Consider the following 99,498-nt stretch of genomic DNA (forward strand, 5'->3'; position numbering starts at 1 on the left):
GGGCGGCCAGGCTCTCGACGAGGTCCAGGGCCTGCGCCCACAGGGCCTGCGACGAGGACCCCGCCGGGATGCGCGCCCGCCGGCGCAGCTCCTCGTCGGCCGTCCAGCGCTCCGGCAGGTGCAGGCGCCAGTCGACCGGCACCTGCCCGGCGTCTCCGGCCAGGAAGAGACCCAGGCCCAGCTGGCAGTTGACGGTCCGGCCCTGTTCCCGGACGAACCGGCGGTGCACCCCCGCCGAGTGGGCGCCGCGCTTGGGCAGTACCGCCGGTGCGAGGGTCCAGGCGCGGGTGTCCATCCGCTCGCCCGCCCAGGCCGTCAGCTCGCGCCGGGTGGCCTCCCACTCCCAGGGGCTCGCGTTCACGAACTGCTGGAGCGACTGCGACGCGGTGGGCGAGGACGTCACCGTCTCGGCCATCCGCCGTACGGACTTCTTGCCCGGGGTGGCGAGCAGGCCGTGCAGATAGACATGACCCCAGCGCTGCTGGTCCGTGCGGGGCAGGTGCTCGAACAGCCGCCCGGTGAAGTCGGCGAACCCGGCGCCCCTCTCCCGCCTGCTCCGTCGCGCGACGGCCGCCTCGTACGCCTCCCACAGGCCACGCACATCGCGTGCCTCCCGGATGTCCCGGACTTCTCGAATCGCTGACACTCCATCCCCCTCGGCGCGGTGCGATCCAGTGAACACCAAAAGCATAAAGAACGTTTGCTTTGTTTCGCGCCAAGTCTGCACTACTTTGGCGAGTCCACACCTCCCCACCCCCCTCACCAGGGGCAATGTCGAAGCCAGACCTGAGGAGGAAGAGAGTCGATCCATGCAGGACAGAGCCGCACGAACCCACGACGCCCTGATCCACGCCGCGGCGGTGGAGTTCGACACCCGGGGGTACGAGGGGGCCTCGCTCTCCCGGATCAGCAAGCGGGCAGCCGCCTCGATGGGGGCGCTGACCTTCCACTTCGGCACCAAGGGGGAACTCGCCGAAGCGGTGCGGGCGGCCGGCCGGGACGCCGTCGCCCCCGTCGTGCGCGGCGCGCTCAGCGCCCCCGCGGCCCCGCTGGAGGCCCTGGCGAACCTGACGGTCGCCGTGGTGCGGCTGCTGGAGCACGACGTGGCCACCCGTGCGGCGGCCCGGCTGGAGCGCGACGGCCCGCCCGGGGGACAGGGCGCGCGGCTGGTGCCGGGGTGGGCCGAGGGGGTGCGGCTCCTGCTGGAGCGCGCGGCGGCCGCCGGCGACCTGCGGCCCGGGGTGCCGACGGACACCGCCGCGCTGCTGCTGACCTGGCTGGTCGAGGGCAGCCGGGTGGACCCCGGCGGTGGCGCCGGCGGCCACGCCGACCAGGTGTGGGACCTGGTGCTGCACGGGCTGGGCGCGGACCCGCCACCGCGGTGAGGGGAACGGAGGAGGGGCCCCGGGATCGGCATCCCGGGGCCCCTCCTCCGTCCCCCCCACGGTCCGTCACGCCGGCTGTCAGGCCGCCGCGGCCAGCTCCCGCTGCACGTCCGCCAGCGAGCGGTTCTTCGTCTCCGGCACCTTGCGGACCACGAAGACGACGGCACCCGCGGACACCGCGGCGAAGAACCAGAACACCCGGCTCTCCCCGACCAGGTCGGCGGCCGGCAGGAACATCTGCCCGACCACGAGATTGGCCGCCCAGTTCACCAGCGCGCACACCGCGCCGCCACGCGCCCGGGACTCGGGCGGGAACAGCTCCGCCGCCAGGATCCAGAACACCGGGCCGAGCCCGACCGCGAAGGCGGCCACATAGCCGACCATGCAGACGAGCGCCGTCGCGTTGGTCACCGGGCCCGACGGCAGACCGAGCACCACCCCCAGGGCGAGCAGGGCCAGCGCCATGCCGCCGAGCGAGAACAGCAGCAGCGGACGCCGTCCGGCCCGGTCGATCAGCGGCACCGCGGCGACGGTCGCCGCCACGTTCACGGCACCGATCACCACCGAGTAGGTGATGGAGTCCGCCGCGGGCAGCCCGGCCCGGGACATGATGCTGGGCGCGTAGTAGATGACGCTGTTGATGCCGCCGAACTGCTGCACGGCCGCCAGCGTCACCCCGATCACCAGCGCGGGCCGGGTCCCCGGGGCGCTCAGCGACCCGGCTGGTGTGCGTGCCGTCCGCCCGCGCAGCCACTCCGGGCTCTCCGGGATCGCCAGGGTGCCCAGCAGCATCGCGACGGACGGGACGAGACCGACGGCGAACATGGCCCGCCAGTCGGCGCTGCCCGCGAACCAGAGGTTGATCAGGTACGACACCAGGATGCCCACGGTGAGCAGGATCTGGTTGGCCGTCACCAGGCGGCCGCGCAGCCGGGGCGGGGCGATCTCGGCGAGGTACAGCGGCACCACCGTGGACGCGCCGCCCACCGCGAGGCCGAGCACCGCGCGGGCGGCGAGCAGCATCGCGAAGCCGTTCGCCAGCACGGCCGCCAGCAGCCCCAGCGTGAAGGTCAGCGCGATCGCCACCAGCACCTTCTTGCGCCCGAAGCGGTCGGCAGGCCGTCCGCTGGCCAGCGCGCCCACGGCGGCGCCCAGCAGCAGCGCCGAGATGACGGCGCCCTCCTCGAAGGAGTCGAGCCCGAAGTCGGTTCGGATGAAGAGCAGGGCACCCGAGATCACTCCCGTGTCGAAGCCGAACAGCAGTCCGCCGAGCGCGACGACGGCGGTGCTCAGGCCGAGCCGGGCGGGCGGGGGACCGTGGACGGCCGGGGCCGCGGCCGGGGCGGCCGGTGGGTGGGGTGCGTCGAGCATCGTCGCCTTCCTCGGCTTGGGGTCTGTGGAGGGGATGGGACGGCGTATCAGGCGCGGGTGAGCAGCAGCCCGGGGTCGTTCAGGAGGGCCGCGGTGTCCGCGAGGACGCGGGAGCCGAGTTCGCCGTCGACGAGCCGGTGGTCGAAGGACAGGGCCAGGGTGGTGACCTGGCGCGGGACCACCTTGCCGCGGTGCACCCAGGGGCGTTCGCCGATGGCGCCGAGCGCGAGGATCGCCGACTCCCCGGGGTTGAGGATCGGGGTGCCGGTGTCGATGCCGAACACGCCGATGTTGGTGAGGGTCACCGTGCCGCCGCGCAGCGCCGCGGGCGGGGTCCGGCCCTCCTTCGCCGTGGTGGTCAACTCCTCCAGCGCGGCCGCGAGTTCGGGCAGGGTCATCCGGTCGGCGTCGGTGACCGTGGGGACCAGCAGACCGCGCGGGGTGGCGGCCGCGACGCCCAGGTTGATCCGGTGCTTGAGCACGATCTCCTGGCGCTCCTCGTCCCAGGAGGCGTTGATCTCCGGGTTGCGTCGCACGGCGACCAGGAACGCCCTGGCCGCGAGCAGCAGCGGGCCGACCCGCCGCCCCGCCATGTCCGGGTGCCGCTTGAGCCGCCGGACCAGTTTCATGGTCCGGGTGACGTCGACCGTCACGAACTCCGTGACGTGCGGCGCGGTGAAGGCGCTGGCCACCATGGCCCGTGCGGTGGCGCGGCGGACCCCGGTGACGGGGATGCGGGTCTCGTGATCGGCGGGGGCCGCCGCGGGCGCGGTGGCCGCGGTGGCCGCGGTGGCCTCGACGTCCTCGGCAGGGGACCGCGGCACCCCGGACCGGTCGGCCCCGGCCGCCGTCCGCACGTCCGCCCGCGTCACGTCCCCGCGGGGCCCGGTGGGCACGACCGCGGCCAGGTCCACGCCCAGCTCCTTGGCGAGCTTGCGCACCGGCGGTTTGGCGAGGGGGAGGGCGGGGGCGGCTGCCACCGGCGCCGCCGGGCCGCTCCCGGCACGGCGCGGACGGCGCCGGGAGGCGGAGTCGGGCGCGGCACCGTAGCCGACCAGGACCGGGGTGCGGGCCGCCGGCCCGGCCACGGCCTCCGGCTCGGCCGCGGCCGTCGTCGTCACCCTGATGATGGGCGTGCCCACGTCCACCGTGGCGCCCTCGGGGAAGCACAGCTCGTGCACCACCCCGTCGTAGGGGATGGGCAGTTCGACCGCGGCCTTGGCGGTCTCGACCTCGCACACCACCTGCCCGTCCGTGACGCGGTCACCGGGGGCGACCGACCAGCGGATGATCTCGGCGTCCTGGAGGCCCTCGCCCACATCGGGCATCCGGAACTCCCGCAGGGCGTTGTCCGTCATCGTCTGCCTCTCCTCAGTACGCGAGCGCGCGGTCGACGGCGTCGAGCACACGGTCGATCCCGGGGAGGTACTCCTCCTCCAGCCGGGACGGCGGATACGGGGTGTGCCAGCCGCCGACCCGCAGGACCGGCGCCTGGAGGTGGTAGAAGCACCGCTCGGTGACGTGCGCGGCGATCTCCGCGCCCGCGCCGAAGAACACCGGGGCCTCGTGCGCGACCACCAGCCGCCCGGTGCGCCGCACCGAGTCCTGGAGGGTGTCGAAGTCCAGCGGCGAGACCGACCGCAGGTCGACGACCTCCAGCTGCCGGCCCTCCTCCTCGGCCGCCACGGCGGCCGCGTCCAGGCAGGTGCGCACCATCGGCCCGTAGGCGGCCAGCGTCAGGTCGGTGCCCGCGCGGACCACCCGCGCCCGGTGGGCGGGGGCCGCGGGGGAGCCGGTGTCGACCTCGCCCTTGTCGTAGTAGCGGCGTTTCGGCTCGAAGAAGATCACCGGGTCGTCGCAGGCGACGGCCTCCCGCAGCATCCAGTAGGCGTCGGCGGGGGTCGCCGGTGACATCACCCGCAACCCCGCCACGTGCGCGAACAGCGCCTCCGGCGACTCGGAGTGGTGCTCGACCGCGCCGATGCCACCGCCGTAGGGGATGCGGATGACGACCGGGAGCCTGACCTTGCCCAGGGAGCGGGCGTGCATCTTGGCCAGCTGGGTGACGATCTGGTCGTAGCCGGGGAAGACGAAGCCGTCGAACTGGATCTCCACCACCGGGCGGTAGCCGCGCAGCGCGAGGCCGATCGCGGTGCCGACGATGCCGGACTCGGCGAGCGGGGTGTCGATCACCCGGGCCTCGCCGAAGTCCTTCTGCAGGCCGTCGGTCACCCGGAACACCCCGCCGAGCCGGCCGACGTCCTCCCCCATGACGAGGGTCTTGGGGTCCTCGGCCAGCACGTCGCGCAGGGCGGTGTTGAGGGCGGTCACCAGCGTCATACGGGTCGCTGTCATGGATCAGCCCTCCTCGGCGAAGGACGCCTGATAGGCGGCGAACTCGGCACGTTCCCGGTCCACGCCCGGATGCGCCTCGGCGTAGACGTGGTCGAAGAGCGCGTCGGGCGCGGGGGAGGGCATGGTCCGTACGCCCTCCCGCACCTGGGCGGCCAGCGCCTCCCCCTGGGCCGAGACCTCGGCGAAGAAGGCGTCGTCGGCGGCGCCCTCGCGGCGCAGCAGCCGTTCCAGGCGCAGCAGCGGGTCCTTGGCGCGCCAGCTCTCCACCTCGGCCGCGTCCCGGTAGCGGGTCGGGTCGTCGGAGGTGGTGTGGGCGCCCATGCGGTAGGTGAACGCCTCGATCAGGTACGGCCCCCGGCCCGCGCGGACATGCTCCAGCGCGGCCCGGGTCACGGCGAGCACGGCCAGCACGTCGTTGCCGTCCACCCGCACACCGGGGAAGCCGAAGCCCTGGGCGCGCTGGTACAGCGGCACCCGGGTCTGGCGCTCGTTGGGCTCGGAGATGGCCCACTGGTTGTTCTGGCAGAAGAACACGACCGGCGCGTCGTACACGGCGGCGAAGTTGAACGCCTCGGCGACATCGCCCTGGCTGGCGGCACCGTCCCCGAAGTAGGCGACGACCGCGTTCTCCGAGCCGTCCTTGGCCATGCCCCACGCGTAGCCGGTGGCGTGCAGGGTCTGCGAGCCGATGACGAGGGTGTAGAGGTGGAAGTCGTGCGCGTCGGGGTCCCAGGCGCCGTTGTCCACGCCCCGGAACAGCCGCAGCAGCGCCAGCGGATCCACCCCGCGCCCCAGCGCGACGGCGTGCTCCCGGTAGCTCGGGAACACCCGGTCGCCCTCGGCCAGCGCCCGCACCGACCCGACCTGGGCCGCCTCCTGCCCGAGCAGCGAGGGCCACAGCCCGAGTTCACCCTGCCGCTGGAGCGTGACGCCCTCCGCGTCGAAGCGGCGGGCGAGCGCCATGTCCCGGTACAGGGACCGCAGTTCACCGGCGTCCAGCTCGATCGCGTACTCCGGGTGCGGCACCCGCTCACCGTCGGGGTCGAGCAGCCGTATGCCGTCGCCGCTCATCGCCCGCCGCCGATGCCGAGCCCGTCCATCGCCGCCGCCACGGCCTTGACCAGGGAGGAGGCCCGCTTGTCGTCGGGACCGAGCGCGATGAGCCGGTTCATCACGTACGACACCCCGGCCGCCGCGCGCGGCCACGCCTGGTTGGCGGAGCCGCCGGCGCCGTCGTGGCCGAAGGAGTCGCCGTCCACGGTCGGTCGCGGGTTGGTGCGCAGCCGGTAGCCGCCGCCCCCGTACACCATCGGTACCCCGATCAGCTGGTCGACCTTGCTGACATAGGGGGCGCGGGCCTCGTCCAGCAGCCGGCGCGACAGCAGCAGGGGCGGCTCGTCGGCGGGACGGGCCGCGTCCTGGGCGAGGGCGCCGTACAGCGTGGCGAAGCCGCGGGCGGAGCCGTAGGCGTTGGCGGCCGGGACGAGGCCGAAGCGGCGGGCCGGGCGGTTCCAGATCTCCTCGTCCTCGGGGAAGGGGACCGGGTTCTGCCAGATCCGCTGGGTGAGCGGGTCCTCGCTGGTGAAGTAGCCGGTGAACTGGTCACGGAAGCCCGTGCCGTACTCGGTGCGGGCCACCCGGGACTCCTGCTCGGGGGTGATGCCGAAGGAGACGTCGACGCCGAGCGGCCCGGCCACCTCCTCGGCGAAGAACCGGTCCAGGCGCCGGCCGTCGGCTCGCCGGATCACCTCGCCGATGATCCACCCGGTCGCCCACGGCCCGTACAGGATCCCCTCGGCCCGCGGGTCGGCCTCCGGCTCCTGGTCGGCCAGCAGCTTGGCCATGGCCTCCGGGTCGCTCAGGTCGTCCTGGGAGAGCGGGGCGGCCACGGCGGGCATCCGCGCGGTGAAGGTCACCACCTCCCGCACGGTGATGCCGGCCTTGCCCTTGGCGGCGAACTCCGGCCAGTAGTGGGCGACCGGCTTGTCCAGCTCCACCACACCCCGGTCGACGAGCACCAGCAGCGCGGTCGCCAGGATGCCCTTGCTGCCGGAGAACACGAGCTGGAGCGTGTCGCCGTCCCAGGCCCGCCCCGTGGTGGGATCGGCGGGACCGCCCCACAGATCGACCACGAGTTCGCCGTCCAGCGTCACGGCGAGGGCGGCACCCTGCTCGTCGCGCTCGGCGAAGTTGCGGGCGAACTCCTCGCGGACGGATTCAAAACCCGGAGCCACGTGGCCGGATATGACGGTTTCCGATGATATTTCGCTCGACGTGGGGGGTGCGGACACGGTTGCGGACATGGCAGATCTCCGATCGACAGATGAGTTCGGTTGCTTCAGCCCAGGCGGTCGTTTCCGCTCAGGCGGTTGCTTCGGCTCAGGCGGGCACGGCCGTGAGGGCCGGGAGGGTCAGCCGCAGCGCCTCCTCGACCTCCCCGCACACCGCGCCGACGTAGTCCCGGATACGCGGCCGGCCCTGCGCGGCGGTGCCCCCGTGCGGACCGACGACCACGGTGTAACCACCGGCGGCGCGCCCCGCGAGCAGGCCCAGTTCCGCGTCCTCGAAGACGATCGCGGCCCGCGGGTCCACGCCGAGCCGGGCCGCGGCCAGCAGGTAGCCCTCCGGGTCGGGCTTGCCGCGGGCCACGTCGTCGGCGCTGACCAGCACCCGCGGCAGCGGCAGCCCGGCCGCGGCCATCCGCCGCAGGGCCAGCTCCCGGCCCGCCGAGGTGACCAACGCCCAGCGCTCGGGCGGCAGTTCGGCCAGCAGCTCGGCCGCCCCCGGCAGGGCGACCGTGCCCCGGGTGTCGGCGATGTCCTGCGCCACCAGCCAGGCCGTCTCCGCCGCCACGTCGGTGCCCGGCGGGGCGTGCTCGGCGACCGTCTCGGCGGTGCGCTGCCCGTGCGCGCCGGCCAGGATCACGGCCGGGTCGAGCCCGTGGCGCTCGGCGAACCTGTGCCAGGTCCGCTCCACCGCCGCGGTGGAGTCGATGAGCGTGCCGTCCATGTCGAACAGCAGCGCCTGCGCTGTCACTACGATGGCCATGTCCCCGCCGTTCCTGCGTAGTCGGTGCGACGGCCGTACGCGCGCTCCGTCAGCGCCCGCAGCCGTCCCAGGTCGGCGGCGAGCCGGTCCGGGTCGCCGCCGCGATGGTCGTTCTCCAGCACCAGCGCCCGTACGGGCACGGCGTGTTCGGCCAGGGCCCCGAGGGTGCCGGTGACATCGCCGTCACCGTCGCCGAGCAGCGGGGTGCCGCCGTCGCCGTCCGGGCCGTCCTTCACATGCACCTGGTCGGCCAGCAGCCGGCCGGCCCTCGCCACCAGGGCCCGCGGATCCACGCCCGCGGCACGGGGGTTGTAGGTGTCCAGGAGCAGCCGGAAGGCGGGCGACGCGACCTCCTCCGCGAGCCGCAGCGCCGCCTTCGGGGCGAGGGTGTTCTCACTGGCCAGCAGCAGACCGCGGGCGTGGGCCCGCCCGGCGGCGGCGCGCAGCACCTGTGCGGTGCGCAGCAGCGCGCGCTCGCCGTCGATCGCGCTGCGCCGGAAGCTGGGCACGAAGACCAGCGGCGCCCCCAACTCCTCGGCCGTGTCCAGCAGTCGGGCCAGTACGGCACGGACCCGGCCGGCGTCGAGGGTGCCCTCGGCGGCGGTCAGCCCGATGTCGTTGAGCACGTTGGCGGCGAGCCCGAGCGCAGTCACCCCGGCGGCGCGGGCGGTGCGGGCCAGCCGTGCCGCCCGCCCCGGGCCGTCCAGCCGGGGGCCGCGCCCGGGCCCGCCCAGGTCGAACTGCAGCCCCGGCACCCGGTGTCTGAGGGCCAGGTCCACCGCCGCCTCGCCGCGCACCGGCAACCGCCAGTCGGCCAGGGCGATCCGCGGTGCCTCGGACACGGCACTCATGACGGCTCACCCATCCGCACGGCCATCTTGACGAGCCGCCGCCCGGAGACGATCCGGTCCGTCGAGGTGGCGAGCCGGGCCAGCAACGGCACCGCGCCGGGCAGGTCGACGACATGCGTCACCAGGTCCCGGTACCGCTCGGGCGCCCGGCACAACTCGGCCGCCGCGTACCGCAGATGCTCCCCGGCCACGCCCCGGTGCCCCAGGATCCGCACCTTGTGCCCGCTCGCCGTGGCGAACCGGGCGACATACGGCGGCTGCGGGCGGCCCGCGCGGTTCGCGGCCCGCACCTCGGCCAGGTCGGCGCCCGGCACCCGGTCGCTGGCCGCGGACCGCGGCAGCCCGCCGACGAGGTCCACCACCGTGTCGGTACCGGCCGCCGCCTCCAGAGCGAGCTCCAGAGCGGGCAGGGTGGCCGGGGCCGGGGTGGCGATCAGCACCGCGAGGGGGCCGTCGCCGAGGGCGCGCGCCAGCCGCTCGGCCGACAGACCGTCGGACAGCAGCCGTTCGTCCGCCGAGTGCGGGGCGCAGTTGCTCCAGACCAGGCCGGCGGGGGTGTGGTGGACGTGCACGGTCCGCACGTCGGGGCCGTACCAGCGCCTGGCCGTGCGGACGGCCAGATGGCCGACCGTGCCGTCGCCGAACACCAGGAGGGTGCGCGGGCGGTGCTCGCCCAGGGCGAGGGCCGCGTACCGGGCCACCGCGAGCGGCTCGACGAGCGCGCCGAGCACCCCCGGCGGGACCTCGGGGAGCGGCAGGACGAGTCCGGCGCGGACCGCGGTGGCCGGGACGAGGGCGCGTTCCTGGAGGAGACCGTCGACGTTGTGGCCCAGGAGGAAGGAGTCGTCCTCGGGGTGGGTGGGGTTGATGACCACGGGCACGCCGGGGTGCAGCGCGGGGTCCTGGACGTCCTCGCCCACGGCCACGATCCTGGCCACGCCCTCGTGACCGATGACCGGGGCGCCGTCGTCGCGGATGCCCCGGAGCATCTGGAGGTCGGTGCCGCAGACTCCGGCGACCAGGGGCGCGACGAGCAGTTCGCCGGGGCCCGGGTCGGGCGTGGGGCGGGGCGAGTAGTGCAGGCCGGCCTCGTCGCGGACCACGGCGTAGTGGGCCCGTGCTGGGCGTCGGCGGCGGGTCGCGTGGTTCCCCGCGCCGCTCGCGGGGCCTCGCAGCGCACCGATGCCCGCGCCGATCAGGCCGTTCGCCTCACCCGGCGCGCAGACGGTGACGCGGTCCGTCAGCCACCGCGGGGCGTGGTCCGAGGTCAGGTAGAGGCCCTCCTCGGCGAAGTGGCGGTCCAGGGAGGCCTTGTAGTGGCGGCCCAGGCCCGTCGCCACACCGCCCGTGACGGCCAGGTCGTCCAGTTCCGGGTCCAGGGACAGGGCCGTGCGCAGGACGTCGGCCACGGGGGCCGTCGCGGCGTCCAGGAGTTCGGCGGCCAGCGGGTCGCGGTGGTCGAGGGCCGTGGCGAGGGCCTCCTCGAAGGAGGTGCCCCCGCTCATGGCCCGGCCCAGCGGCGAGGCCTGCCAGCGGTCCGGGGCGCGGTCCCGCAGGACGTCCGCCATGCGGCGCAGGCCGGGGCCCGAGGAGTAGGCCGCCACATGCCCCGGGCGACCGCAGTCACAGGTCAGCTCGACGTCGTGACCCGCCAGTCGGGTGTGCGCCGGCAGATGGCCGACCTCGCCCTGGAGGCCGCAGGGGTCGGTGGCGATGGTCCCGGTCCGCAGGTCGATCGTGCGGCAGGCGATGCCCGAACTCACCGTCAGCAGCAGGACCTTGCGGTGCCCGTGGTGGCGGGGGTGCGAGGCGTAGTGGAGGAGCGCCGCCGTCACGTCGTTCAGGACGTGCCACTCCACGTCCGGGCGCAGGGCGCCCAGTGCCCCTGGCAGATCCAGCGGTGTCGTCTCGTCGCCGAACAGGGGTGCCGAGCCGTAGACCGTGCCGGTGCGCTGGTCGAGGGCGGCACCGAAGGAGAGGGCGGCCACCGGGGCGGGGCCGGCCGGGACGGCGTCGCAGATCGCGGCGAGCAGACGACCGCGCAGCTCCTCCAACGGCATCCCCGGGTGGCGCAGCCGGCTCGGGGAGGGCGTGTCGGCCACCTCGCCGAGCCCCTCGTCGGGTGACCAGCGGGCGTGGCGCACATGGGTCCCGCCCACGTCGAGGACGGTGATCGGGCCTCGCGTGCTCACGGGGCCGACCCGTCCGTCCGGTCCGCGTAGGCGTGGACGAACTCCAGCGCGCGGGCGAGCTCGGCCGGCGTCACGTCGTTGACGAAGACACAGGAGCCGATGCCGTCGGTGAGGGGGAGGCGCTGCAGGCCGTCCCGGTGCTTGACCGCGTCGGCGAGACCGACCTGGAGGAGTTCGGGGGTGAACACGGGGTGGGTGAGGGGGAGTCCGGCGGCGGCGATCAGGGCGAGCGCCCGGTGCGCCTCGGCCGGGGACAGGTACTGGCGGTTCGCCGCGAGGGCCACGCACACCGCCATGTCGACGGCGACGGCCTCGCCGTGCAGCAGCGGCGGGTCGGCGCGCAGCTCCAGGGACGGGCTGAAGGTGTGGCCGTAGTCCACCGAGCGCTCCAGCACGCTCTCCCACAGGTTGGGCTCCAGCTCGTCGAGCATGCCGGCGATGGCCCGGGAGACGACCTCGCTCATGTCCGCACCGCAGTCCGCGAGGGTGTCGCTGGAGATGTGGGCGACCGTCTCCTCCAGGAGGCGGAACAGGTCGGCGTCCTTGATGAGCGCCATCTTGATGATCTCGGCGAGGCCGTTGGCGATGTGCCGGTGCGGCACCGTGCGCAGGAACTCGGGGTCGATCAGGGTGACTTCGGGCGCGAAGTAGGTGCCGAGGCGGTTCTTGTGGGTGCCGTGGTTGACGCCGGTCTTCACGCCGACGCCCGCGTCCACCTGGCCGACGAGGGTGGTGGGCACCCGTACGTAGGGGGCGCCGCGCCGGTAGAGGCTGGCGGCCATGCCGACGACGTCCATCAGGACACCGCCGCCGACCACGACCACGCGCTCGGTGCGGCGCAGGATGCCCATCTCGGTCATGGACCGGGTCACCTCGACCACCTGCTCCAGGGCCTTGGTCTCCTCGTCGCCGGGCATGACCAGCCAGGTCGCGTCGGTCTGCCAGGCGGTGAAGTAGGCCCGCAGGGCGGTGCCGTACAGGTCGTCGACCACCTTGTCGACGACGATGAGGGCGCGGACGCCGCCGCGGTTGTCGGCGCCCACGGCCTTGGCCAGCGCCGGGTTGGCGGGGTTGAGCAGACCCCGGGTGAGGGACACCTCGTAGCCGACGGGCTGCTGGGCCTGGACGTACCAGGTGAGGTCCGGGGGGCGGGGTATGTCGAAGGCGGTCGTCAGCCGCGACGGCCGGTTCGTCGTGATCTCGGTCATGTGCGGTTCTCTTCCTCTGCGGGCTTGGGCATCGGTGAGGGGCATCGGGGCCGGTGGGCGGACGCCGGGGCGGCGGGGACCGGGGGAGGGGGTGTGGGGGGTGGGGGAGGGAACCTGCCGCGGTCGGCCGCGCGAGGGTGGGGGCGGCCGGGTGCGGGGTGGGTCGTCCCCGCGACGCCGGGCCGGGGATCGCCCGGCCCGGCGTCGACGGGAGGGTCCGGCGGGGGTCGCCCGCCGAAGTCGGTGCCGGCGCGGCTCAGGCCTCCGGGGCGCCCATCGGCTCGGGCAGGGCGTCCAGCTCGGCGAGGTCCTGCGCGGTGAGGTCGACGTCCGCGCCGCCGGCGTTCTGCTCCAGGTAGCGCTCGGTCTTGGTGCCGGGGATCGGGACCACGTACTCGCCCTTGGCCAGCAGCCAGGCCAGGGCGACCTGGGCGGTGGTGGCGCCGTGCCGGCCGGCCACGGCCGCGACCGCGTCGACGATCGCCTTGTTGTGCGCGAACGCCTCGTCGGTGAACCGCGGCTGGGTGCTGCGCCAGTCGTCCTTGGGCAGGTCGGCCGGCTTGCTGAAGGCACCGGTGAGCAGACCGCGGCCGAGCGGCGAGAACGGCAGGAAGGCGATGCCCTGCTCGACGGTGTAGGGCAGCACGTCCGCGAACGCGTCCCGGGTGAACAGGGAGGCCTCGGACTCCACGGCCGCCACCTCGTGCACGGCCTGCGCCGCCTTGATCTGCTCCAGCGTCACCGCGGACAGGCCCAGCGCGCGCACCTTGCCGGCCGCGACCTGCTCGGCGAGGGCGCCCCAGCTCTCCTCCAGCGGGACCGTCGGGTCCACGCGGTGCAGGAAGTACAGGTCGATGTGGTCCACACCGAGCCGCTGGAGGCTCGCGTCCACGGCGGCCGACAGGTGCTCGGGACGCCCGTTGAGGCCGAGGCCGTTCTCGTCGACGACCAGGCCGCCCTTGGTGGAGAGCACGGTCTCGTCCCGGCAGCCCTTGAGCGCGCGGCCGACCAGCTCCTCGTTGGTGAACGGGCCGTACACGTCCGCGGTGTCGATCAGGTTGACGCCGAGGTCGAGGGCGCGGTGGATCACCTTGACCGAGGCGTCGTCGTCCCAGCCGTGCGGGTCGTAGCCGAAGGACATGCCCATGGTGCCCAGGCCCACGCGGCCTACGACGGGACCGTTCTTGCCCAGGGTGGTGGTACGCATCTTCAACTCCAGTGTTGTTGAGGGGGGTTGGGGATCTAGGGGATCGAAGGGATCGCGGGGATCCGGGGGGAGGGAAGGTCAGGGGAGGCGGACCGACTGGCGGTGGCGGAAGACGTCACCGGGGTCCCAGGCGCGCTTGACCTGCTGGAGGCGGGCGTAGTTCTGCTTCCAGTACAGGTCGTGCCAGGCCACCGAGGACCGGTTGTACGCCGGATCGGAGAGGTCGCCGTCGGGGTAGTTGATGTAGCAGCCGTCGGTCACGTCGTTCGGGACGGGGACCCCGCCCGTGGCGCCGTACACCGCGCCGAACGCCTCGCGGACCCAGCCGACGTTCTTCGCGTCGTCGGCCCTGTCGTACCAGCGGCTCTCGAAGTTCACCTTCATGATCGCGTCGCGCTGGGCGACCGCCGTCGCCGTCGACGACACGCTCGCGATCCTGCCGCCCGACGCGGACAGCACGATCCCGGTCATGGTGCTCGGCTTGTCCGTGCTGGTCAGGTGGGCGTACATGGCGTCGATCTGCGCCTTCGGGGTACGCCGCCGCAGATGCGCCGACTTGTGGCAGCCCCGGGTGGTGGGGTCCAGCTGAGTCGGCGAGATCGCGCCGATGTACTTGGTGCCGCGCAGCCACGGCATCAGACGGGTGCTGGTGTACTGCGAGTCCAGTACGCCGTCGTGCCGGACGGTCGCCGAGGACAGGCCGAGGGCCGCGTCCATCCCGGCCAGGAAGCCCGACAGGACGTTCGCCGCGTCCGGCAGCGAGGCGTCGAGCTGGACCACCGCGCCCATCGAGCCGCTGTCGCGGTGGTTGAGCATCAGCCAGGAGTACAGCGAACCGGCCGTCGTGCCAGGGGTGTTGTGCTCCTCGAACCAGGTGCCCCAGTAGTCGACCAGGCGGCTGAAACCGTCCTGGGTGACCTTCTCCCAGGGCCAGCCCGCCAGCGTCAGGAAGATCTTGGAGGGCGCCTTCGGCAGCAGGGCCGCTGGCGCCCCGGTCGCACCCGGGGTGCGGAACCAGAACGCGGTCACCACCCCGAAACTGCCGCCCCCGCCCCCGGTGTGCGCCCAGAACAGGTCGCGCAGCGCGGAGTCGGCGGAGTCCCGGGCGGCCACCACGCTGCGCGCCGTGCCGGAGGCGTTCACGACGACGACCTCGACGGCGTGCAGATGGTCGACGGTCAGCCCGTACTGCCGGGACAGGTTGCCGTAGCCGCCGCCGGTGACGTGGCCGCCGACGCCCACGCTGTGGCAGATGCCGGCCGGGATCGTCACACCCCAGCCCTCGTACAGCGCCTCGTAGACGTCGAGGAGGGTGGCTCCGGCGCCGACCTTGAAGGCGTTCATCGCGGTGTCGAACGAGACCGCGTTCATCAGGCCCATGTTGATGTTGACCTTGACGTCCGCGTTGAAGACGAAGTCCTCGAAGCAGTGGCCGCCGCCGCAGACGGACAGCCGCTTGCCCGCGCTGACCGCCTCCTGCACCGCGGCGACCACCTCGGCGGTCGTCCGGGGCAGCACGACCTTGTCCGGACTCGACGTCCACCGCTGGTTGTTGCCGGATATCAGGTCCGCGTAGCGGCTGTCGGACGGTGTCACCGCGACGGCCGAGGGGGCCGCCTCCTGCGCCGTGACGCCGGTGGCACCGGCGGCACGGGCGTACGGCGCCGTCGCAAGGCCCCCGCCGGCCGCGGCCGTGAACGCGATCCCGGAGCCGAGCCCCACGAACCGCCGTCTGTTCAATTCACCCATCATTGACCCCCGTTGAGAATTCGCTCGACGCCGTTCGGAGAATCGGGAACGCGTACGCAAGGAATACACGGAAAAAGTGCGAGAGGTATTCGATGGCGCCCGGCGGATTGTGCGGCCGGCGGCGCCTCGACGGACTCCATCTCAACAGCACCGGCATCCGGAATGCCAACCCGTCACGGCGACTTCGGCATGTCCGCCGACTTCTCCAACTCGCCCTTGCCGACGGCTCGCCGGGGCGCCGAGGCTACCGGCGAGGCCGGGTGACACAACCCGGCACAGACACGTCCGCCCCGGGGCGGACCGAGCCCGAACGGAGCCCACTGTGAGCACACTTCCCGGAGCCCGGGCCGTCCATCACATCGCCTACACCGTGCCGGACCTGGACCAGGCGGTGAGCTTCTTCGTCGATGTCATCGGCGCCGAACTCGCTTACCGGCTGGGGCCGGTGGAGGACACCGAGGGCGACTGGATGACCCGCAAGCTCGGCGTCCACCCGAACGCCTCGGCCCAGATCGCGATGCTGCGCCTCGGGCCGGTGACCAACCTGGAGCTGTTCGAGTACACCTCCCCCGACCAGGACCGCCGGCAGCCCCGCAACAGCGACTGGGGCGGCCACCACTTCGCCCTGTACGTCGACGACGTCGACAAGGCCGTGGCGTATCTGCGCGAGGTCCCCGGGGTCACCATTCTCGGTGAGCCGGAGACCATCACCGACGGCCCTATCGCGGGCGATCGCTGGGTGTATTTCGTCACGCCCTGGGGTCTGCACATGGAACTCATCAACATGCCCGAAGGAATGCCGTTCGAGGAGACGACGAGTACCCGGCTCTATCTCCCCGAGGAGAACTGGGACGCGCACCGCGGCGATGCCGTGGACGAGTCCGTCAACAGCAATCCGTTCAACCGGAACGTCATCCAGGAATTCCGCTCGAACGACGGTCGAGTCGCCGACTTCGGTGATGTCCCGCTGCTGCTGCTCAGCACCACGGGCCGGCGCAGCGGCGTGGTCCGCACCACCCCGTTGGTGCACCTGGAGCACGAGGGTCGGCACATCGTCTTCGCCGCCAACGGCGGGGCCGACAGCCACCCCGCCTGGTACCGCAACCTGGTCGCCGCCGGCACCGGCACGGTCGAGCTGCCCGGCGGCCGCCGCTTCCTCGTACGGCCCGAGCCGGTGCCCGCGGCCGAGCACGAGGAGCTGTGGCGGCGCCAGACCGCCCAGGACCCCAACTTCGCCCAGTTCCGGGACCGCACGGGCCGTGACATCCCGGTCGTCGAGCTGGTCCCGGTCGACTGAGACGGCCGTCCGAGCGAGCCGCAGGAAAGAGGAGACACTGTGCCGGAGACCGTAGCCACCAAGGAGTTCCGGGCCGCCCGGGATTTTCTGCTGGCCCACCGCGAGGACTACACCGCGGCCTGTGAGGGCTTCGCCTGGCCGCGCCCGGAGCACTTCAACTGGGCCCTGGACTGGTTCGACGTCATCGCCGAGGGCAACGACCGCACCGCCCTGCACATCGTGGAGGAGGACGGCGGCGAGACCCGGCTGTCCTTCGCCGAGCTGTCCGAGCGGTCGGACCGTATCGCCGTCGGACTGCGGTCGGCCGGGGTCCGCGCCGGTGACCGGGTCCTGGTGATGCTCGGCAACCAGGCGGAGCTGTGGGAGACCGCGCTGGCCGTGATGAAGCTGCGTGCGGTGCTCGTCCCGGCCACCCCGCTGCTCGGCCCGGCGGATCTGGGCGACCGGGTCGGCCGGGGCCGGGTGCGGCATGTGGTCGTACGGGCCTCGGACACCGCCAAGTTCGACGACGTGCCCGGCACCTACACCCGGATCGCGGTCGGCGGCGAGCCGGTGCCGGGCTGGCTGCCGTACGACGAACTGCGCACGGCCGGCGCCGACTTCGTCCCCGACGGGCCCACCCCGGCGGACACCGCCCTGCTGCTCTACTTCACCTCCGGCACGACCGACCTGCCGAAGCTGGTGGAGCACAGCCATGTGTCGTATCCGATCGGGCACCTGGCGACGATGTACTGGATCGGTCTGCGGCCCGGTGATGTGCACTTGAACATCTCCTCGCCGGGTTGGGCCAAGCACGCGTGGTCCAATCTCTTCGCGCCGTGGAACGCCGAGGCGACGGTCTTCATCCACAACTACTCGCGGTTCGACGCGGGTCGGTTGATGGGGGAGATGGACCGGGCGGGGGTGACGACCTTCTGTGCGCCGCCGACGGTGTGGCGCATGCTCATCCAGGCCGACCTCAGCCAGTTGCGGACCCCGCCGCGTGAGGTGGTGGCCGCCGGGGAGCCGTTGAACCCGGAGGTGATCGAGCGGGTGCGGCAGGCGTGGGGGGTGACGATCCGGGACGGCTTCGGGCAGACCGAGACGGCCGTGCAGGTCGCCAACAGCCCCGGTCAGCCGTTGAAGACGGGCTCTATGGGCCGTCCGAGCCCGGGTTACCGGGTGGAGCTCCTCGACCCGGTGACGGGTGCGCCGGGTGCGCGGGAGGGAGAGATCGCGCTCGACCTGTCGGCGCGCCCTGTCGGCCTGATGACCGGCTATCACGGTGACGCGGACCGTACGGCGGAGGCGATGGCCGGCGGCTACTACCGTACCGGCGACATCGCCTCGCGGGACGCGGACGGCTATCTCACCTATGTGGGGCGGGCCGATGACGTGTTCAAGGCGTCCGACTACAAGATCTCGCCGTTCGAGCTGGAGAGCGCGTTGCTGGAGCATGAGGCGGTGGCCGAGGCGGCGGTGGTGCCGGCGCCGGACGAGCTGCGGCTGGCGGTGCCGAAGGCGTACGTGGTGCTGGCGCGGGGGTGGGAGCCGGGGCCGGACACGGCGAAGGTGCTGTTCGAGCATTCCCGGCAGGTTCTCGCACCGTACAAGCGCGTCCGCCGACTGGAGTTCGCGCCGCTGCCCAAGACCGTCTCGGGCAAGATCCGCCGCATCGAGCTGCGCGAGGCCACGGCCGCGGGCTCCGACGCCGAATACCGCGAAGAGGACTTCCGCTGACCCGGCACCCCGCCCGCACACCACCGCGGCCGTCACCCGAGCGGGGTGACGGCCGCAGTGCGCTGCCCCCGGGCGGCGGGGGTCGTGACCGATCCGCACCCGGCCTCCGCCCCGTGGCCGCGCGCCAGGCCTCCGGCCCCGCGGGGCCACCCACGGCTCGCGCCGGCTCTCGGGCCCTGCGGGGGTGTGCCCGGCCTCCGGCCTCGCCGGGCTGTGCCTGGGCTGCGGCCTCGCAGGGCTGTGCCCGGCCTCCGGCTCCGCCGTGTCGCGCCCGCTTCCCGGTCCCGTGGGGTCCCACCCGCCCTCCGGCCTCGCCGGGGTCGCGCCCGGCCTCCGGCCTCGCCGGGGTCGCGCCCGGCCTCCGGTCTCGCAGGGCTGTGCTCGCCCTCCGCCCCCGCCGGGTCGCGCCCGCCCTCCGGCCCCGCCGGGTCGCGCCCGCTCCCCGCCCCCGCCGAGCCCCCCATGCCGGGGCGCGGTTGGTGCGGTGGGGTGGGGTGCGGTGCCGGGCCCGGGTGGCGTCGTGTGGTGGGGGTGGGTCAGGGGGTGGGGGGCGTTGGGTGTAGGCGGTGCAGGGTCCACAGCAGGGGGAGGGTCAGCGTGCAGATCGCGGCGCCTGCCAGGGGGAGGCCTGTGACGCCGTAGCGGGCGCCGTACCAGCCGGCGATGGCCGAGCCGGCCGCGATGCCGGCGTTTCCGGCCGAGGCGCCGAGGGTCGAGGCCAGGTCGCCGGCCGGGCCCGCCAGTTCGATGGTGCGCAGTTGCAGCGCCGGGGCCAGGCCGAAGCCGAACAGTCCGAACACGGCCAGACAGACGGCGACGGCGAGGGGCTCGGAGCCGACCGCGTAGAGCACCGCGAGGTCCGCCGCGAGCACCACGCCGGCCACTCGCAGCGTGGTACCGGCGTCCCGGTCGGCGAAGCGGCCGCCGGCCAGGGTGCCCACGGTTCCGGCCGCGCCGAAGACCAGCAGGTACCCGCCGACCGCGCTGCCGGAGACGCCGGTGACCTTCTGGAGATAGGTGCCGAGCAACGTGAACACGGTGAACTGGCCGCAGAACAGCAGGACCGCCGTGAGCAGGGCGAGCAGCGGGGGCGCGGTCAGGAGGTAGCGGGTCTGGGCGCGCAGCTCGCCCTGCCCGCTGTTCTCGACCCGCGGTACCACCGCGAGCGTCAGGCCCAGCGCGACGCAGGCCAGCACGGCGATACCCGCGAACACCGACTGCCACGGCAGGACATGGCCCGCGTATGTGGCCAGCGGTACGCCGAGCAGGTTGGCGGCGGCGATGCCGCCGAAGACGACGGCCACCGCCCGCCCCTTGCGCTCGGGCCCGACCAGGCTCGCGGCGGCGGCCGAGGCGACCCCGACGAACAGCCCGTGCACGGCCCCGGCGACCGCGCGTGCCACCACCAGCACGGCGAAGGAGGCGGCGAGCGCGGCGAGCGCGTTGGCGGCCGCGTAGACCGCCAGCGCACAGCACAGCAGCAGCCGGCGTGGCACCCGGATGGTCAGCGCGGTCAGCGACGGGCCGCCGACGCAGACCCCGAGCGCGTAGGCGGTCACCAGCAGGCCCACCGCGGTGACGGAGACGTGCAGCCCGTCGGCGATCCGGTCCAGCACGCCGACGGCGACGAACTCGGCGGTGCCCACCACGAACGCGCTCAGGCCGAGGACGCCGAGCGGCGCCCGGTGCGCGGGTGGTGGTCGGTGGGGTGGGCGGGTCTTGATCAGATGTGTGGTGGCGACGGTCCGGGACGCGGCTGACACGGCTGACTCCTTCGCAGTCGTACGAGGCTCCTACGTCTGCAAGGACATCAGCGAGGTGTGTCCCCTGTCGCTGCCGACTGCCCCAAGTAGCTCTGACTTCAAGGGAGTTGGGGACAGTCGACAGCGACCGGGGGTCAGGCGGCCGTGGTGCCTCCGTCGACCGCTATCGCCGCGCCGGTGACGAACGAGGAGCGCTCGGAGCAGAGCCAGACGGCGGCCTGGGCCACCTCGGCGGGGTCGGCCATGCGCTTCTGGAGCGTCTCGTCCTCGAAGCGTTCCTTCAGTTGCGGCAGCTCCTGGATGACCTGGTCCATCATCTCGGTGCGGGTGCTGCCGACCACCAGGGCGTTGATGCGGATGCCGCGCTGGGCGTACTCCGCGGCGGCGGCCCGGGTGAGTCCGAGGACCGCGTGCTTGGCGGCCACGTACGCCGCCGAGGCGCCCGTCGCCCGCTGCCCGGCCACGCTGGAGGTGTTGACGATCGTGCCGCCCCCGCCCTTGAGCAGCTCGGGGATCTGATGGGACAGGCAGTTCCAGACGCCGCGCACATTGACGTCCATGGTCCGCTCGTAGACGTCCCTGTCCATCTCGTGCAGCAGGGTGCCCGCGGTGGCGAACCCCGCGTTGTTGAAGGCACAGTCGAGCCGCCCGAAGGTGTCGACGGCGGCGCGTACGACCCGTTCGACATCCTCGGCGCGGGTGATGTCCCCGGGCACGGCCAGGACGCGTCCGCCGGCGCCGGTGATCTCCTCGGCCAGTTCCCGCAACCGCTCGTCGCGCCGGGCCGTCACCACGACGGCCGCGCCCTCCCGGGCGAACAGCCGTGCGGCGGCGGCCCCGATCCCGCTGGAGGCACCGGTGATCATGGCGACCTTGCCGTCCAGCGCCGGTGACGTGAGGGGTGCCGTAGAGGTGTCGCTCATACCGGCACCGCCTCGCTCGGCCAGAAGGCGTGGTCCGTCAGCTCCGCGTCGACGGTCCGCAGCAACGTCTCGTCGATGGCGTCCAGCGAGTCCACGAGGTGGCGCACGCCCGCCTCCCGCATCAGCCGGGGCTGGAAGCTGTGCGCGAAGTCCGTGGGGTGCCCGATGAACCCGGTGCCCAACTCCCGTGCCGCGTCGGCGACCCGGGCCACGTCGTCCACGAACACCGCCTCGTCGGGCCGGAGTCCGAAGACCTCGGTGGTGATCTCGCGCAGCCCCGGCCGGAAGTCGTTGGTGCACACATAGCGGGGCCCGTCGAACAACTCGGCCCAGTCGCCGAGGAACCGCTCGAAGTGCTCGGCGCCCAGTCCGCCGTAGCACACCGTGCGCAGGCCCAGGGCGCGCAGGCGCTCCACGAGGGCGATCGCGCCCGGTGTCAGGGTGACCGGGTGTTCGAGGAGATAGGCGTCCCGCTCCTCGAAGTAGGCGGCCAGCGCCTCCTCGCCGGTCATCCCGCCGGGCAGCGCGGCGGCCATGTTGCGCCCCGCGACCCGCTGCGGCCGGGAGAAGACCGAGCGTTCCAGCTCGGCGGTGTACCGGCCGCCGTTGCCGGTGATGAAGCGGTGGATCACGGGGCTGAACGTGTCGTTCAGCAGTACTCCGTCGATGTTGAGGGCCGCGAGTCTCAGGCGGCCGAAACCGCTCGGGGCAGGCGTGGGCAGGGACATCAATCCTCCGTGAGACGGTCAGGCCGCCACGTGCGCACGGTCCGCGCCGGTCTCGGTGCGGGCGACGATCGTGGGGACCGCGATGCCGGGCAGGAGCAGACGCCACATCCTCGTGACGCGCTCGATCAGGTCGGTGCGGCCGCTGACCACCGCCGAGAACATCTGCATGCCGGTACACGCCTCGACGATGAACTCGCCCACCTCGTCCGGTTCCACCCCGGGCTGCAACTCCCCGCGCTCGCGCGCGTCGCGCAGGCAGTCGGCCATGATCCCCGCCCATGCGCGGTACGGGGCGGCTTCCTGGAGGCCGAAGGACGCCTGCTCGTTGGTCAGGCGGACACCGGCCCGCAGCAGGGGGTCCTCCTGGAGCCGGCGGGCCCAGGTGACCGTGATGTCCACAAGGCGCTGGAGCCCGTGGGAGTCCAGCAGCGGGACGATGGTCTCGGGCTGGCTGTTCATCACCGCCCGGGCCAGGCCCTCCTTGGACTCGAAGTGGAAGTAGAGCGCTCCGGCGGTCAGTTTGGCGCGCTTGAGGATCCGGTTGATGCTCGCCCCGGCGTAGCCGAACTCGTCGAAGACCTCGGCGGCCGCCAGGAGAAGGGTCTCCCGGGTCTGCACTGCGCGCTCCTGCTTTGCGCCGGTCATGGCTGCACCTCCCAAGAAGTAGAACGTTCCTTATGTTATCGGGCGAAGGGTCTGCCGTGGCAACCCTTGGGTCTGGGGAGATCTGCTAAAAGTCTACTTGAGTTGACTCGCCACTGAAGAATCCTTTGCCTGTTCTTGGTGTTTCAAAACAGAACGCTCTTTATGTTGTTGAAGGCGTTCTGGAGACGCCTTCACACATCCGAACTTTTTGGGGGAAGCATGTCCGGAGTGTTCCAGCAGGAGTTGGCGGGTCCCGTCATGGCCGTGCACCAGAACCATGTGCACAAGACCAACGGCGCCGAGGTCCTGCTCTCGTCGTGGCGGGTCCTCGGCCGCGACTCCTACCGCGTCTCGGCCCACTGGCCGCGGGCCCACTCCTTCTACCACCCGGTCCACGGGCTCCACGACCCGCTGCTGCTCGCCGAGTCGGTCCGCCAGGCCGTACCTCTGCTCTCCCACGTCGCCTACGGCGTCCCCTTCGGGCACCGCCAGGCCTGGGAGCACCTGCACTTCGACCTCAACTCCGTCGCGATGATGGTCACCACCGCCCCGGCCGAAGTGGATCTGCACATCACCTGCTCCGACATAGTGCGCCGCGGCTCGCGGCTGGCCGCGCTCACCATGGACGTGGACGTCGTGCTCGCGGGACAGCGGCTGGGCACCGCCCGGACCCGCTTCAACAACCAGCCGCCCGTCGTCTACCAGCGCCTGCGCGGACGCTACGCCGACCTCGCCCGCGCCGCCGCCGACGCGCTGCCGCCGGGCCCGCCGGTCGCACCGGAGCTGGTGGCCCGCACCCGCCCCGAGGACGTGGTGCTCTCCGCGGCCGCCGACGACCGGCCCGGACACTGGCAGCTGCGCGTGGACCTCGCCCACCCGGTCCTCTTCGACCACCCCGTCGACCACGCCCCCGGCATGCTCCTGCTCGAGGCCGCCCGCCAGGCCGCCCACGCCGTGACCGACCGTCCCTCGACGGTCGTCGGGATGCGGACGGAGTTCACCCGGTACGCCGAGTTCGACGCGCCCTGCCATGTCTGGGCGGACCTGCTCCCCTCCGACCCGCAGGGCCGGCGCCGGGTCCTGGTCACCTTGGAGCAGAACGGTCTGCGGATCTTCTCCGCCGACGTCACCCTGGAGACCGCCGCCGCCCTGTGACACCACGACGCGAGGGGTGGCCGCCAGACAGGCGGCCACCCCTCGCGAGCAGCGGGAGATCTACCAGATCTACCAGATCTACCCGACCTACTCGGACAGCTCCGCCGCCACCAGCTCGGCGATCTGGACCGCGTTCAGGGCCGCGCCCTTGCGGAGGTTGTCGCCGGAGATGAACAGCGCGAGGCCGTTGTCGACGGTCTCGTCGGCGCGGATACGGCCGACGTAGGAGACGTCCTTGCCGGCCGCCTGGAGCGGGGTCGGGATGTCGGAGAGCGCCACACCCGGGGCCCCGGCCAGCAGCTCGGTCGCGCGCTCCGGGGAGATCGGGCGCTCGAAGCGGGCGTTGACCTGGAGGGAGTGCCCGGAGAAGACCGGGACGCGGACACAGGTGCCGGAGACCTTCAGCTCAGGGAGCTCCAGGATCTTGCGGGACTCGTTGCGGAGCTTCTGCTCCTCGTCGGTCTCGTTCAGGCCGTCCTCGACGAGGTTGCCGGCGAAGGGCAGCACGTTGAAGGCGATGGGGCGCTTGTAGACCTGCGGCTCGGGGAAGTCGACCGCCTCGCCGTCGTGGGTGAGCTTGTCGGCGTCGGCGACGACCTTCTGGACCTGGCCGTGCAGCTCCGCCACGCCCGCGAGCCCGGAGCCGGAGACCGCCTGGTAGGTGGTGGCGACGAGCGCCTTCAGGCCCGCCTCGGCGTCCAGCACCTTCAGGACCGGCATCGCGGCCATCGTGGTGCAGTTCGGGTTGGCGATGATGCCCTTGGGGCGGTCCGCGACGGCGTGCGGGTTCACCTCGGAGACCACCAGGGGCACCTCGGGGTCCTTGCGCCAGGCCGAGGAGTTGTCGATCACGACGGCGCCCTGCGAGGCGACCTTCTCCGCCAGCGCCCTGGAGGTGGCGCCGCCCGCCGAGAACAGCACGATGTCCAGGCCCGTGTAGTCCGCCGTCGAAGCGTCCTCGACCGTCACGCCGTCCAGGACCGACCCCGCCGAACGGGCCGAGGCGAACAGGCGCAGCTCGGTGACGGGGAAGTTCCGGTCCTTGAGGATCCTGCGCATGACCGTGCCGACCTGACCGGTGGCTCCGACGATTCCGACCCTCACGGTGACTCCTTCGCGTGCGTACTACATGGCCTGGATGTTTCCATCATGCGTCTCACCCGGGCCGTTGTGTCCAATCCTTTGCCCGAGGGATGGGACGGCACTCCTGTCAGGGGCGCAGCTCCAGCGTCCACCCGCCGAACGACCGCACATGGAGGAACGTGCTGGAAACGCGGTGCGGGCCGGAAGAAGCCGTGAGTTTCCGGTGCGGGAACAGATTTTCGTCGAGCTCGAAGACATGGATCATGGCCGTTCCGGCGATCACCAGCTCGGCCTCCGGGCCCGGTGTGACGAACGACTCCGTACCAGCCACCCGCGGTCCGGGCACCGAGCACCGGGGCCGCGTCGAGCGGGGCCGGCTCCAGACGCCACTTCGTGTCCTCGGCGGCACGGACCGTGACGCAGCAGGTGCCGCCCGGGTCGACCCACACCGGACCGAGGGTGGGCCGGCGGCGGCCCAGGGTGTCGCCGATGGAGGTCGACTTCCCGAACGGGTGGTTCAGGGACCAGGCGCTCAGGTGCTCGTTGTCGCCGCGCGAGGTCCGCCGCACGGTCATCAGGATCGGCGGGCCCTGGTAGCGCAGGACCGTGCTGCCCGTGGAAGGCGAGGTCGGCGTCCCCACGCACGGTGCCGGCGGCGTCGAGCAGCGGCGCCGAGACGTCCACGGAGGGTGTTCCCGCGACCTTCCGGCGGCAGACGGCGACCCGGAGAAGGCCGGCGGGAACAGGGGTGTTCGCCCCTTTGGCGATGTGCGTCCTGGGGCTCATGGCGACAGTGAAGATCACGTGAAGAAAGAATTCCGTGCCCCGGGCCGAACGTTTCCGCCCGGGTCGGCGTCATAGAGGAAACGCGGCGAGGAGAGGGGGAGCCGTGCTGCGCAGAAAGGCCCGCCACGGACAGGGGGACGTCGTCGACGACCCCCTGGACGCGGCCCAGGAACGCCGGGTGCGCGCGGTGCTCGCGCTCGGCGGTGTACCGCAGGCGGACCTGCCGGACGGGGTGCAGCAGGTCCGCCTGCGGTTGCTGGAGCGGGCGGCGAAGGGGTACGAGGCTCCGCGCGACGTCTCCGCGTGGGCGGCGGTCGTCGCCTCCAACCTCGCCATGGACTGGCACCGCGCCAAGCGCCGTCAGCAGCGGATCGGTGAACGCCTCGCCTCCTTCAGGCAGTTGGAGCACCCCTCCGGCGAGGACACCAGCGTGCTCTCGCTCGCCGTCGCCCAGGGGCTCGACGAACTGCCCGACGCCCAGCGCCAGGTCGTCGTGCTGCGGTTCTACGCCGATCTGCCGGTCCGTGACATCGCCCGGGAACTCGGCGTCCCGGAGGGCACGGTCAAGAGCAGGCTGCACACGGCGGTCCGCGCCCTGCGCGCCCGTCTGCACGAGGACGAGGTGGTGTGACATGACCGCCGAACACCAGGGCGCCGACGCCCTGATGGCCGCGATCACCGGCGAGCCGCTGCCCGAGGGCGCGGACGACGCCTGCCTCGCCGAGCACCGCAAGGCCGCCGCCGATGTGGCGATGCTGCGCGAGCAGTTGGGGCTCATCGCCGACGCGCTCGTCGAACCGCCACCGGCCCCGGCCGCCAGGAGAATCCCGGTCGCCAGGAGAACTCCGGTCGCCAGGAGAACTCCGGCCGTCAGGAGGGACCCGGCCCGTCCTTCCCAGGGCCGCCGACGCACCGCCGTCCGGTTCGCCTTCGGTGGTCTCGCGGTGGCCGCGGTGGCCTCCGTGGTCGCCGGACTGGGCTGGCTGGCGGCCCAGGGCGCCGACGGCATCGCGAGCTCCCAGGCCGACAGCGGCAGCGCCAGCGGCGCGAAGTCCCAGCCCGAGGCCCAGGCCGGCACGCGCTTCGGCAGCCCGTACTACCTCGCCTGCACCCGGCTGGTCGCCGAGGGCACCGTCGCCTCGGTCGAACGCCTCGCGGACGGGGTGCAGTTGAGGGTGGTCGTGGACGTGATCCGCTACTACAAGCAGGAGGAGGAGCGCCCGGAGCGGCTCACCTACGTCGTCGAGGACACCTTCGCCCCCGGCCTCGTCCGCGGTGAGCGGGTGCTCTTCGGGGTCCCGCGGGGCGCCGCGGTCCCCGACCACTGGGTGGTCGGCGAGCAGGCGGTGGCCCGTGAACGGGCCTGGATCCAGGCCTCGTTGCCAAAGTCGCGCGAGCTGGGCTGCTGAGACCCGGCAGACGGGAAGAGGGGGACGGCACGAGGAAGGGGCGGGCGCCCGGTGGACGCCCGCCCCTCATGCCGTACCGATGACTTACGGCGTGACCTTCTCGATCTTCACGTTGCCGATGCCCGCGACCGAGCCGCGCGCGTTGATCAGCTGGACCTGACCGAAGAACTCACGGCCCTCCGGAGCGGCCGCCAGGGCGGTGACCTTCGCGGAGACGTTCGCGGAGGCGCCGGTGCCCAGCTTCACCGCGGCCGAGTCGTCGACCGAGACGGAGCCCAGGGCGGCGGAGAAGAACACGTCCTGGTAGTCGTAGGCGGTGGAGCCGGCCGGGATCGCGTAGCCGATGACCTGGACGGTGTACGTGCCGGCGGCCGGGGAGGCCACCGAGACGGACTCCTCGGAGTCGCCGTCGGCGGAGGTGCCCGCCTCGCTGCCGTCGGGGGCGAGGACGACCAGGTCGAGGTCGGCGGCCGCGTCGGAGACGTTGCCGATGGCCACGTCCAGGGACTTGGCGCCCTCGGGCACCTCGACCGTGGTGACCTGGGTCTCGCCGTTGGCGATGGTCGGGCGGGCCGACTTGGCCGAGCCGAGCGGGCCGCCGACGAGCTTGCCGTCGAGCGCGGCGAACTTGTTCGTCACCTTCCAGGAGGCGGCGGTCGGCGCGCCGACCTTGGCCTCGGGCACGGTCACGACCTCCGGGTCGAAGGTGGCGCCGAGGACGCTGACGTCCAGCGTGTACGGGTTGTCGAGCAGCGGCGACGTACGGCGCGACTCGACCTCGATCTCCCAGACGCCCGCGACCGGGTCCGCGTACGAACGCACGTCGGGCTTGCAGCCGTTGCCGTCGAGGTAGTTGTTGTAGCAGAACGGCGTACCGGAGAACGCGGAGTCCTCCGCGGACACGCCGTACGGGTGGATCGTCATGAACCGGGTCTGGCTCTGGCCCTTCAGCCCGCCGATGGCGACCTCGAGGGACTTGGCGCCCTCGGGGACGGTCACGAAGTAGTGCTGCGAGCTGTTGCGCTGGACGGTGTTCGACGCCGAGTAGGTGTACTTCAGCGGCGTCGAGACCACGACCGTGTTGAGGACCTGCTTGTCGATGCCCTCGGTGCGCGGGTCGTCGACCTCGAGGATCGCGCTCTTGAGGCCGGCGGTCGGCGACTTCGCGGCGATCTTGACGGTGACGGGCTTGTTCAGCCCCAGCTTGATCTCGTCCGAGCCGACGATCGAGAACGTGCCGGAGGCGTTGTTCTCCAGGTGCAGCTCGTGGCGGATCGCCTTGTCGGCGCCGGACGTACGGGTGATGGTGACCTCGTACGACTTCTTCACGCCGGCCTTCAGGCCGCCCTCACGGTCGTAGATGCCGGTGCCGAAGCCCGGAGTCTTCAGGAGCTGGTCGATCGCGGTGTCGACCGGCGCCTTGACGGTGTAGTCGTGGGCGGTCGCGCCGTCCTTGATGGAGTCCCAGGCGTCCTCGATGTTGATGAGGCCCGCGCCCTCCTCGTACGCCTGCACACCCTTGATGTGGTCGGCGGTCGAGGTCAGCGCCGTGCGCAGGGTCTTCGGGGTGAGCTCGATGCCCTTGGCCTTGGCGGCGGACAGCAGCAGCGCCGAGGCGCCCGCGGCCTGCGGGGACGCCATCGAGGTGCCCTGGAGCATGCCGTAGCCGGCCGGCAGCGAGTAGCCCGCCTCGGCGACCGGGGCGCCCGGCAGCCAGGTCTGGATCGTGTTGATCGCGGCACCCGGGGCGACCAGGGTCGGGGTGAAGCCGCCGTCCTCACGCGGACCGCGCGAGGAGAACGGCATCATCGCGTACTTCTTCTCCACGACCGAGCCGTAGTTGACGTACCAGGTCGCCTTGGAGATCGAGGCGCCGACGGAGATCACCTTGTCGGCCAGACCGGGGTCGCCGATGGTGTTGGCACCGGGGCCGGAGTTGCCGGCCGAGATGACCAGCTGGACGCCGTAGGTGTCGATGAGGCGCGTGTAGAGCTCGGAACGCGCGTTGTTGCCGTCGTTCAGCGCCGGGAGACCGCCGATGGACATGTTGACGATGTCGACGCCGCGGTTGGCGACGAGGTCGATCATGCCCTCGGTGAGCGCGATGTTGGTGCAGCCGGGGCCGAACACGCACGCGCGGGAGGAGACCAGCTTGGCGCCCGGGGCGGCACCGTTCATCTTGCCGCCGAACAGGCTGTTGGCGGCGGTGATGCCGGCGACGTGCGTGCCGTGCTCGCTGGAGATCATGCCGATGTTGACGTAGTCGGCCTTGGCGCCGGAGGCGTTGTAGACGACGTCCTTGCGGATCTCGGCGACGAACGGGATGCGCTCGGAGACCTCGGTCGCCGGGTTGTCCGTGCCGAAGTAGGCGATCTGGTGGCCGTCCTTGTACGGCTTCAGGGCCTCTTCGTCGGTGAAGTCGTGGTCGTCGTCGAGGTCGACCCGCATGGTGCCGGCCGCGGCGTCGTAGAGCACGCCCCAGGCGTCGGTGGTGTCGCCGTCCCGGTTGACGTCGCCCGCCTGGTCGCCGCCGGAGGTCACGGACTCGTAGAAGTAGTTGAACTTGTACGAGCCGTCCGGGGCCTTGAAGGTCTCGGCGGCGCCGCCCGCGGGGGTCGCCGAGAACGCCGGGCCGGCCACGGAGGTGGTCATCCGCCGCCAGGAGAGGTCGCCGTCGGAGACCGGGTCGGTCGAGGTGACCCAGTCGACGACCTTGCGCTCACCGGTGGTGGTCTTCTGCAGCGACGGGTGGCCGAGGTCGATGCCCGAGTCGAGGATGCCGATGGTGATGCCGCGGCCGTCCGCCTTCGGGTGGTCCTCGACGAAGTCGACGGCGCCCGTCTCGAAGGACGGGTTGTACGGGTTCTCGGCGGGGGTCTTCTTGCCGGGGGCCTTGGGGGAGGCTGTCGCGCCGGCGGCACGCTTGGCGGTGTCCGCGCTCGGCGTCGGGTCGTCCAGCGGGATCTCCTGGCGCAGGTCGATGCCGTGCACGGAGGAGAGCTTGACGGCGGCGGCGATGGCCGAGTCCGCCTTCGCGGTGGGGACGGTGGCCCGGACGTATCCGACCTTGTCGAAGGTGCGGCCCACGAGACCGCCGTCGACGGCGTCCAGCTGCTTGGCGACCTGCTCGGTCTGCCCCGGAGCGGTCGCGATCATCATCGAGATGGTCTTGTCGCCCTCGGCCTTCGCCTCGGCGAGCAGGTCCGCGTCGTCCGAACCGAGCTTGTCGTGGGCGGACTTGGCGCCGGGGTCGGCCGCGGCCGGCGTGTCGGCGTCGGCCGCGAACGCCATGGGTATCGGCCCGGCGGCGGAGAGCGCGGCGACGAGACCGGCGGCGACGGCTATGCGCACCACGCGTCTCGCGCCGCCCGATATCGGTTCGCGCTGAGGGGTGAGGGTCATCGGCATCCCTTGTAGGTAAAGGAACGTGCGGTAGCGGCCGGGGCCGATCGGTCCTGACCGCGAAGGCCCGGAACGAGATCCCGGACGATCGCACAGCTTTACGCATGGGAAGGATGTTTAGGGAGAGTTGACCGAATCGATATGGGCGTATGGGGAAAACCCGCGATCCGTTTTAGGGAGTTGACCGGCAAAAGGGATAAGTCACTCTCTCGCCTCTCAGGATCGTCTGGTAGAGCCGTCAACTTTCCTTGGTGCGCGCGTAGTGCCGCGACGCCTTCGCCCGGTTCCCGCAGGCCGCCATCGAGCACCAGCGGCGGGTGCCGTTCCGTGAGGTGTCGAAGAAGTGCAGGATGCACGCGTCGTGGGCGCAGGTGCGGATCCGGTCCGGCGCGGTTCTGAGGAGTTCCAGGTAACCGCGGGCGGCGAGCCATGCCGGGCCCCAGGCCGCGTCGTGGAACTCGGGCGCCTCGCCCGGCCCCTCGGCGGTCAGGGTGGCCCGGATCCGCCCGTGGGCGAGGACTTCGTCGACCGGTTCCGTGGCGCCCTGGTGGACCGCCCGGTGCAGTGCGTCCCGGGCCTGGAGCGTGTGGCGCAGGGTGGCCGCGTCGGCGTCGAAGCGCCCGTCGAGCCCGTTCGCCGCCAGCCACACGGCCAGTCCGTCCGTGTCCGCCAGGAGGTCCTGCACGGCCCCCTCCCGCATCCACCGCGTGTTGAGCAGATCGAGGGCGAGGGGCTCGCCGGTGAGGGGGCGGGGGTCGGCGGACATGTGGGGCTCCCTTCCGTGCTAACCGCTCAAGGGTACGTGACCGGTTGCGCTCGGCATCTCTAACCTTTAATCTCTCAATAACAGGTTAGATCTGCTGCTGAAGGGGGACCCTCATGACCCTGCGTACCGGCCACATCGGCCTGAACGTCACCGACCTCGACCGCTCGCTCGCGTTCTACCGCGACGTCCTGGGCTTCACGGCGATCGGCGAGGGCAAGGAGGAGGGCCGCCGCTACGCGTTCCTGGGCGACGGCGAGAGCCTCGTCCTCACCCTCTGGCAGCAGGCGGAGGCGGCCTTCGCGGGCGACCGCGCCGGCCTGCACCACCTCGCCTTCGAGGCGGACTCGATCGAGCGGGTCAGGCAGTACGAGCAGGCGCTGCGCACGTACGGCGTGGACTTCGCCTACGAGGGGGTCGTCGCCCACCGGGAGGGCTCGGCGTCGGGCGGCATCTTCTTCCACGACCCGGACGGCACCCGCCTGGAGATCTCCGTGCCGAGCGGCGCGGACGGCGGGCCCGCCCCGGTCGAGTCGGCGCCGACCTGCGGCTTCTTCTAGCCATGAGCGTCCACGACATGAGCGGCACCGCCCCGGGGGTCTATCACGCGGGCTCACGGGCCGTGCAGGACCGGGTGGGGGTGCGGGAGGCCGCGGACCACGTGGGGCGGTCGATCGGCGAGGGCATCAAGCCGGTCGCCGCGGCCTTCCTGGAGGCGCAGCCGTTCCTGGTGCTCGGCGCGGAAGACCCGGCGACGGGCCGGGTGTGGGCCTCGGTGCTCACCGGCACGCCGGGCTTCGTCCGCGCCACCGGAGCGCACCGGATGTCGGTGGCGGGCGGCGTCCCGGAGACCGACCCGCTGGCCGACGCCCTCACCACCCCCGAACTGCCCGTCGGCACGATCGCCCTCGACCCGCGCACCCGCCGCCGTATGCGCCTGAACGGCCGCCTCCGGCCGACGCGAGAGGGGTTCGCGGTGGAGGCGGAGAGGGTGTTCGCCAACTGCCCCAAGTATCTGCAACGCAGGGAGGCGTACGAGGTGGTCGGCGACCGGCGCCCCGGCCCGCAGCGGCGCGGCGGCGAACTGACCCCGGACCAGGCCGGGTTCATCACCGCGGCGGACACCTTCTTCCTGGCCACGACCCACGCCGCGGGCGCCGACGTCAGCCACCGGGGCGGCAACCCCGGCTTCGTGACGGTGCGTTCACCGCGCGAGCTGAGCTGGCGGGACTACCCGGGCAACGTCATGTTCCTCACGCTCGGCAACCTCGCGGCGGACCCCCGGGCGGGCCTGCTGTTCCTGGACTGGACGACGGGCACCGTGCTCCAGCTGACGGGCGAGGCGAGGACGGAGTTCGACGGCGGGGAACGCCGGGTGCGCTTCACGCTGACGGAGGCCGTGCGGACACCGTCGGCGGTGCCGCTGCGCTGGTCGGCGCCCGCATACTCACCGGCCAATCCGGATCCGGCGGGCTAACTTGCCGGTATGCGCAAGAACTTGAGGGTGGCGGCCTACGCCATATGCGTCCGCGACGGCCAGCTCCTCCTCGCCCGCTGGGTGGGCGGCGACGGACGCCCGGAGTGGACCCTGCCGGGCGGCGGCATGGAGCACGGCGAGGACCCGTACGACACCGTCCACCGGGAGGTGGCGGAGGAGACGGGCTACACCATCGAGATCACCGGCCTGCTCGGCGTGCGCTCACGCCACCACATCTCCCGCCGCCGCCTCGGCCGCACCGTCGACCACCACGGCGTGGGCCTCGTCTACGAGGCCCGCGTCACCGGCGGCGAACTGCGCCCCGAGGTCGGCGGCTCCACGGACATGGCCGCCTGGCACGACCTCGACGCGGTGCCCGAGCTGAACCACGTCAACCTGGTCGACGTCGGACTGCGGCTGTGGCGGGAGCGGCCGGTGACGGGGCGGGTGGTACAGCGGTAGTAGCCCGCGAGATGAACACGGAGTGACCGCCTCCCGGCCGTTCGAGGAGCGGCCGTGGACGCGGAGGGCAGCCCAAGATCCACGTACGGTGATCGGTGTCGGTCGTTGCCGTCTCGTTCACGCGCAGGCCATCCCCGGTGCCAACGATCCAGGGTGAGCGGGTTGTTCGCGACTGCGGACCCCCCGCGACCACTGCCGACGCGTTCGCACTCGGGGAGACCGCGCCATGTCGCGCACACGCTCTGTCAACCGCCGTACCGTCCTCGCCGCCACCGGCGCCGCAGCCGTCTCGGCGGGCGTCGGCTACGCCCTGCGGCCCACCGACAGCCAGGCCGCCACCACCACGGCCCCCGGCACCGGCACCGCCGCCGAGGCGCCCGTCGCCCGGTCGCGGCAGGCGCCGGCCGCCGCCCCGCTCGCCCCGTACACCCGCGGCACGACCGTCGCCACCGTCGCCGCCCCCCGTACCTCCTCCGGCTTCCGCCGCCTCGGCGACGGCATCGGCTGGCGCCGGGTGGTACGCGACGACCTCGCCACCCCGAAGTCGGGGCGGGCCGGCCGCCGGACCGCGCTCGCCGCGTTCGTACAGCTCACCGACCTGCACCTGATGGACGCCCAGCACCCGCTGCGCCTGGAGTACCTGCGTTCGACCGACGTGCACGCCTGGCGGCCGCAGGAGGCGCTCACCGTGCACGGGGCGGTCGCGCTCGTGGAGCGGGTCAACGCGCTGCGCGGCGGACCGGTGACCGGCGCGCCGCTGCACTTCGCCATGACCACCGGCGACAACACGGACAACAACGCGAGGTCCGAGCTGGAGTGGTTCCTGAAGGTCATGAGCGGCGGGCGCATCCGCCCCAACTCCGGTGACCCGCGCCACTACGAGGGCGTCCAGAACAGCGGCATCAAGCAGTACTGGCAGCCCGACACCACCGTCCGCGACGCCGACAAGCAGCGCGGCTTCCCGCACCTCGACGGCTTCCTGGCCGCCGCGATCCGCGAGCTGAACAGCCCCGGCCTGAACCTGCCCTGGTACTCCACGGTCGGCAACCACGACTCCATGCCGCTGGGCTGCTACGCCTCGCACGGCGACTCCTGGCTCACCGAGTACGCGGTCGGCGGGAAGAAGCTGATGAGCCTGCCCGCGGCCGAGGCGAAGAAGCTCCAGGACGCGATCAAGAAGGCCAAGGACCCCCGGGGCGTGGGCTTTCGCGACCTGCTCAAGGCGCACGCCCGTGACATGCGCTCGGTGACCCCGGACGCGTCACGGGCCCCGTTCACGCCGCGCGAGTACCTCCAGGCCCACCTGGACCCGGCCTACCGCGGCCTCGGTCCGGTCGGCCACGGCTACTCCACCGCCAACCTCGACGCGGGCACCCAGTACTACTCCTTCCGTATCGCCGAGGACGTCATCGGCATCAGCCTCGACACCACCGACGCGGGCGGCCACTACGAGGGGTCCGTGGGGTCCGCCCAGCTGAAGTGGCTGGAGCGGACCCTGAAGGAGAACAAGGACTCGTACGCCGTGATCTTCAGCCATCACACCAGCTCGTCGATGGACAACACCCGCCCCGACCCGGCCCGCCCCGGCGAGCGGCGGCACACCGGCGCGGAGGTCCTCACCCTGCTCGGCCGGCACCGGAACGTCCTCGCCTGGGTGAACGGCCACATCCACCGCAACGACATCACCGCGCACGCCGTCGGCGACGGCCGCTCCTTCTGGGAGATCTCCACCGCCTCCCACGTCGACTATCCCCAACTCGCCCGCGTCATCGAGCTGGTGGACAACAAGGACGGCACGATCTCCCTGTTCACCACCTGCGTGGAGTCCTCCGCCCCGCACCGCACGGACTTCGCCGACCTCTCCCAGACCGGCCTCGCCGCCCTCTACCGCGAGCTGTCCTACAACGCCCCCGGCGCCCGCACCGACCTCGCGGGCGGCGCCCGGGACCGCAACACGGAGCTGGTGCTGAAGAAGGGCTGAAACCCGCTCAACCGGTTCACCCGGCGCAACCTCGGCGATCTCGGCCGGGTCTCCTCCCCCGACCACGCTCGACGAAGAGCACACAGGGGAGAGACATGACCGTACGGACGACTCTCGTGGCGGCGACGGCCGTGGCGCTGTCACTGGCCCTGGCGGGCCCGGCGTTCGCGGCCGCACCCGCCGGAGGCGACCACGAGGCGACCCGCGAGGCGATCGAGGCCGCGGTGCGGGACGGCGTACCCGGGGTGACGGCGACGGCGAGGACCGGACACCGCGTCTGGTCCACGACCGCCGGCGTGGGCAACCTCAGGACGGGCCAGCCGCGTTCGGTCCACGACCGCTACCGCGTCGGCAGCATCACCAAGACCTTCGTGTCGACGGTGCTGCTGCAACTGGAGGCGGAGGGCCGGCTGTCGCTGGACGACAAGGTGGCGAAGTGGCTGCCGGGTGCCGTGCGGGGCAACGGCCACGACGGCCGCCGCATCACCCTGCGCCAGCTCCTCAACCACACCAGCGGCATCTACGACTACACCGCCGACGACGACTTCGTCAGGACGTACTTCCTCAAGGACGGCTTCTTCGAGCATCGCTACGACACGAAGGCGCTGGCGGACCTGGTGGCCGTCGCGATGACCCACAAGCCGGACTTCGCGCCGGGCACGTCCTGGAACTACTCCAACACCAACTACGTCGTGGCGGGCATGGTGATCGAGAAGGCCACGGGCAGGCCGTACGGGGACGAGATCCGTCGGCGGATCGTCAAGCCCCTGTCCCTGAACGCCACCTCTGTCCCCGGCACCCGGGTCACCGTCCCGGGGCCCAGCAGCCGCGCCTACTCCAAGCTCGCCGAGTCGGCGACGGGACCGACGTACGACGTCACGAGGCTGAACCCCTCGCTCGCCTCCTCGGCGGGCGAGATGATCTCGGACTCCTCCGACCTGAACCGCTTCTACTCCGCGCTGCTGCGGGGCAGGCTGCTCCCGCCGAAGCAGCTGAAGGAGATGAAGACGACGGTGCCGGTCGGCGTCATCCCGAACGCCGGTTACGGCCTCGGCCTCATCGACCGCGAGCTGTCGTGCGGCGTCCACGTCTGGGGCCACGGCGGCGGCATCCACGGCTCGAACTCGGAGGCGGTGACCACGGCGGACGGCCGCCACACGCTCGCCCTCAACTTGAACGGGGACTGGTCGGGGGACACCGACGCCGTGATCGAGGCGGAGTTCTGCGGCTAGTGCCGCGGCACTGGTGCTGAGCCGAGGCGCCGAACGCCGGGCGCGCGCGTGAGGAGGGGCCGCCGATCCCCCTCCGATCGGCGGCCCCTCCTCTCCCCTCCTGGTGCTGCCCCGGTCCGTCACTACCGGGGCAGCACCACGACATACGCCGCCGGGTCGCGGTCGCCCGAGGCCATCAGGGCCGTACGGACCACGGCCGCCTGCTGTTCCATGGCCTCGCGGAGCTTCCTCGGCGTGATGTGCACGACCGTGATGCCGAGGCGCTCCAGGGTTTCGCGCTTGCGGGCGTACTCCGACCACAGGGCGTCCTCGTCCTGCCGCGGGGCCCGGGTGTCCAGCTCCACCGCGACCGCCTGCTCGGGCCAGTACGCGTCCAGGCCGCCGAGGTGGGGGCCGCCGGGCAGCCGCAGGTCGACGTTCCAGATCGGGTCCGGCAGGCCGTGTTCGCGGACCATGCGGTACAGGCGGTCCTCCGCGATCGCCCTGCCCTCCGCGAGCAGGGAGTCCACCGCGTCCACCACGTGCGGCCGGCCCAGCAGCTTGGCGTTGGTCAACTCCCGTACCACCGCCGCCGGTTCGCAGTGGCCGCCGCGGACCGCCTCGGTGAGCAGCCGGCGCACCACGCCCGCGTCCGACAGTTCCGCGACCGCGTCCGCCAGCGCGCGCGGCACCGGTGCCACCGGCAGGCCGGTGACCTGCTGGGGCTGCGGCAGGGACGTCGCGCGCACGACGCGGGCGCAGCCCGTCGAGCGCAGCCGGCGCAGCCGCGGGACCAGGACGTCCAGCGTGTCCTGGGACATCAGCGGCGGCGCCGAGGTGAAGCCGTGCAGCGTCAGGGCGGCCAGGCCCGTCAGCATCGCCTCCGTGTACGTCGGCGCGTGCGGCTGATCCGCGCCGGGCTGGGCCGGGACCCCGGCCGGGCGCTCCTTGGCCGCGTACATCAGGACCGCGTGCAGCCGCTCCTCGCTGGTGGGCGGGCCCGGGTGGAGCAGGACCACGCCCGGCAGGAGCTGCTGCCAGGGGCCGCCGGGGCGGCACTGTTCGTTGGTCTCGGACGACGAGACCCCGTGCGACCTCAACTGCGCGGCCGTCATCACCCGGCGATGCACCTCCGAGAGGTGGCGGACCGGGCGGGGGGAGAGCGGGGGGACCGGGGTGTTGTGGTTCATGCAGCGGGGATTCCCGCCGTTGATCTGATTCCTAACCCCTGTTACACGCCTGTCGACGAATCCGGACAACACGGTACTAAAGGACGGGTGTTCGGATGCCGAGTAGGCGGCGAAAACCCCTGGTCCGAATGGGTGGGACCAGGGGTTACGGCCCTGATTGGCTGAACTTCGTAACGGCTACCGACCGCCCAAGCTCAGGCCAGCGATGTGATCAACCGGCGGTAGCGTCACATGCCTGGCCGCGCAGCGCCCGCGCCAGGTCGTCCCGCGCCTCCAGGACCAGCCGGCGCAGCGCCGGAGCCGCGTCCTCGTGCGCCGAGAGCCACGCGTCGGTCGCCTCCACCGTCTCCCGCGACTGCTGGAGCGCGGGGAACAGGCCGCCGACCACATCCATGCCGATCTGGATCGACCGGTCCGTCCACACGCGCTCGATCGCCTCGAAGTACCGGGACGCGTACGGCGCCAGCAACTCCCGCTGCGAGGACTGGTTCCAGCCCGAGATCGTCGCGCCGACCAGCGCGTTGGACAGCGCGTCCGACTCCACCACCTGCGCCCACGCCTGCGCCTTCACTGCCTGCGACGGCCGGGCCGCGAGACAGCGGACCTGGTGGCGCTTGCCGGACGCCGTGTCGTCACGGGCCAGTTCCGCGGCGAGCACGCCCTCGTCGGCGACCCCGTGCGCGGCCAGCGGCTCCAGGAACGCCCAGCGCAGCTCCTGGTCCACCGCCAGCCCGTCGATGCTCTCCGTGCCCGCCAACAGGCCCTGGAGCAGCTGGAGGTCGGCCTCGCCGGAGGCCGCGGTCGCGAAGAACCGCGCCCACGCCAGCTGGTGCTCGCTGCCCGGCTCCGCCAGCCGCAGCTCCTTCAGCGCGCCCTCGGCCAGCAGCCGGCCGCCGGTGGCGCGCCACTCGGGCGCCACGTAGTTGACCAGCGAGGAGTTCGCCCAGGCGTGCAGCATCTGGAGCACGCCGATGTCGGACTCCCGCCCCGCGAACCGCAGCACCAGGTCGACGAAGTCGCGGGCGGGCAGTAGCGCGTCCCGTGTCATGTTCCACAGCGCCGACCAGCACAGGGCACGGGCGAGGGGGTCCGCGATGTCCCCCAGACGCGCCTTGAGGGCCTCCAGGGACGTCGAGTCGAACCGGGTCTTGCAGTACGTGAGGTCGTCGTCGTTGACCAGCACCAGCTCCGGCGCCGCCGCGCCCGCCAGTTCCGCCACGACCGTCCGTGGCCCGTCGACGTCCACCTCCACGCGCGCGTACCGCTCGACCGCCCCGTCGGCGCCCTTGCGGTACAGGCCCACCGCGACTCGGTGCGGGCGCAGCTCGGGGTGCGACTCGGCGGCCTCCTGGACCACGGCGAGTTCGTCCACCAGGCCCTCGGGGTTCAACAGCACCTGCGGGGTCAGTGAGTTGACCCCGGCCGTCTGGAGCCACGACCGCGACCACGCCGTCATGTCCCGGCCACTGGTCTCCTCCAGCACCGACAGCAGGTCGCCCAGGCGCGTGTTGCCGTACGCGTTGCGCTTGAAGTAGCGCCGCGCGCCCTCCAGGAACGCGTCCTGGCCGACGTACGCGACGAGCTGCTTGAGCACCGAGGCGCCCTTGGCGTAGGTGATGCCGTCGAAGTTGAGCTTGGCGTCCTGGAGGTCGCGGATGTCGGCGGTGATCGGATGCGTCGACGGCAGCTGGTCGGCGCGGTACGCCCAGGCCTTGCGGCGGTTGGCGAAGGTGATCCAGGCGTTCTCGAAGCGGGTCGCGCCGACGTTCGCGAACGTGCCCATGAAGTCCGCGAAGGACTCCTTCAGCCACAGGTCGTCCCACCAGACCATGGTGACCAGGTCGCCGAACCACATGTGCGCCATCTCGTGCAGGATGACGTTGGCCCGCGCCTCGTAGGACGCCTGGGTCACCTTGCCGCGGAAGATGTACTCCTCGCGGAAGGTCACCAGGCCCGGGTTCTCCATCGCGCCGAGGTTGTACTCGGGCACGAACGCCTGGTCGTACTTCCCGAAGGGGTACGGGTAGTCGAAGTGGTCGTGGAAGAAGTCCAGGCCCTGCTTGGTGATCAGGAAGACGTCGTCGGCGTCGAAGTGCTTCGCGAGACCCTTGCGGCACAGGGCGCCGAGCGGGATCTCCAGCGTCGTGCCGTCGCCGAGGTCACGGGAGTAGGAGTCGGTGACGTAGTGGTACGGACCGGCCACCACGCAGGTGATGTACGTCGAGATCGGCTTCGTCGGCGCGAACCGCCACACGCCGTCGCTCCGTTCACCGGCCCCGTTGCTCCAGACCGTCCACTCCTCGGGCGCGCGCACCTCGAAGCGGAACGGCGCCTTGAGGTCCGGCTGCTCGAAGTTCGCGAAGACCCGGCGGGAGTCGGCCGGCTCGTACTGCGTGTAGAGGTAGACCTCGCCGTCCTCGGGGTCGACGAAGCGGTGCAGGCCCTCGCCGGTGCGGGAGTAGGCGCACTGGGCGTCGACGACCAGCTCGTTGTCGGCGGCCAGGTCCTCCAGGAGGATCCGGGAGCCGTCGAAGACCTCGCTCGGGTCGAGTTCCCGGCCGTTGAGCGAGACGGCCGTCACCGTCGGCGCGATCAGGTCGGCGAAGCTCGACGCGCCGGGCCGCGCGCAGCGGAAGCGGATCGTGGTGACGGACCGGAAGGTGCGCGGAGACTCGTCGGCGCCCGAGGGGCCCACGGCGGAGCGGACGTCGAGCGACACGTCGTACCCGTCGACGGACAGCAGGGCGGCCCGCTCCCGGGCCTCGTCGCGGGACAGATTCTCACCGGGCACGGGCGGCACTCCCTCGGTCGACCAGCGGATGGTGTTCGGTATGTGGACAGGACCGATCCTGCCATGTGCCCCTGACGCGCGGCAGCCGGGAATGATGGCGGAAGCGGGGAATGGCGCGGGGTGCGGTCGGTGTTCCTTCTTTCAATCGAACGCTTTCCTTAGGAGACGCATGTCCGAGACCAGCTCCACCAAGACGCCCGTCGACTTCTGGTTCGACCCGCTGTGCCCCTGGGCCTGGATGACCTCCCGCTGGGTCCTGGAGGTGGAGAAGGTCCGGGACATCGAGGTGCGCTGGCACATCATGAGCCTGGCGGTGCTGAACGAGCCGAAGATCGACGAGCTGCCCGAGGAGTACCGCGAGCTCCTGGAGACCAAGGCCTGGCAGCCGGTCCGGGTGGTCACCGCGGCCTGGCAGAAGCACGGCTCCGACATCCTCGGCCCGCTGTACACCGCGCTGGGCACCCGTATCCACAACGAGGGCCAGGGTCCGACGCGCGAGGCCGTCGAAGGCGCCCTGGCGGACGTCGGCCTGCCCGCCGACCTGATCGAGTACTTCGACCAGAAGGACTTCGAGTTCGACGCCGAGCTGCGCGCCTCCCACAAGGAGGGCATCGACAAGGTCGGCCAGGACGTCGGCACCCCGGTCATCGCGGTCCCCGGCCCCGACGGCGAGCAGATCGCGTTCTTCGGCCCGGTCGTCACCCCCGCCCCCAAGGGCGAGGAGGCGGCCCGCCTGTGGGACGGCACGGTGGCGGTCGCCTCCGTCCCCGGCTTCTACGAGATCAAGCGCACCCGGACCAAGGGCCCGGACTTCAGCAACCTGTAGGGATCACTCCTCGGGGGCGGCGGCCGGAATCCGGAGTTCCACCGGGAGCAGGTCGCCGTCCCCCTGGCGGTGCGCGGGCTGGTACCACCGGCAGCCCTCCGCGGTGCACCGCCACAGGTCGGTCCTGCCGCGATGCTTCTCGCTGACCTTCGCCCGCTCCCCGGAATCGAGCATCCGGTACACCTGGTCGTACTTCTTGCAGCCGGGACAGTACTTGTACTTGAAGAACATCGACCCCTCCTCGCGCTCACCGCCGGATCAGGGAAGTCCGTCACCACCGCGTCGACTCCCAACCGGTAGTACAGCGCGTCCCGCGCGAACACGTCCCCGAAACCGCTCGCCCCGCCGGAGTCGCGCCCGCGGGAACCGGCTCTCCGCGCGGACGGTGCACGGCCCCACGGGTGCCGTCCCCAGCCGTCGCGCATCCCCCTGGCGGCCCCGCCGGGCGTCCTCCGGCTACGCAACGCGGCGGTCACCGGACTCCGGGTGACCAGCTGCGACAGCGTCGCACCCGTCTCCCTCAATGTGCCGTGCGAGCGGGGCGAGCCGTAGCACCATGGGCCCATGACGGAGATCGACACCTCGGTACCCCACTCGGCCCGCATCTGGAACTACTGGCTGGGCGGCAAGGACAACTACCCCGTGGACGAGGAGGCCGGCGACGCCTACACCGCCGTCTTCCCCGGCATCGTCACCATCGCCCGCAGCAGCCGCGCCTTCCTCGGCCGCAGCATCCGGTACCTCGTGCGGGAGGCCGGCGTACGCCAGTTCCTGGACGTCGGCACCGGGCTGCCCACCGTCGACAACACCCACGAGGTCGCCCAGCGCCACGCCCCCGAGTCGAGGATCGTCTACGTCGACAACGACCCGCTCGTCCTCGCCCACGCCCGCGCCCTGCTCACCTCCACCCCGGAGGGCGTCACGGCCTACGAGGACCTCAGCATCCACGACCCCGAGCGCCTCCTTCAGGCGGCGTCCAGAACCCTCGACCTCACGCGGCCGACGGCTCTGATCCTCAGCGGCATCCTCGGCCACATCGCCGACTACGACCTGGCCCGCGAACTCGTCGCCCGCCTCCTGGCAGGGCTTCCCTCGGGCAGCCACCTCTGCGTCAACGACGGCTCCCGGGGCACCGACCCGGACTACGAGCAGGCCCAGGACGCCTACAACGAGACCGGCGCGGTGCCGTACTTCCTGCGCCCGGTCGAGCAGATCGCCGCGTTCTTCGAGGGCCTGGAGCTGGTGGAGCCCGGCGTCGTCTCGGTCCCGTTGTGGCGCCCGGACCCGGGCACCGCGCCGACCCCGATCGGCCAGCACGGCGGCGTGGGCCGCAAGCCCTGACGGGCGGCTTCACGGCCGGGGCAGCAGACCCCGTTCCATCGCCACCACCACCGCCCGCGTCCGGTCGTTCACGTCCAGCTTGGCGAACAGGCGCAGCAGATGCGTCTTGACCGTGGCCTCCGTGATGACCAGACGCCGGCCGATCTCGGCGTTGGTGAGCCCGTCTGCCACCGCGCTCAGGACGTCCGTCTCCCGCGCGGTCAGCGGGTCGTGGACCGGGCGCCGCATCCGTGCCACCAGCTTCGCGGCCACCCGGGGCGCGAGCACCGTCTCGCCCCGGGCGGCCGAGCGGATCGCGTCGGCCAGCTGCTCGCGGGTGGTGTCCTTCAGCAGATAGCCGATCGCGCCGGCCTCCACCCCGCGCTCGATCTCCGCGTCGGTGTCGTACGTCGTCAGGATCAGCACCCGGGTGCGCGGATACCGGGCGACGATCTCGGTCGTCGTGGCGACCCCGTCCAGCACCGGCATCCGCAGATCGACCAGGGCGACATCGGGGTCGTGGCGGGCCACCAGCTCCAGGGCGGCCCGTCCGTCCCCCGCCTCGCCGACGATCTCGATGCCGTCGTCCCCGGCGAGCAGCGCCACCACCCCGGCGCGCATCACGGTGTGGTCGTCCACCACGACGACCCGCAGCAGCTTTTCCTCGGTCATGCCGTCCCCTCGCCGCCCGGCGGAATCATCGCCAGGATCCTCGTACCGTCGCCGACCGAGCTGGTGACGGTCAGCCGTCCGCCGAGCTCCGCCAGCCGCTTGCGCATCCCGTCGAGCCCGAAGCCCGCAGACTCCGCGACCACGAACCCGGTGCCGTCGTCGGTGACCTCCAGCTCCACCCCGTCCGGGCGCCGGGCCAGCACCACCCCGACCGTGGACGCCCGGGCGTGCTTGCGCACGTTGGCCAGGGACTCCTGGGTGCAGCGCAGCAGCGCGATCCGGGTCTGCTGGTCGCACTCCAGGTCCGCGAGGTCGGCTTCCACGGTGAGGCCGGTGTCCTCCGCGAAGCGGTCCAGGATCCGGCGCAGGGTCAGGGCGACCGACCCCGTGCCGGCCCGCGGCTGTCCCGAGCCGACCAGCTCCCGGGCCTCGGCGAGGTTCTCCCGTGCCGTGGCCTCGATCGACCGCAACTGCCGGGCGCTGCGCCCGGGATCGACGGCGATCCCCGCCCGGGCCGCCTCCGCGAGCACGACGATCGACGCGAAGCCCTGCGCCAGCGTGTCGTGGATGTCGCGGGCCAGCCGCTCCCGTTCGTCCGCCGCGCCCTGCCGCTGGTGCGCCTCCGACAGCCGGGCCTGTGTCTCCTCCAACTCGGCGATCAGACGGGCCCGTTCGGCGCTCTGCTCGACCACCGCGTGCGCCCACAGTCCGATCAGCACCCCCACCGCGACGACGATCAGGGTGGACACCGCCGTCTCGCCCAGGAACTCCGCGGACCAGCCCTGCCGCAGCCAGCCACCCAGCAGGGTCGTGGCGGTGGCAAGCCCGAGGAACCCCATCGACGCCCTCGGGGTGCGCCCGAACATCCAGTAGTGCGGCAGCGTCACCATGAACAGCGCGGCATAGCTGGTGCGCAGATAGGCGAGCCCGCCGAGGGCCAGCACCAGCACCCAGAGGTAACCGTGCGGCCGGACCACGGGGTTGGCCGGGAAACGGTCCAGCACCGCGTACGACAGGACCACACCGGCGAGCAGCGCGAGCGCCCCGTACATGACCCCGCCCGGCCGGCCCATCACGGCGATCCCGACGGCCATGGCCGCGAACAGCACCCAGCAGACCGCGTTCCAGCGGCGCAGGGAGGTGGCCCAGAAGGCCTCGGAGGAGGGGCCGGCGAGAGCGGTCATGGTGATCAACGTACGTCGATCACCGTGCGCTCGGGGGCCACTCGCGTCTCCGGGGCGGCCGGGCGCACCGGCCACCAGGTCCGCTCGCCGAGCAGGAGCAGCGCCGCCGGGAGGATCAGTACGCGCACCACGAAGGCGTCCAGCAGGACGGCCGCCGCGAGCACGAACCCGATCTGCTTCATCTCGATGATGTGCAGGAGGACGAAGCTCACGAAGACGGTCGTCATCACCACCGCGGCGCTGGTCACCACGCTCGCGGACCGGAGGATGCCGTCGAGCACGGCCTGCCGGGTGGGCGTGCCGTCGAGTACGGCCTCCCTGATCCGGCTGATCACGAACACCTGGTAGTCCATGGACAGTCCGAAGAGGATCACGAACAGGAACAGCGGCACGCGCGAACCGATCGACCCGGTGGAGTCGAAGTCCAGCAGCCCTTCGGCCCAGGTGTGCTGGAAGACCAGCACCAGCAGCCCGAGCGCCGCGGCCGCGGACAGCAGGTTCAGCACCACGCCGATCAGCCCGAGCACCACCGAACGGAACGCGTACAGGGTCATCAGGAAGGTCACCAGCAGCAACGCCCCGAGGACGAGGGGGAGTTTGCCGTTCTGGTGGGCGGGATAGTCGGTGTAGCGCGCGACGTCCCCGCTCACGCCGTACTCGGCGCCGTCGATCCGGCCGACGGTGGCCGGCAGGTAGTCGTCCCGCAGATGGTCCAGGGACGCGTACGCCTCCGTGGAGTTCCCGAGGTGCGGCACCTTCAGTTCGAGGGCGCTGATCCGTCGGTCGGCGGAGGCGCGGACCGCGGACGCGCCGGTGAACAGCGGGTCGGCGTCGGCGAGTTCGGCGAGCCTCGTGAGCGCGGCGGCCACCTCCTCGTCCTGTCCGGCGTCGGCGCGGACGACGACCTGGTGGGTGACCCGGTGGTCGGGGAAGGCGTCGTTGAGCCGGTCGTAGACCCGCATCGCGGGGATCTCGCGGGAGTGGGTGTCCCGGCTCATCTCGGTGATGTGCAGTCCGGTCAGCGGGAGGGCGAGGGCGAGCAGGGCGAGGACGGAGACGCACAGGGTGGCCAGCGGGTGCCGGGCGGCGGGCCGCAGCAGGGCGGTCCACACGCGGCCGCCGCTGTCCCCGCGGACCCGGCGGGCGGGCTTGCCACGTTCCGCGCGCCGCACGGCCCGGCGTTCGGCCCGCCCGCCCAGGACGGTCAGCAGTGCGGGCAGGGCCGTCAGGGAGCTGGCCATCGCGACCAGGACGACGACGAGGGTGCCGGTCGCGAGGGACGAGAAGATCACGTCCGAGGCCAGGTACAGCGTGGCCGTGGTGGCGACGACGGCGAGCCCGGAGACGACCACCGCCCGGCCCGAGGTGGCCGCCGCCAGCTCCACCAGCGCCGGTGAGCTCAGCCGGCCACCGGCACGGGCCCGTTCCTCGCGTTCCCGCTTGAGGTAGAAGAGCGTGTAGTCGACGCCGACCGCGAGCCCGATCATCAGGATGACGTTCGTGCCGACCCCGGTGTCGGGGGAGAGGTGCGAGGCCACCATCGACAGCCCGATGGCCGCGGCGATGGACGACAGGGCCAGCAGCAGGGGGACGGCGGCCATGGTGAGCGAACCGAAGACGAGCAGCAGCGTGAGCAGCGTGACCGGCAGGGTGATCTTCTCCGACAGGGCCAGGTCGTCCCCGCGCTGCTGGTCGACGCCCTTGCTGATGGAGGGACTTCCGGTCTCCTCCAGGAGCAGCCCCGGGTGGTCGGCCCGCACGGCCTCGGTCTGGGCGAGCAACGCGTCGACCTTGTCCTTGGCGTCGCGCTCCTCGCCCCGGACCGCCACCTCGACCATGAGGATCCGCCCGTCGTGCGAGCGCGACGGGGCGGCGACCTCGGCCACCTCGGGCAACGCCGCCATGCGCGCGGTGAGTTCCCGTGCGGCCGCGGCGGCGTCCCGCTCGTCGAGGGGGCCCGAGCGGGCGGAGATCAGCACCTGCTCGGTGGATCTGCGCTCCAGGTGCCCCTCGGCCGCCATGGCCTCCGCCCGCCCGGCCTCACCGACCCGGTAGTCCGCCGTGCGCGCGCTGTTCATGCCGACGGCGCTGCCGGCCGCGAGGCACAGCACCACGAACACCAGCCAGCCGGTGATCGCCCGCCAGGGGTGCCGGGCACTGGCCCGGGCCATGCGTACAGTCAGTGAGTTCATGCCCAAGAGCCTGGTCGACCAGGGCAGTTGGCCGACACGGGTGCTCGGTGGAACGTGGTGTCAACCGATCGGTTGACCCGCGGGGTGCGGAAAACCCCCGCGAGTCACGTCCTCGCGGGGGCTTCCCGTCTTTCCGCCCGCCGGTGAAGGTTGAGAAGACGATCACGAGGCGGGACGACTCACGGGCACCACCTCAGGGCGCCAGCAGCAGCACATCGGCGCGGGACTTGGCGGCCTGGTGACGCCGGGCCACGTCCTGCCAGTTGACGACCTGCCACATGGCCTCGATGAAGTCGACCTTCTGGTTCCTGTACTGGAGGTAGAAGGCGTGCTCCCAGGCGTCGAAGACGAGGAGCGGCACCGAGCCCTGGCCGACGTTGCCCTGGTGGTCGTAGACCTGCTCGACGATCAGACGCCCGCTGAGGGGCTCGTGGGCGAGGACGCCCCAGCCCGAACCCTGCGTGGTGGCCGCGGCCTTGGACAGCTGCGCCTTGAAGTTCGCGAACGACCCGAAGGACTCGGTGAGGGCGTCCGCCAGTTCGCCGACCCCGTCCGCGGCGAGCGGCTCGCCACCGCCGTCACCGGTCATGTTCTGCCAGTAGATCGAGTGCAGGATGTGCCCGGAGAGATGGAACGCCAGGTTTTTCTCCAGGGCGTTGATCGATCCCCACGTCTCCTTGTCCCGCGCCTCCGCCAGCTGCTCCAGTGTGTCGTTCGCGCCCTTCACGTACGCCGCGTGGTGCTTGTCGTGGTGCAGCTCGATGATCTCGGGGCTGATCACGGGAGCGAGCGCGGAGTAGTCGTAGGGCAGGTCCGGAAGCGTGTAGACGGGCATGGCGGCGGGTCCCCTCGAGATCTTGTTGCAAGTAGCTTGCAATAACAAGCTAACAGCAAAAAGCCCCCGTGTGGATCACACGGGGGCTTTCGGCCGTCCGGCGCGTCAGCGCACGGCACGCCGGCGCTGCCAGGCGTACCCGAGGGCCGCCAGCGCGGCCGTCATGCCGCCGGTGAAGTACAGCTGGACCCGGGTGCCCGGCTCCCGGGCCATCAGCACGAAGATCGCCGCCATCCCCGCCATCGCCACCCAGGTCAGCACCGGGAACGCCCACATCCGCACGGTCAGCCGCTCCGGGGCCTCGCGCTCCAGCCGCCCGCGCAGCCGCAGCTGGGACACCGCGATGAAGGCCCAGACGACCAGGATCACCCCGCCGATCATGTTGAGGAGCCAGGAGAAGACGTCGTCGGGACGCCAGTAGCTCAGGCCCACGCACACGAAGCCGAAGGCACAGGAGACGAGGACCGCGACGCGGGGCACGCCACCGGAGACCCGGCCCAGCGCCTCGGGCCCCTGGCCGCGCGCGACCAGCGAGTAGGCGATCCGTGAGGAGCCGTAGATGTTGGCGTTCATCGCGCTCAGCAGCGCCACCAGCACGACCACGTTCATCAGCTGCCCGGCGCCGGGGATGCCCAGCTCGTCCAGGGCGGCGACGTAGGGGCCTTTGTCGGTGACCGCCTTCGAGTCCCAGGGGACGAGGGTGACGATGACCGCCATCGAGCCGATGTAGAACAGCGCGATACGCCACATCGCGGTGCGGACCGCGCTCGCCACGCCCCGGACGGGGTCCTCCGACTCGGCCGCCGCGATGGTGACCGTCTCCAGGCCGCCGTACGCGAAGACGGAGGCGAGGATGCCGATCACGAGCCCCTCGCCGCCGTTCGGCAGGAAGGGTGCGAGATGGCCGGTGCCGGGGGAGTCCGTGCCGGGCAGCACCCCCGCGATCGCCAGTACGCCCAGCACCAGGAACAGGCTGATCGCGCCGACCTTCAGGGCCGCGAACCAGAACTCGAACTCGCCGAAGTTGCGCACCGCGGCGAGGTTCGTCGCGCAGAAGACGACCATGAACAGCGCCACCCAGGCCCACTCCGGAGTCCCCGGCAGCCACCCCGACACGATCTCGGCCGCGCCGATGCCCTCGAGACCCACGGCCGTGCACAGCAGGACCCAGAACGACCACCCGGCGGTGAAGCCCGCCCACGGCCCGATCGCCCGCTCGGCGTGCGCGGAGAAGGAGCCCGAGGAGGGGTACGCGGCCGACATCTCGCCCAGCATCCGCATCACCAGCATCACGAGGAGACCGGACAGGACGTAGGCGACGACGATCGAGGGCCCGGCGGCGGCGATCCCTCTGCCGGAGCCCACGAACAGCCCCGCGCCGATCACGCCCCCGAGGGCGATCATCGACAGATGGCGCTGCTTGAGTCCGTGGGAGAGGGTGGCGGCGTCCGACTCGGGGGGTGTCGGGGCTTGGGTGGTGCTGGGCATGGGCGTGGTTCGTCCAATGCGTGAGATGGCAAAAACGCCCACAGTCTGGGCAGCCTCTCCGCTCAGAGGGATCGACCGCCCAGTATGCGGACGGTTCCGCGACCCTGTGTGACTACCCGGCCACGCTCCCGCACGGGACGCGTCGCGCTCGACACCGACCGGGACACCGAGGTCCCGCCCGGCGACCCGTTTGGTGGGACCCTACAGACGCGGTTCACACGAGACACGTGAGCGAAACGTCCCGGCCTCAGTGACCGGTGTCACGTCCTGCCCGGTGTCACCACCACCCTTTGTCCGGAGCCCACCAAACCGCCGCTCCAGCCTTTGTCGAGCGCTGACGGTGATCGGCGCGAGGACCCCGGGATAGCGTCGCGATGTCCTCACCGTTCATACCCTCGCGGAGTCCCCATGAGCACCGCCGTCGCCCCCGTCCGCCCCGGTCAGGTCCTCGCCGACCTGCTTCCGGCCTCCCGTGTCCGGGACGCCGCGCTCGTGCTCGGCGGCGCCGCCCTCACCGGCCTCGCCGCCCAGATCGCGGTGCCCGTGCCGGGCTCCCCGGTGCCGGTGACCGGCCAGACGTTCGCCGTCCTGCTCGTCGGCATGACGCTCGGCGCCGGCCGCGGCTTCCTCTCCCTCGCCCTCTACGCGGTCGCGGGCGTCGCGGGCGTGCCCTGGTTCGCCGACGGCGGCTCCGGCGCGGCCGCCGCCTCCTTCGGCTACATCCTCGGCATGATCCTCGCCTCGACCGTCGTCGGCGCCCTGGCCCGCCGCGGCGCCGACCGCTCGGTGTGGCGCACCGCGGGCGCGATGCTGCTGGGCGAGGCGATCATCTACGCCGTCGGCGTCCCGTACCTGGCCTACGCCGCCGACCTGTCCCTCTCGGGGGCCGTCGACGTCGGCCTCACCAACTACCTGATCGGCGACGCCCTCAAGGCGGCCCTGGCCATGGGCCTGCTGCCCACCGCCTGGAAGCTCCTCAACCGCGACGAGCGCTGACGTCGTCCCTGAAGAGGCTCGCCGGGTCGTACGACGACTTCAGCCCGGCGAGCCTCTCGCGCGTCCCGGCGTCGTACAGCCCCTCGCGCCGGTCCCCGGCCCCGAACGCGAAGTTGACCGCCCGCCCGAGCGTCACCGGCGCGAGCGCCGCGAAGGCCGGATCGAGGACCGCGCGCGCCGTCTCCCGGTCCGCCATGGTCAACAGCCGCACCAGGAAAGCCCCCTGACGCCACGGCACGGAGTTCGGCGCGGGCCCGGCGAGCGCCCCACCGAGGTGATTGACCTGTACGACGACCATGGCGCCGACGCCTGCCTCCGGCCCGGTCCGCCGGAGCACCTCGGCGCCCCGCGCGACGTCCAGCTCGCTCAGCACGGCACTGTCCCCGTAGTACGCGTGCGGGACGTCCGGGTCGCTGTGGATGGTGTGGCTCTCGGCGTACGGCATCGTGCGCAGCGAGTCGGTGAGCACCGGCCCGATCTCCCGCAGCGGCGCGACGAGCCGCTCCCCGTCGGAGCCCGTGTACGCGACGCGTACGGAGACGACGTACCGCCCGCGCATCCGGGGCGGCAACGCCGGCAGGTCCGGATACGGTACGGCGGCGAAGGACGAGGTCAGCCCGTCCGGCACGGTCCGCGTCCACGCCTCCCACACCTGTAGCGCCGCCGCCGGGTCGACCACCCGCCCGTCGAAGGCCAGCGCACCGCCGTACAGCGTCCGCACGGGGACGAGGTCGATCTCCAGCTCCGTGACGACGCCGAAACTGTGCCCGGCGCCGAGCAGCGCCCAGTACAGGTCGGGCGCGGACCGCCGGGTCACGTGCCGGAGCCGGCCGTCGGCGGTGACGACGTCCAGGGAACGGACATGGTCGGCCGCGTAGCCGAACTCCCGGGCGAGGATGCCGAGTCCGCCGCCCAGCGTGTACGAGACGGCACCGACGCCCGGCGCGGAGCCGTTGAGCGGGGCGAGCCCGTGGGGTGCGGCGGCCTCGACGACCTGGCCCCAGCGGACGCCCGCCTGGACGCGTGCGGTGCGGCGGACGGGGTCGACGCGCACCCCGTCCATGTGCCGTGTCGAGACCAGTACCCCGCCCTCCAGCGGCCCCGGCATGCCATGACCGGTGGCCTGGACGGCGACCGGCAGCCCCTCGGCGGCGGCGTCCCGCACGGCGGCCACGACGTCGTCGGCGCGGCGGGCGGCGACCAGGCGGGTGGGCCGCTGGGCGAACCCGGTCTGGAAGGTGGTGAGTTCCTGCGCTGCATGGCTGTTCATGGACCACATGCTGGGGGCATAACCTGACAGCTTCCGTCAGGTTATGCCCCGTCGTTACGCGGGCCCTGTCGCTGTCGCTGTCGCTGTCGCTGTCGCGGCCGCTGTCGCGGGCAGGGCTGTCGGGTCAGTTCACCCGCGGCCGCCGGGTCGACCACCACATCCCGGCCGCACCGGCCGTCAGCAGCGCCGCGCCCGCCGCTCCCAGCGGGAGCACGTCACGGTCCGGACCGGTTTTCGGCAGTTCCTCCTTCTCGCCGCCCGGTCCCACGGGTTGGTTGTCGGTACCGAGCAGCAGCGGGGTGACCGGGGCGTTCGGCGACGGATTCGTCGTACCGAACGGAACCGGGCCCTGCTGCCAGTACGTCTTCTTCCCGTCGCCGGTCTGTACCGGCAGACAGATCTTGCCGGTCTTTCCGAGATCGAATGTCGCGTCCACGGCGTACGACTTCGACTTACCGGCCGCGAGATTGTCGATCGGGCAGGCGAAACCGCTGTTCGAGCCCTCTGGCAGATCGCTTTCGGCAATCGAGGAGCACCCTTGAACGTTATTGACCGTCAGGCCGTCGAAGCCGACGACCAAAAGCCGGATCTTTCCGCTGTCCTTGGTCCCCTCGTTCTTCACCGTGGCGGTGAGATCGGTTTTTTCGGAACTGTTGTCGACCGAGATCTGTTCGGGCAGCAGCGTGGTCAGCTTCACGCCCGCCGGCGCCTCGTCGACGGCCTTTCCCCCCTTGTTGCTTCCGGGTCCCTCGTCCGCACCGGCGGCGGTGGAAAGGATCAGCACGGCCGAAAAAGATGCCGTGACCAGCGATCCCGCGATGGTCGTCCTACGACGAGAACTCATGTTCGTCCCCCTTGGCTGCGCCTGAATTCGCAGTACTTGAAGAGCTACCACAAGATTTCTCCGCACTATGCTGGTACGGCGTGAAGTGTGACCATTGTGTTGAAGTAGGCGGCGACCGGTGCGTGACCGAGGGGGTGTGACGGATTGCCGGGAAACACGGAGAATGCGGGAAACACGGGAAACGCGAGGAGCGGTGGGGCTCCCGGAATAGTGGTGACGGGGCGTTATCGCCTGATCGAGAGCATCGGTCAGGGGGGAATGGGGCGGGTGTGGCGAGCCGCCGACGACATGCTCGACCGGGAGGTCGCGGTCAAGGAGATGCGCATAGACGGCCTCGACGCCGAGGACGCGCGCACCCGCCGTGAACGCACCCTGCGCGAGGCCCGCGCCACCGCGCGGATCGACCACCCCAACGTCGTCCGGATCTACGACGTCGTCGACGAGGGCGAACGCCTGTGGATCGTCATGGAGTTGGTCGTCGGCCGCTCCCTGGAACGGATGGTGGCCGAGGACGGCCCGCTCGGCCCCCTGGAGACCGCCCGCATCGGCATCGGCCTGGTCACCGCGCTGCGCCAGGTGCACGCGCGCGGCGTGCTGCACCGGGACATCAAGCCGGGCAACGTCCTGGTGGAGGCCGGCGCACGACGGGTCGTCCTCACCGACTTCGGCATCGCGGCCATCCAGGACGCGAAGGCCCTGACGATGGTCGGCATGCTCGTCGGTTCCCCCGACTACATGGCACCCGAGCGGATCTCCGGCCGCCCGCAGGGCCCGCCCTCCGACATCTGGTCCCTGGGCGCGACCCTCTGCGCGGCCCTCGGCGGCCGCTCCCCCTTCTCCCGCGAGACCACCCTCGCCACCCTCCACGCCGTCCTCTACGAGGAGCCCGAACTCCCCTCGGCCGCGGGCCCCTTGCGCGAGATCCTGGCCGCCCTGCTGGAGAAGGACCCTGAGATCCGCCCGGGCCTGGACGAACTGGAGACCTCCCTGCACCCGGTGGCCTTCCCGGCGCCCACCCCGACGGTGCGGGTGACCGGGGGAGAGGTACGGCGCGAGACGGAACCGGAACTCGTGGGTGAGCCCGAGCCGGAGCCGTCGACCCCGGACCCCTCGCCCCCTCAACTCCCGTGGCCACCAGGGGAGTCACCGACGCCGTTCTATGTGGACCCCTCCCGCGTCCCCCCGCCCCCGGACCCCAGGGATCCTGGCCCGGACCGCGAACCGCAAGCCGTGCGCGACGCGATGCCGCAGCACCGCGCGACAGCCCCGAGGACCCAACGCCCCGCCACCCACGAGCCCGCGCCGCACCCGGCCGCCCAGGCCCCTCCGGCCCACCCCGCGGCCTCCGGCTCCGACCCGTACAGCGCCTCGACCGAAGCCGCCTCGTCCGCCGCCTCGGAGGTCCGTTCCGAGACCCCGGGCGGCGGCAGCGCACAGGGCGCTGCCCGGCCGGGCGGAGTCTCACCGGTCCGTCCCGAGGCGGCGACCGAGGAGCGCCCGGTGCGTCCACCGCCGCCCGCCATGCCCCCCGGCGAACTGCCGGGTCCCGCCCGCCCGGGCGGCCCGCGGCGCCCGCGCCGCCGTACCGGACTGCTCGCCGCCGCGGCCGCCGTCACCGCCGGTGCGGTCGTCGCGGTCGTCCTGCTGGTGAACTCCGGCTCGCCCGGCGGGAACCGGGCGAGCGACTCACCCACGCCGTCCGCCACGGTCTCCGGGAGCCCGCAGCCCACCGTGGAGGGCACGTCCCGGCCGCGGAGCCTGCCGCCGGGCGCGCACCGGGAGGCCGGCGGGTTCGCCTGGGCGACCCCGGAGGACTGGCGCCGGGACGTGAAGACCGGCGCCGAGGTGCACTACACCTCGCCCGACGGCACACAGGAACTCGTCGCCAAGTCCTCGCTGGCCCGCGGCGATCTGATGGAGACCTGGCGGACCTCGGAGGAGAACGCCCAGCAGGGGCAGGACTACCGGAAGATCCGCCTGGAGGAGACCAGGTTCCGCGACTACCCGGCCGTCGTCTGGGAGTACACCTTCACCCTGCGGGGCACCCGCTGGCACGCCCGGCTGCTGGGCTTCAACGCGGACGGCAAGTCGTACCAGATCAACACCTGGTACCAGCCCGCCATCGAGAAGCGGGCGTTGGAGACGTACGAGAGGGTCACGGACAGTTTCACGATCCTGTGACGGCACGAGCACCTATGACGGCATGAGCACCTGTGACGGCACGGGAAAAGGGGCCCCGCGCGCGGGGCCCCTTCATCCTGCAGCGGAAGCGGTCAGCCGACCTTGATCTCGTCGTGGACCTCGACGGGGGCGGTGGTCCGGCCGCGGCCGACCTTCTCCTTCACGAAGGCGATGGCGAGCACGATCGCGGCGACCAGCAGTGACAGCAGCACCGTCTCGCGGCCGTCGTGCTTGGTGTCGGTGAGCATGTAGCCGAGCACGAACACGATCAGCGCGGCCGTCGCCCAGGTCAGGTACGGGTACAGCCACATCTTCACGACCAGCTTCTCCGGCGCCTCGGCCTGGATGATCCGGCGCATGCGCAGCTGCGAGAAGCAGATGACGAGCCAGACGAACAGGGCCACGGCACCGCTGGAGTTGACCAGGAAGAGGAAGACGGAGTCGGGGAACTTGTAGTTGAAGAACACCGCGACGAAGCCGAACACCACGGAGGCCACGATGGCGGCGAGCGGCACGCCCCGGCCGGTGGTCTTCGCGAACACCTTCGGCGCGTCCCCGCGCTCACCGAGCGAGTAGGCCATGCGGGAGGCGGTGTAGAGCCCGGAGTTGAGGCAGGACAGCACCGAGGTCAGCACGATGAAGTTCATGATCTGACCGGCGTGCGCGATACCGAGGGAGTCGAGCGCGGCGACGTAGGAGCCGTCCTTCTTGATGGACGGGTCGTTCCACGGCAGCAGGGTCACCACGACGAAGATCGAGCCGAGGTAGAAGACGGCGACCCGCCAGATGATGCTGTTGGTCGCCTTGGTGACGGCCTGCTGCGGGTTCTCGGACTCGCCGGCGGCCAGCGTGGCGATCTCGCTGCCCATGAAGGAGAAGACGACGAGCAGGACGCCGGTGAGGATCGCGCCGGCGCCGTGCGGGAGGAAGCCGCCGTGGTCGGTCAGGTTGCCGAGGCCGGCCTGGTCGCTGTCGACGCCGGGGAGCACGCCGAAGACGGCGAGACCGCCGATGACGATGAACGCGGCGATCGCGACGACCTTGATGCCGGCGAACCAGAACTCGAACTCGCCGTAGGAGCCGACGGAGACGAGGTTGGTGGCGGTCAGCACGACCATCACGATCAGGGCCCAGCCCCACTGCGGTACGGCGGGCACCCAGCCGTTGAGGATGACCGCTCCGGCGGTGGCTTCCACGGCCAGGACGACGACCCAGAAGAACCAGTACAGCCAGCCGATGGAGAACCCGGCCCAGCGGCCGAGCGCACGGTCGGCGTGCGCGGAGAACGAACCGGACGTGGGGTTGGCGGCCGACATCTCACCGAGCATCCGCATCACCAGCACCACGAGCGTGCCGACGAGCGCGTACGACAGGAGGATGCCGGGCCCTGCGGTGGCGATACCGGAGCTGGAACCGACGAAGAGACCGGCACCGATGACTCCACCGATGGCGATCATGGACAGATGGCGGTTCTTCAGTCCGGCTTGGAGACCAGTCATGCGGGGAGTTCCTTTGTGCCGGGTGTGCGGGGACGATTCAATGAATCAGAGGTAAATGAATTAATGAACCTTCGATTCCGGATCGTTACTTGAGGTTTTCGTGAGGTTGAATGGCCAGGGGGTCTCTTTACCGGGCCGACACCCGAGGCTGCTGCCCCGAAACAGCCGTGTCACACTCGTCCCATGCGCGTGTATCTCGGCTCCGACCATGCGGGCTTCGAACTCAAGAACCACCTCGTCGACTGGCTCAAGGCGGCCGGCCACGACCCCGTGGACTGCGGCCCCCACATCTACGACGCCCAGGACGACTACCCCCCGTTCTGCCTCCGTGCCGCGGAGCGGACGGCCGCGGACCCGGACGCCCTCGGCATCGTGATCGGCGGCTCCGGCAACGGCGAGCAGATCGCCGCGAACAAGGTCAAGGGCGTCCGCGCGGCGCTGGCCTGGAGCGAGGAGACGGCGTCGCTGGGCCGCCAGCACAACAACGCCAACGTGGTGGCGGTCGGCGCCCGCATGCACACCCAGGACGAGGCGACCAAGTTCGTCGAGACCTTCCTCGCCACCCCGTTCTCCGGCGACGACCGTCACAGCCGCCGCATCGACATGCTGTCCGCCTACGAGACCACCGGCGACCTTCCCCCGATCCCGCCCCACCACCCTCAGCAGTAACGGCAGTGCTCTCCCGGCGCGCGAGGGCGGGGGTGCGTCCCGACGCCCTCGCACGTCCGGGGCGGCGGGTGCGGGGACGGTCCCCGCACCCACGGACGAAGAAGGAGCCACCGTGCCTGAGGGGCACACGATCCACCGCCTGGCCAAGGACTGTGCCGCGGCGTTCCGCGGCACACGAACCCAGGTCAGCAGCCCCCAGGGCAGGTTCACCGCCGCCCACCTCCTCGACGGCGCCGAACTCACCCGCACCGAGGCCCACGGCAAGCACCTCTTCCTCGCCTTCCGCGAGACCGACTGGATCCACATCCACCTCGGTCTCTTCGGCAAGGTCACCTTCGGGGCACCCCCCACACCCCCGCCCACCGACACGGTCCGCCTCCGCCTCGCGAACCCCACCGCGTACGTCGACCTCCGCGGCCCGACCACCTGCGCGCTGATCACCCCCGCCGAGAAGCAGGCGATACACGACCGCCTCGGCCCGGACCCGCTGCGCGACGACGCGGACCCCGAGACCGCGTACCGGAGGATCTCCCGCAGCCGTACGACGATCGCCGCCCTGCTGATGGACCAGAAGGTCATCGCCGGCGTCGGCAACGTCTACCGCGCCGAGGTCCTCTTCCGGCACCGCGTCGACCCGTACCGCGCGGGCACCACCGTCACGCCCGCCGAGTGGGCCGCGATCTGGCAGGACCTCGTCGACCTCATGCGCGAGGGGGTACGGAACAACCGCATCGACACCGTCCGCCCCGAGCACACCCCCGAGGCGATGGGCCGCCCACCCCGCGTCGACGACCACGGCGGCGAGGTGTACGTCTACCGCAGGGCCAACCTCCCCTGCCACCTCTGCGCCGGCGAGATCCGCACCGCCGACCTCGCCGCCCGCAACCTCTTCTGGTGCCCGACCTGCCAGACCCCCTGACAGTCGGAACCCCGCCCGGCCCGGGCAGCCCCCCGCCCCTCGACGCCCCCGTCAGAACCCGTGCGGCAGCCAGGGCGCGGTCGTCGAGCCGAACCCCACCGCCGCCTCGGCCAGTGCCCCGCGCCGAAGCTCCCGCACCCGCCCCGCCGCCCCCAGCGCGGCCAGGCTCACCCCGCCCAGATACGCCGACCCCAACTCCCGTACGGACAACGAGAGATCGGCGGCGTCGGTGGTCCGCTCGCAGGACGCCCCCTTCGCGTCCCCGCTCAGCCGCCAACGCCCCGCGTTCCAGGGGCAGAAGTCGTCGGCGACCTCGAACACCACGTCCACCGGCGCCTGGTAGGTCCGCGCCTCCAGCGCGGCCCCCACCTCCACCAGCCGCACGTACAGCGAGTCCCGCACCTGCGGTGAACACCGCCGGATGTCCGAGACCAGCGACTGCCACGCGTCGTCCACCGGCCGCGGCCCGGTCACCAGCACCGACGTCAGGTCCACGTCGAACAGGAACCGCCACAGCGCCGCGTACGCCGCCGGATCCAGCGCCTCCACGTCCCGCAGGATCACCCTGCCCCGCGGCCCCGCCGGCTCCCAGTCCGGCTTGACCCGGAAGCGGGTGTACCCCACGACCTCGCCGTCCCGCTCCGCGACCACGCACTGCAGCGCCGACGCCCCGTCCCGGTCGCTCGCCGGGTCGAGCAGCCTCAGCCGCTCCCAGCCCGGGGTCCGCGCCAGCATCCCCGGCCGCTCCGGCACCACCCGCGCGTACACCGCCTCGCACGCGTCGAGCACGTCGGCGGGCCTGGCGTACCGCAGCCGTACGTCGTCCGTCCCCGGCGGCACGGACAGTCGTACCCGATGGGTGTCGATCTCGGCGCTGATCTGGAAGGTGGCCGCGCCGTACCCGAACCGGCCGTAGATGGCGGGCTCCGAGGCGGTCAGCACGGCCAGCGGCCAGCCCCACGCGCGTACGTCGTCCAACTGCCGCCGCATCATCGCGGTGAGCAGACCGCGCCGGCGGTGGGTCGCGGCGACGCTGACCATGGTCACGCCCGCCGCCCGCACCGAGGCACCCCCGGGCACGGTCAGCCGGAAGCTGAACGCCCCCGAGGTGCCGACGCACTCGTCACCGTCCCAGACGGCGAGGGAGCGGTCGGTCTCGGTGAGGGAGTCCCACAGCTCCCGTTCCTCGGTCGACTCCGGAACCCCGCCGAAGGCGCGGATCAGGACGTCGTACCACTCGTTCCACTCTTCCCGCCGCAGCACCCGCAGGTCGGTCACCAAGTCAGAGGCCATGGACCATGCCTACCAGGGCATTGCGGGGCGAGCCAGGGAATTTCCGCCGGGCGGCGGCGCGAGGGCGATCCGTGAAGTTCACTGTGAAGTCGAACCTCGGACGGGGGACAAGTGGGACCTCCCGTGCCAAGCAACTGATCCGATGGATAAGGTCCCCAACTAATGGCAGCAGGACGAGAACGGCGCGCGGCGGCCGAGACGTTCACGGCCCGGTGGAAGATGCAGTGGCACCGGGTCCGCGTCGGCCTGCGCAGAAGTGCCGTGGACTACTTCCGCGGGGACGGCTCGGACTGGGTCGCGCTGGTCGGTCTGCTCGTCACGATCCCGCTGATCGCGGCCACCACCCTCGCCAACTCCGTCTGGTGCTCCCCGGCCGCGCTGGTCCTGCCGATCGTCGCGGGCGGACTGGTGTTGCGCCCGGCGAGCCTGCTCGGGCTGTACGCGGCGGCGGCGACGGCGCTGATCGTGGAGTCGGTGCGGCTGGGCCCGTACACGGAAGGGCCGTCCCGGGTGACCCCGGGCATCGTGCTCGTGGTGGCGGCCTGCGGCTTCTTCGGTCTGCTGATCGCCCAGTTCCGCAGCAGGGTCGGTGTGCCGTGGCGGCGCGGCGGCACCATGCTCTTCGACCTCCGCGAACGCATCCGGGTGCAGAGCAAGCTCCCCCAGCTGCCGCAGGGTTGGCACCGCGAGATGGCGCTGCGCCCGGCGGGCGGACAGTCCTTCTCGGGCGACTTCGTGGTCGCGGCCCGCACCAACGGCGGCCGCACCCTGGAGGTCGTCCTGACGGACGTGTCGGGCAAGGGCATGGACGCCGGCTCCCGCGCCCTGCTCCTCTCCGGCGCCTTCGGCGGCCTCCTGGGCTCGCTCCCGCCCCACGCCTTCCTGCCCGCCGCCAACGGCTACCTCCTGCGCCAGGACTGGGACGAGGGCTTCGCGACCTCCATCCACCTGGTCCTGGACCTGGACTCCGGCGATTACGAGCTCTACTCCGCGGGGCACCCGCCGGGCCTGCAACTGAGCGCGGGCAGCGGCCGTTGGGAGGAGAAGGCCGCCGAGGGCCCCCTCCTCGGCGTGTACGACGGCGCCCAGTTCGACCCGGTCAAGGGCTCCCTGCGCCCGGGCGACGTCCTGATGCTGTTCACCGACGGCCTGGTGGAGACCTCCGAGCGCGACATCGTCGAGGGCATCGACCGCCTCACCGGCGAGGCCGACCGCTATGTGGCGGGCGGCTTCAACGGCGCCGCCTGGCACCTGATCGAGGCGGTCGCCAAGGACGTCAACGACGACCGCGCCCTGCTCCTGATCAGCCGCGAGGGCCCGACGGCCCTGGCGGCGAACCTCTGAGCGGCACCCGAGGGGTACGCACCGGGCCCGGGGTGGGGTTTACCCCCGCCCCGATCCGCCAGCCGCCCTCATCGCCCCGGCCCTTGGGCGCTCCGTAGCGTCGAGGCATGACCAGGGACCGGAACGAATCAGACCTGCCGCGCGAATGGGCCGTGGAACTGCGCGGAGTACACCGGCGCTACGGGCGGGGCCGCACCGCCGTCCACGCGCTGCGCGGCGTCGACCTCACCCTTCCTCCCGGCACCTTCACCGCGGTCATGGGCCCCTCCGGCTCCGGCAAGTCCACCTTCCTGCAGTGCGCGGCCGGTCTGGACCGCCCGACCTCCGGCACGGTCCGCCTCGGCGGCACGGAGATCACCGGCATGAAGGAGAACAAGCTCACCGCCCTGCGCCGGACCCGCCTCGGCTTCGTCTTCCAGGCGTTCAACCTGCTGCCGTCCCTCACGGTCGAGCAGAACGTCGCCCTGCCGATGCGCCTCGCCGGCCACCGCCCCGACCGGCGCCGCACCGCGGAGGTCCTCGCCCAGGTCGGACTGACCGACAAGGCCCGCCGCCGCCCCGGCCACCTCTCCGGCGGCCAGCAGCAGCGCGTCGCCATCGCCCGCGCGCTCGTCACCCGCCCCGACGTGGTCTTCGCCGACGAGCCCACCGGCGCCCTGGACACCACCACGGCCGCCGAGATCCTCGGCCTGCTGCGCCGCGCGGTGGACGAGCAGGGCGCCACCGTCGTCATGGTCACCCACGACCCCACCGCCGCCGCCTGGGCGGACCGCGTGCTGTTCCTGGCCGCCGGTGAGATCGTCGACCACCTGGACCGCGCCACCCCCGAGCGGATCGCGGCCCGGATGACCGCCCTCACCACGGCGCGGCCCTTCGAGGGAGCGGCGGCCTGATGCCCAACGGTCTCGCCCGCGCCGCCCTCCGCTTCCGCCCCTCCGCGTTCGTCGGCACCTTCGTCGCCCTCGCCATGGCCGCCCTCATCGTCTCGGCCTGCGGCATCCTCCTGGAGACCGGCCTGCGGGCGAAGGTCCCGCCCGGCCGCTACGCGAACGCCCCGGTCGTGGCCGCCGCCGACCAACGCGCCCACTACGGCAAGGGCGACAGCGCCGACAGCGAACCGGTCCCGGACCGCGCCCGCCTCGACGCCGCCCTGGTCGCCAAGGCGGCCGGCGCCCCGGGTGCCCGTGCCGCCGTCGCCGACGTCACCTTCCCGGTGACCGAAGCCCGCACCCAGGCCCGCAAGACCCAGGCCCGCAAGACCCAGGCCCGCGACACCCGGGCCCGCACCGCCCACAACTGGTCCTCCACGGCCTTCACCCGCGAACACCTGACGGCGGGCCGCGCCCCGGCCCCCGGCGAAGTCGTCCTGGACCACGCCGGCATCGGCGACCGCGTCACCCTCACGACCCCCACCGGGACCCGGACCTACCGCGTCTCCGGCACCACCGACACCCCCCAGGTCTGGTTCGCCGACGAGGAGGCCCTACGGCTGTCCGGGCACCCCGGCCGCATCGACGCCATCGCCGTCCTGCCCCGGCCCGGCGTCCCCACCGAGACCCTCGCCGCCCAGGTGAGCCGGGCCCTCGGCGGCAAGGCCGAGATCCACACCGGAAGTTCCCGGGGCACCGTGGCGGACCCCGCCCTCGACGAGGGCAAGGAGATCCTCATCGCGCTCGGCGCCTCCTTCGGCGGCACCGCCACCCTGGTCGCCATGTTCACCGCCGCCGGCACGGTCGCCCTCGCCGTCGGGCAGCGCGGCCGCGAGTTCGCCCTGCTGCGCGCCATCGGGACCACCCCCCGCCAGATCCGCCGCACGATCGCCACCGAGGCCCTCCTGGTCGCCCCCGTCGCCGGCGTGGTCGGCTGCCTGCCCGGAGTCGCCCTGGCCGCCTGGTGGTTCGGGCAGCTGCGGGACCGGGGTGCGGTGCCGCGCCCCGTCGACCTCGCCGTCTCCTGGATCCCGCTCGTCGCCGCGGTCGGCGCGGTCCTCCTCACCGCCCTGCTCTCCGGGTACATGGCGGCCCACCGCAGCTCCCGCGTCAAACCCGGCCAGGCCCTCAGCGAGGCGTCCGTGGAGCGGCTGCGCCTCGGCTGGATCCGCACCCCGCTCGGTGTCGCCGCGCTGGCGGGCGGCTGTGTCTGCGCGGGCCTCGCGGCCTCGACGACCGGCGAGGACGCGGCCAACGCCGCGCTCGGCATCGTCATGCTGTTCATGCTGGCCGTGGCCCTGCTCGGCCCGCTCGTCGCCCGCGGCTGCGCGGCCCTGTTCGGCCTCCCGCTGCGCGGCGCCGACGCCCCCGCCGTCCTCGCCGCCGCCAACGCCCGTACGAACTCCCGCCGGTTGGCCTCCGCGATCACCCCGATCGTGCTCGCCATGGCGTTCTCCTCGGTGCTGCTCTTCCTGCACACCAGCGAGGACCACGTCGCCGCGGAGCAGCGGCGCGAGGGGATCACCGCCGACCACATCGTCACCGCCGACGGCCCCGGCCTCGCCCCGGACGCCGTACGACAGGCCGAGCGCGCCCCCGAAGTCACCGCCGCCGTCGGCCTGTTGAAGACCTCCGTGCTCGTCCCGGCCTCCGGCGGCGCGCTCCAGGCGGCCACCGCTCAGGGCGTCACGGGCTCCACGCGCGCTCTGGCGGCCGTACAGGACCTGGACGTGAAGGAGGGCCGGCTCTCCCTGGGCCGGGGCGAGATCGCCGTGGACGCGGGCCTCGCCGGTGACGCGGACGTGCGCCTCGGCGACCGCCTGCCGATCCGGCTGCCCGACGGCACGAAGGCCGAGCCGCGGATCGTGGCGACGTACGGGCGCGGCTTGGGCCTGTCGCAGGTGACGATGGGCCGCGCCGAGCTGGCCGGCCACGTCACCTCCGCCTTCGACACCGAACTGTGGACGAAGGGCGGCACCGGCGCCGGTCTGAAGGACCTCGGCACGGTCCTGGCGCGCGCCGACCACACCAGCGCCCCCTCCATGGACCGCGAGCTCAACTCCTGGGCCAACCACGTCATGGCGGCCGTCCTCGGCGGCTTCGCGGCGGTCGCCGCCGGCAACACCCTGGTGATGACGGTCCTCGACCGGCGCCGCGAACTGGGCACCCTCCGCCTCATCGGCTCCACCCGCGGCCAGGTGCTGCGCATGATCCGCTGGGAGGCCCTGCTGGTCGCCGTCGCGGGCATCGCCCTCGGCACGGCGATCGCGCTCGCCACCCTCGTCCCGATGATGAACGGCCTGACGGGACAGGGCCCCCACATCCCGCCGCTGATGTACGGCTCGCTGGTCGCGGCGGTTCTCGCCCTGGGCCTGGCCGCCGCCGTCCTGCCGGCCCGTGTCGCGCTGCGCGGGGAGACACTGGAGCCGTGACCGACACATCGCGCACGCTGACCCTCACCGAGGTCGAGACCCTCGCCCGCACCGCCCACCAGGGCCAGACCGACAAGGCCGGCCGGCCCTACGCCGAACACCTCCGGGCGGTCGCCGACGGGGTACGCGCCCGGGGCGGCGACACCGAGCAGATCGCGGCCGCCTGGCTGCACGACGCCGTCGAGGACGACGCCCTCTCCGCGCACTGGCTCGAACAGGCCGCGCTGAGCCGTCGTACGAAGGACATCGTGCTCGCCGTCACCAAGCGGGCGGGGGAGCCGCCCGAGGCGTACGCCCGGCGGATCCTCGCCACGCCCGGCGCGCTGCTGGTGAAGGAGGCCGACCTGGCGCACAACGCCGATCCGGCGCGCCTCGCGGTCCTCGACGAGGAGACCCGGAAACGACTGACCGAGAAGTACACGCGGATGCGCGCACTCCTCGGTCTCGGTTCGGGAGCGGTCGGCTAGGCCATGACCTTCTCGCGAGGTTCCGTCTTCTGCCGCTGACGGGCCAGTTCGGCGGCGTCCCGCTGGAACGCCCACTCCATCCTCGGCTCCATCGCGAACCGGAAGACCCGCCGCACCGGCGCGGTGCACAGCGCGGTGACGACGACGGCCGCGACGACGCTGACGGCGATCTCGCCGAGCGGACGGTGCAGCCAGGGGCGGTCGAACCAGCCCTGGTAGTCACCGGCCTTCACCAGGAAGCCGTGCAGCAGGTAGCCGTACAGCGTGCCCGCGCCGAGCGCCGTGAACCACATCGGCCGACGGGGCGTCCAGGCGAAGAAGCAGGCCGTCAGCAGCAGCGAGCAGCCGAACATCGCCAGCACCATGACCGGACCGGCCCACCACGGCGCGCCCAACTCCTGCGCGGCGTCACGGTGGTAGAACCACGCGGTGTTCATGCGCGGCACCGCCCACCAGCCGACCGCGAGCGCGGCGGCGAACACCGGCACCGCCAGGATCCGCATCGCGCGGGTACGCACCCGGTGGAAGTGCTCGGGCTTCATGCACAGGCCCAGCACGAAGTAGGGCAGGAACTGCAGGACCCGCTGGAGGTCGAGGTCGTCACCGATGGACGGGGCGACGGAGGCCAGCATGGCGACGCCGAGCGCGAGGGGGAGGGGCCAGCGGACCGTCTTCAGGATCGGCGTGGCCATCCGCCAGACGAACAGGGCGCACAGGAACCAGGTCAGGTACCAGGGGTCAAGCAGGCTGATGTCCTTGCCGGGGTCGTCCCCGGCCACCCGCTCGAAGACGACGTAGGCGGTCTCGAAGAGGATGTACGGCACCGCGACGCCGGTGATCAGCCGCCGCAGCCGGTCGGGGCGCATGTCGAAGCTGCGGGAGAAGAACCCGGAGATGATGATGAACGCCGGCATGTGGAACGAGTACACGACCGTGTACGCGGCCTCCAGCACGCGGCTGTCGCCCTTGAGCGGTTCCCAGGCGTGACCGACGGCCACCAGCACGATCGCCAGGTACTTGGCGTTGTCGAAGAAGGCGTCGCGCTGCTTGCCGGCGGGCTTGGCCGGCTGTTCGGTCTGCTGTTTGAGGGGCGAGCGCGGACTCGGCACTCCCGTTGCCGACGGCCTTGCAGGGGGGAGCGGCGCTCTGCCGCGTGCGGGGGACGAGGCAGCGTGGAACATCTGAGGCACCCTAGCCTTGACTGTGGGTATTCGTAAAACCTGCGAGGTCGGTCCTGGGTATTCGCTTCGGATGCCCAGGAAATCGCGCGATTGACGCCCCCGGAACGTGACGGTCAACACACCAGGATGGTAAGGATTGTTGCCACGGCAAGCGCCAACTTGGTGGGATTCATCCCGACTAAATAGGGCATAAGACCAGCAGCCGACTCCGGTGGAATGTCCGCTTCCGGCGGCCGTGGCGCCTATTCGAATTCCCTGCGAACAGGTTGTGTGGAGAGCGAAACGATCCTGTTGAATTACTCGTGCGGGCGACAGGCGGACACGCTCTCGAATTGCCGTGCGGAACACGGCGGTTGGCCCGCGCGGCCGGACGGCGCCCCACAGATCGAGCACACCTGTGGTCAACGATGCATCACCTGCCGCATACAGCGGCTTGGTTGGTGGCACGATGGTTCTGGCGGGGGTGCGCGGGGCCGGCATCCCCGGGCCGGGAGCGGACCGACCGAGGGTGTGTGATCAGTTGTGGCCATTTCGCTGTCAGTGGTGCTGCTGTTGGCGATCATCATGGTGGTGTTGATCCGTGGCGGATCCCTCAAGGCCGGACCTGCCGTCGTGGCCGTGCTGTTCGGCTTCTTCCTCGCCTCGACGGGCATGGCCGACGACATCCAGCGCTTCCTCAACTCGATAGCGGAGACCATCAACTCGATCCAGTTCTGACCCCCTTCGGCCCCTGGTACTAGGCTGATCCGTCCGGTCACGGGGGCCGGAGGCGGACAACAGGGGGCGTACGGGGATGGCGCTGCGCGACTCGGACCCGGCGGAAGTGGGCGGGTACCGCATCGAGGACCGCCTGGGCAGCGGCGGCATGGGCGTGGTCTACCTCGCCCGTTCCGCCTCCGGCCGGCGCCTCGCGATCAAGGTCGTGCACGGCCAGTACGCGGACGACGACGAGTTCCGCGCCCGGTTCCGCCGTGAGGTGGCCGCCGCCCGCCAGGTCAGCGGCGCCTTCACCGCCCCCGTCGTGGACGCGGACGCCGACGCGCCGCGCCCCTGGATGGCCACGCTCTACATACCGGGGTCCAACCTCGGCGTGCACATCCAGGACAACGGCCCGCTGCCGCTGCCCCGGCTGCGGGACCTGGCCGCCGGCCTCGCCGAGGCCATTCGCGACATCCACCGCGCCGGAGTGGTCCACCGGGACCTGAAACCGGCCAATGTGATGCTCGCCGACGACGGCCCCCGCGTCATCGACTTCGGCGTCTCCCGCGCCGCCGAGTTCGCCGCCTCCGACGTCCTCACCCAGACCGGCCGCGTGATGGGCACCCCGCCCTTCATGTCCCCGGAACAGTTCTCCTCGCCCCAGGACGTGGGCCCGGCCGCGGACATCTTCTCCCTGGGCGCCGTGGTCGCCTACGCCGCCTCCGGCCGCGGCCCCTTCGACAGCCCGAGCCCGTACGAGACGGCGATCCGCGTGGTCGAGGGCACCCCCGAACTCGACGGCGTCCCCGCCGAGTTGCTCCCCTTCATCCGCCTCTGTCTGGAAAAGGAACCCAAGTCCCGCCCCACGGCCGACGAGTTGCTGCGCCTGCTCGAGGACGGCGACTGGCCGACCGCGGAAGACACGCCGACGGTCGTGGCCGGCACCGGCGGGCCCCGCCGTCGCACCCGCCTGTGGCTGGTCACCGCGGCGGGCACCCTGGCGCTCGCGGCCGCCGTCACCACGACACTCGCCCTCACCCGCGACCCCGCGCCCCCCGGCGACCTCCCGGCCGGCTGGAAGGCCTGGCACGCACGGTCGAAGGACCCGAGCGTCGACAAGGACCCGCTGGGCCCCAGCACCCTCTTCAACCGCTGCGCCGCCACCGGCACGTCCCTCGTCTGCGCGGGCGACGAGATCATGGCGACCCGCTTCGCCCTGGCGGACGGCAAGAACACCTGGGCCCTGCCCATCGACCCGACCGCCGACAACGAGGACTTCAGCAGCAGCAGCTCCGGCGGCGGCACGATCATCGGCACCCGCGAGGGCCGGGTGTACGTCTACGGCGCCGACGACCGGCCCGACGCCGACGCGACCTCGTACCTGACCCGCTACACGGTCCAGGCCCTGGACGCCGAGACCGGCAAGGTGATCTGGAGGACGGTCACCGCCGACAGCGAGGACGGCACGGAACCGAGCAGCGACCAGGGCGCCTCGGCGGCCGTGCCCGAGGGCGTCGTATCCGTGTACGGCAGGACGGGGAGCCAGCTGGCCCTGCTCGACGCGGACAACGGCAGGGTCCGCTGGAAGCGCCCCTTGCCGGACCCGGCGCGGTACCTGTGCCTGCTGCACAGCGTCGGTGACCAGGCCTACCTGCTCAGCGGCAGGTACACCTCCGACGAGATCGAGACCACGAGCGTCTCCCAGCTCGACCCCGCCACCGGCAGACCCCGCTGGACCGTCAAGGTCAAGGGCGACATGAACATCGTCGGCCACCACGACGGCCGCCTGGTGCTGATGAGGACCACCGGCGCCCACCGCACCCTGACCCTGATCAACATCGCCACGCGTGTCATGACGACCGTGAAGCTGTCCGAGGCCCAGCCCGAGGCCGCCACCCCCACCCTCGCCGGCGGCACCCTCTACTTCACCCTCACCAACGGCGGCATCCGCGCGGTCGACCCCGCCACCGGCCGCCAGGCCTGGGCGAGCAACACCGGCGTCGAGCAGTCGGGCCCCCCGACCGTCTCCGGCACCCACCTGTACGTGGCGTCCCCGAGCGGCCGCCTCGCCGCCGTGAACCGCGCCGACGGCGAGGTCGACAGCACCCTCCCGGGCCGCGACGACGGCGCCGTGGAGGGCCCCCCGACCGGCGCCCCCCTCACCCTGGTCGGCGACGCCCTGTACGTCCCCTACGGCCTGCGCTCCGTGTACACGGTGGACGTACGCGACCTGTGACCCCTGTGACCCCTGGAAAACGATCAGGGCCAGACGGAGGAATGAACCTCCGGCCTGGCCCTGAGTCGTACAGAGCGGGCGACGGGAATCGAACCCGCGTAGCTAGTTTGGAAGACTAGGGCTCTACCATTGAGCTACGCCCGCACAGGATGCGCCGCAGGTCAGGTGACCGCGGCACAGAAGGCATCGTAGCGGGTCGGGGCCCCTCACCGCACGCCCCGCAAATGCGGCGGCCCCACTGTCCGCGGGCATGTACCCTACGTGTCGCACCAGACGGGGTGTGGCGCAGCTTGGTAGCGCGTCCGCTTTGGGAGCGGAAGGCCGTGGGTTCAAATCCCGCCACCCCGACCACCTTTCTTGATCGCCTTTTGGGGCGTGTCTCGGCTGCGGTTACTATGCAAGCTGCGCGCCCGTGTGCCTCTCGTCTGATGTAGTCCTGGGCGGCGAACCCGCCGGAGCCGTTCTGGCCCCGGCAATCCAAGAAGTCAGCCACAAGGAGACCGAACCGTGAAGAGCGCCGTGGAGACCCTGAACCCGACTCGGGTTCGGCTCACTGTCGAGGTGCCCTTCGAGGAGCTCAAGGACAGCCTCGACGCGGCGTACAAGAAGATCAACCAGCAGGTCACGGTGAAGGGCTTCCGCAAGGGCAAGATCCCGGCCCGCGTCATCGACCAGCGGTTCGGTCGCGGCGCCGTGCTGGAGGAGGCCGTCAACGACGCGCTTCCGAAGTTCTACACCGAGGCCGTCAACGAGGCCGAGATCGACGTCCTGGGTCAGCCCGAGGTCGACATCACCGAGCTGAAGGACGGCGAGACGCTGAACTTCACCGCCGAGGTCGACATCCGTCCGTCCCTGGAGCTCCCCGAGGACTTCTCCTCCATCGAGGTCGAGGTCGACGCAGTCGAGGTGACCGACGAGGACGTCGAGAAGTCGGTCGAGCAGCTGCGCGAGCGCTTCGCCTCCACCTCCCCGGTCGAGCGTGCCGCCGAGGACGGCGACGTCGTCACCATCGACCTGGAGGCCAAGGTCGACGGCGAGGTGCTGGAGGACGGCATCGCCAGCGGTGTCTCCTACACCATCGGCTCGGGCGAGCTCCTCGACGGCATCGACGACGCCGTGAAGGGCCTGGAGGCCGGGGGCGAGACCACCTTCACCTCCGAGCTCAAGGGCGGCTCCGCGGCCGGCAAGGAGGCCGAGGTCACCGTCAAGGTCACCCAGGTCGCCGCCCGCGAACTGCCCGAGCTGGACGACGAGTTCGCACAGCTCGCCTCCGAGTTCGACACCCTGGAGGAGCTGAGGGCCGACAGCCGCAAGCGCCTCGAGAACATGAAGCAGTACGACCAGGCCACGCAGGCCCAGGAGCGTGTTCTCGAGAAGCTGCTGGAGCTCGTCGAGGTGCCCGTCCCCGAGAAGCTTCTCGAGGACGAGGTCAACACCCGCAAGCACAACCTCGAGCACCACCAGCTCGGCCAGATGGGCCTCGACCTCGAAAAGTACCTCGAGATCCAGGGCAAGACGGTCGAGGAGTTCGACACCGAGACCAAGGACGCCGCGGTCAAGGGCATCAAGACCCAGTTCGTCCTCGACGAGCTGGTCAAGCGCGAGAAGCTGAACGTCAACCAGGAGGAGCTCACCGAGCACCTCATGCGCCGTGCGGCCTCCTCGGGCATGTCCCCCGACCAGTTCGCCCAGGCGGTCGTCGAGGGCGGCCAGGTTCCGCTCCTGGTCGGCGAGGTCGCCCGCGGCAAGGCCCTGGCCGTCGTGGTCGAGGCCGCCACGGTGAAGGACACCAACGGCGAGGTCATCGACCTGGACGACGAGGACGAGGCCGACGAGACCGCCGCGGAGGCCACCGAGGCCGACGCCACCGAGGCGGACGCGAAGACCGAGGGCTGATCACGCCCACGGCGCCGCACAGGCCGTAGAGCGCCTCGTACGGCCCTTGCGCGCCCTTGTACGTCGTAGGAAAGGCCCCCGGGGACATGGTCCCGGGGGCCTTTCCCGCCTACGGCGGCTACGCCCCCGGCGAACACCCCGGGAACCGGGATGGCTCGGCCGGGCCTGCGCGTTAGGGTCCATGAGTACGAGGGCAGGGGAGTCTGACGAAACTGCCCAGCCCCGGCAGGAACACGTGAAGACGGCCCGGCGCCGTCGTAAGACGAGCAGGTGGATACGTGACGAATCTGATGCCTTCAGCCGCCGGCGAGCCTTCCATCGGTGGTGGCCTCGGTGACCAGGTCTACAACCGGCTGCTCAACGAGCGGATCATCTTCCTCGGCCAGCCGGTCGACGACGACATCGCCAACAAGATCACCGCACAGCTGCTGCTCCTTGCCGCCGACCCGGACAAGGACATCTACCTCTACATCAACAGCCCGGGCGGCTCGATCACCGCCGGCATGGCGATCTACGACACCATGCAGTACATCAAGAACGACGTGGTGACGATCGCCATGGGTCTCGCCGCCTCCATGGGGCAGTTCCTGCTCAGCGCGGGCACCCCCGGCAAGCGCTTCGCGCTGCCGAACGCCGAGATCCTGATCCACCAGCCGTCCGCCGGTCTCGCCGGTTCGGCCTCGGACATCAAGATCCACGCCGAGCGGCTGCTGCACACCAAGAAGCGCATGGCCGAGCTCACCTCGCAGCACACGGGTCAGTCGTTCGAGGAGATCACCCGCGCCTCCGACCGCGACCGCTGGTTCGACGCGGAGGAGGCCAAGGAGTACGGCCTCATCGACGAGGTCATCACCACGGCCGCCAACATGCCGGGTGGCGGCGGCACCGGGGCCTGAGCCCCACCGCTGGGCCCGAGAGGGCCCCGCAAGCGCCCCCAGCCGACCGCCTAAGCTCCTAGGAGACAGACAGTGAACGACTTCCCCGGCAGCGGCATGTACGACCGCACGCGCGCCGAGTACACGGGCCCCTCGGCGGAGTCCCGTTATGTCATCCCGCGCTTCGTCGAGCGCACCTCGCAGGGCGTCCGCGAGTACGACCCGTACGCGAAGCTGTTCGAGGAGCGCGTGATCTTCCTCGGCGTGCAGATCGACGACGCCTCCGCCAACGACGTCATGGCGCAGCTGCTGTGCCTGGAGTCGATGGACCCCGACCGGGACATCTCGGTCTACATCAACAGCCCCGGCGGCTCCTTCACGGCGCTGACGGCCATCTACGACACGATGCAGTTCGTGAAGCCGGACGTCCAGACGGTCTGCATGGGCCAGGCGGCCTCCGCCGCGGCCATCCTGCTCGCCGCCGGTACGCCCGGCAAGCGCATGGCGCTGCCGAACGCGCGCGTGCTGATCCACCAGCCCTACAGCGAGACGGGCCGCGGTCAGGTCTCCGACCTGGAGATCGCCGCCAACGAGATCCTGCGGATGCGCGCGCAGCTGGAGGAGATGCTGGCCAAGCACTCCACCACGCCGATCGAGAAGATCCGCGAGGACATCGAGCGCGACAAGATCCTCACGGCCGAGGAGGCGCTCTCCTACGGTCTGATCGACCAGATCATCTCCACTCGGAAGATGAACAACGCGGCCGTCCGCTAGTCGGAGGCTGTATTGTCTGCCGCCCCTTGGCCTGGTTCGTGTGCTTTGACACGCTGCACGTCAAAGTGAACCGCGCCAAGGGGGGCCCGAACGGGGGGCCCGGCAAGGTACCGTCGGAATAAGGCAGCACCAGGAGCCGCTGGACCTAGGCGTCTCCCAGGCGAAGGGGAAGCACACCGTGGCACGCATCGGTGACGGCGGCGATCTGCTCAAGTGCTCGTTCTGCGGCAAGAGCCAGAAGCAGGTCAAGAAGCTCATCGCAGGGCCTGGTGTGTACATCTGCGACGAGTGCATCGATCTCTGCAACGAGATCATCGAGGAAGAGCTCGCGGAGACGAGCGAGGTGCGCTGGGAGGAACTGCCCAAGCCCCGCGAGATCTACGAGTTCCTCGAGGGCTATGTGGTGGGCCAGGAGCAGGCCAAGAAGGCTCTCTCCGTGGCGGTGTACAACCACTACAAGCGCGTCCAGGCCGGCGAGAACGGCGGCGGAAGCGGCCGTGACGACGCAATCGAGTTGGCGAAGTCCAACATCCTCCTGCTGGGCCCGACGGGCTCCGGCAAGACCCTGCTGGCCCAGACTCTGGCCCGCATGCTGAACGTCCCGTTCGCGATCGCCGACGCCACGGCGCTCACGGAGGCGGGGTACGTCGGCGAGGACGTCGAGAACATCCTTCTGAAGCTCATTCAGGCGGCGGACTACGACGTCAAGAAGGCCGAGACGGGCATCATCTACATCGATGAGATCGACAAGGTCGCGAGGAAGAGTGAAAACCCCTCCATCACCCGCGATGTGAGCGGCGAGGGCGTCCAGCAGGCCCTGCTCAAGATCCTCGAGGGCACCACGGCCTCGGTCCCGCCCCAGGGCGGACGCAAGCACCCGCACCAGGAGTTCATCCAGATCGACACGACGAACGTCCTGTTCATCGTGGGCGGTGCCTTCGCGGGCCTGGAGAAGCTCATCGAGTCCCGGGCGGGCGCGAAGGGCATCGGCTTCGGCGCGACGATCCGCTCCAAGCGGGAGCTGGAGGCCAAGGACCAGTTCGAGGACGTCATGCCGGAGGACCTGGTGAAGTTCGGGATGATCCCCGAGTTCATCGGCCGTCTGCCCGTCATCACCTCGGTCCACAACCTCGACCGCGAGGCGCTGCTCCAGATCCTGGTCGAGCCCCGCAACGCGCTGGTCAAGCAGTACCAGCGGCTGTTCGAACTCGACGGCGTGGAGCTGGACTTCGAGCGCGAGGCGCTGGAGGCCATCGCGGACCAGGCCATCCTCCGCCAGACCGGCGCCCGAGGCCTGCGCGCCATCATGGAGGAAGTCCTCCAGGGCGTCATGTACGAGATCCCGTCCCGCAAGGACGTGGCCCGCGTCGTCATCACGGCGGACGTCGTCCACTCCAACGTCAACCCGACCCTGATCCCGCGCGACGCGCGCAACGGCCGGGGACCGGGCGAGGCGAAGACGGCGTAACCGCCGCCGCGCACAAGGACGAACGAAGGGGCCCCGGTCAACCGACCGGGGCCCCTTCGCAGTTCGGAGCGTCAGATCTTGACGCGGACCTCCTTGCGGAGCTTGACCGTGAGCGCGGCCACCTCCGCCGGATCCGACCCCTTGCCGGCCGCGATGTCCGAGAACTCCAGGGGCATCACGAAGCCGATCGTGCTGTGGTCGCCCCAGGCGCAGTACGTCATCTTCATCTCGCTCGGCACACCCGCCGAGGCCTCGGTGTTCTTCATCGTGGCCTCCTGGCACTTCAGGACGGTGCCGTCGAAGCCCTCGGGCGTGTAGGCCTTCGGGTCGCCCTCGAAGGTGACGTCGTTCTCGGACGCGTCCTTCTTCATGGAGTCGAAGAGCGCGTCGACCGTCTTCTCGGGGTCATCGATCTCACCGTAGACACCACCGAAGGACAGCAACTTGCCCGCCAGTGGGTTGTCCGGGTCCTCGCCCGCCTGGTACGACGCGTCGACGTCCTTGGGGTCCTTCACGCCCCATTTCGCGGCGTCCTTCAGGTCCTCCTCGGTCATCGCACCGTCGGAGTTCCCGCCCTCGCTCTTCTTGTACTCGCCGAGAACCTTGGCCGGAGTGGTCAACTTGTGCGGGCCGTCGTCCCCGGCGGCCGAGTCGCTGTCACCCCCACCCAGCACCAGCGCCGCGCCCACCGCGATCGCCGCCACGACCGCCACCGCGCCGATGATGAGGCCGAGCTTCTTCTTGCCGCCGCCGCCACCGCCGGGCACGGGCGGCATCGGGGTCGTGTAGGGCTGCTGTCCGTACTGCTGCTGGCCGTACGGCGGGGTCTGTGGCGGTACGCCGCCCTGCTGGGGGTAGCCGTAGCCCGGCTGCTGGGGCGGGGGAGTCTGCTGGGGGTAGCCGTAGCCGGGCTGGGGGGCCTGCGGCGGCTGCTGGCCGTACGGGCCCTGCTGACCGTACGGTCCGGGCTGCTGGGGCTGCCCGCCGTACGGGCCCGGCTGGTTGTGACTCATTACTGGGGTCCCCTCCAGATGCTTATGTGTTCGGAACATCCTGGCGCAGGCGCAGGCGATGCATTGCATCGGGGGGCGCACCGTTACAGAAGCACTGCGTTTCGAAACGGACCCGTGAGCCCATGGTCGATGCGATCACTGACGCCTTGAGGCAGCTTGACGTTCACCCAGACTCCGACTGGCCGGCAGCGGCACCCTCGGACCGGATAGCGTGAACGGCCCGCCGGAGTATGCGACGAGCCGTCGTGGAGGGTTGTGGCTTAACTGCTGTAGCCCTCGGTGACGCAAGTGCCCAACCTCGTGTCCCCTTCGAAAACAGCTACCTCGTGCTGTATGAGCCGTATGCCGCCAGAGTCGGTCGCGGTCGTCGACCACGAGTTGGAAGTGCCCGAACCGGAATACACGGCGCGCCAGGGCCAGAAATGGGTTGTGCCGTCGTCTCGACGCGTCAACAGCCTGATCCGCACGTGGTGGCCGTCAGCTCTCGTGTCCTTGACGTACAGGTGCACCTCGTCGAGGAAGGTTCGACTGGCCAGATGCTCGCTGCCCCCTCCGTATGCGCCTTGCACTACAGAGAAACCGTCGGGGACGAGGGCGCTGCAATACCGACTCGGCCCGGCCGCTGCGGGAGTTGCCGTGACCAGCAGGCCGAGAACTGCCAAGCCGCTGACGGTGATCAGGTGTCGCTTCACTTGCTGCGCCTCCAGGGTTTATGAGTGGTCGTATCTTTGGGCAGTGATCGAAACTATGCCCTCGTGTGCGACGTGTGCATGCCATTTCGTTTGATGTGTCATGAGTCATACGCCTCGTCAGGTCTCAGGTTTCGGAGCCGTTGTGGTCAAAGCGAAACGCGTTACTGGACACCCCCGCGGCACCCCTAAACTGGGCCCGTGACCGAGAACGCTCAGCAGCAGCCATCAGCGCCCGACACCGAACTGCCGACCCAGTACGCGCCGGCCGAGGTAGAGGGGGCGCTGTACGAGCGCTGGGTGGAGCGGGGTTACTTCGCCGCCGACGCGAAGAGCGACAAGCCCGCGTACACCATCGTCATCCCGCCGCCGAACGTCACCGGCTCCCTGCACCTGGGGCATGCCTTCCAGCACACGCTCATGGACGCCCTCACGCGCCGCAAGCGCATGCAGGGGTACGAGTCGCTGTGGCTGCCCGGCATGGACCACGCCGGTATCGCGACCCAGAACAAGGTCGAGCAGCAGCTCGCCGAGGAGGGCAAGTCGCGGCACGACCTGGGGCGCGAGGAGTTCGTCGAGCGCGTCTGGCAGTGGAAGGAAGAGTACGGCGGCAAGATCCTCGGCCAGATGCGCCGCCTCGGCGACGGCGTCGACTGGGACCGTGAGCGCTTCACGATGGACGAGGGCCTGTCCAAGGCCGTCCTCACCATCTTCAAGAAGCTCTACGAGGACGAGCTGATCTACCGTGCCGAGCGCATCATCAACTGGTGCCCCCGCTGTCTGACCGCCATCTCCGACATCGAGGTCGAGTACCAGGAGGACGACGGCGAGCTCGTCTCCATCACGTACGGCGAGGGGGAGGAGACGCTCGTCGTCGCCACCACCCGTGCCGAGACCATGCTCGGTGACACCGCCGTCGCCGTTCACCCCGACGACGAGCGCTACCGGCACCTCATCGGCAAGCGGATCAAGCTGCCGCTGACCGACCGCACCATCCCGGTCGTCGCCGACACCCACGTCGACCCCGAGTTCGGCACCGGCGCCGTGAAGGTGACCCCGGCCCACGACCCCAACGACTTCGCCATCGGCCAGCGCCACGGCCTGGAGTCGATCACGGTCATGGACGAGCGGGCCGTCATCACGGTCCACGGACCCTTCCAGGGCCTGGACCGCTTCGAGGCGCGCTCCGCCATCGTCGCGGCGCTGCGCTCGCAGGGCCGGATCGTCGCCGAGAAGCGGCCCTACGTCCACTCCGTCGGCCACTGCTCGCGCTGCAAGACCACCATCGAGCCGCGCCTGTCGATGCAGTGGTGGGTCAAGGTCGGCCCGCTCGCCAAGGCCGCCGGTGACGCGGTCCGCGACGGCCGGGTCAGGATCCACCCCGAGGACATGTCGCAGCGGTACTTCGACTGGGTCGACAACATGCACGACTGGTGCATCTCGCGGCAGTTGTGGTGGGGCCACCGCATCCCCGTCTGGTACGGCCCCGACGGCGAGGTCGTCTGTGTCGGCCCGGACGAGGAGCCGCCGGCCGGCGAGGGCTGGACCCAGGACACCGACGTCCTGGACACCTGGTTCTCCTCCGGCCTGTGGCCGTTCTCCACGCTCGGCTGGCCCGAACAGACCGCGGACCTGCGGAAGTTCTACTCCACCGACGTCCTGCTGACCGGCCACGACATCATCTTCTTCTGGGTCGCCCGGATGATGATGTTCGGCCTCTACGCCATGGACGGCGAGGTCCCGTTCAAGACGATCGCCCTGACCGGCCTGGTCCGCGACGAGCGCGGCAAGAAGATGTCGAAGTCCTTCGGCAACGTCGTCGACCCGCTCGACTGGATGGACAAGTACGGCTCCGACGCCGTCCGCTTCACCCTGGCCCGCGGCGCCAACCCCGGCACCGACGTCCCGATCGGCGAGGACTGGGTCCAGGCGTCCCGGAACTTCGCCAACAAGATCTGGAACGCCACCCGTTTCGCGTTGATGAACGGCGCGACGGTCGAGGGTCCGCTGCCGTCCCCCGAGCAGATGTCGGCGACCGACCGCTGGATCCTGTCGCGTCTCAACAAGACGGTCGCTCAAGTGGACGCGTTCTACGAGGACTTCCAGTTCGCGAAGCTCTCCGACGCGCTCTTCCACTTCGCGTGGGACGAGGTCTTCGACTGGTACGTCGAGCTGTCCAAGACCACGTTCATGGCGGGCGGCGAGGGCGCGAAGGTCTCCGGCCGCGTCCTCGGCGAGGTCCTCGACGTGACGCTGAAGCTGCTGCACCCCATCGTCCCGTTCGTCACCGAGACCCTGTGGACCACCCTCACGGGCGGCGAGTCGATCGTCATCTCCGACTGGCCGACGGACAGCGGCTTCCGTGACGACGCCGCCGAGCGGGAGATCGAGACCCTCCAGTCCGTCATCACCGAGGTGCGCCGCTTCCGCGCCGACCAGGGCCTCCAGCCCGGCCAGCGCGTCCCGGCCCGCCTCGCCCTCGACGGCACGGCGCTCGCGCCGCACGAGGCCGCCATCCGCCAGCTTCTGCGCCTCCAGCCGGAGGGCGACGCCTTCACGGCCACGGCGACCCTCCCGGTCGCCGGCGCCGAGGTCGCCCTCGACCTCTCCGGCACCATCGACGTCGCGGCGGAGCGCAAGCGCCTCGCCAAGGACCTCGCGGCCGCCGAGAAGGAGAAGGCCCAGGCCACGGCGAAGCTCGGCAACGAGGCGTTCCTCGCCAAGGCCCCGGACAACGTGGTGGACAAGATCCGCGGCCGGCTGGCGAAGGCGGACGAGGACATCGCCCGTATCCAGTCCCAGCTGGACAGGCTGCCTCAGCAGTAGCCGACCCAGGGGCGCGGGGCCGCATCGATGTGCGGCTCCGCCCCGTGGGCGCGACCAGCCGCGAACCTCCCCGCGCCCGCAAGGCGGCACCAGCCACCCCACTCCATGGGCGGCATGTCGGTCAGCCTCCGTAGACTGACCCCGTGAGCGACAGCGACCCCTTCGACGAGATCATCGACGCCGAGACAGACCGGGACCCCGACCTCGCGGTCATCGAGGCCGGCAGCCGCACCCTGCGCACCCAGGGCGGCCCGCCGGAGGCAGACGTGCCGGGACGACCCCAGGACCCCGAGGTCGACAAGGCTCTGCGCGCGGTCGAGGCGGACCTCGCCACGCGGTGGGGCGAGACCAAGCTGGAGCCGTCCGTCAGCCGTATCGCCGCGCTCATGGACGTCCTGGGCGACCCGCAGCGGTCGTACCCCTCGATCCACATCACCGGCACCAACGGCAAGACCTCCACCGCCCGCATGATCGAGGCCCTCCTCGGCGCCTTCGAGCTGCGCACCGGCCGGTACACCAGCCCCCACGTGCAGTCGATCACCGAGCGCATCAGCCTCGACGGGGCGCCGATCTCGGCGGAGCGGTTCATCGAGACGTACGAGGACATCAAGCCGTACGTCGAGATGGTCGACGCGCAGCAGGAGTACCGGCTGTCCTTCTTCGAGGTGCTGACCGGCATGGCGTACGCCGCCTTCGCCGACGCCCCGGTCGACGTGGCGGTCGTCGAGGTCGGCATGGGCGGCTCCTGGGACGCCACCAACGTCATCGACGGGGACGTCGCCGTCGTCACCCCCATCGACCTGGACCACACCGACCGGCTGGGCGAGACGACCGCCGCGATCGCCACGGAGAAGGCCGGCATCGTCAAGCAGGACGCGACGGTCATCCTGGCGCAGCAGCCGGTCGACGCCGCTCAAGTCCTGCTGAAGAAGGCGGTCGAGGTCGACGCCACGGTCGCTCGTGAGGGGCTCGAGTTCGGGGTGGTCGCGCGGCAGGTCGCGGTCGGCGGGCAACTGCTCACGCTGCGCGGGCTCGGCGGGGAGTACGAAGGGGTCTACCTCCCGCTGCACGGCGCCTACCAGGCGCACAACGCCGCTGTGGCGCTCGCCGCGGTCGAGGCGTTCTTCGGCGTCGGCTCGCAGCGGCCCGAGCCGCTCGACCTCGACACCGTCCGCAAGGCCTTCGCGGCCGTGACCTCCCCGGGGCGGCTGGAGGTCGTACGGCGCTCTCCCACCGTCGTGCTGGACGCGGCGCACAACCCCGCGGGTGCCCGCGCCACCGCTGAAGCGATCGGCGAGGCCTTCGACTTCAGCCGGCTGATCGGGGTGGTCGGGGCGAGCGGCGACAAGAACGTGCGTGGGCTGCTGGAGGCCTTCGAGCCGATCTTCGCGGAGATCGTCGTCACCCAGAACACCAGTCACCGGGCGATGGACGCCGACGAGCTTGCCGGAATCGCCGTCGAGGTGTTCGGTGAGGAGCGCGTACAGGTCGAGCCGCGGCTGCCCGACGCCCTGGAGGCCGCGATCACGCTGGCCGAGGAGGAGGGCGAGTTCGCGGGCGGCGGTGTGCTCGTCACCGGATCGGTCATCACAGTCGGCGAGGCCCGGCTGCTGCTGGGGAAGGGCTGAAACCCACCAATGCGTACTCTGTGCTCCTCGACCCTGATCGGCGAGTTCTTCATCATCGGCTTCGCCGCGCTGGTCGCCATGAAGGACGACAGCCTGTCCACGTCGGCGGTGTGGACGGTCAGCGGCGTCGCCATGGTGCTCTGTCTGGTGCTGTGCGGTGTGATCACCCGGCCCGGCGGCGTCGCCCTCGGCTGGGCCCTCCAGATCGCCCTGATCGCCTCGGGGTTCGTGGTGCCGACGATGTTCTTCCTGGGCGTGGTCTTCGCGGCGCTGTGGTGGGCCTCGGTGCACTACGGACGGAAGGTCGACGAGGCGAAGGCCAGGTTCGCGGCGCAGGCCGACTCCCCTACACCTGACGCTGCGTGACCGGCCGGGGGACACGCCCGGTAATCTCGTCACCCGCACGTTTTTTGATCACAAGGAGCCCGTCGTGACCCAGCGCACCCTCGTCCTGCTCAAGCCCGACGCCGTCCGTCGTGGCCTGACCGGCGAGATCATCAGCCGCATCGAGCGCAAGGCCGGCTGGCAGATCACCGCGCTGGAGCTGCGCACCCTCGACCAGGACACGCTGGAGCAGCACTACGGCGAGCACAAGGGCAAGCCGTTCTACGAGCCGCTGGTGGAGTTCATGGCCTCCGGTCCGGTTGTGGCGCTGATCGTCGAGGGCGAGCGGGTCATCGAGGGCGTGCGCGCGCTGGCCGGCCCGACCGACCCGATCGCCGCGGCGCCCGGTTCCATCCGCGGTGACTTCGGTGTGATCGTCCGCGAGAACCTGATCCACGCCTCCGACTCGGAGGAGTCGGCCGAGCGCGAGGTGAAGATCTTCTTCCCCGGCCGCGCCTAGGCTCCGCGCGCGATCCTTCCGTGCGTGGGTTTCGTGGCTTTTTCTGACGGCGTGTCATGTCGCCTGTCGGTCTGACCTGGGACGGCCGTCTGTTTTCGGCCGTCCCTTGGCATATGCGTGCCGATCGGGGGAACGGGTTCCCCCTATGGACCGTCTCCACAAGCGCGGCGGCCTCTGATCTGCTGACAATGGCGAAGACCCTCGCGCAGTGTTCGCGTAGGCGCCACTACGATGGAAGCCTTCACGTCACAGCACCCACTTCGCCGACCTGAAAAGCCCTCAAAGCTCCCAGGAAGGCCAGACGAATCCTGATGGGGAACTCAATGTCGTTCATCGGCCGTGACATGGCTGTCGACCTCGGGACCGCCAACACGCTGGTGTACGTCAGGGGTCGCGGGATCGTACTCAACGAGCCGTCCGTCGTCGCGATCAACACGAACACCGGTGGAATCCTGGCCGTCGGCGCCGAAGCGAAGAAGATGATCGGGCGCACGCCCGGCAACATCGTTGCCGTGCGTCCGCTGAAGGACGGTGTCATCGCCGACTTCGAGATCACCGAGCGGATGCTCCGCTACTTCATCCTGAAGATCCACAAGCGGCGGTATCTGGCTCGTCCGCGGGTCGTCGTCTGTGTGCCCTCGGGCATCACGGGCGTCGAGCGCCGCGCCGTCATCGAGGCGTCGTCCCAGGCCGGCGCCCGCCAGGTGCACATCATCGAGGAGCCCATGGCGGCCGCCATCGGCTCCGGCCTGCCGGTCCACGAGGCCACGGGCAACATGGTGGTGGACATCGGCGGCGGCACCACGGAGGTCGCGGTCATCTCGCTCGGCGGCATCGTCACCGCCCAGTCCATCCGCGTCGCGGGCGACGAGCTGGACAACGCGATCATCCAGCACATCAAGAAGGAGTACTCCCTCCTCCTCGGTGAGCGGTCGGCCGAGCAGATCAAGATCACGATCGGTTCGGCGTACGACCTCGACAATGACGAACACACCGAAATCCGCGGCCGGGACCTCGTCTCCGGGTTGCCCAAGACCGTCGTCATCTCGGCCGCCGAGGTCCGCAAGGCGATCGAGGAACCCGTCAACGCGATCGTCGACGCGGTCAAGACGACCCTCGACAAGTGCCCGCCCGAGCTGTCCGGCGACATCATGGACCGCGGAATCGTCCTGACCGGCGGCGGCGCCCTGCTGCGCGGTCTGGACGAGCGGCTGCGCCGGGAGACCGGCATGCCGATCCACATCGCCGAGGACCCGCTGGACAGCGTGGCGCTCGGCTCCGGCAAGTGCGTGGAGGAGTTCGAGGCGCTCCAGCAGGTCCTGGACGCCCAGCCGCGCAGATGACGTAACTCGTCGATTCCGCCGTACGAGATGATCTCCTCTCGTACGGCGGATCGTTGATATAGAGGCATAAGCTCGCGCACACACCCGCGCCTACACATCCGCACATTCCTGAACACCGCACATTCCTATTGAGGAAGGCACGCCGCCGCACGTGAGGGACACACGAGAGAGCCGGCTGCTCCTGGTGCTGCTGATCGCCATCGCGTTCGCGCTGATCACGGTGGACATCCGCGGCGGGGAGGACTCGCCGGTCGACGGTGCCCGCCAGGCCGCGGCCACGGTCTTCGGCCCCGTCGAGGACGGCGTCTCGACCGCCGTGAACCCGGTCGGCAACGCGGTCTCCGCGATCCGCGACTCCGGCGAGCGACACGACCGGATGGCCGCGCTGGAGAAGGAGAACGCGGCCCTCAAGGCCCGCCTCGGCAGCGACGACCGCAACGCCAGCCGCCTCAAGCAGCTCACCAGCATGCTGAACGTGGCCGCCGAGGGGCAGTACGGCATCAAGGGCGCCGAGGTCATCGCCATAGGAGCGGCCCAGGGCTTCTCCTGGACGATCACCATCGACGTCGGCAGCAACGACGGCATCAGGCGCGACATGACCGTGCTCAACGGCGACGGACTGGTCGGCCGCGTGACCACCGTCGGCCCCGACACCGCCACCGTGCTGCTCGCCAGCGACCCCGACTTCACCGTCGGCACCCGCATGGAGGCCGGCGACGAGCTGGGCTTCGCCTCCGGGCAGGGCGACCGCCCGCTGCGCGTCGAACTCCTCAACGGCAAGGCCGAGGTGAAGAAGGGCGACCGTCTGGTCACCTTCGGCTCGCAGGCCGACAAGCCCTTCGTGCCCGGCGTCCCCGTCGGCGTCGTCTCCCGCGTCGACCCTTCCGGCGGCGACCTCACCCGCACCCTCTACGTCACGCCGTACGTCAGCTTCACCAAGCTCGACATCGTCGGCGTCGTCGTCGAGACCCCGAAGAAGGACCCGCGAGACACGGTGCTGCCCGACAAGCCGAAGCCGACCCCCCGGCCGACCGTCACCGTCACGGTGACCCCGTCCGCCAACGCCCCCGCCGACGGCCAGCTCGAGCAAGAGCAGTAGGAGCTGATTCCCCTTGCGTGTCAACCGGATCCTGCTCTCCACCTCCCTCGTCGTCGTCGCCCTGGTCCTCCAGGTCAGCGTCCTGGCCCGACTCCACCTCCCGGGCGCCGTCCCCGACCTGCTGCTGCTGACCGTCCTCGGCCTGGCGATGGTCTACGGCCATGTCGGCGGCGCCCTCGTCGGGTTCGGCGCGGGTCTGCTGGCCGACCTCGCGCCGCCCGCCGACCACGCCGCCGGGCGCTACGCGCTGGTGCTGTGCGTCATCGGCTATCTCGCCGGGCTCGCCAAACCGGAGAACGGCAGACTCAAGTCGGCCACCGGCCCGATGCTCGTCGTCGTCGCCGCGGCCATCGGCACCACCCTGCTCTACGCCGGTGTCGGCGCCCTCGTCGGCGACACCGCCGCCCGCCATGTCGGCCTCGGCAGCCTGCTGTTCACCGCCGCGCTCTACGACCTGCTGCTCGCGCCCTTCGTCGTCCCCGGCATCATGGCGCTCGCCCGCCGCGCCGAGAACGACCCCCTCGCGGAGACCACCTCCGCCGCCAACGCCACCGACATCTCCTCCGGCTGGCTCTCCTCGGGCACCGGCCTGAAGATCGGCGGCCAGCGCGGCGGACTCGGCGCGCTGAGGACCAAGGCCCGCACCCGCACCGCACGCGTCGGGCGCATCAAGGGGGTCAAGCGGCTGTGACGGCGGGGCATGTGCTCGTGGAGCAGGCGCCGGTGAGGGCGGGGCAGATGGCCGACAGGCCGGGCGAGTTCACCCGAACGTGTCCGCCGGGACGGAACGCGGCCTCACAGGTCAGCCGTTCATCATTCGTACGCGCACACCACACGGCGCACTGAGAGGGGGCGGCAGCCGCAGTGACCAACATCCCCGAGACCGGTCGGACCCCACGGGTCCAGATCAGGCTCATCGTGATCCAGATCCTCGTCCTGTCCCTGCTCGGCACCCTCGGCGGGCGCCTGTGGTACCTCCAGATCCGCGAGGGCGACGAGTACGCCAAGGAGGCCTCCGGCAACCACGTCCAGCAGGTCGTGGAACCCGCCGTCCGCGGCTCGATCCTGGACGCGCGCGGCGTGCCCATCGCGGACAACGAGACCCGGCTCGTGGTCTCCGCCTCCCGCACCGACCTGCTGAAGATGAAGGACGACGGCAAGGCCGTCCTCACCAAGCTGGCCAAGGTCCTCGGCATGACGCCCCAGGAGGTCATGCAGAAGGTCCGCCTCTGCGACGCCAAGACCCCCCAGCCCTGCTGGAACGGCTCGCCGTACCAGCCCATCCCCATCACCGACGAGGCCACCGCCAAGCAGGCCCTGCAGATCCGCGAGCGCGCCGAGGACTTCCCCGGCATCACCGCCGAGCCCGAGGCCGTCCGCCGCTACCCGAGCCCCGGCAAGGCCAACACCGCCCAGGTCCTCGGCTACCTCTCCCCGGTCACCGACGAGGAGATCACCAAGGCCCAGGACACCGACTCGCCCTACCTGCGCTCCGACCAGGTGGGCCGCAGCGGCCTGGAGCGCCAGTACGACAAGGCGCTGCGCGGCAAGGCCGGCGTCACCCGCTACGAGGTCGACAACCTCGGCCGCGTCATCGGCCAGGCCGAGGCCGACGAGGCCCAGCCCGGCGCCAACCTCGTCACCAGCGTCGACGCCCGCGTCCAGCGGGTCGCGGAGTACGAGCTGAACGACGCGATGAAGAAGGCCCGCGAGGTCTTCGACGACAACACCGGCGAGAACTACAAGGCCGACTCCGGCGCGGTCGTCGTGATGGAGGCCAAGACCGGCCGCATCGTCGCCATGGCGTCCAACCCGACCTACGACCCGAACGCCTGGGTCGGCGGCATCTCCGCCAAGGACTACAGGAAGCTCACCGGCAAGGACTCCAACTACCCGCTGATCAACCGGGCCATCCAGGGCCAGTCGGCGCCGGGCTCCATCTTCAAGGTGGTCCCGACCGCCGCGGCGGTCAACGCCGGCTACTCCTTCGCCGGCCCCTACAACTGCTCCAGCTCGTACTCCATCGGCGGCCAGGTCTTCAAGAACTTCGAGACCAAGGGATACGGCCCGATCAGCCTCGGGCGCGCCCTGGAGGTCTCCTGCGACACCGTCTTCTACCGCCTCTCCCACGAGGAGTGGAAGAGGGACGGCGGCCTCAAGCCGAAGAAGGACGCCAACAACTGGTTCTACAAGACCGCCCACCAGTTCGGTCTCGGCGCCACCACCGGCATCGACCTGCCCAACGAGGTCAGCGGCCGCATCCCGGACCGCAAGTGGAAGCAGGACTACTGGAAGGCCAACAAGGACGCCTGGTGCAAGACGGGGAAGAAGGGCGGCAGCTACGCCGAGCAGATCGCCTACGAGAACTGCCTCGAAGGCAACCTGATGCGCGCCGGTGACTCCGTCAACTACTCCATCGGCCAGGGCGACACCCTCGTCACCCCCATCCAGATGGCCACCATCTACGCCGCGATCTCCAACGGCGGCACGCTCTACGACCCCTCCGTCGGCAAGGCCGTCGTCAGCGCCGACGGCAGGACGGTCGAGGAGATCAAGCCGAAGGCCCACGGCAAGCTGCCCATAAGCGCCAAGACGCTGGCCGAGATGGACGACGCCCTCGCGGGCGTCGCCACCCGCGGCACCGCCGCCTGGCGGTTCGCCGACGTCGGCTGGCCGCAGGACAAGATCCCGATGCACGCCAAGACCGGTACCGCCGAGGTCTACGGCAAGCAGACGACGTCCTGGTTCGCCACGTACACCAAGGACTACGCGGTCGTCATGACCATCTCCCAGGGTGGTACGGGCTCCGGCGCCTCCGGTCCCGCCGTGCGCAACATCTACGACGCGCTGTACGGCGTCTCCGACGACGGCACCATCGACAAGAAGAACGCCCTGCTGCCCACCCCGCAGAAGGGCCTGCCGAAGGTCCAGACGGACGGCACGATCAAGTCCCCGAAGGTCTCCAAGGACCCGGGCAAGGAGCAGCGGGTGACCCAGGAGGGCGCCCCCGAGCCGGACGAGACCCAGCTGGCGGCGACCGTCGAGAACACCGCGACACGTAACCGCGACACCCGCAGGCGCCGCCGCAGGGGAAGCCGGAGGATGTGCACATGACCGGCAACAGCTTCTCCGTCCCCGGCTACGGTCCCGAACGGGCGGGCTGGACCCGGCTGTTCGCCCGGGACTCCGTGGCCCGCCGGCTGGACTGGCCGATACTGTTCGCGGCCCTCGCCCTGTCGGGGATCGGCTCGCTGCTGGTCTTCTCGGCCACCCGCAACCGCACCGAGATCAACCAGGGCGACCCGTACTACTTCCTGATCCGGCACATCATGAACACCGGCATCGGCTTCGCCCTGATGATCGGCACCGTCTGGCTCGGCCACCGCGCGCTGCGCACGGCCGTGCCGATCCTCTACGGCGCCTCGGTGTTCCTGATCCTGATGGTGCTCACCCCGCTCGGCTCCACGGTCAACGGCGCGCACTCCTGGATCGTGCTCGGCGGCGGCTTCTCCCTCCAGCCCTCGGAGTTCGTGAAGATCACGATCATCCTGGGCATGGCGATGCTGCTGGCGGCGCGGGTCGACGCGGGCGACAAGCCCTACCCGGACCACCGCACCGTCCTCCAGGCGCTCGGCCTTGCCGCCGTGCCGATGCTGATCGTCATGCTGATGCCCGACCTCGGGTCGGTCATGGTCATGGTCATCATCGTGCTGGGCGTGCTGCTCGCCTCCGGCGCCTCCAACCGCTGGGTGTTCGGCCTGCTCGGCGCGGGCGCGACGGGCGCGATCGCGGTCTGGCAGCTCGGCGTCCTGGACGACTACCAGATCGCCCGCTTCGCCGCCTTCGCCAACCCCAGCCTCGACCCGGCCGGCGTCGGCTACAACACCAACCAGGCCCGTATCGCCATCGGCTCCGGCGGACTCACCGGCTCCGGCCTGTTCCAGGGCTCGCAGACCACCGGCCAGTTCGTGCCGGAACAGCAGACCGACTTCGTGTTCACCGTGGCGGGCGAGGAGCTCGGCTTCGTCGGGGCGGGCCTGATCATCGTGCTGCTCGGCGTGGTGCTGTGGCGGGCCTGCCGCATCGCCCGCGAGACGACCGAGCTGTACGGCACCATCGTGGCCGCCGGGATCGTGGCCTGGTTCGCCTTCCAGTCCTTCGAGAACATCGGGATGACCCTCGGGATCATGCCGGTCACCGGCCTGCCGCTGCCGTTCGTGTCGTACGGCGGAACGTCGATGTTCGCGGTGTGGCTGGCGGTCGGACTGCTCCAGTCGATCAGGGTCCAACGGCCGATGTCGGCATAGCGCCACGGTTCGTGCCCCGCGGTGGCACATGCCCGATGAGTACCTGTGTGGTGGGGGAGTGGGATGTCCGACGAGTACGTGGCCGTGTGCCCGGTCGACGAGGAACTGGTGAGCCGGGTCCTGCGTCTGGCGGAGCTGGACCTGACCGACGCCGACGCCGTCGAGGCCGCGACCGGCGAGGCCGGCTGGTCCGACTGGTCGCAGGCGGTCCAGGGCCCGGCGTACGAGGAGACGCCCGACGTTCCCGAGGCCACACATGTCACCCCGCAGGGCCACTTCGTGACCGCCGACGGCGACGGCGCGCTCTCGCTGCCCTTCGCCTACCTCTACACGGTCGACGGCGGCCTGCTCGACGAGGACATCTGGGACGCGGTCCCCGGCTGGAGCAGCCAGGAGGGCGCCTGGCGACCGGAGTTCGACGCCCACTACGCCACCGTCGTCCAGCGCTTCACCGATCGGCTCGGACCACCGGACCACGATATACGCCTGCCCAAGTACGACACCCGGTACGTCAGCTGGCGCCTGGAGCACAACGCGCTGGTCGTCGCACAGGGCCCCGAGCCGCTGTCGTACCACCAGTTCGAGGACGCCCACATCCTGCTGATCTCCCGGACCGCGAAGGACGCGCCGTTCCCGGACGCCGAGCAGCTGCGGGCACTCCTCACCTCCTGACCTCGGCAGTCCACCCGGGGACTCGCCGTCGGTGCCCTCTGCCGTCCCCGCCCGACTCCGTCTAGATTCGGTGCATGGCGGACACACAGCGCGAGATCGAGCGAAAGTACGAGTCCGACGAGAGCGGGCTGCCCGACCTCACCGGCGTCGCCGGGGTCGCGGCGGTCATCGACAAGGGCGTCGCCCCTCTGGACGCCACCTACTACGACACCCACGACGAACGCCTCGCCGCGTCCTCGATCACCCTGCGCCGCCGCACCGGTGGCTCCGACCCCGGCTGGCATCTGAAGTTCCCCGTCGCCCCCGGCGTACGGGACGAGATCCGGGCCCCGCTCTCCGACACCCTGCCCGACACCCTCGCCGCCCTGGTCCGCTCCCGGGTCCGGGACGGCGCGCTGGTGCCCGTGGTCCGGCTGCGCTCCGACCGGGACGTGCGCGACCTCATGGACGCCGACGGCCGGCTGCTCGCCGAGGTCAGCGTGGACGCCGTGCACGCGCGACGGCTCGCCGGAGGCGACGGCAGCGCCCAGTGGACCGAGATCGAGGTGGAACTGGCGGACGACGGGGACCCGGCCTTCCTCGACAAGGTGGAGAAGCGATTGCGCAAGGCGGGGGTGCGGCCCTCGGCGTCGACGTCGAAGCTCGCGCGCGCCCTGGCCGAGACCGCCCCGCGCAAGCCCGACCTGGCGCCCGTCGAGGACCCCGTGACCGCGGGCGACCACGTGCTCGCGTACGTCCGCACCCAGCGGGACGCGATCGTCGGGCTCGACCCCGCCGTACGCCAGGACACCGAGGACGCGCTCCACCAGATGCGCGTCGCCACCCGCCGGCTGCGCAGCACCTTCAAGTCGTTCGGCGAGGTCCTGGACCGGGCGGTCACCGATCCGATCGGCGACGAGCTGAAGTGGCTGGCCGGCGAGCTGGGCGTGGACCGGGACCGGGAGGTGCTGAACCAACGGCTGTCGGCGACCCTCGACGAGCTGGACCCGACGCTGGTCGCCGGACCGGTCGCCGAGCGACTGAACCGCTGGGCGGGTGACCGGTCCGGGGCAAGCGCCCGGCTGATCGGGGTCCTCGACTCCCGCCGCTACCTGGCCCTCCTCGACACCCTGGACGGGGTGCTCACCGACCCGCCGCTGCGGAAGGCGGCCGGGAAGAAGCCCGGCAAGGTGCTCGCCGAGGCCGTACGCGAGGACTTCGGGAAGGTGTCCGCGCTCGTCGAGCAGGCGCTGGAACTGGAGCCCGGCACCGACCGGGACGCCGCGATCCACGAGGCGCGCAAGAAGACCAAGCGCACCCGGTACGCGGCGGAGGCGGCCACCCCCGCTCTCGGCAGGCCCTCGAAGTCCCTGACCAAGAGCATGAAGGGGCTGCAGAACCTGCTCGGGGAGCACCAGGACAGCGTCATGGCCCGCCAGACCCTGCGCGAGCTGTCGGCGGTGGCGCACGCGGCGGGCGAGAGCGCCTTCACGTACGGGGTGCTGTACGAGCGCGAGGAGCAGCGGGCGGCGATGGTGGAGGCCGAGCTGCCCGGCCGCTGGGACGGGATCAGGGGCGCGGCGGACGCCCTGTGAGCCTTCGGGCGTGCTGGGGGTGGCCGTGGCCGCGTTAGGCTAGATGGTCACCCCTGCCAGCAAACCCTGTCCTGTCAGTCCAGCCCACCCCACGAAGGTTCGCGAGATGTCTGCCGAAGTCGCTGCGGCCGCTGAGTCTGTGTTCCCGCAGCTCGAAGCTCTGCTCCCGCATGTGCAGAAGCCGATCCAGTACGTCGGCGGAGAGCTCAATTCCACGGTCAAGCCGTGGGAGTCCTGTGACGTCCGCTGGGCGCTCATGTACCCCGACGCCTACGAGGTGGGCCTGCCCAACCAGGGCGTCATGATCCTCTACGAGGTCCTCAACGAGCAGGAGGGCGTCCTGGCCGAGCGCACGTACAGCGTGTGGCCGGACCTGGAGGCGCTGATGCGGGAGCACGCCGTCCCGCAGTTCACGGTGGACAGCCACCGGCCCGTGGGCGCGTTCGACGTCTTCGGCCTCTCCTTCTCCACGGAGCTGGGCTACACGAACATGCTGACGGCGCTGGACCTGGCGGGCATCCCGCTGGAGTCCCGCGACCGCGGCCTGGACGACCCGATCGTGCTGGCGGGCGGCCACGCGGCCTTCAACCCCGAGCCGATCGCGGACTTCATCGACGCGGCGATCATCGGCGACGGCGAGCAGGCCGTGCTCGACATGACGCGGATCATCCGCGAGTGGAAGGCGGAGGGCCGGCCCGGCGGCCGCGAGGAGGTCCTCTTCCGCCTCGCGAGGACGGGCTCGGTGTACATCCCGGCGTTCTACGACGTGGAGTACCTCCCGGACGGCCGTATCGCCCGGGTGGTCCCCAACAAGTCGGGGGTCCCGTGGCGGGTGTCGAAGCACACGGTCATGGACCTCGACGAGTGGCCGTACCCCAAGCAGCCCCTCGTGCCGCTGGCCGAGACGGTCCACGAGCGCATGTCGGTGGAGATCTTCCGCGGCTGCACGCGCGGCTGCCGCTTCTGCCAGGCCGGCATGATCACCCGCCCGGTGCGCGAGCGGTCCATCACGGGCATCGGCGAGATGGTCGAGAAGGGCCTGAAGGCGACCGGCTTCGAGGAGGTGGGCCTGCTGTCGTTGTCGTCGGCCGACCACACCGAGATCGGCGACATCGCCAAGGGCCTGGCGGACCGGTACGAGGAGGACAAGATCGGTCTGTCCCTCCCCTCGACCCGCGTCGACGCCTTCAACGTGGACCTGGCGAACGAACTCACCCGCAACGGCCGCAGGTCGGGCCTGACCTTCGCGCCCGAGGGCGGCTCCGAGCGCATGCGCAAGGTCATCAACAAGATGGTCTCGGAAGAGGACCTCATCCGTACGGTCGCCACCGCCTACGGCAACGGCTGGCGCCAGGTGAAGCTGTACTTCATGTGCGGCCTGCCCACGGAGACCGACGAGGACGTCCTGCAGATCGCCGACATGGCGATGAACGTCATCCAGAAGGGCCGCGAGGTCTCCGGCGCCAACGACATCCGCTGCACGGTCTCCATCGGCGGCTTCGTCCCCAAGCCCCACACGCCCTTCCAGTGGGCCCCGCAGCTCTCGGCGGAGGAGACCGACGCCCGCCTGGAGAAGCTCCGCGACAAGATCCGGGGCGACAAGAAGTACGGCCGCTCCATCGGCTTCCGCTACCACGACGGCAAGCCCGGCATCGTCGAGGGCCTGCTGTCCCGCGGCGACCGCCGTATCGGCGCCGTCATCCGCGCGGTCTACGAGGACGGCGGCCGCTTCGACGGCTGGCGCGAGCACTTCTCCTACGACCGCTGGATGGCCTGCGCCGACAAGGCCCTGGCCGACTTCGGCGTCGACGTCGACTGGTACACCACCCGCGAACGCTCCTACGAGGAGGTCCTGCCCTGGGACCACCTGGACTCCGGCCTCGACAAGGACTGGCTCTGGGAGGACTGGCAGGACGCCCTCGACGAGACAGAGGTCGACGACTGCCGGTGGACCCCCTGCTTCGACTGCGGGGTGTGCCCGCAGATGGACACGAGCATCCAGATCGGCCCCACGGGCAAGAAGCTGCTGCCGCTCACGGTCAAGAACGGCGGCCCGACACCGGCGGGCAGCGGGCACACGCACTGACTCTTCTCGGCGCTGGGGGTTCGGGGTGACCTGAGCGACGCCGAGTTGATATGCGGCGGGGGGAGCGGGCGTCTTGTTCGGTATGGATCTCGAGAAGACCGTGCCGGCGTCGCAGTCGCGGCAGCCCGAGGGGTGTCTGGCGGTGGCGATCCGTGTTCCGGTGCGGATCGTCGTGCTGGTGCTCGTGGTGCCCGTGCGGATGGTGTGGGACGTGTGTGTCGTGGCGGGGAGGTTGCTGAACGACACCGTGCTGCGGCCGTTCGGGCGGGCGTTGCTGTGGGTCGGGCGGGCCCTGTTCGTGTGGCCGTTGGTGGGGCTGTGGCGGTATGCGGTCGTGCCGTTCGGCAAGGGGCTGGGGTGGCTGGGGAGGTACCTCCTCGTCGTGCCGGTGGTGTGGCTGTACCGGTATGTGCTCACACCCGTGGGGCACGGTCTCGCCTGGGTCGGGCGCGGGCTCGGGGCCGGGTGTGCGTGGGTGTACGCGCGCGTGCTCACACCTGTCGGACACGGGGTGTGCGCTGTCGTGGCGTGGCTGGCGCGGTATCTCTTCGTCGTGCCCGCCACCTGGGTCTATGCGTGGATCCTGGCGCCCTTCGGGCACGCCGTCGTATGGCTGGTCAAGGGGGTCGGGCTCGCGCTGTACTGGGTCACCCGCGTGGTTCTCGTGCTGCCCCTGCTCGCGCTGTGGCGGTGGGTGCTGGTGCCCGTCGGGCGGTTGCTCGCCGTCGTGGGGCGGGAGGTGGGGGAGGCCCTCGGGCACGCGTGGCGGGTCGCCGGGCATGTCTCGCGCGCGGTCGGACGGTTCCTGGGGACCCTCTTGCGGTGGCTCTTCGTCGAGCCGGTGCGATGGGTGTACCGGACGGTGCTCACACCTGTCGGGCACGTCGTCCGCGACCTGGTGCTGCGGCCCGTGGCGGAGGCCGCGCGCAGTGTGCGGAGGGCCACTCGGCAGGCGGTCACGGCCGCCCGGGAGTCCGTACGGCAGGCCCGGGCGGACTTCCGGCGCATGCTCCTCGGCGAGCCCGCCGAGAGGGTCGCGGTGGACCGGCGGGAACCGATCGGCCGCGAGACACGTACTCTTGGTAGCAGTACGACCGCACTCACGAAGGACTGAACGACACTGGGCAAGCGACAGCCCGAAGGCCCGCCGCCCGCACCCGCGGTGCAGCGCATCCGACTGCGCTACACCAAGCGCGGCCGCCTCCGGTTCACCAGCCACCGTGACTTCCAGCGCGCCTTCGAGCGTGCGCTGCGCCGTGCCGAGGTGCCGATGGCGTACTCGGCGGGGTTCACGCCGCATCCGAAGGTGTCGTACGCCAATGCCGCACCCACCGGCACGGGCAGCGAGGCGGAGTATCTGGAGATCGCGCTCACCGCGGCGCGTGATCCGGAGCAGCTCAGAGCGCTGCTCGACGAGTCGCTGCCGACCGGCCTCGACATCGTCGACGCGGTCGAGGCCCGGGCCTCCGGGCTCGCCGACCGGCTCACGGCTTCGGTGTGGGAGCTGCGGCTCGACGGAGTGGACCCGGCCGACGCCGAGCGCGCGGTCGCGGCCTTCAACGCCGCCGAGTCCGTCGAGGTCCAGCGGATGACCAAGAACGGTGTCCGCACCTTCGACGCCCGCCCCGCGGTCGCCCGGCTGGAGACGCACCATCCCCAGGCTGATAGGCCGACCGACCAGCCCTGTGCGATACTGCGGCTGGTTGTTCGGCACGTGACGCCTGCCGTACGACCCGACGACGTCCTGTCCGGTCTTCGCGCCGTGGCCGACCTGGCGCCGCCGGTCCCCGCAGCGGTGACCAGGCTGGCGCAGGGGCTGTTCGACGCAGAGAGCGGCACGGTGACCGACCCGCTCGCGCCCGACCGCGAGGCAGCTGAGGCCCAAGCGGCCGCTGCCGCCGCGAAGGCGCCGGCGTAGGGAAGGTCCCGCGAAAGGACGGACGTCGTAGCGCCGCCCTCGTACTCGGGAGCCACCTGGGTCGGGCAGCGTACCGACCACAAGACTTTCGCCAGGCCGTACCCAACAAGGGTGTACGGAACCGGCGAGACAGGACACAGAGAGCTTCCGTGCGGCGCCCGCGCCCCGGACGGCGGCACCGCGCAACGCGCGAGCCGCGGACGTCACCGGCATTTGCCGGGCCAGGCGCGGCGCCCGGGAGCCTGACGGGAGAACCGCCCGCATGCTCGAACCGACCGAACCCACCGAGGGTTCCGAACTCAACACCCCCAGCGACACCCTGCCGCCGCGTCGTCGGCGCCGGGCCGCTTCCCGACCGGCGGGTCCGCCGGTCGGCGCCGCCGCCGAGACCCCGGACGAGGTGACGTCGGCCGTACCGGCCGCCGATCCCGTCGACACGGTCGAGGCCGAGGAGACCGAAGAGACCGAAGAGACCGAGGAGGCGACGGTCGCCGCGGAGGCCACCGACGCCCCCGAGCCCGTGGTGGAGCCGGCTCCGGCCGGTCGTACGCGTCGGCGTGCCACTCGGCGCGCCACCGCGCCCGCCGGTGCCACGGCCGCGGCCGAGGCCGCCGAGACGGTCGTGCCCGTGGCCGACACGCCCGTGACGCCCGCCGCCGAGACCGCGCCCGCCGCCGAGACCGCGCCTGCGGCCGAGGACGCCGTCGAGCCCGCGTCCGCGGGGCGTGCGCGTCGGCGTGCCACGCGGCGTGCCTCCGCGCCCGCCGGTGCTCCGGCCGCCGCGGAGAGCGTCGTGCCCGCCGCCGAGGAGACCCCCGCCGTCGCCGAGACCCCCGCCGAGCCGGTCGCCGTCGAGGCGCCCGCCGAGGAGGCCGCGCCTGCCGGTCGCACCCGGCGTCGGGCCACGCGTCGGGTGACCGCGCCCGTCCAGGACACCGAGGCCCAGGCGACGCCCGCGCCCGAGCCGGCCGCCGTCGCCGACGAGGCCGCCCCCGAGGAAGAGGCCCCGCGCCGGACCCGCCGTCGCACCACGCGCCGTACGTCGGAGAGCGTGGAGGCGCCCGTGAGCGCCGCCGAGGAGACCGAGCCGGTCGCCGAGGCCGCCGTGGAGGCTCCCGCCGCTGCCGAAGCGCCCGCCGCTGACGAGGAGGCCGCCCCGCGCCGTGCGCGACGCCGTTCCGTGCGTCGGGCCGCCACCGGGTTCGCCGCGCCCGCCGCCACGGAGGCCGCAGAGGCCGAGGACGACGAGCCGCGCAAGCCCGCCCGGCCCGCCGTGGCCGTGTTCCAGGCGCCCGTGTTCACCGAGCCGCAGTTCCAGACGCCGCAGCGGGCCGCCGCCGAGGCCGCCGCCGCGGGGACGGAGCCCGAGGAGGCCGAGGAGGAGTTCCAGGAGGAGCCCGCCCCGCGCCGCCGGCGCCGCCGCCGGGGTGCCGAGGAGCCCGCCGAGGCCCCGGCCGCCGTGGAGAGTGCCGCCGAGGACGAGACGGACGAGGCCGAGGACGGCACCGACGCCGAGGACTCCGCCGAGGCCGACGACGCCGAGGAGAGCGGTTCGCGCCGTCGCCGCCGTCGCGGTGGCCGCCGCCGGCGCCGCGGTGACTCCGCCGAGGCCGAGGCGGACGGCGAGGACAACGACGAACTCGCCGCCGAGCACGCGGATCAGGACGCCGAGGACACCGCCGAGCAGACCGACGAGGACGCCGACGAGGACCACTCCGACGACGGCGGCTCCTCGTCCTCCAGCAGCCGTCGCCGCCGGCGCCGTCGTCGCCGTGCCGGTGACACCTCCGTCGACACCGAGCCCGACGACGGCGACCCGGAGCGCACGGTCGTCAAGGTCCGCGAGCCCCGTCCCGCGCGGGAAAAGAGTGCCGAGCCGTCCGACGAGGTGCAGTCCATCAAGGGCTCGACCCGTCTGGAGGCCAAGAAGCAGCGCCGCCGCGAAGGCCGTGAGCAGGGCCGCCGCCGGGTGCCGATCATCACCGAGGCCGAGTTCCTGGCCCGCCGCGAGGCCGTCGAGCGCGTGATGGTCGTCCGCCAGTACGGCGACCGCACGCAGATCGGCGTCCTCGAGGACAACGTGCTCGTCGAGCACTACGTCAACAAGGAGCAGGCCACCTCGTACGTCGGCAACGTCTACCTGGGCAAGGTCCAGAACGTGCTGCCGTCGATGGAGGCCGCCTTCATCGACATCGGCAAGGGCCGCAACGCGGTGCTCTACGCCGGTGAGGTCAACTTCGAGGCGCTCGGCATGGCCAACGGGCCGCGGCGCATCGAGAGCGCGCTGAAGTCCGGTCAGCCGGTGCTCGTGCAGGTGACCAAGGACCCGATCGGGCACAAGGGCGCGCGGCTCACCAGCCAGGTCTCCCTGCCCGGGCGCTACCTCGTGTACGTGCCCGAGGGTTCGATGACTGGCATCAGCCGCAAGCTGCCCGACACCGAGCGCGCGCGTCTGAAGACCATCCTCAAGAAGATCGTCCCCGAGGACGCGGGCGTCATCGTGCGCACCGCCGCCGAGGGCGCGAGCGAGGACGAGCTGCGCCGCGATGTCGAGCGTCTGCAGGCGCAGTGGGAGGACATCCAGAAGAAGGCGAAGAACGGCAACGCGCCGACGTTGCTGTACGGCGAGCCGGACATGACCGTCCGGGTCGTCCGCGACATCTTCAACGAGGACTTCACCAAGGTCGTCGTCAGCGGTGACGAGGCGTGGGAGACCATCCACGGATACGTCTCGCACGTGGCGCCCGACCTCGCCGACCGGCTGTCGAAGTGGACCTCCGAGATCGACGTCTTCGCGTCGTACCGGATCGACGAGCAGCTCGCCAAGGCGCTGGACCGCAAGGTCTGGCTGCCCAGCGGCGGCTCGCTGGTGATCGACCGGACCGAGGCGATGGTCGTGGTCGACGTCAACACCGGCAAGTTCACCGGTCAGGGCGGCAACCTCGAGGAGACGGTCACCAGGAACAACCTGGAGGCGGCCGAGGAGATCGTGCGTCAGCTGCGGCTGCGCGACCTCGGCGGCATCATCGTCATCGACTTCATCGACATGGTGCTGGAGCAGAACCGGGATCTGGTGCTGCGGCGCCTGCTCGAGTGCCTGGGCCGGGACCGGACCAAGCACCAGGTCGCCGAGGTCACCTCGCTGGGCCTGGTGCAGATGACCCGTAAGCGGGTCGGCCAGGGCCTGCTGGAGTCCTTCTCCGAGACCTGCGTCCACTGCAACGGGCGCGGTGTCATCGTGCACATGGAGCAGCCGACCTCCGCCGGTGGCGGCGGCAAGCGCAAGAAGCGCGGGCGCGGTGGCATCGAGCACGTGCACGAGGCCGCGGTGGCCGCCGAGAGCGCCGAGTCCGCCGAGGAGGCGGAGATCGAGACCGAGGACGAGGTCGCCGCCGAGGCCGCGGCTCCGGTCGCGCTGCCCGCGCCGGAGTACGAGGTGGACGAGGAGCTGTACAGCAGCGCCGCCGAGGCGGAGGCCGCCGCGACCCGTGGCCGTTCGCGGCGCCGGACGAGCCGGCGGGCGTCGGCTCCGGCCGGCACGCCCAGGCGGGAGCGGGCGGAGAAGGCCGAACAGGCCTCCGAGAAGGCCGAGGTCCCCACCGCTCAGGACGTGAGCGTCGAGGACGAGATCGAGCGTCCGGTGCAGCCGGAGCCGGCCACGCCGGCGCAGGCCGAGCCGACCGCCGTCGAGGACCCGGTCGTCGAGGACGCCGCGCCGAAGGGCCGTACGCGCCGTCGTGCGACCCGGAAGGTCTCGGCGCCCGCCGGATCGCCCGCGGGTGCGGAGGCGGCCGTCGTGACGGTCACCGAGTCCGTGCCGGCGCCCGCGCCGGTCGCCGAGGAGGCCCCGGCCGAGCCGGTGGCCGCCGAGGCGCCCGCCGAGAGCGCCGCCCCGGCCCGTCCGCGGCGCCGTGCCGTCCGCAAGGCGACCGCGCCCACCGCGTCGGAGGAGGCGGCCGTCGTGGTCGTCCCGGCGACGGAGAGCGCCCCCGAGGCCCCGGCCGCCGAGGAGGAGGCCGCGGCTCCGGCGAAGAGGGCGGCCCGCAAGACGGCCAAGAAGACGGTCGCGAAGAAGGCCGCCACCAAGAAGACCGCGGCCAAGAAGACGGTCGCGAAGAAGGCGACGACCAAGAAGGCCGCCGCCAAGAAGACGACGGCGAAGAAGACCGCGGCGGCCGAGCAGACGGCGTCCTCGGTCTCCGCTTCCGCCGACGAGAGCTGAGGTCCGGCTCGTCCCGGGTGTGCGGCTGGTCCGAAGTGATCAGCCGCACACCCCGGGGGCCCCAGCCCGGTTTGACCCGTTCGGCTGCGGCCCCGTAGCCTTGAGCGTCGGCGTGTCGACTGACACGTCACATCCCCGTAAACCTCTTCCTCCCGGGTTGTCCGACCGGGAGAGGCTGCCCTTGTGTCGGGCTGCTGGACTGCGGGGGTGCCGTCCCCGAGCAAGAGAGTGAGATCCGCGTGTACGCCATCGTGCGCAGCGGTGGTCGCCAGCACAAGGTTGCTGTCGGCGACATCGTTGAGGTTGACAAGATTTCCACTGCCAAGGTTGGCGACACGGTCGAGCTCTCGACCCTGCTCGTTGTCGACGGCGACTCCGTGACCAGCGACCCGTGGGTGCTGGCCGGTATCAAGGTTCAGGCCGAGGTCGTGGACCACCACAAGGGCGTCAAGATCGACATCCTTCGCTACAAGAACAAGACCGGCTACCGCCGTCGTCAGGGCCACCGCCAGCAGTACACGGCGATCAAGGTCACTGAGATCCCCGCGGCTGCGAAGTAAGGGACTGAGGAGAGATGGCACACAAGAAGGGCGCATCGTCCACCCGTAACGGTCGTGACTCCAACGCTCAGCGCCTCGGCGTGAAGCGCTTCGGCGGTCAGGTCGTCAACGCGGGTGAGATCCTGGTCCGCCAGCGCGGCACCCACTTCCACCCCGGTGCGGGCGTCGGCCGTGGCGGCGACGACACGCTGTTCGCGCTGAACGCCGGTGCGGTGCAGTTCGGCACCCACCGTGGCCGCAAGGTCGTGAACATCGTCCCGGTCGCCTGAGCTAGCGCTTAGGGCTCAGACCGAACGTTTCGCGAGGCGGACCTCACTTCCCGTGCGGGAAGGCGGGTCCGCCTTTCGCGTGTTAGAGCAGTAGAGAACCGTACGAAGATTTCAAGTGCTGGAGGCACCTCACCATGACCACCTTCGTGGACCGCGTCGAACTGCATGTCGCCGCGGGTAGCGGAGGTCACGGCTGTGCCTCCGTCCACCGGGAGAAGTTCAAGCCGCTCGGCGGCCCCGACGGCGGCAACGGCGGACGGGGCGGCGACGTCATCCTGACCGTCGACCAGTCGGTGACCACGCTCCTGGATTACCACCACTCCCCGCACCGCAAGGCCACCAACGGCAAGCCCGGCGAGGGCGGCAACCGCTCCGGCAAGGACGGCCAGGACCTGGTCCTGCTGGTCCCGGACGGCACCGTCGTCCAGGACCGGGCGGGCAACGTCCTTGCCGACCTGGTCGGGCACGGCACCTCCTATGTCGCCGCCCAGGGCGGCCGTGGTGGCCTCGGCAACGCGGCGCTGGCCTCCGCGCGGCGCAAGGCGCCCGGCTTCGCGCTGCTCGGTGAGCCGGGGGAGCTCCACGACATCGTCCTGGAGCTGAAGACCGTCGCCGACGTGGCGCTGGTCGGCTACCCGAGCGCGGGCAAGTCCTCGCTGATCTCGGTGCTGAGCGCGGCCAAGCCGAAGATCGCCGACTACCCCTTCACCACCCTGGTGCCCAACCTCGGTGTGGTGACCGCCGGTTCGACCGTCTACACCATCGCCGACGTGCCCGGTCTGATCCCGGGCGCCAGCCAGGGCAAGGGTCTGGGCCTGGAGTTCCTGCGGCACGTGGAGCGGTGCAGCGTGCTGGTGCACGTGCTGGACACGGCGACCCTGGAGTCCGACCGTGACCCCGTCTCCGACCTCGACATCATCGAGGAGGAGCTGCGGCAGTACGGCGCCGGGCTGGACAAGCGGCCCCGGATGGTCGTGCTGAACAAGATCGACGTCCCGGACGGCAAGGACCTGGCCGAGATGGTGCGCCCCGAGCTGGAGGCGCGCGGCTACCGCGTCTTCGAGGTGTCGGCGGTGGCGCACATGGGGCTGAAGGAACTGTCGTTCGCGCTGGCCGACGTGGTCGCGAAGGCGCGCGCCGCGCGGCCGAAGGAGGAGGCGACGCGGATCGTCATCCGGCCCAAGGCCGTGGACGACGCGGGCTTCACCGTGACGCGCGAGGAGGACGGGCTGTTCCGGGTGCGCGGCGAGAAGCCGGAGCGCTGGGTGCGGCAGACCGACTTCAGCAACGACGAGGCCGTGGGCTACCTCGCCGACCGGCTCAACCGCCTCGGTGTCGAGGAGAAGCTGATGAAGGCGGGCGCCCGCGCGGGCGACGGTGTCGCGATCGGCCCCGAGGACAACGCGGTCGTCTTCGACTGGGAGCCGACGCTGATGTCGGGTGCCGAGATGCTCGGCCGGCGTGGTGAGGACCACCGCTTCGAGGCACCGCGTCCCGCCGCGCAGCGGCGCCGCGACAAGGAGGCCGAACGGGACGAGGCGTCGCGGGAGTTCGACGACTTCGACCCCTTCGAGGGCTGACCGTCCCGACCCGCCGCGTGAGCAGACCTGGCGCGCGGCGGGGCGAGCGACCGTCGTTCCGGTGAGTCGTACGGGCAGTCGGCCGTGGCTGAGGATCTTGAACCTCGCCACGGCCGACTGCCCGTACGGCAGCCGGAGTTCACGTGTCCCCGCGGGGGGCGGCCGACCGCGGCGGACGGGCACCCCTGTGCCGCCGGGGCCCCCTGTTGTCTTCCCAGTTGTCATGCA

78 protein-coding genes, 2 tRNA genes and 2 pseudogenes (1 of these 82 cut by a window edge) are annotated in these 99,498 nt (G+C 71.5%); 46 read left to right on the plus strand and 36 right to left on the minus strand.

The genetic code is table 11. The features are described 5' to 3' along the window. Positions 1–592 carry the 5' portion of an IS701 family transposase gene (locus ACZ56U_RS15940; protein WP_469084679.1) on the minus strand. 605 nt of this gene lie to the left of the window's left edge, so the window shows 592 of its 1,197 coding nt (coding positions 1–592); it begins with the start codon at positions 590–592; its stop codon lies off the left edge, out of view. A 217-nt stretch (positions 593–809) separates the two neighbouring features. Here ACZ56U_RS15940 and ACZ56U_RS15945 point away from each other — a divergent pair, with 217 nt between their 5' ends. Beyond that, positions 810–1,385 (plus strand): TetR family transcriptional regulator, encoded by a 576-nt coding sequence (locus ACZ56U_RS15945; RefSeq protein ID WP_469084599.1) that lies wholly within the window; start codon positions 810–812, stop codon positions 1,383–1,385. Positions 1,386–1,463: 78 nt separating this feature from the next. On the opposite strand, the gene ACZ56U_RS15950 is transcribed toward ACZ56U_RS15945, so the two are convergent. From ACZ56U_RS15950 to ACZ56U_RS16000, 11 genes and pseudogenes are all read right to left on the minus strand, one after another. Beyond that, positions 1,464–2,756 carry an MFS transporter gene (locus ACZ56U_RS15950; RefSeq protein WP_469084600.1) on the minus strand — a complete coding sequence of 431 codons (1,293 nt, stop codon included), beginning with the start codon at positions 2,754–2,756 and terminating at the stop codon, positions 1,464–1,466. Positions 2,757–2,803: 47 nt separating this feature from the next. After that, a complete protein-coding gene (locus tag ACZ56U_RS15955) occupies positions 2,804–4,114 on the minus strand; it encodes a dihydrolipoamide acetyltransferase family protein (protein ID WP_469084601.1) in 1,311 nt (436 codons plus the stop codon). Positions 4,115–4,127: 13 nt separating this feature from the next. Continuing rightward, entirely contained in the window at positions 4,128–5,111 is a 984-nt protein-coding gene (locus ACZ56U_RS15960; protein WP_469084602.1) for an alpha-ketoacid dehydrogenase subunit beta, read from the minus strand. 3 nt (positions 5,112–5,114) lie between these two features. After that, entirely contained in the window at positions 5,115–6,317 is a 1,203-nt protein-coding gene (gene pdhA / locus ACZ56U_RS15965) for a pyruvate dehydrogenase (acetyl-transferring) E1 component subunit alpha (protein ID WP_469084603.1), read from the minus strand. After that, positions 6,302–7,414 (minus strand): annotated as a pseudogene (locus tag ACZ56U_RS15970) (serine hydrolase domain-containing protein); the annotation flags it as partial. The gene pdhA and the pseudogene ACZ56U_RS15970, both read right to left, overlap by 16 nt. Before the next feature lie 76 nt (positions 7,415–7,490). Continuing rightward, a complete protein-coding gene (locus ACZ56U_RS15975; RefSeq protein WP_469084604.1) occupies positions 7,491–8,159 on the minus strand; it encodes an HAD-IA family hydrolase in 669 nt (222 codons plus the stop codon). Continuing rightward, positions 8,147–9,010 carry a sugar phosphate isomerase/epimerase family protein gene (locus ACZ56U_RS15980; RefSeq protein ID WP_469084605.1) on the minus strand — a complete coding sequence of 288 codons (864 nt, stop codon included), beginning with the start codon at positions 9,008–9,010 and terminating at the stop codon, positions 8,147–8,149. The genes ACZ56U_RS15975 and ACZ56U_RS15980 overlap by 13 nt, the downstream gene beginning before the upstream one ends. Beyond that, positions 9,007–11,202: an ROK family protein gene (locus ACZ56U_RS15985; protein ID WP_469084606.1), complete on the minus strand. Its 2,196-nt coding sequence runs from the start codon at positions 11,200–11,202 to the stop codon at positions 9,007–9,009. The genes ACZ56U_RS15980 and ACZ56U_RS15985 overlap by 4 nt, the downstream gene beginning before the upstream one ends. Then, complete coding sequence (locus ACZ56U_RS15990; protein ID WP_469084607.1) at positions 11,199–12,410, minus strand: sedoheptulose 7-phosphate cyclase; 1,212 nt, start codon at positions 12,408–12,410, stop codon at positions 11,199–11,201. Before ACZ56U_RS15990 ends, ACZ56U_RS15985 begins: the two co-directional genes overlap by 4 nt. A gap of 256 nt (positions 12,411–12,666) precedes the next feature. Continuing rightward, the gene (locus ACZ56U_RS15995; protein ID WP_469084608.1) at positions 12,667–13,617 is read right to left on the minus strand and encodes an aldo/keto reductase; all 951 of its coding nucleotides are present in this window, start codon (positions 13,615–13,617) and stop codon (positions 12,667–12,669) included. 78 nt (positions 13,618–13,695) lie between these two features. Beyond that, positions 13,696–15,357 (minus strand): FAD-binding oxidoreductase, encoded by a 1,662-nt coding sequence (locus ACZ56U_RS16000; RefSeq protein WP_469084609.1) that lies wholly within the window; start codon positions 15,355–15,357, stop codon positions 13,696–13,698. 331 nt (positions 15,358–15,688) lie between these two features. On the opposite strand from ACZ56U_RS16000, the gene ACZ56U_RS16005 reads away from it, so the two are divergent. Together ACZ56U_RS16005 and ACZ56U_RS16010 are read left to right on the plus strand one after the other, a co-directional pair. Then, positions 15,689–16,663, plus strand: a complete 975-nt coding sequence (locus tag ACZ56U_RS16005; RefSeq protein ID WP_469084610.1) for a nitroreductase/quinone reductase family protein — start codon at positions 15,689–15,691, stop codon at positions 16,661–16,663. A gap of 39 nt (positions 16,664–16,702) precedes the next feature. Continuing rightward, the gene (locus ACZ56U_RS16010) at positions 16,703–18,382 is read left to right on the plus strand and encodes an AMP-binding protein (protein WP_469084611.1); all 1,680 of its coding nucleotides are present in this window, start codon (positions 16,703–16,705) and stop codon (positions 18,380–18,382) included. 536 nt (positions 18,383–18,918) lie between these two features. Here the strand turns inward: ACZ56U_RS16010 and ACZ56U_RS16015 are convergent. The 4 genes from ACZ56U_RS16015 to ACZ56U_RS16030 all read right to left on the minus strand — a co-directional run bounded on the left by ACZ56U_RS16015 (position 18,919) and on the right by ACZ56U_RS16030 (position 22,441). Then, positions 18,919–20,145, minus strand: coding sequence for an MFS transporter (locus ACZ56U_RS16015; RefSeq protein ID WP_469084612.1), 1,227 nt, complete (start codon positions 20,143–20,145; stop codon positions 18,919–18,921). 134 nt (positions 20,146–20,279) lie between these two features. Continuing rightward, the gene (locus ACZ56U_RS16020; protein WP_469084613.1) at positions 20,280–21,068 is read right to left on the minus strand and encodes an SDR family NAD(P)-dependent oxidoreductase; all 789 of its coding nucleotides are present in this window, start codon (positions 21,066–21,068) and stop codon (positions 20,280–20,282) included. Further along, positions 21,065–21,796 carry an HAD family hydrolase gene (locus ACZ56U_RS16025; RefSeq protein WP_469084614.1) on the minus strand — a complete coding sequence of 244 codons (732 nt, stop codon included), beginning with the start codon at positions 21,794–21,796 and terminating at the stop codon, positions 21,065–21,067. The genes ACZ56U_RS16020 and ACZ56U_RS16025 overlap by 4 nt, the downstream gene beginning before the upstream one ends. Before the next feature lie 18 nt (positions 21,797–21,814). Beyond that, on the minus strand, positions 21,815–22,441 hold the full coding sequence (locus ACZ56U_RS16030) for a ScbR family autoregulator-binding transcription factor (RefSeq protein WP_469084615.1): 627 nt from the start codon (positions 22,439–22,441) through the stop codon (positions 21,815–21,817). Between the two features lie 219 nt (positions 22,442–22,660). Between ACZ56U_RS16030 and ACZ56U_RS16035 the strand changes: the two genes are divergently transcribed. Further along, positions 22,661–23,596, plus strand: a complete 936-nt coding sequence (locus ACZ56U_RS16035; protein ID WP_469084616.1) for a ScbA/BarX family gamma-butyrolactone biosynthesis protein — start codon at positions 22,661–22,663, stop codon at positions 23,594–23,596. Positions 23,597–23,683: 87 nt separating this feature from the next. Here ACZ56U_RS16035 and ACZ56U_RS16040 read toward each other — a convergent pair whose 3' ends face one another. Beyond that, positions 23,684–24,700 (minus strand): aspartate-semialdehyde dehydrogenase, encoded by a 1,017-nt coding sequence (locus ACZ56U_RS16040; protein WP_469084617.1) that lies wholly within the window; start codon positions 24,698–24,700, stop codon positions 23,684–23,686. A gap of 106 nt (positions 24,701–24,806) precedes the next feature. Beyond that, positions 24,807–24,962, minus strand: a complete 156-nt coding sequence (locus ACZ56U_RS16045; RefSeq protein WP_469084618.1) for a hypothetical protein — start codon at positions 24,960–24,962, stop codon at positions 24,807–24,809. Between the two features lie 606 nt (positions 24,963–25,568). On the opposite strand from ACZ56U_RS16045, the gene ACZ56U_RS16050 reads away from it, so the two are divergent. Then, entirely contained in the window at positions 25,569–26,096 is a 528-nt protein-coding gene (locus ACZ56U_RS16050) for an RNA polymerase sigma factor (protein WP_469084619.1), read from the plus strand. A 1-nt stretch (position 26,097) separates the two neighbouring features. After that, a complete protein-coding gene (locus ACZ56U_RS16055) occupies positions 26,098–26,874 on the plus strand; it encodes a hypothetical protein (RefSeq protein ID WP_469084620.1) in 777 nt (258 codons plus the stop codon). Between the two features lie 84 nt (positions 26,875–26,958). On the opposite strand, the gene ACZ56U_RS16060 is transcribed toward ACZ56U_RS16055, so the two are convergent. Both ACZ56U_RS16060 and ACZ56U_RS16065 read right to left on the minus strand, forming a co-directional pair. Further along, positions 26,959–30,276: a S8 family serine peptidase gene (locus tag ACZ56U_RS16060; protein WP_469084621.1), complete on the minus strand. Its 3,318-nt coding sequence runs from the start codon at positions 30,274–30,276 to the stop codon at positions 26,959–26,961. 238 nt (positions 30,277–30,514) lie between these two features. Further along, on the minus strand, positions 30,515–31,042 hold the full coding sequence (locus ACZ56U_RS16065; protein WP_469084622.1) for a CGNR zinc finger domain-containing protein: 528 nt from the start codon (positions 31,040–31,042) through the stop codon (positions 30,515–30,517). Between the two features lie 113 nt (positions 31,043–31,155). Between ACZ56U_RS16065 and ACZ56U_RS16070 the strand changes: the two genes are divergently transcribed. The 5 genes from ACZ56U_RS16070 to ACZ56U_RS16090 all read left to right on the plus strand — a co-directional run bounded on the left by ACZ56U_RS16070 (position 31,156) and on the right by ACZ56U_RS16090 (position 36,191). Beyond that, a complete protein-coding gene (locus ACZ56U_RS16070) occupies positions 31,156–31,599 on the plus strand; it encodes a VOC family protein (RefSeq protein ID WP_469084623.1) in 444 nt (147 codons plus the stop codon). A 17-nt stretch (positions 31,600–31,616) separates the two neighbouring features. Then, positions 31,617–32,516 (plus strand): pyridoxamine 5'-phosphate oxidase family protein, encoded by a 900-nt coding sequence (locus ACZ56U_RS16075; protein WP_469084624.1) that lies wholly within the window; start codon positions 31,617–31,619, stop codon positions 32,514–32,516. 9 nt (positions 32,517–32,525) lie between these two features. Further along, positions 32,526–32,978, plus strand: a complete 453-nt coding sequence (locus tag ACZ56U_RS16080; protein ID WP_469084625.1) for an NUDIX hydrolase — start codon at positions 32,526–32,528, stop codon at positions 32,976–32,978. 226 nt (positions 32,979–33,204) lie between these two features. Further along, complete coding sequence (locus ACZ56U_RS16085) at positions 33,205–34,959, plus strand: TIGR03767 family metallophosphoesterase (protein ID WP_469084626.1); 1,755 nt, start codon at positions 33,205–33,207, stop codon at positions 34,957–34,959. A gap of 95 nt (positions 34,960–35,054) precedes the next feature. Further along, a complete protein-coding gene (locus ACZ56U_RS16090; RefSeq protein ID WP_469084627.1) occupies positions 35,055–36,191 on the plus strand; it encodes a serine hydrolase domain-containing protein in 1,137 nt (378 codons plus the stop codon). Between the two features lie 122 nt (positions 36,192–36,313). On the opposite strand, the gene ACZ56U_RS16095 is transcribed toward ACZ56U_RS16090, so the two are convergent. Together ACZ56U_RS16095 and pepN are read right to left on the minus strand one after the other, a co-directional pair. Next, positions 36,314–37,360 carry a hypothetical protein gene (locus ACZ56U_RS16095; RefSeq protein ID WP_469084628.1) on the minus strand — a complete coding sequence of 349 codons (1,047 nt, stop codon included), beginning with the start codon at positions 37,358–37,360 and terminating at the stop codon, positions 36,314–36,316. A 211-nt stretch (positions 37,361–37,571) separates the two neighbouring features. Next, a complete protein-coding gene (gene pepN / locus ACZ56U_RS16100; protein ID WP_469084629.1) occupies positions 37,572–40,151 on the minus strand; it encodes an aminopeptidase N in 2,580 nt (859 codons plus the stop codon). Between the two features lie 169 nt (positions 40,152–40,320). Here pepN and ACZ56U_RS16105 point away from each other — a divergent pair, with 169 nt between their 5' ends. Then, complete coding sequence (locus ACZ56U_RS16105) at positions 40,321–40,977, plus strand: mycothiol-dependent nitroreductase Rv2466c family protein (protein ID WP_469084630.1); 657 nt, start codon at positions 40,321–40,323, stop codon at positions 40,975–40,977. 3 nt (positions 40,978–40,980) lie between these two features. Here the strand turns inward: ACZ56U_RS16105 and ACZ56U_RS16110 are convergent, their stop codons facing one another. Together ACZ56U_RS16110 and ACZ56U_RS16115 are read right to left on the minus strand one after the other, a co-directional pair. Beyond that, the gene (locus tag ACZ56U_RS16110) at positions 40,981–41,208 is read right to left on the minus strand and encodes a hypothetical protein (protein WP_469084680.1); all 228 of its coding nucleotides are present in this window, start codon (positions 41,206–41,208) and stop codon (positions 40,981–40,983) included. 2 nt (positions 41,209–41,210) lie between these two features. Further along, positions 41,211–41,376: pseudogene (locus tag ACZ56U_RS16115) on the minus strand (glycerophosphodiester phosphodiesterase); the annotation flags it as partial. 165 nt (positions 41,377–41,541) lie between these two features. Between ACZ56U_RS16115 and ACZ56U_RS16120 the strand changes: the two are divergent. After that, positions 41,542–42,318, plus strand: coding sequence for an SAM-dependent methyltransferase (locus ACZ56U_RS16120; protein ID WP_469084631.1), 777 nt, complete (start codon positions 41,542–41,544; stop codon positions 42,316–42,318). 9 nt (positions 42,319–42,327) lie between these two features. On the opposite strand, the gene ACZ56U_RS16125 is transcribed toward ACZ56U_RS16120, so the two are convergent. From ACZ56U_RS16125 to ACZ56U_RS16145, 5 genes are all read right to left on the minus strand, one after another. After that, positions 42,328–42,969 (minus strand): response regulator, encoded by a 642-nt coding sequence (locus ACZ56U_RS16125; protein ID WP_469084632.1) that lies wholly within the window; start codon positions 42,967–42,969, stop codon positions 42,328–42,330. Next, the gene (locus tag ACZ56U_RS16130; RefSeq protein ID WP_469084633.1) at positions 42,966–44,153 is read right to left on the minus strand and encodes a sensor histidine kinase; all 1,188 of its coding nucleotides are present in this window, start codon (positions 44,151–44,153) and stop codon (positions 42,966–42,968) included. Before ACZ56U_RS16130 ends, ACZ56U_RS16125 begins: the two co-directional genes overlap by 4 nt. A 5-nt stretch (positions 44,154–44,158) precedes the next feature. Then, the gene (locus tag ACZ56U_RS16135) at positions 44,159–46,345 is read right to left on the minus strand and encodes an MMPL family transporter (protein ID WP_469084634.1); all 2,187 of its coding nucleotides are present in this window, start codon (positions 46,343–46,345) and stop codon (positions 44,159–44,161) included. A gap of 193 nt (positions 46,346–46,538) precedes the next feature. Further along, positions 46,539–47,180, minus strand: a complete 642-nt coding sequence (locus ACZ56U_RS16140) for a superoxide dismutase (RefSeq protein ID WP_469084635.1) — start codon at positions 47,178–47,180, stop codon at positions 46,539–46,541. Positions 47,181–47,285: 105 nt separating this feature from the next. Then, positions 47,286–48,668 carry an amino acid permease gene (locus ACZ56U_RS16145; RefSeq protein ID WP_469084636.1) on the minus strand — a complete coding sequence of 461 codons (1,383 nt, stop codon included), beginning with the start codon at positions 48,666–48,668 and terminating at the stop codon, positions 47,286–47,288. Between the two features lie 408 nt (positions 48,669–49,076). Between ACZ56U_RS16145 and ACZ56U_RS16150 the strand changes: the two genes are divergently transcribed. Next, positions 49,077–49,664, plus strand: a complete 588-nt coding sequence (locus tag ACZ56U_RS16150; protein WP_469084637.1) for a biotin transporter BioY — start codon at positions 49,077–49,079, stop codon at positions 49,662–49,664. On the opposite strand, the gene ACZ56U_RS16155 is transcribed toward ACZ56U_RS16150, so the two are convergent. Continuing rightward, positions 49,645–50,943 carry an FAD-binding oxidoreductase gene (locus ACZ56U_RS16155; protein ID WP_469084638.1) on the minus strand — a complete coding sequence of 433 codons (1,299 nt, stop codon included), beginning with the start codon at positions 50,941–50,943 and terminating at the stop codon, positions 49,645–49,647. The two genes, ACZ56U_RS16150 and ACZ56U_RS16155, sit on opposite strands and share 20 nt — an antisense overlap. Positions 50,944–51,058: 115 nt before the next feature. After that, positions 51,059–51,778 (minus strand): LPXTG cell wall anchor domain-containing protein, encoded by a 720-nt coding sequence (locus ACZ56U_RS16160; RefSeq protein WP_469084639.1) that lies wholly within the window; start codon positions 51,776–51,778, stop codon positions 51,059–51,061. A gap of 213 nt (positions 51,779–51,991) precedes the next feature. Between ACZ56U_RS16160 and ACZ56U_RS16165 the strand changes: the two genes are divergently transcribed. Continuing rightward, positions 51,992–53,959, plus strand: a complete 1,968-nt coding sequence (locus ACZ56U_RS16165; RefSeq protein ID WP_469084640.1) for a serine/threonine-protein kinase — start codon at positions 51,992–51,994, stop codon at positions 53,957–53,959. A gap of 92 nt (positions 53,960–54,051) precedes the next feature. On the opposite strand, the gene ACZ56U_RS16170 is transcribed toward ACZ56U_RS16165, so the two are convergent. Next, a complete protein-coding gene (locus ACZ56U_RS16170; RefSeq protein WP_469084641.1) occupies positions 54,052–55,458 on the minus strand; it encodes an amino acid permease in 1,407 nt (468 codons plus the stop codon). Positions 55,459–55,641: 183 nt separating this feature from the next. Here ACZ56U_RS16170 and ACZ56U_RS16175 point away from each other — a divergent pair, with 183 nt between their 5' ends. Both ACZ56U_RS16175 and ACZ56U_RS16180 read left to right on the plus strand, forming a co-directional pair. Further along, on the plus strand, positions 55,642–56,127 hold the full coding sequence (locus ACZ56U_RS16175) for a ribose-5-phosphate isomerase (protein ID WP_469084642.1): 486 nt from the start codon (positions 55,642–55,644) through the stop codon (positions 56,125–56,127). Positions 56,128–56,239: 112 nt separating this feature from the next. Then, positions 56,240–57,046 carry an Fpg/Nei family DNA glycosylase gene (locus ACZ56U_RS16180; RefSeq protein WP_469084643.1) on the plus strand — a complete coding sequence of 269 codons (807 nt, stop codon included), beginning with the start codon at positions 56,240–56,242 and terminating at the stop codon, positions 57,044–57,046. 51 nt (positions 57,047–57,097) lie between these two features. Here ACZ56U_RS16180 and ACZ56U_RS16185 read toward each other — a convergent pair whose 3' ends face one another. Further along, complete coding sequence (locus ACZ56U_RS16185) at positions 57,098–58,339, minus strand: GNAT family N-acetyltransferase (protein WP_469084644.1); 1,242 nt, start codon at positions 58,337–58,339, stop codon at positions 57,098–57,100. 162 nt (positions 58,340–58,501) lie between these two features. Here ACZ56U_RS16185 and ACZ56U_RS16190 point away from each other — a divergent pair, with 162 nt between their 5' ends. The 4 genes from ACZ56U_RS16190 (at position 58,502) to ACZ56U_RS16205 (ending at position 63,511) form a co-directional block, all read left to right on the plus strand. Next, positions 58,502–59,683: a PP2C family protein-serine/threonine phosphatase gene (locus tag ACZ56U_RS16190; protein WP_469084645.1), complete on the plus strand. Its 1,182-nt coding sequence runs from the start codon at positions 58,502–58,504 to the stop codon at positions 59,681–59,683. Between the two features lie 107 nt (positions 59,684–59,790). Beyond that, the gene (locus ACZ56U_RS16195) at positions 59,791–60,576 is read left to right on the plus strand and encodes an ABC transporter ATP-binding protein (protein WP_469084646.1); all 786 of its coding nucleotides are present in this window, start codon (positions 59,791–59,793) and stop codon (positions 60,574–60,576) included. After that, entirely contained in the window at positions 60,576–63,044 is a 2,469-nt protein-coding gene (locus tag ACZ56U_RS16200) for an ABC transporter permease (protein WP_469084647.1), read from the plus strand. Before ACZ56U_RS16195 ends, ACZ56U_RS16200 begins: the two co-directional genes overlap by 1 nt. Beyond that, positions 63,041–63,511: an HD domain-containing protein gene (locus ACZ56U_RS16205; protein ID WP_469084648.1), complete on the plus strand. Its 471-nt coding sequence runs from the start codon at positions 63,041–63,043 to the stop codon at positions 63,509–63,511. Before ACZ56U_RS16200 ends, ACZ56U_RS16205 begins: the two co-directional genes overlap by 4 nt. Here ACZ56U_RS16205 and ACZ56U_RS16210 read toward each other — a convergent pair. Next, complete coding sequence (locus ACZ56U_RS16210; protein WP_469084649.1) at positions 63,508–64,620, minus strand: acyltransferase family protein; 1,113 nt, start codon at positions 64,618–64,620, stop codon at positions 63,508–63,510. The two genes, ACZ56U_RS16205 and ACZ56U_RS16210, sit on opposite strands and share 4 nt — an antisense overlap. Positions 64,621–65,214: 594 nt before the next feature. Here ACZ56U_RS16210 and ACZ56U_RS16215 point away from each other — a divergent pair. Together ACZ56U_RS16215 and ACZ56U_RS16220 are read left to right on the plus strand one after the other, a co-directional pair. Beyond that, positions 65,215–65,409 carry a hypothetical protein gene (locus tag ACZ56U_RS16215; RefSeq protein WP_059191782.1) on the plus strand — a complete coding sequence of 65 codons (195 nt, stop codon included), beginning with the start codon at positions 65,215–65,217 and terminating at the stop codon, positions 65,407–65,409. 76 nt (positions 65,410–65,485) lie between these two features. Then, positions 65,486–67,627, plus strand: coding sequence for a serine/threonine-protein kinase (locus tag ACZ56U_RS16220; protein ID WP_469084650.1), 2,142 nt, complete (start codon positions 65,486–65,488; stop codon positions 67,625–67,627). Positions 67,628–67,700: 73 nt separating this feature from the next. Here the strand turns inward: ACZ56U_RS16220 and ACZ56U_RS16225 are convergent. Next, positions 67,701–67,771, minus strand: a tRNA-Gly gene (locus ACZ56U_RS16225). 130 nt (positions 67,772–67,901) lie between these two features. On the opposite strand from ACZ56U_RS16225, the gene ACZ56U_RS16230 reads away from it, so the two are divergent. The 5 genes from ACZ56U_RS16230 to clpX all read left to right on the plus strand — a co-directional run bounded on the left by ACZ56U_RS16230 (position 67,902) and on the right by clpX (position 72,640). Next, positions 67,902–67,978: transfer RNA gene (locus ACZ56U_RS16230), tRNA-Pro, on the plus strand. Positions 67,979–68,134: 156 nt separating this feature from the next. After that, positions 68,135–69,523 carry a trigger factor gene (tig, locus tag ACZ56U_RS16235; protein ID WP_469084651.1) on the plus strand — a complete coding sequence of 463 codons (1,389 nt, stop codon included), beginning with the start codon at positions 68,135–68,137 and terminating at the stop codon, positions 69,521–69,523. A gap of 290 nt (positions 69,524–69,813) precedes the next feature. Continuing rightward, a complete protein-coding gene (locus ACZ56U_RS16240; protein WP_059192220.1) occupies positions 69,814–70,419 on the plus strand; it encodes an ATP-dependent Clp protease proteolytic subunit in 606 nt (201 codons plus the stop codon). Positions 70,420–70,491: 72 nt separating this feature from the next. Continuing rightward, positions 70,492–71,172 carry an ATP-dependent Clp protease proteolytic subunit gene (locus tag ACZ56U_RS16245; protein ID WP_469084652.1) on the plus strand — a complete coding sequence of 227 codons (681 nt, stop codon included), beginning with the start codon at positions 70,492–70,494 and terminating at the stop codon, positions 71,170–71,172. Positions 71,173–71,350: 178 nt separating this feature from the next. Continuing rightward, complete coding sequence (gene clpX / locus ACZ56U_RS16250; RefSeq protein ID WP_307030666.1) at positions 71,351–72,640, plus strand: ATP-dependent Clp protease ATP-binding subunit ClpX; 1,290 nt, start codon at positions 71,351–71,353, stop codon at positions 72,638–72,640. Between the two features lie 71 nt (positions 72,641–72,711). Here the strand turns inward: clpX and ACZ56U_RS16255 are convergent, their stop codons facing one another. Beyond that, positions 72,712–73,653 (minus strand): hypothetical protein, encoded by a 942-nt coding sequence (locus ACZ56U_RS16255; protein WP_469084653.1) that lies wholly within the window; start codon positions 73,651–73,653, stop codon positions 72,712–72,714. 890 nt (positions 73,654–74,543) lie between these two features. On the opposite strand from ACZ56U_RS16255, the gene ACZ56U_RS16260 reads away from it, so the two are divergent. The 18 genes from ACZ56U_RS16260 (at position 74,544) to obgE (ending at position 99,270) form a co-directional block, all read left to right on the plus strand. Then, positions 74,544–77,168, plus strand: coding sequence for a valine--tRNA ligase (locus ACZ56U_RS16260; protein WP_469084654.1), 2,625 nt, complete (start codon positions 74,544–74,546; stop codon positions 77,166–77,168). A gap of 143 nt (positions 77,169–77,311) precedes the next feature. After that, complete coding sequence (gene folC / locus ACZ56U_RS16265; protein ID WP_469084655.1) at positions 77,312–78,796, plus strand: bifunctional tetrahydrofolate synthase/dihydrofolate synthase; 1,485 nt, start codon at positions 77,312–77,314, stop codon at positions 78,794–78,796. Between the two features lie 9 nt (positions 78,797–78,805). Further along, positions 78,806–79,162 carry a DUF4233 domain-containing protein gene (locus ACZ56U_RS16270; RefSeq protein ID WP_391241441.1) on the plus strand — a complete coding sequence of 119 codons (357 nt, stop codon included), beginning with the start codon at positions 78,806–78,808 and terminating at the stop codon, positions 79,160–79,162. Between the two features lie 64 nt (positions 79,163–79,226). Beyond that, the gene (gene ndk / locus ACZ56U_RS16275) at positions 79,227–79,640 is read left to right on the plus strand and encodes a nucleoside-diphosphate kinase (protein WP_391241443.1); all 414 of its coding nucleotides are present in this window, start codon (positions 79,227–79,229) and stop codon (positions 79,638–79,640) included. Between the two features lie 323 nt (positions 79,641–79,963). Continuing rightward, positions 79,964–80,983 (plus strand): rod shape-determining protein, encoded by a 1,020-nt coding sequence (locus tag ACZ56U_RS16280; protein ID WP_466186876.1) that lies wholly within the window; start codon positions 79,964–79,966, stop codon positions 80,981–80,983. 151 nt (positions 80,984–81,134) lie between these two features. After that, entirely contained in the window at positions 81,135–82,082 is a 948-nt protein-coding gene (gene mreC / locus ACZ56U_RS16285) for a rod shape-determining protein MreC (RefSeq protein WP_469084656.1), read from the plus strand. 13 nt (positions 82,083–82,095) lie between these two features. Then, positions 82,096–82,773: a rod shape-determining protein MreD gene (gene mreD / locus ACZ56U_RS16290; RefSeq protein WP_469084657.1), complete on the plus strand. Its 678-nt coding sequence runs from the start codon at positions 82,096–82,098 to the stop codon at positions 82,771–82,773. A 173-nt stretch (positions 82,774–82,946) separates the two neighbouring features. Beyond that, positions 82,947–85,196, plus strand: a complete 2,250-nt coding sequence (gene mrdA / locus ACZ56U_RS16295; RefSeq protein ID WP_469084658.1) for a penicillin-binding protein 2 — start codon at positions 82,947–82,949, stop codon at positions 85,194–85,196. Then, entirely contained in the window at positions 85,193–86,389 is a 1,197-nt protein-coding gene (gene rodA, locus ACZ56U_RS16300; RefSeq protein ID WP_391241456.1) for a rod shape-determining protein RodA, read from the plus strand. The genes mrdA and rodA overlap by 4 nt, the downstream gene beginning before the upstream one ends. A 63-nt stretch (positions 86,390–86,452) precedes the next feature. Beyond that, positions 86,453–87,061, plus strand: a complete 609-nt coding sequence (locus ACZ56U_RS16305; protein ID WP_469084659.1) for a hypothetical protein — start codon at positions 86,453–86,455, stop codon at positions 87,059–87,061. 74 nt (positions 87,062–87,135) lie between these two features. Continuing rightward, on the plus strand, positions 87,136–88,635 hold the full coding sequence (locus ACZ56U_RS16310; protein WP_469084660.1) for a CYTH and CHAD domain-containing protein: 1,500 nt from the start codon (positions 87,136–87,138) through the stop codon (positions 88,633–88,635). Between the two features lie 106 nt (positions 88,636–88,741). Further along, entirely contained in the window at positions 88,742–90,721 is a 1,980-nt protein-coding gene (locus ACZ56U_RS16315) for a TIGR03960 family B12-binding radical SAM protein (protein WP_469084661.1), read from the plus strand. Positions 90,722–90,803: 82 nt separating this feature from the next. Further along, positions 90,804–91,835: a hypothetical protein gene (locus tag ACZ56U_RS16320; protein WP_469084662.1), complete on the plus strand. Its 1,032-nt coding sequence runs from the start codon at positions 90,804–90,806 to the stop codon at positions 91,833–91,835. 48 nt (positions 91,836–91,883) lie between these two features. Further along, positions 91,884–92,639 carry a TIGR03936 family radical SAM-associated protein gene (locus ACZ56U_RS16325; RefSeq protein WP_469084663.1) on the plus strand — a complete coding sequence of 252 codons (756 nt, stop codon included), beginning with the start codon at positions 91,884–91,886 and terminating at the stop codon, positions 92,637–92,639. Positions 92,640–92,901: 262 nt separating this feature from the next. After that, entirely contained in the window at positions 92,902–96,861 is a 3,960-nt protein-coding gene (locus tag ACZ56U_RS16330; protein WP_469084664.1) for an Rne/Rng family ribonuclease, read from the plus strand. A gap of 239 nt (positions 96,862–97,100) precedes the next feature. Beyond that, positions 97,101–97,421, plus strand: coding sequence for a 50S ribosomal protein L21 (gene rplU, locus ACZ56U_RS16335; RefSeq protein WP_041819941.1), 321 nt, complete (start codon positions 97,101–97,103; stop codon positions 97,419–97,421). 14 nt (positions 97,422–97,435) lie between these two features. Next, on the plus strand, positions 97,436–97,690 hold the full coding sequence (gene rpmA / locus ACZ56U_RS16340) for a 50S ribosomal protein L27 (RefSeq protein ID WP_030961848.1): 255 nt from the start codon (positions 97,436–97,438) through the stop codon (positions 97,688–97,690). Between the two features lie 134 nt (positions 97,691–97,824). Next, positions 97,825–99,270, plus strand: coding sequence for a GTPase ObgE (obgE, locus tag ACZ56U_RS16345; RefSeq protein WP_469084665.1), 1,446 nt, complete (start codon positions 97,825–97,827; stop codon positions 99,268–99,270). The last annotated feature ends 228 nt before the right edge of the window (positions 99,271–99,498 follow it).

The sequence above is a fragment of the Streptomyces sp. NPDC034103 genome, assembly GCF_055575395.1.

Bases quoted from the DNA above. Each gene is read 5' to 3' on its own strand.
- ACZ56U_RS15945 (WP_469084599.1), top strand. From the start codon at position 810: ATGCAGGACAGAGCCGCACGAACCCACGACGCCCTGATCCACGCCGCG.
- ACZ56U_RS15950 (WP_469084600.1), bottom strand. From the start codon at position 2,756: ATGCTCGACGCACCCCACCCACCGGCCGCCCCGGCCGCGGCCCCGGCC.
- ACZ56U_RS15955 (WP_469084601.1), bottom strand. From the start codon at position 4,114: ATGACGGACAACGCCCTGCGGGAGTTCCGGATGCCCGATGTGGGCGAG.
- ACZ56U_RS15960 (WP_469084602.1), bottom strand. From the start codon at position 5,111: ATGACAGCGACCCGTATGACGCTGGTGACCGCCCTCAACACCGCCCTG.
- ACZ56U_RS15975 (WP_469084604.1), bottom strand. From the start codon at position 8,159: ATGGCCATCGTAGTGACAGCGCAGGCGCTGCTGTTCGACATGGACGGC.
- ACZ56U_RS15980 (WP_469084605.1), bottom strand. From the start codon at position 9,010: ATGAGTGCCGTGTCCGAGGCACCGCGGATCGCCCTGGCCGACTGGCGG.
- ACZ56U_RS15990 (WP_469084607.1), bottom strand. From the start codon at position 12,410: ATGACCGAGATCACGACGAACCGGCCGTCGCGGCTGACGACCGCCTTC.
- ACZ56U_RS15995 (WP_469084608.1), bottom strand. From the start codon at position 13,617: ATGCGTACCACCACCCTGGGCAAGAACGGTCCCGTCGTAGGCCGCGTG.
- ACZ56U_RS16020 (WP_469084613.1), bottom strand. From the start codon at position 21,068: ATGAGCGACACCTCTACGGCACCCCTCACGTCACCGGCGCTGGACGGC.
- ACZ56U_RS16025 (WP_469084614.1), bottom strand. From the start codon at position 21,796: ATGTCCCTGCCCACGCCTGCCCCGAGCGGTTTCGGCCGCCTGAGACTC.
- ACZ56U_RS16030 (WP_469084615.1), bottom strand. From the start codon at position 22,441: ATGACCGGCGCAAAGCAGGAGCGCGCAGTGCAGACCCGGGAGACCCTT.
- ACZ56U_RS16035 (WP_469084616.1), top strand. From the start codon at position 22,661: ATGTCCGGAGTGTTCCAGCAGGAGTTGGCGGGTCCCGTCATGGCCGTG.
- ACZ56U_RS16055 (WP_469084620.1), top strand. From the start codon at position 26,098: ATGACCGCCGAACACCAGGGCGCCGACGCCCTGATGGCCGCGATCACC.
- ACZ56U_RS16060 (WP_469084621.1), bottom strand. From the start codon at position 30,276: ATGACCCTCACCCCTCAGCGCGAACCGATATCGGGCGGCGCGAGACGC.
- ACZ56U_RS16065 (WP_469084622.1), bottom strand. From the start codon at position 31,042: ATGTCCGCCGACCCCCGCCCCCTCACCGGCGAGCCCCTCGCCCTCGAT.
- ACZ56U_RS16070 (WP_469084623.1), top strand. From the start codon at position 31,156: ATGACCCTGCGTACCGGCCACATCGGCCTGAACGTCACCGACCTCGAC.
- ACZ56U_RS16075 (WP_469084624.1), top strand. From the start codon at position 31,617: ATGAGCGGCACCGCCCCGGGGGTCTATCACGCGGGCTCACGGGCCGTG.
- ACZ56U_RS16080 (WP_469084625.1), top strand. From the start codon at position 32,526: ATGCGCAAGAACTTGAGGGTGGCGGCCTACGCCATATGCGTCCGCGAC.
- ACZ56U_RS16085 (WP_469084626.1), top strand. From the start codon at position 33,205: ATGTCGCGCACACGCTCTGTCAACCGCCGTACCGTCCTCGCCGCCACC.
- ACZ56U_RS16090 (WP_469084627.1), top strand. From the start codon at position 35,055: ATGACCGTACGGACGACTCTCGTGGCGGCGACGGCCGTGGCGCTGTCA.
- ACZ56U_RS16095 (WP_469084628.1), bottom strand. From the start codon at position 37,360: ATGAACCACAACACCCCGGTCCCCCCGCTCTCCCCCCGCCCGGTCCGC.
- ACZ56U_RS16105 (WP_469084630.1), top strand. From the start codon at position 40,321: ATGTCCGAGACCAGCTCCACCAAGACGCCCGTCGACTTCTGGTTCGAC.
- ACZ56U_RS16110 (WP_469084680.1), bottom strand. From the start codon at position 41,208: ATGTTCTTCAAGTACAAGTACTGTCCCGGCTGCAAGAAGTACGACCAG.
- ACZ56U_RS16120 (WP_469084631.1), top strand. From the start codon at position 41,542: ATGACGGAGATCGACACCTCGGTACCCCACTCGGCCCGCATCTGGAAC.
- ACZ56U_RS16125 (WP_469084632.1), bottom strand. From the start codon at position 42,969: ATGACCGAGGAAAAGCTGCTGCGGGTCGTCGTGGTGGACGACCACACC.
- ACZ56U_RS16130 (WP_469084633.1), bottom strand. From the start codon at position 44,153: ATGACCGCTCTCGCCGGCCCCTCCTCCGAGGCCTTCTGGGCCACCTCC.
- ACZ56U_RS16135 (WP_469084634.1), bottom strand. From the start codon at position 46,345: ATGAACTCACTGACTGTACGCATGGCCCGGGCCAGTGCCCGGCACCCC.
- ACZ56U_RS16140 (WP_469084635.1), bottom strand. From the start codon at position 47,180: ATGCCCGTCTACACGCTTCCGGACCTGCCCTACGACTACTCCGCGCTC.
- ACZ56U_RS16145 (WP_469084636.1), bottom strand. From the start codon at position 48,668: ATGCCCAGCACCACCCAAGCCCCGACACCCCCCGAGTCGGACGCCGCC.
- ACZ56U_RS16150 (WP_469084637.1), top strand. From the start codon at position 49,077: ATGAGCACCGCCGTCGCCCCCGTCCGCCCCGGTCAGGTCCTCGCCGAC.
- ACZ56U_RS16155 (WP_469084638.1), bottom strand. From the start codon at position 50,943: ATGTGGTCCATGAACAGCCATGCAGCGCAGGAACTCACCACCTTCCAG.
- ACZ56U_RS16160 (WP_469084639.1), bottom strand. From the start codon at position 51,778: ATGAGTTCTCGTCGTAGGACGACCATCGCGGGATCGCTGGTCACGGCA.
- ACZ56U_RS16170 (WP_469084641.1), bottom strand. From the start codon at position 55,458: ATGACTGGTCTCCAAGCCGGACTGAAGAACCGCCATCTGTCCATGATC.
- ACZ56U_RS16175 (WP_469084642.1), top strand. From the start codon at position 55,642: ATGCGCGTGTATCTCGGCTCCGACCATGCGGGCTTCGAACTCAAGAAC.
- ACZ56U_RS16185 (WP_469084644.1), bottom strand. From the start codon at position 58,339: ATGGCCTCTGACTTGGTGACCGACCTGCGGGTGCTGCGGCGGGAAGAG.
- ACZ56U_RS16190 (WP_469084645.1), top strand. From the start codon at position 58,502: ATGGCAGCAGGACGAGAACGGCGCGCGGCGGCCGAGACGTTCACGGCC.
- ACZ56U_RS16195 (WP_469084646.1), top strand. From the start codon at position 59,791: ATGACCAGGGACCGGAACGAATCAGACCTGCCGCGCGAATGGGCCGTG.
- ACZ56U_RS16200 (WP_469084647.1), top strand. From the start codon at position 60,576: ATGCCCAACGGTCTCGCCCGCGCCGCCCTCCGCTTCCGCCCCTCCGCG.
- ACZ56U_RS16220 (WP_469084650.1), top strand. From the start codon at position 65,486: ATGGCGCTGCGCGACTCGGACCCGGCGGAAGTGGGCGGGTACCGCATC.
- ACZ56U_RS16240 (WP_059192220.1), top strand. From the start codon at position 69,814: ATGCCTTCAGCCGCCGGCGAGCCTTCCATCGGTGGTGGCCTCGGTGAC.
- ACZ56U_RS16255 (WP_469084653.1), bottom strand. From the start codon at position 73,653: ATGAGTCACAACCAGCCGGGCCCGTACGGCGGGCAGCCCCAGCAGCCC.
- ACZ56U_RS16270 (WP_391241441.1), top strand. From the start codon at position 78,806: ATGCGTACTCTGTGCTCCTCGACCCTGATCGGCGAGTTCTTCATCATC.
- ACZ56U_RS16280 (WP_466186876.1), top strand. From the start codon at position 79,964: ATGTCGTTCATCGGCCGTGACATGGCTGTCGACCTCGGGACCGCCAAC.
- rodA (WP_391241456.1), top strand. From the start codon at position 85,193: ATGACCGGCAACAGCTTCTCCGTCCCCGGCTACGGTCCCGAACGGGCG.
- ACZ56U_RS16305 (WP_469084659.1), top strand. From the start codon at position 86,453: ATGTCCGACGAGTACGTGGCCGTGTGCCCGGTCGACGAGGAACTGGTG.
- ACZ56U_RS16310 (WP_469084660.1), top strand. From the start codon at position 87,136: ATGGCGGACACACAGCGCGAGATCGAGCGAAAGTACGAGTCCGACGAG.
- ACZ56U_RS16315 (WP_469084661.1), top strand. From the start codon at position 88,742: ATGTCTGCCGAAGTCGCTGCGGCCGCTGAGTCTGTGTTCCCGCAGCTC.
- ACZ56U_RS16320 (WP_469084662.1), top strand. From the start codon at position 90,804: ATGGATCTCGAGAAGACCGTGCCGGCGTCGCAGTCGCGGCAGCCCGAG.
- ACZ56U_RS16330 (WP_469084664.1), top strand. From the start codon at position 92,902: ATGCTCGAACCGACCGAACCCACCGAGGGTTCCGAACTCAACACCCCC.
- rpmA (WP_030961848.1), top strand. From the start codon at position 97,436: ATGGCACACAAGAAGGGCGCATCGTCCACCCGTAACGGTCGTGACTCC.
- obgE (WP_469084665.1), top strand. From the start codon at position 97,825: ATGACCACCTTCGTGGACCGCGTCGAACTGCATGTCGCCGCGGGTAGC.